Genomic DNA, 115,343 nt, shown 5'->3' on the forward strand with positions numbered 1-115,343 from the left:
AACAACGATTTGTCCAGTAAAATCAACAATGACGGGACCCGCTGCCAGTAATATAGATACTAGAGTGGCCGGACCTCCCGTAGGGGCAGCAGTCGAGGTTCTGGCCGTCATCACACTGGTTAACGCACTTCCAAAATTAAAATTTATCGGTGTAACGGTAGTCCCGGTGACCGTAGCGTTCCGAAGCAGAGACAAAGTAACAGCAGCTGTTGCCGAGCTAGCTGCAACACGGGATACATACAATGTACGTCCGCTGCCTGCCGGATTACTAATCTGAACAACTAACGGTGCAGCAGTCGTTACCGTAGAAGTAAAAGGGATTCCAAACAATAGCCCCGCCTTAGCCGCTCCTCCCTCCGGAGCTGAATCTATACCAGGTGCAACATACGTGTTGACTTGTTCTGTAAAGAGTGGCTGGCTACTCTGATTAAAGACTGAATCGTTTGGCATGCGCTACCCTCCCCGTACTTGAGCTTATCTTATTTTATGCCGCTCTAAGTAACAGGTTGTTTGGGAATGTGCGTATTTTTGCTTTCACAGCCCAATCACCTCTTATTTTTCACCATATATTATTATCACCATTCGAATGGCTAAGGATTGTCCCTAACGGTTCGCGGCTTATTGAACTGCGGTTTATTGATGCTCAGGGCTCAAACGACGGTTAGGGTCCTTTTATGGATAGGGTTCCAGAAAACCCGTAGGAGGTGAATGAAATCCATAACGGTCTGGAACTAAAAAAGCGCAGCAAAATAAAACACTCAAAAAAACAGGGGAATTGTTCTAGAAATCCGCAATCATTTCCACCTCCAAAGGGTCGAAGAAACCGCCGTAAGGTGACGATCAGTCCTTTATTTTCCGAGCATCAATTTATCGGATTCCCCGTGTCCAGCTCCATTTCACCTCTGCCTTGGCAAAAAAGCGGAACTAAAACGATGATCTCTTACGCAGTTATGAACCAAGGAGACCACCCTGTTAGCGTCCGCTTGGAGATTAGTCCGAACAGTTTTGATTCTTTTATAGATTCAGAAGAGATCGTGGCTGCAAAAGAAATGAAGGTGCTAGTGCCAAGCAGATTTTTAAAGTGGACTCGGATATCCGCCTCCACGCAGCAGTCAACGGGTTTAGGCAAAATTGATGTATACGTCCAAGCCCAGTCTATAGGTATGAGTTAACAATTTTATAAGAGAGGGACGAGGAACTTTGCCTAACTACAGCTCTTTTCAAGCTAATCCCGATAATCTACGAACGCTTATTTTTGGCCGGGATGCCTCGCTGATTGATCATCCGCTCACTACAGATCCAGGCGGAAATCTAACGACAATTATCCTAGATGGTACGATTTCCAATATACTCGGAGCTACCATCACTGCGGGTACTTTGTCCTCAGCGGGAACAGTTACTAACATTCTTAACGGGACAATCACCAGCGTACTCGGAGCTACCATCACAGCGGGTACCTTATCTTCCGCAGGTACGGTCACCAATATCCTTAACGGGACCATTACCAGCGTACTTGGAGCTACCATCACCGCCGGTACTTTGTCCTCAGCAGGTACGGTCACCAACATTCTTAACGGGACCATTACTAGCGTACTTGGAGCTACCATCACTGCGGGTACTTTGTCTTCCGCAGGTACCATTACTAACATTCTCGAAGGCACGATTACTAGCGTGCTCGGAGCTACGATTACGGCTGGTACCATTACTAGTGTACTAGGCGCCAACTATTACCATCACCGCCGGTACTTTGTCCTCAGCAGGTACGGTCACCAACATCCTTAACGGGACCATTACTAGCGTACTTGCAGGTACGGTCACCAATATCCTATCCTTAACGGGACCATTACCAGCGTACTTGGAGCTACCATCACCGCCGGTACTTTGTCCTCAGCAGGTACGGTCACCAACATTCTTAACGGGACCATTACCAGCGTACTTGGAGCTACCATCACCGCCGGTACTTTGTCCTCAGCAGGTACGGTCACCAACATTCTTAACGGGACCATTACTAGCGTACAGCTACCATCACAGCCGGTACCCTTTCCTCCGCAGGTACAGTAACCAATCTCTTAAACGGGACCATTACCAGCGTGCTTGGAGCCACAATCACCGCGGGTACTTTGTCCTCAGCAGGTACGGTCACCAATCTCTTAAACGGGACCATTACCAGCGTGCTTGGAGCCACAATCACAGCCGGTACTCTGTCCTCCGCAGGTACAGTAACCAATCTCTTAAACGGGACCATTACCAGCGTGCTTGGAGCCACCATTACCGCTGGTACGCTCAGCAGTGTGACCTCTATATCACAACGCAGCTTTATCGAACAGACGACGACGGGTATTGCAACTGCTAATGCCTATACTCCACTGCCAGCAGTGACTACGAGCGTATTGGGTACCTATTCCTTTTTCATCAATAACACTGGAGCTAACCCAGTCAACACACGAGTAGAAATCAGTGCTGACGGAACAAACTATTTCGTCGATACCACAGGAGATAATCCTTTAGCAGCAGGTTCTATCGATGTGATAGTTCCAGCCAGATTCCTGAAATATACACGCTTATCCTATCAATCAACGAATGCAGGGGCCGCCTCAACAATAAATGTAAGTTTCAACGCACAGGGAACGTAATGCAGATGCCCATCATATGTTGTAACGAAAGAGTGCATGGATATCCATGTGCTTTTTCTTTTGATAGCAAAAGCTGATTTCAACTTCTACATATGTAACAAGGAGGAAACAACGTGAACAATATTACGCTTGGCGTCCACCTCATCGTTAACAATGAAGCTGATCTTCTGCCCCACTGTCTCACAAGCGTAGCAGGTGTTGACGAGATTGTGGTCATAGATACAGGCTCTACTGACGAATCCATAGCTATTTCCCAAGCGCACGGGGCTAGAGTATTCCAACGGGAATGGACAGAAAACTTTGCTGCAGCACGTAACGAAGGTCTCGATCAGGCGGATACCGATTGGATTCTAGTCCTTGATGCCGATGAACGCCTGCAAACTCCACTTCCGGAACTCCGCAGCCTCCTGCAAAACACGCAAGCTCAGGCTTTTACAGTACACATTGATAATTGGCTTGGCGTTCGGCCTGAGGATAAGGTAAAGCACAGTGCGGTTCGTTTATTCCGAAATGGACAGGGTTATCGATATAGCGGAAGAATTCATGAAGGAATTGACGCTGCAATCCTTAAATCACATAACATCTCGGCGATTGTGCATAGTGATATTGAGATTGAACACTTCGGATATTTGCCGGAAATCATGGCACGAAAAAATAAAATCAAACGCAATGAGCAGCTGCTGCGACGCGCTTTAGCCGAACAACCGGAAGATCCTTTTCACTCGTATAATTTAGCAGTCACCTGCTGTCAGGACGGTCGTCTTCAGGAAGCAGAGACATTACTTCGCCAGACCCTTCACCATGTGCCACTTGAAGCTTCTTACCGTCCTACGATGATTAGAGATCTCTGTAAAATTTATCTGACTCAAGGAAAAACCAATATCATAGATCCCTTGCTGTTGCCTGAATTGGAGCGTTATGAGGATTACCCTGACCTGCATTTTTTATTAGGCCAATCTTTGGAGAGTCAAGGCTTGTTAGAACGTGCTTTTCAAGCTTATCAGCGTGCAGCATCCATTTCTGGAGATCATGTTAGTCAATAATATGTATCTGAGCAAGGGATGAACACCTTCCGCCCACTTTATCGACTAGGCTTAATCTCAGAGCGGCTTGAGCTTCAGGAGGACGCTGCGAGATTCTACCACCGTGCGCTTCAACACCACTCTTTATATAGGCCTGCCTTGCAGGGAATAGCTTCTGCTTTTCAACGCTTAGCTGTACCCGATGAGGAGATTGCCGGCTTGCTGATACAACTCGTCCCCCCAACTAATGCTGCCCAACGAGCTGCAATCATTGACAGCTTATTTGAGATAAATGCTAATGAGACCATCACTAACTTATCCCGAGACACTTTTCCCTTGGAATTAGAGACGGCAAATTGGATGATCTCTTCACTCCTCATCACCAGCAAGCTAGAGGACGCCTATACAACCATAAGACAAATGACCTCCTTAGCTACGCAAGATAACCATGATTTAGAATATCTGAAAAAGTGGGCTACCCTCTGGGCTATTTGCTCTTGGGCGCTTTTTGGAGAATTCCACAATGACCTGCTAACCTATGCACCAGACGAACTCCGTTTCGGACTGCAATACATTCAGAAGTGCCACCAGCAACAAAAGGTAGATCCCGCTGAAGCAGAGGTAGATTCATTAACATTACATTCCTCATTCATTTCAGATTTGATCGAACAATCAGTAAAACTACACCAGCCCGCGTTAAGCGAAGCTTTGATAAAGCTGTTCCCTCCCTTCCGGTCTGAATTAGCCGCAGCATTATATAAAGAAGGGAATAGGAATGCAGCCGGTGAGCATTTTATCAGGTTAGTTAGCGATCAAGCAGCTGATGCGAAGGTTCTTTTTTATATAGGTGAGATGGTCTTTGACAAAGGGCATTACACGGAAGCCAGTGAATGGTTTCAACAAGCACTGGAGCAGATGCCTGAGCATGAGGCTGCCCGAGTGGGTTTAGCACTCTGTTACCTTCAGCAAGCGAAGCTTAGCATGGAGGAGGCACTGAACAGCTTGGATGCAGCTAACGTTCATGGTCCACTGCAAACGGATATTGGTGCCATCCATAAATCCATCTTTTTACTAAATCGTACACCGTGGCACACACAGTGGAGCTTCCGCCAGAGTGAGGGGAGGACAGCCAAATGAGCATGCCAAGCCAAAAACCTCTGATTTCTCTATGCATGATCGTTAAGAACGAAGGAGATAACCTAAGCCAATGTTTAAAAAGTGTACGTGGTGTCGCCGATGAGATCATAGTAGTCGACACCGGCTCTACCGACTCCACGCTACAAATTGCTCTAAGCTTTGGAGCTAAAGTTGTTCACCATCCTTGGAATGGCGATTTTGCCGCTGCCCGCAACGCGGGTCTTCAGCAAGCCCACGGACAATGGATTCTCATTCTGGATGGAGACGAGGAACTGGATGCGAAAAGTAAGGGGGAGCTGTTGCTGTGTGCGGAGCATTTGGAGTATGAAGCTTTTTTTCTGCGCATTCATAATCATAAAGGTTTAACCGCAGCTTCCCAGACCATTACTGTTAATCCGATTATCCGGCTATTCCGTAACCGCCCGCAGTACCGTTTCAGCGGCATCATCCACGAACAGATTGCAGAAACGATCGTAAGAGCTACACCCAAAGCAGCTATGCATTTAAGCAACGTAGTCATCCATCATTACGGTTATGCAGACGGCGTAGTAGCAAAAAAAGATAAGATCAAACGAAATGTAGAGCTGCTCAAGGAACAGCTAAAGTTAAATCCCAATGACCCCTTCCACCATTTCAATATGGCTGTTGAATATATGCGGCTTAGTGAATATCAACCGGCTCTAGAGCATATCAAAAGATCACTTAACGAAGCTCCACCCGACACAAGTTACGTTCATCTGCTGCACAAATATCAAATCCGCTGCCTGGCAGAATTAAAAGCTTTCAGCGCGGCGCTGGAAGCTTGCGACTCAGGGATAACCTTACATCCGGATTATCCTGACTTGGCTCATATCAAAGGTGTGCTGCTGTTTCAAATGGGGGCCCTAGCTGAGGCCAAAACAGCATTGCTGCAAGCCTTAGTCATTGGAGAAGCTCCTTCCGGTTACCATACCGAGTCCGGATTCGGATCTTATTTGACATTTTATTTGCTGGGACAGTTATGCGAAGAAATAGGCGATGAGACCAAGGCCTGTGTCTGTTATACCAAAGCTGCTCAGCTTCATCCCGAGCCAACACCCATCATAACCCGACTGATCCGAGCCTTAAAATGTGCTGAGCGCGAAAATGAAATTTTGGGCTGGCTTCACGCTCATCTACCCGAATACACAGCTGCTAAAAGCGGACTTCTCTTAGATTTATTGCGGATTGAGGGATGTGAAGAGGCAGCAAAACAGCTGATGAAGACCACAGGGCAGTCCTCATCTAATGACTCGTTATTCAACCCAGCCTATCACCCAGGGCGTTCGGAGCTTTTGTTGGCGGATCGTCTGCTTGCCTCCCTCACTTCTTCAACCCCCTATTCTCCAGCGGCTAAAAGAGTGCGGCTCGCACTTCCACTGCCCAGAGTTTCAGATTAGGAAGGACGTATTCCTATGACCACACCGGATATCACACTTTGCATGATTATTAAGAACGAGGCAAACCATCTGGAGAAATGCTTATCCTCTGTGCGCGGGCTAGTGTCTGAGATTATCATTGCGGATACAGGCTCAGAGGATAACAGTAAAGAAATCGCTCAGAGGTTCGGTGCAAAGATTATCGACATTCCTTGGGAAAATGATTTTGCCAAAGCGCGGAATATAAGCCTAGAGTATGCAACTTCCGCTTGGGTTCTGGTACTGGATGCTGATGAGGCTGTGGATCATTGGAGTGAGGAGCTGCTCCAGCCCTTGCTTGGTGCCGAGTATATTCATGGGTATTGGCTGCCCATTATCCACTATGTCGGTGAAATACCTGAAGCGGATTTTGTTACAGATCATGTCTGTCGATTATTCAAAAATGATAAAAGAATTATTTTTCGCGGAAGTATTCATGAGGAGATTGCCAGCAGCATTTGGGAGCTTACAGCGGGGGAGATCGCTTATGCAGATTTGCGTATTTTCCACTACGGATATTTAGAAGATGAACTGCTGCGTAAAAATAAATATAACCGCAATTTAGCACTCATCAACAGGGATCTGCAGCTTCAACCGAACCATCTTTTTCTTCGTTACGCGTTAGGGGCAGAGTATTATCAGCAGGGTCAATATAAAGAAGCGGCAGAGATCCTCCTTCCGCTGCTCACCGATGTTCCAGCCCCTTCCGGTTATGTCTCAGATATTTACCTTAAGACGGCGTACGCCTTACAACTATGTGACCGAAAGCAGGAAGCCGAGGAAGTTTTTCGTACGGGGAGCGGTCTTTTTCCTGATTTCACGGATTTATTAGAAAGCTATGCCCTCCTATTACTGGAACAAGGGAAGCTCAGCTCAGCCAAGCACTTCTTGGAGAACGCACTTCAGAGCGGGAATACAGCACAGAAATACCCTTCTTCCTCAGGCAGTGGAACGTATCGGACAGAACTACTAGCCGGAAGAGTCTGTGAGAAGTTATACCAATATCCGGATGCGTGGAGACATTACGAGGCTGCTATACAACATAAGCCTGATTATAGCGAAGCGTGGAAAGAACTCGTCCCACTAAGCCTTCTATCTGGAGAGAAGGCACAACTACGAGCATTGACCCACAACTATCTTCACTCTTTATCTCCTGATACTTTGAGTTATCTTCTGCCCGCAGCGCTCAATGCCCGCGATCCGGAATGGCAAGCTGAGCTTTCTACAGCCAGCCAGTTACCCTCATCTGTTCAGGCTGCATTGCAGGCGATTCTGGAAATAAACAATCAACCGGAACATCTTCAGACACTCGCACCGCTTGAACAGCTGCTTCATGATCCTTCCCATCTTTCCAACCGATCCTTTGTACTTGGCTACCTGTGGGCTTTCTCTTGCCGTATTGGAGATACTGAGTCTGCCATGCGCTGGCTTGTCTGTCTATTGCCTTACAGACCGGGGATTTTATCGATCCATCATATTTTAGCGGGGAATTATAGGCTTAAAGCTGATCTTTCGGATCTCAACTATGCAGCACAATTGCTGCTTCAGACTGGTGCTTGGAATAGTTTATTGACACTTTATCGCCATTCGGAAGGATCTTCCTTACAATGGTCCAGTCTGCCGCAGCCCTTACTCTACGGATTACTCGAAGCCCCTACCTCCATAAAAAAACAATGGTGCTCTATTTATGTCAGCAAGCACCCTCAATATCATACACCTGCAGACTGTACCGAGTGGCAATTATACGCTGCGATAGCCTACTCCTGTGGAGAGATGCCCATCCTTCATGTAGAGGATGAAGCCGCTTTGCGTAGAGTCGGGGGGGCTACCGCAGCCGTGAGCCTCGCTTATTACAAGCTGCAGCTCGCAGCAGAAGTATATCCGCAAGGGATACCATCAGCTCATATCCCTTCTGCGCTGCTTCTGAGATCTGCCAGCCGGACTTAGCCGGTTGGCAGATCAGATGCGGATTTCAAAGCTCCTCTTGCCATTCCACCAGATGGGGCTGCTCATCAAGGATAGATTCGTACTGCTCCAGACTACCCCAGCGCCCCTCTGGATCAAGCTCCAGGTAACGCGAGTATTTTCGCCGAAGCTCCTCAGGGGATATCGCCCAACCGTAATGTTTCACACGCAGCTCGGTAAGAAAACCCGGCAATACCGAATAAGAGAGCGGAAGTCTTGGCACATGATGATCCATTTTCGGAAAAAAATAATGAAAGTTCGGCAAATACCGGACTAGTGTACGGGTATGCTTCGTGTGGATATTCCAATGCTCATCTTCACGGTAATGTGTGGTGCCGCCCCAAAAATCAAATAATCGGAAGGATACCCAGTCATACACATCCTGATCGATGAGTCGCCTCATCTCCCGTTTAGCAGACTCTTCATAGAATTCATCGGCATCCACAGACAGCAGCCAATCCGGATTCGTAGATACCGCCAGCTCCCACAATGTTTGCCGTAGCTCCCATTCACGGTTAAACAAAGAGCTTTGCAGGGTTACGAGCTTCTTAACTTTGGCAAAAGAGAGACATAACTGAGCCGTATGATCTGTACTCCCATCATCCACGATCACAATATCATCCACGAACTCACTTAATTCCTCCAGCACCTGCTCTAAATACCTTCCGGCTTCGTTCCTGACCTGCATTATAGCGGTCAGACGATTGCCTGACGTTTTGCGGAGTGGCCCTCTATGACTACTCATCCTCCACTCTCCTTCTCAATCGTCTAACAGCCTCTTCGAGATCTGCCATCTCTGACAAAAGTGGCCATGCCTGATTGTCTTGCCCTCCTGCATTTAAAAAGCTGCGAATGGCCTCGTGCCGCCTGCCATACAGCAAGTGTATGGTGCCTTCCATGGCTTCATCCACATTTTCTTCCTGCTCATGTTGCAGCACTATTGCCTTTTCCCATTGAAAAGTCCGCACATAATTTTGCACCAGCAACGCTTTTGCCTCTGGAGAAGTTAGCGGACTTAAAATTCTTACCGCCGCTGCCTCATCCTCATTCAGGTGGAACAACTCCGCGCGAACCAGTTCATCCTGCCCGGAATGGAGCCAGCCCTCCATCCTTTCTACTGCTTGCTTCTCCTCTGCGGTAAATGCTGTAATCGCAAATTGGCGGACCGCCGTTTCCAGATTCCCTGTCTTGGCTTCTATTGCAGAAAAAAACCGGAAGTGTGAAATAAGGCAATCCAAATATTCATACAGCACCATTAACTCAAAGGATTGCGCCAGATATCGATTCGCTGTGGAGTCCCCAAGCAAATACAAATAAGATGCTGCCAAATAATGTACAACAGGCTGGCTGGGCAGCTTGGCGCACATCGAAGTATAATAATCCGCCCTAAGCTGGAGTTGAATCCTAAACCAGTCCTTAGCAAGGAGGGGCTCCTCCTGCCATAAGCTCCCAATCGCCTTACTCCATAACACTTCATAATCTGTCAGAAAATAAATCCGCTCGCGCTGACATACAACTCCATAGGATTCCTGCTGATCCCCGTCGAGATAAATAATATTCTCCCTGCACAAGCTCTGCTCCAAATAGATCCGTTCTGATCGGGTTCCTACTAGATCGGCCTTTGCTCCAAGCAAGCCGCTGTATTTATCCCATAAGACCTTATTTTCTTCTTCCGGACAGCGCTCTAACAAAGCCACTATATATCCCGCTTGCAAAGAAAGAACCTCTGGTAGCCAATAGGGAGAAGAGACCAGAAGTGTGTACTCCCTCGCCTTGAGAGTATGAATATCCGCGATCATTACCGGCTTGATCTGGCTGTTAGTCTGCTGCTCAAGAGTCATTCTTCCGGCAAAACAGACCTCTTCCCGCTCGGGCAGAAGATCCAACAGTCTTTTATATTCGTATTCCTCCCAGGAGCCTCTGCTCAGAATTAAATATTTCATGACTGCGCCTCCTTGCTCTTGCTGCTATCTGCCTTCTTCCCCTGCGGTTCGGACAAATCCCCTACATAACCTATAGTTAGTGAAGCTTCAGGGTGAAGCTGCAATTGGTGCGAAGTAGACGCCTTACAGGTAATCACTCCAGGCACATTCCCGCCTTTATGAGCAACTCGCTCTAATGGAAAAACAATTCCCGAAGGGTCCCCCCTAAGCAACCGCCCCACCTCTTCGTCCATATCCGTAGATAAACTAACGATCAGATCCGCGGAACCTTGGGTGATCGCCTTCACTACCCGTTCAACGTAATATTTCTCATACCTGATAGAGTCTGATAAATACACAGTTATCTCACACTCAAATAATGCAGATGCATTCCTCAAAGCCCGCAGCCAAGCCTCTTGACCACGAACTGCAATCACTACATCCTGTTCATTTACTGGCAAGCCGGGAGCTGTGTTCATCCAGCTGTCCTTGATCCAGATCCAGCGAATATTCTTGTAGCTCTGCTGCTCCTGTGTAGCTGCCCATTCCTGCGGAAGATGGTCCCCATTCCCATCCTCTTCACAATAAACAATCGCCGTCACTAATGGCGTTGTCAAGGATGCCTTACCGAGTGAAATAACAGGTTGTGTTGATTGTAAGAATCCATTCTGCGGTACAAGATGTTCTTCGGCTTCTAAGACATCTTCCAGCGCCCATTTTGTACTGTACGCCTGCCAGCCATCCGCAAGTGTTGGTCCGTTCAGCCTTCTCTGGCCCCTATCAAGTGAATGTATAGCATGAACATACACAGCATCACTTAGCGCCAGCTTGGCTCCAGACTGCCGGGCTCGAAGACACCAATCGGCAATCATAAGAGGCCGCGCTTGAAGCGAGATGTCCAACCCTCCAATACGCTGAAGCAGCTCTTTAGAGAACAGGAGACAAGAACCCGTTAGTACATCCATCTCTCGCCATTCTCCTTGATGCCGGCCAAGACTGTAGCTTACATGAGCAGCAAACTCATCATAGGTGCCGAAGTGAAGACGTTTCTTCCCTTCCCCTCTTTCGGTTGAAGAGCGAGGGGCCACCACCTTAACTGCAGCGTCATCAAAAGGAACCCACAATAGCTCACTTAGCCAGCCAGGCGATACCATGATCGAATCTTCAAGCAAAACCGCGAAACTGGTTTCGATCTGTGCCAAAGCCTGGTTAGGCATGTACTCCTCCTTTTCATAAGGAAAAAAGAGAATCGGCTGCTCCTGTGAGAACTGTCCCGCTAAAGTTTCCATAGGAAAATCAGGAGTCATCGCCACAGCAATAATGCGCACAGACTCTCCAGAATGGAGCAGCAGCAAGGGTAAGCAAGCTGCGGCACATTCCAGGCGGCTTAGCTCAACTACAAGGGTAAGCCCATCTTTACTCGGCAGTGGAAGTAGTCCCGTGCGCTCCAAGAACCCATACCTTTCCGCCAAGCGTTCCACATTCAGAGATTCTTGCGACATTAGGATTCACGCTCCATTTATTAAAGCTGTTCTACCTATAGTCTATGAGCGCTGAAGCGTGATATCCCCTTAATTTCCTCCGCCCGCGCCTTTGTCTTCTTCCGTATGCTCTGCACCCGTACTCGCGGGATCGGTTGCCGCTGGAGACGAGCTGTTATCTTTCTGACTATTACTGGAGGTATCCTTGCCCTGATCCACTACTCCACTCTTATCCCCGCCTACAGCTGGAGCAGGAATGGCAATTCCCGGAGCACTGCTGCCGTTCGCCCCCACAGGTTGACCTTGATTATCGTAATAATACATAGGTACATCTCCAACAACCATCAGATAAGACACAGGAATTTCTGTATCCACTACCTGCGGCTCCATATCAAAAGGAATGACGACTGCAACCTCTGTCACAATATGAATGTATACCTCGACCAGAATCATATTGATCCCAGCGTTTTGCTGGCGGGTGCTGAGTTCAACCTTAACCGCACCTTGTGGTTCAATCTTGATCGGAATATCGGGTCCATAAGAAGCAATAAGGGGACTGCCCAGCGCTTGCCCCAGCGGAATATATTCTGTTCGATTATGCAATTCCTGCAGCGTAGACTGAATGACCTGTGCCGCTTGCGAAGTAATACGCATATGCTCCGCGTAGTTGAGCATGAACCCTGATATTTTCCCGTTCTTATCCGTCTTCCAATCAATTAGCTCTTCCGCATTCCCTCCATTCGCAACCTGAGAGGTAATCGCCTTATTAATCGATTCCGTAGCGATTTGCTTCACACGTATTTGTGCTAAATGCAGGATGGGCGGCTTCATATGCAGCTCCACATAGCGCAAGGATTGCAGCACCAGCACAAGTATTACTAAGGAGGCTATCAGCCAAAATTTGCGTCGGCTTCTTGGCTTATGTGTTCTTCCGCCTGCAACCGTTACCTTACTCTCTGGCCGGCTGGATAACCTAAAGCGGCCTTTGCTACGTTTGGCTTCAAAGCGCGTACGCTGCGGCCTAACCGCTGCCCGGCTGGGTTTTGACTTGAATGCAGAGCTTCTCGCTGAGAATCTCCGATTCGTGTCCCCATTTATTTTTGGCAGCCGAAAATGGCCTAGATCAGGTATTCTCAGCCTTCGGTTCCCCCATTTTTTCAATCTGCCCATTGCAATAGTCCCTCCCGCCTTACGCAGAGGTCAAGCCACCTCCACTTAATTTAAGGTATTCGCTAAGAGGACAAAAAAGAAGAACGTTCCCTCCGGCAAACTGCGCCTGAAGTAACGTTCTTCATCCTTTAGATCATGAACTGGGAAGATGATATTAGTGCATTCTGCTCCGCTTATCCTCCTGCAAATGGTCCCAATGACGCCGAATAAAGATGCCAATGAGAATAGCTATAAACACCGCATACCAGGTAAGATAACCATTCCATTCTTCACGCGGAACAATTAAGGTGGATCCGATCGTACCGAATAACCATATATAAGACAAATTACCAAGTACGGTTCCCCATATAAAAGATGAGGCTTTAATCGGTGAAACAGCAGACATGAAATTGATTACATTATTCGGAATAATCGGGATCGTACGCAATAGCACCAGTGTCCAAATCCCATATCGATCCAAGTAACGTTGCCATTTATCATAGCGCTTCAGTTTGCTTCTCCATTTTCGGTCAAACCAGTTATACAGATATCGCCGAATGAGAAAATACATCAGTATTCCGCCCAGATTGCAGGCCAGCCAACTGATCAGCATACCTCCAATTACGTTAAAAACAGAGACATGCAGCACGATCAAAATTACGAATGGAAAAAATCCTAATATACTCTGCAAAAGTGCGAGCGGGATGGTCACGAATAAAATAGATGGCCCGCTAAGGCCCAGCGTTTGCAGCAGCCAATCAATCCAGGTATTTATGGTCTCTGTCATGAAGCAGTCTCCTCTCTTGACTCCTTGCAGCAGCTGCCTCCTGATTTACTTTGACAAAGCATAAGTCTAAGTGTGTAAACTAGGTATCCATTCTTATTGAAATATAAGCAGGGTACACTAAGAGCTTGTAATACTTTGCTTATATTCCCAAGAAAAACACCCCTTACGGGGTGTTTTATTGAATGAGCTTGCTTATGAAGTGTAATGTGTAAAGAACAGTAGTTAGCGTACAAGTTACATTTTTGTTTCCATTTATTCTTCACATCATAACACAGTTTTTAATCTACTTACAATTCTATACCTGCAACCCAAGCATTCACTTTATCCGGATTGCTCTCCACCCAAGTTTTAGCGGCTTCTTCTGGTGACTTCCCACCCTGAACCTCGATCATTACTTTGGCCATATCTTCTGCTGTCCATTCGAATTGATCCAGGAATTTGTAGACATTCGGCATGTCATCTTTCAGACCTTGGCGAACCATCGTGTGGATCTGTTCATCCGCACCGTAAACCCCTTTTGGATCTTCCAGATATTTCAGATCCATATTGGCGAACATCCAGTGCGGTGTCCAGCCTGTAACAACGATTGGCTCGTTGTTGTCATAAGCCTTTTGCAGTTCCTGAGCCATCGCTGCGGATGAGCTTTCAAGAAGTGTGTAATCGCTAAGATCATATTCAGCGATAGCTTTTTCTGTGGTTGTCATAATGCCGGCACCTGGCTCAATGCCGATAATGCGATTGTTCAGCTTTGCTGCCATATCACTGTTCTTCAAGTCTTCAATAGAGTTAATATCCATATAGGCAGGAACAGCCAAGCCAACCTTAGTCCCGTTTAGATTTGCACCCAAATCTTCAATTTTTGCACCGTACTTCTCTAAATAAGCCGCATGGGTGCTTGGCAGCCAAGCTGCAACCATTCCATCCGCACTACCGTCTGCAACCCCAGCCCACATTGGACCAGCATCTACCTGCAGCATTTCAACGGTAGCTCCAAGCTTAGTTTCAAGTACTTCCTTTACTACATAAGTACTCGCAATTTCCGAATCCCATGCTACATATGCTAATTTTACCTTCTCTTTACTTGATGAGGAACATCCAGCAATAACAGCAATCATCATAATAACTAACAGGAATAGCCCTATATTTTTCTTCTTCATTTATTTAAAACTCCTATCTTTGTTTTGGTTTTAGTGCGTTCTGTGTCAAACGGTCCAGTAGAATGGCGATAATAACGATCGCAATCCCTGCTTCGAATCCGTCTCCTGTCTTAGCCTGTGATACCGCACGGTATACATAGGCACCCACGCCCTGTGCACCAATCATCGATGAGATAACAACCATTGACAGTGACAACATAATGGTCTGGTTCACACCTGCCATAATTGTTGGTAAAGCGATTGGAAGTTGCAATTTAACCAATTTCTGAGTAGGTGTCGATCCGAAAGCATCTGCTGCCTCCACCAGTTCCTCCGAAACCTGACGAATTCCGAGATTGGTCAAGCGAATCGTTGGCGGAATTGCAAAAATAATCGAAGCAATAACCCCTGGAACTACGCCCAGTGAGAAAAAGGATACCGCTGGCAATAAATATACAAAAGCCGGCATCGTCTGCATAAAGTCCAAAATAGGCGTAACTATATTTCTAACGGTATTTCTCTGCGCACATAAAATACCAATCGGCACACCAATTACTACAGCCAATATCGAGGCGGTTAGAACAAGGGCCAAGGACTGCATAGAAGGTCCCCATAATCCAAGATTATCGATCAGAAGCAACCCAATGACCGCAAATAGTGCCATGCGCCATTTACCGATCCAATAAGACAAAGCTGCAATAAGCACGATAAGTACTAGTGCTGGCAGGAAGGTAAGTGCATTTTCAATGCCAGCCACCATACCACCGATAATCGAATGGATGAAGTCAAACAGGGGCCCACAATAAGTCGTCAGCCAATTTTCCAACCACTCGAGTGCCTTTCCCAAAGGCAGTTTAGGAATGTCCATTATAATCCTCCTTCCGGTACCGCGTTGCCGGCGAGTGCGGAAAGAACGGCTCCTTTAATCACAATACCCTTCAATTTATCCGCTTCATCTACGACGGCTACAGGCAAATGTGTCTCAGATATTAATTCAAAGAAATCATTGAGTAGCGTTTCCGGTTGTACACGTGGGATTTCTCTCCGCGTTACTTCCAGAATAGATTTATTATCATTCAGTGCCTTAAGGGCATCCTCAGCTGTAATAACACCCAGAAGCTTATTTTCCTTGTCCACTACATACAGACTGAATATACCACTGTCACGCATTAATTGAAGCGCTACCCGAGGCCCGCGTTCAGGTCTGACTGTTTCCGGCTGACGCATTACATGAGCTGCAGTCAACACCTTGGACAAGTCCACATCCTCCACGAATCGCTCTACATATTTATTGGCAGGTTGGATGAGGATTTCTTCCGGTGTACCAATTTGCACAATGACTCCGTCCTTCATCAGTGCGATCCGATCTCCAATCCGCAAAGCTTCGTCTAGATCATGAGTGATAAACACGATGGTCTTCTTCACTCTGGCCTGTAATTCCAGCAGCTCTTGCTGCATGTCTTTACGAATAAGCGGATCCAGTGCACTAAATGCCTCATCCATAAGCAGGATATCCGGGTCGTTGGCAAGGCCCCGTGCCAGTCCAACACGCTGCTGCATCCCTCCACTGAGTTGATCAGGACGATGATTCTCCCAACCTTTCAGACCTACCAGATGCAAGGCTTCCGTTGCCAGTTCAGTTCTTTTCTTTTTATCTACGCCCTGAACTTCAAGCCCGTATGCTGCATTCTCCAGTACGCTTCGATGTGGAAATAATGCGAACTTCTGAAACACCATGCCGATGTTCTTCCGTCTGAATTGGCGCAGCTGCTCCGGGTTCATTTTCACAACATCTTTCCCTTTAAAAAGAACTTGCCCCCCTGTAGGCTCAATCAAGCGGTTCAACAAACGAACCAGCGTCGACTTACCGCTGCCGGACAAACCCATAATGACGAATATTTCTCCTTCTTCAATGCTGAATTCGGCTTTGTTGACTCCGACTGTCAACTTCAATTCCTGAGCAATTTTTTCCTTCGACATCCCTTGCTCTAATAAAGGAATCGCGCGTCCCGCATCATGACCGAATACTTTGGTTAGTTGTTTCACCTCTATAATAGCCATGCCGTCCTCCTTCTCCCGAAATGTTATCCGGGTTTAGTTCACTTATAGTAGTTTACCGGACTATTGAAAATTCATGCAAACACCATATACGGATAAAAATTAGTGTACAGTTTTAACTTTACGAACTTTATGTATGGAATACTCTGTTTTACGCCAAATTCCTTTATTCATGAATTCTTTACTTATGGAGGGGGATTTGATTACAATACATTGTATAAGGTTGCAGTCTATCGACCTATTCCTCAGGAGGGACATCATGAACGATTTAGAAGGGCTTACGCCCGAACAAATAGAGAAGATTAGTAAAGCCCGTGAACGTGTGATCGATTCTATCGGCAAAAACATGGATCTGTATGGCATTACCTTGTCTATTGGACATTTATACGGTTATATGTACTTCAATCAAGGTCCAGTGACACTGGATGAGCTCAGCAAAACAATGGGAATGAGTAAAACGTCCATGAGTACGGGAGTCCGTACCCTTCTAGATCTGAAAATGATCGACAAAGTATGGGGGAGAGGGACGCGCAAAGACTTGTTCACCACTGTGCCTGACTGGCATCAGAACTTCAGTGATTACTTCTCTATTAAATGGAGAAAAGCCGTCGAAGGTAATATGATCTCACTAGCGAAATCACTTGCAGAAATTAACGATATGAAAAAAGAGTATAGTGACGATAGTAAACTTATGCAGCTCTTAAATACAGATGAAGAAAAAATAACTGAATCCATTAACTACTACCGCTGGTTGCTGAAACTAATAGAATCTTTTGAGAGTGGCAAAATTTTTGAATTTATCCCTAAAGAAACTTAAATCAAACCCACAAAAAACACACAAAAAACGACAGTGCTCCTGTAAAAGGAAAACACTGCCGTTTTTTTCGTTTACCCTTCGATCAAGCTTACATCATCCAAATAAATTGTACTGCCCGCGCTAATCTCACTATTCGTCTCCGTACTATTCCCATCTATAAGCCCTAGCAAAAACACCAGATGAACACCAGCGTCTGTTGCCCCATTCATGGTAAAAGTGTAGCTGTATTCGTCCATATTCTGGGTCAAGGCTACAAGCTCAGCTTCCATATATTTGGTGTAGTCCCCGCCTTTATGCTCCACAGCTACCTGAATATTGCGGTTTACTGTAGAACGAGCTTTAAACTTCAAGGTGTACGTTTTTCCCTGAACGAGCTTGAGATTTTCGTAATCCACCTGTGCGCTATAAGGGGCTTGCCCGGTACCTGTTAAGTTGATAGCAAATTCCCCCTCTTGAACAGAAGCAGATCCGATTCCGTCAAAATACTGGCTCCAGCCCGTTGCATCTACATCGAAGGTTCCATTATCCAGCGTACCGCTTGGCGGTATTACTGGTGGACCCCCTTGTACCTCCCTGACCACAATATCGTCAAAAGAAATCGTATGCGGCGTATTGTTAGCCGCAGGATCAGCGCCCAGCGTTTTGCCGATCAGATAATTAAGCTTCAGCGGGTTGCTGTTCGACACCGTAAATTGTGCTGTATAAGTAGCCCAATCCGCATGAATATCAAACTTAGCTTGCGCGGAAGCAGCTGAAGTATTGGAGTATTCTAACACAATTTGGCGCGGAACCGTTGATTTTGCTTTGAAGCTCACCTCATATGTTTTTCCGCCCTCCAGTGGAATACCCTCTTGGAAAAATTGTGTATGCCACGCTTCCCATCCGGCCGACGTAATCAGGATTTCAGCTACGCCATCCTTCACATTAAACGCGGAGACGCCACCTTCTCCGGACCATGTAGTCCAGCCCGTCTTATCGCTGCCAAACGAACCATTGATGACTAGATTGTTATCATTAGCTAGAATAGTCTGCGCGACAGTTGCAGTAACATAATGTTCAGCCTCAACAGTAATGGTATAACTTCCTTCTGCCGGAAATACTGCTGCTTCAATTGTGATTTTTCCCGGTTCAATAGTGTACTGCTCTGCATTAAGTGTTGTACCGTTAACCTTTACCGCCATGATTTGATTCCGCCAATTTTCATTATCGATAAAAGTAAGCTCAATCGGCTGCGAAACTCTGTTATTCCTGCTGTCGCTTAGCAGCTCCTGCGGTTTGGCCGGTGCATTTTTGATCTCAAATTTCACATTGTCAATGATAATATCATGGTTTTGAGGAATACTAATCCCCTCAACCTTCCCAAGCAGGAATTTAAGAGACAATGTATCCTTGCTGCCTTGCCGGAATTCGAATCTGTAATGATTCGTCTCCGGCGTTACCTCCACAATATTGCTGAACGAGGCCTGATACGTACCATTTTCTACGTTCACCCCGATTTTGCGGATTACGGTTGAACTGGCATCAAATTCAACCACATAATCCATTCCAGCAGCAGCTTTCAAGTTGTTCTGAAACAACATTACAGAATACGCCTGACTGCCGGTATTCGTAATGCTAAATTTTGCTGTTCCATCTGCAACCGTAGCGCTGCTCTGACCACCCTGCTCTGTCAACAGGCGATCCCAGGCGCTAAACCCAAAGTTAAATTCACCATTAAGGAGCGGGTAATATATTAGCGATGGATCAAAATAGAAGCTAGTACGTATCATCTGGAAGTTATCCAGAACGACTGTATCCGCTGCCCCGTTTAACAAAAATACGAATTGTCCTTCATGATCGGTTGCACCTGCAAGATTGATAAAGGTGGCTTTAATTTTTTGCTCACCTTCGCTTAAGTTAACCGGTTGTTCTGCCTGTACACTGCCGTCTTTTGCTAGTAGTTGGACCGTTCCTGTGCGTGCAGAGGAGACTGAAGCATTGAAGGTAACCTCGTAGTCCTGCCCTTGAATGAGCTGAATTCCCTTCTGAAGTAACCGAACCTCACCATTTTCACTGCCGCCAATCTGCAGCTTTAACTGGCCAGCGTCATTAACGCTTGATTCTACCGTGGCACCACCAGCTGCTTCTGTATGCCAATAACTCATCCGATTGGGTTCCCCAATATCGAAAGTACCATTGTACAGATGATTACCGTTGGCCAGCGGTTCCTTCGCACTATCATGCGGGAATTGAATATTCTCAATCTCTTCTAATCTGACATTACCAAACCATACCGGTGAAGTATTGGTACCCACGTTGAACTCGACGCGTGCAGCAATATCTGAGTTCTCCTTCATTTGAAACATCGTTTCGTAATGCGTCATCGCTGAAGTTAGATCTACCTTAAGCGATGGAGAATACGCTGCAAATCCACGAGATTCTCCACCTGTTAACCGAACGCTCATACTGCGGGACATATCGGTTTTGGCATCGAAGCTGAGTTTATAGAACCTGCCTTTAGCTATAGATACGATAGCTTGGGGTTGAATCGAATAAAAATTCCCGCCCCCACTGCTGATATCTACCTTCACATAATTGCGCTCCCCAATAGGAACGGTAGAAACCGTAGCTTCAGCCCCTGTTTCTTTATAAAGTGCCCAATGTGCGGTATTCGGGATTCCCATACCGCCATCCCCCGGCACCTGCTCCGAATAATTGTTGTTATAGACCATGTTGCCGTCTGCCAGTGCAAGCTTGGAGCCTTCCGGATAGGCTGCCTTCTCCAGTGTAACTGGAACAGGCTCACGGTACTCACGACCTGTCAGCTCGTAGACTCTAACGTAATCAATCTCCATCGATTTTGGAAATACGGTTTCGCTAGTCGGATCACCATCAAAGTTACCGCCTACGGCCAGATTCATCAGCAAGTGGAACTTCTGAATAAACGGCGCTGGATACACATTATTGGCAGGCTGCCCATTGCTGATGCTGTACCAGTCATTTTTGGTCGAATATAATTCACCATCCACATACCAGCGAATTTCGCCCGGCTCCCACTCAATAGAGTACGTATGGAACTGCTCAATCGTAGCGTTATCCGGAAATACATATTCTTTGCCGGAGTATACATTGTTCGGCGCCATACCGCCGTAATGAATCGTCCCCGCTACCGTGTCTGGACGACTGCCCCAGCCTTCCATAATATCAAGCTCACCGGAAGCAGCCCAAGTCCCGTACACATCGTTCTCCGGCAGCATCCAGATCGCCGGCCAGTACCCTTTTCCAGTAGGTGCTTTGGCCCGAATTTCAAATTTCCCATATTTCTTACTAAACAACCCTTTAGTCTTAATCCGTGTAGAAGTATATTGTTTGCCAGCTTTTTCTTCTTTGTGGGCCGTAATGATCAGGTTACCGTCCTGTTCCTTTACATTCTTTTCATCGTTGGTATACCACTGCTTCTCATTGTTTCCCCAACCTGGATTGTTGTATTGCGAACCATCTCCAAGGTCATAGGTCCACTTTGTAGCATCAATCTCTCCATCATTAAACTCATCCCCCCACACCAGTGTCCACGGATCAGTGGTTGGTGTTGGCGTGGCTGTTGGCGTGGCTGTGGGTGTTGGCGTTGGTGTTGGTGTTGGCGTTGGTGTTGGTGTTGGTGTTGGTGTTGGTGTCGGTGTCGGTGTTGGTGTCGGTGTGGCTGTTGGTGTCGGTGTGGCTGTTGGTGTCGGTGTTTCGGTTGGTGTTGGTGTTGGTGTTTCGATTGGCGTAGCAGTTGCCGTAGGTGTCGCCGTTGCTTCAGGTGTGGAGTTTGGTGTCGATATTGGACCTACATTCCCCGAACTGCTTGGCGCTGAGCTTGCTATTGGCAATGTTGTTTTGCCAGTGTTTCCTTTTTTTAATGCTACACCGCCAATCGTTACTCCATCGGCTTTGTTATCTATTGTGGTTACGCTTCCGCTGCCTTGAATTGCTGTACCTCCAGCGCTCGCAGATAGGATTAGTGCCGCCACTTGTGAATTGTTCTCCAATGTTAATTGGGCCGGACTTCCCAGAGTAAGGCTGCCGACAGTTCCAAGGATTCTTAACAAAGAACCGCTGACTGCTGAGTCTGCCGAACGAACCGCTCCAAATTTTCCGCGAAGCGAAATATTGTGAGGAACGACATCCATCTCAACATCCCCAAACCCTGCCCCGGTAAGATCGCTGGTTTCTTCCAAGATTGCCCCAGATAGCAGCCGCACTGTACCCACAGCTGTTGACCCGCTGGCATAAATCCGAACCTTACCATTAGGCTTGGCTACTTGAAGCAGTCCAAGAGAAGTATGGTGTAAGCCGATACTTTGCTCGCCGCCTCCCCGTACAAAAGTAGTCCCAGTTACCTTTACACCTTCAAGCTTTGCATTCCCGTCAGCTATCCCCTCGGTTAGATAAAGATTACCTTGGATGACCGTGTCTTTAAGAATCACATCAGCCCGATTAATGACTACATTGCCCTTTACTGTTCCTAGTGAAGTCTCTCCTGATTTCAGGAGGAGTCCCGAAACCATTCGATCAGCCAACTGAGCTAACTCTGCACGGGTGATCCCACCATCTGGCTTAAACAAACCTCCAGGATATCCTTTTACATAACCTGCACTCGATAGAACAGCTATTGCTTTTGCGGTTTCATCGCTGACTCCGTTCAGATCGGTGAATGCTGCTGTACTGCTTTTGTCTGCATTGAAACGAAACACTTTCTCCAATGCTAACGCCGCCTCAGCGCGCGAAAGTGCTTTTGAAGGATAAATATTGTTCTTCTGATCACTGCTTAAATATCCAGCTGCAATCCCTTTGGCTATATCATTTTTATACCAGTCTGTAGCCTGGACATCAGCGGGAACCTTATCCGATTGCTCCTGATAATTAAATATACGATTCATAATAGCTGCGAATTCTGCCTTCGTGACTTCCTTACCCGGACGAAACGACCCGTCGTCATATCCGCTTATGATCCCATTTGCGCTCCAACGCTGTAATGGGCCTGCGGCCCAATGACTTGGAGATACATCGGTAAACGCTTTCAATCCATTGATTGGTTCATTTTCCACTTTCGTTGCCGCTGAATCAGGTGAGTTTTCCTTTAACGCCTCTGCCGCTGAAGCATTCATGCTCCCAACCGGTGATAGCAGCCCGGTGACAAGGAGCATAGCAGCAAGCGCTGCTGTGAAATTCCTTTTCATCCTAAACATCACTCCTCGAATTTCGTAATATTCGTAATTCAAGCGAAAAATCGAAATCGGTTTCGACAATGCTATTGTTGCTTAGTTTTCTATTTTTGTAAAGATCTAATTTTGAATTTTTTTACATAGATTATTTTGGAATAAATCTGCATAGTGAAATATATATTTGACTTGTTTCGGCAATAATAATAGACTGAAAATAATTGAATTTTCATTCACCCTATTCATAATAACTCGCAAATAACCGCTCTAGAACAGTCTTTTTCTCAAATTTCAACTATTCAGCGGAGGGTGGCTTTATTAACTATGAATATCAAAATGATTGCCGAAATGGCCGGCGTTTCTGTCTCGACTGTTTCGAAAATTATGAACAATTACAGTGATGTTTCCGAAAAAACCAAGCAAAGAGTTTTGGAGATCATCGAACAAACCGGATATTCACCTTCCAACTCCGCCAAGACACTCGCAACTAAGAAGTCGAATCTGATCGGGGTTATTTTTGCTGGCGAGCTTAATGTCGAATTTACCCATCCCTTTTTCGTAGAAGTGCTAAATTCCTTTAAGAAGCAGATGGGCGTTCTGGGCTACGATCTCATTTTCTTTTCCAACGAGAAATTCATCAGCAGCGGCGATTATTTCGCTCGATCTGTTCATTTCAATGTGGATGGATGTGTCATTATTTCCGGGCAAAAGATGGAGCCTACCATCCGCGATCTGGATATGAGCAGTATTCCTTGTATCGGAGTCGACCTCGAGCTAAAGGGGAAAAAATCCGGCTTTGTGATGTCAGATAACTTTCAGGTTTCTTCCAAGGTCGTGGAGCATTTTTATCTACTTGGCTACAGAGAGCTTGGATTTATCGGAAGTGCAGCGGATTCAGATATTTCTAACCTGCGGGAATCCGGATATGTCAAAGCTATTGAAAGTTTTGGCCTCACTTTGAACCGTCAGTGGTTTGTTCATGGCGACGATTTCTTTGAGCCCAGCGGTTATACGGCTATGCAGCAATTAATTCAAGCCGGAAATTTACCAAAAGCCATTTTTGCGGCTTCTGATTTGCTGGCTCTGGGAGCCATCCGGGCTTTGAAAGAACACGGCCTCAGCGTTCCTGAAGATATTGCCATTATCGGTTGTGACGACATTGAAGCCTGTAAATATACCAGTCCAAAACTGTCGACCATCCGCCAGAACAAAGAACGGCTTGGCATCCTCGCTGCCCATATGCTCTATGACTTGATTAACAATCAGTCTGGCGGTGGATCGTTTGTAGTGGAGCCTGTGCTTATTGTACGTGAATCCTGTGGCAGTCAATTAAATACTCAGTAATCAACAAAAAAAAGACAACAGCCAATGTAAGCGGGTTTCCGCAAACAGCGTTGTCTTTTTATTGATTAACCGAAACGTTTCGTTATAAACATTCATTGGACATTAACTCGCCAAATTCCACCTCTTAATATGGAGTAGGTATCCCTACCTGATGATCCAAATTCAACTCAATCAATTGTCCAGCCTGGGTCAATCCGGCACCAAAACCATACATCAGGATCTTTTGTCCATTTTGTACTTTACCCTCGCAGATGCCCAAATCGAGTGCTAAAGGAATCGTGGCAGCAGAAGTATTGCCGAAATTCACAAGACTGTGCAGCACCTGCTCCAGCGGATAATTTAATCGCTCACAAATTGGCTCAATCATGCGCATATTAGCGCTGTGTGGAATAAACCAGTCTACTTCCTCCAGAGTTACCTCCGCTTTTTCAAGCAGTTGTTGCACACCTAAAGGAACCGTTCTGACCGCCCAGCGAAACACTTCACGTCCGTTCTGTACCAGCATTTGTGTATCTACCAGCTCAATATTGTTTACAGTATGGGCAAGCCCCGTACGGTAAACATGATGTGCCCCACCGCCATCACTTGCCAGCTGGAAGCCTAAAAATCCCGTCGACTGCTCATCACTTTCCACAAGTACAGCTCCCGCTCCATCCCCAAAAAGAATACATGTACTGCGGTCAGTATAATCCGTAATCTTGGAGATCGTATCCGCACCAATAACCAGTACCTTGCGATGCATTCCTGAAGCCACATAACTGTGAGCAGTATGCAGTGCATAGACAAAACCCGCGCATGCTGCACTCAAATCCATAGCACCAGCAGTCTGTGGAATGTTAAAACGATTTTGAATCAAAGAAGCTACTGAGGGAAAGGAAAAGTCAGGTGTGCTCGTAGCTACCAGGACCATATCGACATCCTGAACGCTTTTTCCATAACGAGTCATAAGATCCTGCACAGCTGCTGCACATAAATCACTTGTATACTCATCCTGCCGACTAATTCGGCGCTCACGGATTCCGGTCCGTTGCACAATCCATTCATTATTTGTATCTACGATCTGTTCCAGATCGGCATTAGTCAGTCTTTTAGCTGGGACATAGGTTCCGATAGCGGTAATTTTTGCACCTTTCATTCCAATCACCTCTTCAATTAGTATCTGATACTAGTACTTGGTACTAATTATAACTCTGTGCCTGCTAAAAAGTAAAGAAGGCCGGTAAAGCATCCTAGCTTCCCGGCACTTCCTAAACCTTACGAACCCACTTAGAACCGTTTTCTATTACGCTGCTTTCTTTTTCTGATAAACAATATAATCGCAGTTACAATAACCACCACTAAAATGATAAGCACAATCACGATATTCCATACATTAGGCACATAAACCTGCATTTGAATTGGCTCTGTATCCGCTAGTGTAACATTCCAAGTAAGGGTTCTGCCGTCTTCTACATTTGCATTATTGTCTCCATATAAATCCACAGGTAACGTTAATTTAAAGTCAAAAGCCATGTTTTGCAAAAACGCCCGAATAATCGGCTTCGATAAGCTGAGCGATCCCATATTATCCATTATGGTGTCTATGTAACTATTTAATTTAGGCTTCGCCTCAACATCATATTTGGTATAAAACCAATAATCTTTGGTATCTAATTTCAGGTCCACAATATCCAAGTCACCAGAGAGTGCTTTCATTTCCTCAAAAGAGGCATAAGATTTCATGAATTCATAGACTGTAGATTTTCCATCTTGGCTTTTCTCTAGCTCAATCCCCTGATCTTTAAGTTTGTTTACCAGAGCATCTTCCATTTTTCCGCTAATCAACGCTTCTGCCCGCGAATTCACTTTCATATTCACTGCAAAATCTACGCTTCCATTCTTATTCACTGTGACATGCGCTGTTCCTTTAGAACAGCCTGATAATAGTACAAGCATTAAGAGCAGCCCTAGTAACGAAAACCCTCTCCATTTTGACAACAACATTTCCCTCAAACCCTTCACTAACATGTATTTATATAACGGCTACCCATTCTATAAAGGCTACCTCATTTATATCATAGAATCAAACTCTATATGAATGAATAATCAAATTTGAGGACCGTCAAACTTAAACTTTATACGCGCATAAAAAAGAGGCCCTCACAGAAGTAATCATTTCTACTCATGAGGTAACCTCTTTCAAAAAAACATCAGCAAATTTGATGTTACTTGGAGTGCTAGTTGTCACTTGGGTGCACGGTGTTACTTGGACTTTCAAAGTCGCTTTCGGACTCCAGAGTCGCTATTTGCGCAAATACTGCTCTTTTGAACAACTATCGGACTCCAGAGTCACTATTGCCGCAAAATCACCCCATTATGAGCCATTTTACGAGGGATAGCGCCTCTCCAGTCCGAAACTACCCGCAAAAGGCTCTAAATTAGCAAATAGCGGCAGCTGAGTCCGAAAGCACAACGCCAGACCTCCCGTAACCGCCCTACTGCCCCTAAACTAATCAATTTTTAAGCCACAGAGTTGCTCTATGTTACTTGAAGTGCTCGATGTTACTCGGGATGATCAAAGTTACTTGAAGTGCTCGACGTTACTCGGGATGTTCAAAGTTACTTGAAGTGCTCGACGTTACTCGGGATGATCAAAGTTACTTGAAGTGCTCGACGTTACTCGGGATGATCAAAGTTACTTGAAGTGCTCGACGCTACTCGGGATGATCAAAGTTACTTGAAGTGCTCGACGTTACTCGGGATGATCAAAGTTACTTGAAGTGCTCGACGTTACTCGGGATGCTTAATGTTACTTGAAGTGCTCGTTGTCGCTTGGGTGCACGGTGTTACTTGGGCTTTCAAAGTCGCTTTCGGACTCCAGAGCCGTTATTTCCGCACAAACGTCTCTTTTCATAAGCTATCGGACTCCAGTGTCACTATTGCCTCAAAATTACCCCTACATGAGCCATTTCACGAGGAATAGCGCCCCTCCAGTCCGAAACTAACCGGAAAAGGCTCTAAATTAGCAAATAGCGGCAGTTGAGTCCGAAAGCACAACGCCAGACCTCCCGTAACCGCCCTACCTACCGCCTGCCCGCAACCGCTCTACTGCCTCCCGCAACCGCCTTACTACCGCCTCCCGCAATGGCCCTACTATCGCACTACTGCAGCACTACTACCACCCTACTGCCGAAACAAAAACACTACTCCACAAACAACGTCCTACTCTAAAACCACTCCATTGCCCATCAAGCTGGACTTATAGAGTCCCGCTTATGTGGTTAACGAGGCGTTTCTTTTCCCCGCTCCATGTAGTGAAGCATTCTCTTCACTCAAGCCGGTGTCCGCTTGGCGGAGAACCTTTCGCCCCCTCCAGCGCGCCAAAACAAGCAAACCTCTCACCAATTCGTCGGCTATCATACAACAATAGATACCTATGAGTCCCCAGCCGAAGCTGATTCCTAACCAATAGGAGCAGCCCACGCCAATGAGGGACATAGACACGATGGAAGTATACATCGTATAACGCGTATCCCCGATGGCATTCAGCGCGTTGCCGAGGGCCATATTCAGCATTTTGGAGGGCTGGAGCAATAGATTTAGAGCTAACAAAGAAACCCCGATCGCAATAATTTTCGGATCAGATGTGAAATAAGCGAGCAGCTGTTTTCCGAACAGGAATAGTAACAGCATGTTAGCTGACACAATGCTCAAACCAATGAAGAGTGTACGATATGCACTGCGGTAAGCTTCTTTCAGTTTGCCTGCTCCGAATAAATGAGCAATCTGTATCTGACCCGCCAGCGCAAAAGCATAACCAAGCGTGAAGCAAAAGGACTCCAGGGTGTTAAGATACGTGCGTGCTGCTAACGCTTCGGCTCCAAGTGCAGCCAGAAAGGAATACACAATAAGCTGGGAGAATACCCAACAGGAAGAATTGATCCCGAGAGGCCAGGCAATCTTCAGAATTTGCTTGAACAGCTTGCCATTGAATATACGGAAATCTCTAAGTCTAACCTTGATCTCGAAAGAACGCCGGAATAAGGAGTAGAGAATAATCACTCCGACCAGTCTACTGACAATACTGGAGATCGCGATGCCCGCAAGGCCTAGCTGTGGCAGTCCGAATACACCAAATATAAAAATATAGTTCAGAATTATATGGATGACATTGATTATAATCCCTGTGTACATCGGCCCTTTGGTATTCCCTGTGTTCCGGATAGCGGTACCGAGGGAAGCAATCATTCCGACCATAAAAAGTCCACCGCCGACGTAGGAGATATAGACATTGGAAAGTGACAATAGCTCAGGTGCTATATTTAGAACCCCACCAATAGGGCCCGCATAGAAAAACAATACAATACTCACGACAATCCCCAACACGAGGCTAACCGTTACCCCCATAATAGCAATCGTGCGCGCTTCACCAAAACGTTTGGAGCCCATTCTCTGTGCGATCAGAATCCCCGCTCCACCCGCAAATGTTGTAAAAAGTGTGGTCAATGCACCGAACAATTGATTGGAAATGCCGACTACGGCGACTGCATCATCAGAGATACGGCTGACCATTAATGTATCTACCGTACCCAGCAGAGTCTGTAGAAATACCTCTATAAATATAGGCCAAGCCAATACCCAGAGTCCAAAACCCTGTCTTTCTTTTTTCACTATACAAACCCTCCTCGTAAACCATGCCTACAGACTCAGCCTAAAAAATAACATCTTTATTCATTAGGTCAGACTAAATTATAGATGATATACTTTGGATGATGGTACAGATTTCAAACCAATTATTACATTATTCCAACCTCACTAAAAGGAGCTTCTGACATGAACATCTTGAACTTCACCGTTCCTCCGTTGCTGTACTACATTGTAAGCGGATTCCATACTTTCTCCCCCGGCCATTATCATATGAGCCGCCATAATACCCGGGTGTTCGATTTGCTTGTAGTTAAACAAGGCTGTTTATATATGAGTGAAGGCGGTCTCCCTTTTCAAGTAAAAGCAGGTCAGGCGCTCTTACTTCGTCCAGACAGCCATCATTTCAGTACGGATAGCTGCAAGGAATCCACCTCTTATTATTGGCTGCATTTTCAAACGGTGGGCGACTGGAATATGACCGAGGATACGACTGCTACGTTTGAGAAAGACAACGTCAAAATAGAGAACTCCCTGCAATCTGACGAATTTGATATCCGGCCGTTTAGCTTACGCTTGCCTCAATATACAACTCTGCTGCAGCCGTCCAAGATGGAAGAGCTGCTCTCACAGCTGAATCAGCTTGTGCCTAATTCCCATTTAAGCGATACTCCATTTCAGCAGCAGCTGTTGTTTCAGGAGGTTATTCAGCAGTTATCCGCCTCCCTCAGCCATGAGCGCCCCTCACCCTCCAAAATATGTGCAGAGCAAGCGGCCTCCTATTTACGCAGCCATTTTCGTGAGCATATCACTGCGCAGCAGCTCGGGGAAAGTCTAAGCTTTCACCCTGTATATATCGCTCGTTGCATGAAGAAGGAATACGGCTGTGCGCCGATGGAATATCTGCTGCATTATCGGATTCAGCAAAGTAAACTTTTGCTGATGCAGACCAGCTACACAATTGCCCGTATAGCCGAGGAAGTTGGCTTCAATCAGGCGCCTTACTTCAGCTCCAGCTTTATTCGAATAGAAGGAACCACTCCACGGGAATTCCGTCAACGTTTCTCGTAAATCTGAGTACGTTAAAGAACACAAAAAAAGGGATGCTCCCTGCCATTAGGCTTAAGGAACCTCCCTTGCTACTTTTATTATTTCAAACCCTTCTCCTGCACATAAGCATCCCATTGCTTGATATATTCGGTCTGGATTTTCTCAAGACCGGCTTGCTTAGCCTTTTCCATAAAGGTGGCTAAACCCGCATCAACATCCTCTACTAATCCAGCTTGCAATGGATACAGGTATTGCTTTTCCACCTGCTCTAGTGCTGCTTTTTCCGCCTGATAAGAGGTATAATCCTCAGCAAAACCGGTGAAAATATCCGGCTTCTGAATTTTGTCGAGCTCAGCGAAAATTTCCTTCACGCCATCATAGGATTTATCAAATAGCATGAGCTCCGGATTCCGCCAGGCCCAGCCATTCATTCCCTCGCGTGTAAAACCGTTCGTTGAAGCATCTCCAATAAGTTCATAGTAGCCGTTCGCATCAATTCTATAGTTCTTTCCTTCCACACCGTATTGTGTCAGCTGATTATAACGTTTATCCATGACCATTTTTTCATAGAAGGCCAGTGCACGTTCAGGGTTCTTGCTGCTCTTCGGAATGGCGAAACCATTATGAATAGGATGAACTGGTGTTGCATAACCAATGGTATTGCCATAAGGATAGTAACCTAGATCCCAATCCGGATGTGCTGCTTTCACCTTCATCAACGTATCGTTGAAGCGAGTCGGATTATCTCCGAAGATGCTTGCTGCCTTGCCCGCGATAATCGGAGCCTGGATGGTATCCTTCAAGTTCAGGACGTTTTTGGAAATCAATCCGTTTTCCTGCCAGCGTCTCATCGTCAGCAGCTCTTCTTTATGTTCCTCCGAGCCCCAATACAGATAAGCTTTTGAAGGATCATCGTACTTAATACCAATACCATAAGGCAGCGGACTGCCGACCTGTGCGGTAAGTGTTGAATATACATCATGAATGTTACCTCTAACATCACTGTTAAAAGAAGCAGGTGACATCTGCGGTTCATTTTTCTTGATTCCTTCCATGTATGCTTCATAGCTAGCTAGATCTGTCGGCTGAGGCAGATTGTATTTCTTGCGCAGATCCTCACGCCATACGAAGCCGTTCGTTACATACTCCTTATAAGTCGCTGGAACGGTGTAAATCTTGCCATCAATCTTCACAGCATCCCACATTTCCTGTGGTACGAATTGCTGGAGCTCTGGGGCAGCTTTCGGCAGCAGATCATCTATAGCTAAAAAAGCTCCCTTTTTCGCATAAGCCTGATATTGTGTCCAGTCCGCAGTGAAGATCAGATCGATTGATTGACCCGACGACAGCAGCAGCTTATATTTCTGATCCCAATCTGTCCAGGTTGTATAGTTGAATTTAACGGTTGCATTCAGATCCTTTTCGGCCATTTTGTTAATTTCCGCTTCAATGCTTGAGAGGTCCTTCGGCGCATCGCCTAGCATGTAGAATTGCAGCTCGACCTTTTTGGAAGTGTCCAGTCCGGTCTTCTCCTCCGTCCCTGCGTTCGTACTTTGTGCTGTGTTTCCTCCGCTATTGCTCTCTTTTACCGCCGCATTGTCTCCGTTTGCAGAATTAGAATTCCCCCCGCAGCCTGCCAGCAGCGTCAAGCCCAATACTGACGTAAGCAGAATAGACATGCGTTTGCCCCGTTGTTTATTCATCTGAATCCTCCCTTTTCACTATGCTTCTATGTTAGCCGACTGTACCTTAACCCGGTAGTGGGCAGGTTGCGGTTCTAACCTTTTACAGCGCCGATGGTTAGGCCTTTGACAAAATAACGCTGAACGAACGGGTACAGAAAAAGAATAGGTCCCGTCACGACAATTGCCATCGCCATTTTGGTAGACTCAGCAGGGACCTCCGTAGCCAGTGACACCCCGGTTCCCGCCCCCATCTGTGCGATAAACTGTGCTGAATTGATAACATTGTACAGATAGAACTGCAGCTGATATTTATGCGTATCATTGATGAACAGTGAAGAGGTGAACCAGTCATTCCAGTAATACAAAGCCAGAAACAAACCGACTGTAGCGATGCCCGGCATGGAAAGCTTGAGTACAATCTGCCAGTAAATCCGGAAATCACCGGCCCCGTCTATTTTGCCAGAATCGAACAATTCCTCAGGAACTGCTGATTTGATGAAGTTTTTCATTAAAATGATCAAAAATGGCGTCATCAGACCTGGAAGCACCAGTACCGCATAGGAATCCAGCAGACCGAGGTATTTCGTAATCATGATGTACCACGGGACAAGTCCTCCCCCAAACAAAGTCGTAAAATATATATAGAAGGAAAAGCTATTTCGATATTTGAAATCTTTACGCGCCAGTACATAACCCGCCATAGTCATGAAAAATAGTCCCATTACCGTTCCAATCGCAGTTGTGCTGACTGTGACCGCATATGCCCGCAGCACCTCATCCGGGAAGATGAATACCGTCTTGTAGCCCTCCAGTGAGAACTGTGCCGGAATCAGATGATAGCCATCGCGAATAATGGACTCATTGCTGGTCAAAGACGCAGAGATAATTAGCAAAAAGGGCAGCAGGCAAGCGATCGACAGGCCAATAATGACCACATAGGCAATCCAATGAAGCATTCGCGTATATTTATCCTTTTGAATTTTCATTTCTTATCCTCCTAGAACAGGGCGTAGTCATCGTTTATTTTGCGGATAATGTAGTTGACCGTCATAATGAGGACGAAGCCGAACAAGGATTGATAGACCCCGGCAGCCGTTGCCATGCCCACATCAAAGGTTACTTTAAGCGAACGGTATACATAGGTATCAAGGATATCCGTCGTATTGTAGAGCAGCCCGTTATTGCCTATTAATTGATAGAAAAGATCGAATTGGCCCTTCATAATACTCCCGAGCGCAAAGAGCAGCAGCACCACAAAGGTTGATTTCAGCATCGGCACCGTTATATACCAAATCCGCTGGAAAATATTAGCGCCATCAATTTTGGCCGCTTCATAATATTCGTCACTAATCCCCGTAATCGCCGCCAGATAAATCACCATGCTGTAGCCAAGATTTTTCCATAGATAAAAGATAATGATCAGAAAGATCCATGCCCAAGGTTTACTGTAAACGTCGACCGGATCAAGGCCAAATTGGGTAAGCATTGTATTTAAGAAACCGCTGTCATAATTAAACAAGTTGTAGACAATTACGCTGAGAATTACAAAAGATACGAAGTAAGGCAGAAACATTACCGATTGGCTAATCTTTTTAAACCATTTTCCATTGAGCTCACTCAGCAGGATCGCACAGACAATTGCCAGCACATTTCCCAGTACAATAAAAGCAATATTGTATCCTATCGTGTTCATCGTGAGCTTCACCAGCGTACCGGATCTCCAGAGGAACTCGAAATTCTGTAATCCCACAAACTTGGAGTTGAACATGCTGCTGTTGAAGTCGAATTGAGTGAACGCATAATAGATGCCTACCATTGGAAAATAGGAATTCACCAGAAAAAAGATCAAGGTGGGCAGCAGCATCAGAAACATTACCCGATTGTGCACCAGCTCATACAACAATCCTTTCTTCTTTCTTGTCGTTCGTAAGCGTGCTCTACCATCAGCCTGGATGCCAAGTTCGACGTTTGAAATTCCTTTGGATGAGGTTTGGCTCAAGATCTCTCACTCCCCTTAATATAGAAACTGCATAATTCCACTATAGGGGGATTCTTCTGAACACAGAAGTGAAGCTTACAAGCCTTACTGCACAAACTGGCGAAACAGGAACTGAACAATCAGGATGTTTATGTAAAAGTCTTCGGAGACCCACTGAGCTTCTCAAGCTTCGCTAACTCCTTATAATCCTTGTAGAAAAGACCGTTTTGTACACGAATATTTAATTTGTTCACTCCCTTCAGATTGGAAAAATGCAGGATTCTAAGGTTGCTCCACTGTTCTGTTCACTCTTGGGGACTTATAATAAAGGAAATTCATAATATGAATTCATCCAGAGTCTTGTCCGAATAAGTCATATGATGATCAGGGGGGACGGTATGAAGAATAATGATCTACGGAGAAAAAGACTACTGTATGGCAAGCTGCTCACCACCATAACCCTGTGCATATCGTTAACCCTTCTTATCTCTACTTTTGTTTACTATACGTACTACATCGGCGTCGAGAAGACGCAAACCTTTCGCTCCGATCTAAGGGATCTGACCCAGACTGGCAAAAAAGTGGTCAACATGGCTGAAGTCGCGCAAACGCTTTCATTTCAATTGTATCGAACCAGCACGATTTCTCATCTGTTGTTCTACAACAAGCCCTCTATTTATGAGGTAACCGCGGCGATGTCCGATCTCGGAAACTACTTAAATTCCATGCCTTATATTGAATCCATCTATGTATATAATCCGAATAATGACACGGTTTATATTTCGGCAGCACAGGGCCAGAATGGCGTATTCACCACCCGCGAACTGGTGGACACTGAAATTATTCAGATGCTGAATCATTATCAGGATTACAAAACATTTACGCCGATTCCGCGAACCTATTCCATAGATGAACCTGAGAAAAAAACCATCTCAGTCTATACTTACCTTTGCTATGATGCGATCAATTGGGACCGCTCTATTAACTCTGCGGTTATTGTTAACATATCCGCGGCTTGGATCAATAAAGAACTGGCTAACGGCAATACACCCGGTAGTGGCAGTACCTACATTTTGGATGACCAAGGCCGTTTTCTGTCGGGGAATAAGCTGACATTGGAGAAGCTCTCCGGGGATGAAAACAGTTGGCTGGAGCATCAAGTAAAAGCACGTTCTGCCGGCTATTTTACTGCCCCTTTTAGAGGGAATAAATCACTGGTGTCCTATACTTCGCCCGATTCGCTTGGCTGGCAATATGTGCGCATTACTCCTTATGAGGTAATTACTGAACAGACCAATCATATCCGCAATACTACGCTTCTGATTTCTTTAATTATTTTATTGTTCGGTCTTGTTATTTCTAGGGTACTGTCCAAACGGCTTTATCTGCCGATTGATTCGATCGTAAGCCGAATGAACACCCTTGAGGCAGATAAACGTAACAGTATGTTTACGATCAGGCAGAACTCATTACGCAATCTGGTGCTTGGCATTAAATCTCCTCATAACAGCCGGCAAAATGATGTTCAACAACTGGGTATTTCTTTTAATTTAAACGAGGGCTACCGGCTAGTATTACTACGCATTGATGAGTACGAAGCTCTGCGAAAGGAACGAGGCTCTTATCTCCTTCCGTACAAGTTTGCCATCATGAATATTGCCTCAGAGATCTGTGGACAGACTTATCAGGTGGAAACTGTAGATATGAATGACGATAGTGTGGTCATGTTGCTTAGCAGCATGACCTCCACTGAGCATCTGGATACCGAGCTGATTGAAGTGCTGCTGCGGCAGATCCGTGTGGCCTGTTGTGATTATTTAAAAATCGGACTGTCGTTAGTGTACAGCCCTATCAGTGATAATCCAGATGTACTAAACCGGCTGTACAGTCAGGCCAGAGAAGCTTCCAAACATAGACTGTTTTATGGTCATGGCAGCCTGATCAATGCTGAGCGCATTAGCGAGCTTCAGAACAATCTTTACTCCTACCCGGTTGACAGCGAAAAAAAGCTGGTCGATGCGCTCACAAGTGGCAGAACAGACGAAGCCCGCAGTCACTTCTCCGAAATGGTACGTCAAATGGAGCAATATCCCTATCATGTGCTGGAACTTACTGTTTCAAGGGTGACGCTAACGATTAAACGAATTGTCGATAACATCAAGAAGCTTAGTCCTACCCCCACCGAAGGGATAATGGTGATGCCTTCGCTTGAACATTATGAAACAATAGAAGAATTTGAGGCAGCTTTTTACCAGCTTTTTGATCATATTCAGGAATTCCAAGCGGATAAGCGCAGCTCCAAGCAAAGCGATCTAATCCGGCAAATCAACCAAACCATTCAGCAATCTTACATGGACCCTTGCTTGAGTCTGAACCAAATTGCCGATGAACTTAATATGTCTCCAATCTATGTCAGCAGACTTTATAAGCAGCAGACCCTAACCACTATTGTGGATGTCATCATGGAGGTACGGATGAAGGAAGTATGCCGCCTGCTTGTAGAGAGTGATTTATCGGTATCGGATATTGCTGAAGTAACTGGCTTCACTAGCAGTTCTTATCTCCACCGGATGTTCAAACGCAACTTCAGCCTTACACCAATAGAATTCAGACGAGCCAAAAACAGTTCATAACATGAATCACCTATACTCCAAAACGAAGGGTGCTCCAGCAGCCATTGACCCAGCCTTTGGAACACCCTTCGATAACATATGAAATATTAAAATAACTTCGTAATATTTGCTTCATTCTCACCTGCAACAATGGTGTATTCTTTGGTCATCAGATTAGCTTCAAGCTTCGCTACACTGTTCTCATTTTTCCAAGTGATGTTCAGCTCATTCTCACTACCTTGTACAATCTTGATCTCACCATTAAAAGCTGGACAGCTATTTCTGAATTTCAACAATGCGAACAGCTTTTGAACAACAGGACGTTGTACCTCAGCAGCAATTTCATCTTTAGAATAATAATGGCGGTTAATATTGCGCCCTTCTTTTGTGCTTTCGAGCAGTTCAATATCATTCTCGCCAGCGAATAGACCTACATAATAAATCTGCGGAATACCAGGGGCGAAGCACTGAATAGCTCTGGCCAAAAGATACGCCTGATCATCATTGCCAAGTGCAGAATAATAAGTGCAGTTAATTTGATAAATATCCAGATTATTATAAGCGGCGGAGCTGTATTTTTTCTTAACATTTGCTCCTTGGCTATATAGGCTTTCTCTGGTCATTTCAGCTTCTTCGTCGGTCATCAGATCCTTAACATCCACCACACCGATGCCGTCATGCGTATCCAGGGTAGTGAATTGTTTTCTCGGACAGATTTCCAGCCAATGCGCAAGCCGATTTACTTGTCCACTGTATAGAGCATGTAATACCAACATTGGCAGGGCAAAATCATAGACATAATAATCCTTGTCTGCAATCTTCAATTGAATGCTGTAATGCTCATGGATTTCCGGAAGAACAGTTACGCCATAAGGCTCCACTACTTCTTTAGACAAATTTAACATTTCCCAAATATCCGGTTCTACGAAAAAGCAGCTGGTACCCATCTTTTTGTTGGCATAGGCAAAAGCGTCCAGCCGGATAATCGATGCTCCTTTATCAGCAAGGAAGGTCAGATTGTCTTTCACGAATTTCTTCGTGGTTTCGGTAGTCACGTCCAGATCGATCTGCTGCTCATCAAACGTACACCAAACCTTTTCCTTCGTCCCATCTTTAAAAGTAACCTCTACGTATGGCGCCCGCGGTTTACGTTTATAAATTAAATCCACATCAACCTCAGTTGGTTCACCGTTAGGCCAGAAATCCTTGTAACGAATAAATAAATCCTTGTATTGCGATTCATCCTTCTTCTCAAGGAAATCTTGAAAGTATGGAGACTGCTGTGAAATGTGATTGATCATGAAATCATACATCATGTAGAACTTCTCGCTCATCTCTTTGATTTCCGCCCAGTCGCCAAAAGCCGAATCAACCTTCGTATAATCCATCGGAGCAAATCCCCGGTCGCCCGAAGAGGGGTAAAACGGCAATAAATGAACCCCACCCACGACTCCTTGCAAGTGTGTATCCAGTACTTCGTTTAGTTCTTTTAAATTGTTTCCCATGCTATCTGCGTAAGTGATAAGCATAGCTTCATTTTTAATCTGCATATTGGCGTTCTCCTTCTATTTCAATTTATACACTCTTGCTTCATAAGGTCTGAGAAATCATCAAACTAATGCAACTTATGAAAGCGTTATCCTAACAATCTTGTTCCTCCCTAGATGAAGGTTTATTCAAAACCAATTTTATAGACGCGCATATAATATGTCAAACGTTTTCATATAATTAAATCAATAAAAAAAGCTATAATTATTAGAATTTAATATTATGTCCATATATTTGTGGTAACGTATAACATACCTATTATAACTATCAGAAACTATCTATGCTTTTACAATTGTTAGTCTCGATTAGTGTCAACAATCCAAGAAAGTTGTAGAATATAGATTAGAGCATTTTATGAAACGGGGATGAGGGTATGGCAAGTATTAAAGATGTTGCCAAGGAGGCGGGCGTTGCTGTAGCTACCGTGTCCAGAGTAATGAACAACCGGGGATATATCAGCAAAGAGACGCGTAAAAAAGTTGAAAAAGCGATGGACGCCTTAGATTATCATCCTAATCAAATCGCCAGAGCCTTACAGAAGAATCAATCCTTTTTTATTGGGATTATTGTTCCAGATTCGAACCACCCTTTCTTTTCCGATCTCATCAAGTATGTTGAAATGAGTGCTAATGAAAAAAACTATAAATTGCTAATATGTAATTCTCTTGATGATCCTGAGAAGGAAGCCAACTATATTAGCATGCTTCGCCAGAATCAAGTAGATGGCATTATCATGTGCAGCCACACTATGAATATTGAAAGCTATAAAAAGGTCCCTTTCCCTATTGTCTCTTTTGACCGTTTTATTTCTTCCAATATCCCTTGTGTGGGATCGGATAATTACCGCGGTGGTGAGCTAGCTACCGAACATTTGATACAGCTGGGCTGTAAACGGCTGCTACATATCTCCGGCCCGCTAGATCTGGATATTCTAGCGAATCGTCGTCGGGATGCTTTTGTCATCACAAGTATGAAACATGGTGTAACTTACGATATTATCGAAGGCGCGCACAACAAGCTTACCTTTGATTATTTTTGGTCCTTTGTCACCGAAAATATCTCTCCGGCCCAACTTCGAGAATATGATGGAGTATTTTGCAGTAATGATATTGTGGCTTATGCTTTATACATTTATGCTGAACAGCAAGGCATTCGAGTGCCCGAGCAACTGAAAATCATCGGTTATGATTACCACAGCTTTACCCGCATGCTTCAGAGTCCTAAATTGACTACCATTATGCAACCTAGTGATCGGATCGGGGTCATGCTGACCAATACTCTCCTGCAAATGATCGAAAGTGCTGACGGAGAGCTAATCAACAACACTACTGTAGACGTAACTCTCATTAAAGGAGAGACTACTTAACGTATCTATTAAAAAGGTAGACTACCGTAATTAGCGGTGGCCTGCCTTTTTTGTATTACTTCATTAATAACGACTTTCAGAAATAACGACTTTTAGGGCAATTTTTGTAACCACTTCCGCTTCTCAGAATATGCTGATTGGGCAGGTTCCCATTTTTTAAAGGAATGAACAGGAGAAGTTCAAGGAGGAGATATAGAAATATGCCTGATTACAGACCATTTAAAGGGGATGCTATCCTAAACAAGCATGGAAGGATCAGCAGTCCTATTAGAAAGAGGGAGTGTAACGTACTATTAAAAATAGTCACTGATCTCTCTGCAGTGGTGCCCCCCGTACTTACGAATCCCACAACACTTCATATTGCCAATCTGCAAAGAGTGTTAAGAGAACTATTGGAATTCTTGCATACCTCTAAGTTATGCAGCCCTTTTAGAACTGAGCTACTTTCTGTAGTAGAGATAACCATTGTATCGACCGAAGTCAGTCCCTTCTCTGTCGTAAGCGTGGGCACTAATCTTCAACTGCTGTTAGCAGAGTTATTATCTTTTATTCTCGCCACGAAGATTGACTCTAATTGTAAAGATCAGCTGATTATTCAGATCAGACATATTCAAGCTTCTATTACACAAGCAATTGGATTACCTATTAAAGGTGTGACTGGACCTCAAGGGCCACAGGGACCCCAGGGTCCGCAAGGAGCGCAAGGGATTCCGGGCGCAAAGGGAACCACAGGGGCAGGGTTGCAAGGAATTGTTGCTTTTAATCCTGCATTAAGCCCTACCTATCCAGCAGGTCAAGTAGTAACCTTTAATGGCAGTACCTATATTGCTATTGTTGCTGGACCAACGGGAACACCTGGAAGTTCACCAGACTATTTATTAATTGCTGGTGGCTCCACAGGCCCCCAAGGACCGCAAGGACCACAAGGCCCTCAAGGAACGCCTGGACTTCAAGGACCTCAGGGCCCGCAAGGGGTAGGGCTGCAAGGAATTGTAATCTTTAATCCTGCACAAAGTCCTACTTATCCAGCAGGTCAAGTAGTAACCTTCAATGGCAGCACCTATATTGCTACTGTTTCTGGACCTACTGGAATACCTGGAAGTTCACCAGATTACTTGTTAATCGCTGGTGGTGCGATGGGACCTCAAGGACCACAGGGTGTGCAAGGGATTCAAGGACCAACAGGGGCGCAAGGACCAGCGGGTCCAGGCGTAGGAGCAACTGGAGCGACGGGCTCGACGGGTGCTGCCGGCTTGGCAGGCCCTGCCGGTACAACGGGCGCGACGGGTGATCCGGGGGCGGTCGGCGTTGCCGGAGCTACGGGGGCAACGGGCGTGACGGGTGATCCGGGGGCGGCCGGCGTTGCCGGAGCTACGGGTGCCACAGGGGCGACGGGTGATCCGGGGGCGGTCGGCGTTGCCGGAGCTACGGGTGCCACAGGGGCGACGGGTGATCCGGGGGCGGTCGGCGTTGCCGGAGCTACGGGGGCAACGGGCGTGACGGGTGATCCGGGGGCGGTCGGCGTTGCCGGAGCTACCGGTGTAACGGGGGCCACAGGTGATCCCGGCGCGGTCGGAGCTACTGGCATTACCGGAGTCACTGGTGCAACCGGTAACGGTGCAATTATTCCGCTGGCATCCGGAGGACCTATTATTATGACCACGGTTTTAGGTGGTTTGGTTGGAACAACAAGCCTTGTAGGCTTCGGAAGTTCAGCCACAGGTATTTCGCTTGTTGGCGGTAATATTGATTTGACAGGTACTCTCCTTGGACCGCTTATCAATTTTGCATTCTCAACTCCTCGAGCAGGAGTAATAACTTCCATTGCCGCTTACTTCAGTAATACCATAGCTTTATCGCTGCTTGGTACTACGATAAATGTAACAGCGCAATTGTACCAATCTGCCACACCAAATAACACATTTACTCCTATTCCAGGCGCAACAGTCCCACTTCCACCTATCACCGGTACTATTAATCTTGGAACTTTTGTCAACGGAATTACGAATGGTATCAATTTTACTGTAACACCACAGACACGTTTGCTTATGGTATTCTCAGCCACCGCTACAGGTCTTACCCTTGTAAATACAGTCACTGGTTATGCAAGTGCTGGCTTTACGATTGTATAATCACTAAAAAAAAGTTAAAAAAGGCATCTGCGATTCCTTTTGAAGGAGGTGGCAGATGCTTTTTTTGTAATATGCGCATTCAACTCTTGATCTTTCGGACTCAGATGCCGCTATTCGTTAATTTATCACTGTTTAGAGAGATTATCGGACCTGAGAGGCGCTATTGGGCAGAAATGATGCTCAGTAGTGTCTATTTTGTACTAATAACGCCTATGGAGTCCTATAGCAACTCAAAAATAGGAAAATATTGCAAATAAGAGCGCCTGAGTCCGATAGCGAGTCCGTTCACTGGGAGCCATAATCCGTTCACTGAGAATCATAGTGCGTTCACTAGAATTCACACTTTGTCACTGTTTGCAAAAACGAACCTCATAACAAATACACCTTCAGCTTATCGATGACCTCATCGATTTCCGCTGTAGTCGTATATCGTCCCACACTAAAACGAACCGCTCCCCGTCCAATATTCTCCGACACATGCATAGCCTTTAAAACAGGCGAAATCAACGTTTCACCGGAATGGCACGCCGAGCCCGTTGAAGCCGCCACAGCTTCCAGGGAATCGATAATTTCATGACCCACTGCTCCAAGAAAACTAACGTTAAGGGTGTTAGGCAAGCGCTTGTGTTTATGACCATTCAAATGAATTTTTTCGCCAAAAGACTCCTGCAGTCTTCCATAGAAATACTCCGTAACTTGCTTAACTCTTTTTCTAGAATCAGAGTCAGCAGCAAGCTCACAGGCTTTTCCTAAGCCAATAATGTAGGGTGTATTTTCTGTCCCCGCTCTTCGCCCCCGTTCATGGCCCGCACCGTGTATCAAAGGCTCAATGTGAATGCCGTCCCGAATGTACAATGCTCCAATGCCTTTGGGCGCATATAATTTATGGCCTGCAAGCGTTAGAAAATCCACTCCCAAATCCGCTACATCGAGGTCTACTTTTCCCGCAGATTGTGAAGCATCTGTATGAATAAGAATGCCCCGTTGGTGGCAGACCTCAGCTATTTCCTTGATCGGCTGGATCGTGCCCGTTTCGTTATTAGAGTGCATGATGGAGACCAGAATGGTTTGGTCCGTGAGCTGCTTTTTCACATCGTCAACCTGCACCATTCCATAAGAGTCAACAGGTACATAAGTCAGGTTGTATCCCATCTGCTCCAGGTACTGACAAGGTTTAATTACAGCTGGATGCTCAATAGCAGACAGGATAATGTGATTACCTTTATGGCGATACGTTTGGGCTACTCCTTTAATGACAGTATTATTAGACTCACTACCCCCACTGGTAAAAAGCACCTCACCCGGCGCACAATTCAGGAAATCAGCCACCTGTGTTCTTGCCTGCTCTATTCCGAGTTTAGCTTCCCGCCCCAAAGAATGACTGCTTGAGGGATTCCCAAAATGACCGTAAAGATAAGGGATCATAACCTCTGCTACTTCCTTATCTACTGGTGTTGTAGCGTTGTAATCTAAATAGATCATATTAAGTAAAGCCCCCTTTAACCATAACGCGAAACTTATACTTCTTGATGTTTTAAAAAAGAACGCACAGCAGTCTCAGCTTCATCCAGATTATTCACTTTAAAAGTAACTCTCTCAATGCCTTCATACTGAGTGGACGTATAATCGTATCTAGGATCATAGTAATATTCTAGCAGCAGCGCCACAGCTTCGCCGAATAAATCCGCCTGCAAGCATCGTTCGATTTCTGCTGCAACAGGGATATGAATTCGGGATTTAATACTCCGAAATGCAGAAATACACTGCTCCTTGTACTCTTCTGGCCGGTAATCCTCAAGGATTTGCTGCACTCTGGCTTGCAAAGGCATCTCAATCCAGATCTGTGTTCCGCTCTCTTTTTGCTCGGCCATAAATGGGGGCATTACTACCTTACCAATCTTTTTGCTCTCCGCTTCAAATAGTACATAAGGAGAATCCCCGATCTTAATTAACTCCTCTAAAAGAAGACTATCGAACGTTTTTTGATTGTTCGCACGAAGGCCAATCTCACCAAAAATAGAACCACGATGACCTGCCATCCCTTCCAAATCCAGAACGGGGTAGCCTTGCGCTTTCAGGCGGTGTAACAGATTGGTTTTACCTGTGCCTGTATTTCCGTGAATCACATAAGACTTCGCCTTACATTCATAGGACTCCAATTCGTCGAGCACCCATTTACGATAAGCCTTATAGCCGCCTATCAGCCGGTAAGCATGAATATCCATTAAAGAGAGTACGGTCGCAGTTGTACGGCTGCGCATACCTCCCCTCCAGCAGAATACTGCTTTGTCTCCTTGAATCGCTGCAAATTCTTTGACAAAAGAAGGCAGTTTTGCCGCAGCAATCTCCAAACCACGTTCTTTCGCGGCCTGCACACTTGTCTGTTTATACAACGTCCCTACTTCAGCCCGTTCCTGATCATCAAAAAAGGGAATATTCAAACTATCCGGCAGCGTTGCATCTTTATATTCAGAAGGAGATCTAACATCAATAATGGTGATCTGCTTCTTGTTTTTTAACACTCTAAGTTCTTCCAGTGTAATGTCCTGAAACAATATGCTCTCTCCTCTGGTGGCTAACCTTCATAATTTGCTCTAAGCTGATATACAACAGTTATTCCACAGCAGCTATAACCGTAATCTGACCCGGATGCTCTTCCGTTACCTCTCCGATCAATGCCGCTTCTACCCCTGCATCTACTAACTCTTTTAGCAAATCTTCGCTTTGTTCGGGGGCCACAGAGATCAGCAATCCGCCAGAAGTCACAGCGTCACATAGAATATAGCGGCTTAGTTGGTCCATCTCTTCCGGATAAAGAATGCTGCCTTCCAGATGGGCAAAGTTATTCTTAGTGCCTCCTGGAACAAATCCCTGTTCCGCAAGCTCTCTTACTCTTGGCAGCATCGGTACATCGTCTTGACGAATGATCAGGCCCGTGCCGCTCCCTTTAGCCATTTCCGAGGCATGTCCCAGTAGCCCAAATCCGGTAACATCTGTACAAGCATGTACATCATAAGGCTCCATGATTTCAGCCGCTTTTTTATTCAAAGTAGACATTACTGTCGTAAGGCGTGTGGTTTCTTCAGGAGATAGCTGATCCTTTTTAATGGAAGTTGTTAAGATCCCCACACCGATAGGCTTCGTTAGAATCAGCTTGTCTCCCACCTTGGCGCCCGCATTCGTTCTTACTTTGTCAGGATGCACAAGGCCCGTAACGGCCAATCCGAATTTGGGCTCTTTATCGTCGATGGAATGTCCGCCCACAAGAGTAGCTCCTGCTTCCTGTACTTTATCCGCTGCACCGCGCAAAATGTCACCAAGAACGCTTTTATCTAAAACAGAAATAGGAAAAGCCACAATATTAAGCACCGTAAGCGGCTTTCCACCCATCGCATATATATCGCTTAATGCATTGGCTGCTGCAATTTGACCAAATGAATAGGGATCATCCACGATCGGCGTGAAAAAATCAACAGTTTGCACTAACGCTAATTCATCACTTAAACGATACACCCCTGCATCATCACTAGTATCAAGACCTACTAGTAGATCCGGGTTAGGAACAGTTGGTGGCAGACTGCGAATAACCTGCATGAGATCGGCGGGACCGATTTTGCAGCCGCAGCCCCCTTTTGAAGATAATGAAGTCAGTTTTATAGTTTCAGCTTGAGACATCATGACTCAGCTCCTTTAGTATGAATTATCTTAATCTTACACGAGTAGATCGCATTGTACAAAAAGCAAGAGTAGCAGATGTGCTGCTTGTTACGCCTTCCTCTATACACTTACTATCACTACTTAGGTCTACCGTTCTTTCCCACGTCGGGTGAGCTATATTTGATGCTGTGGTAGGGTGGGACATTAAGTGGCGTTCTAGGTACAATATGCTTGTAAATGTTCAACATCCATCGGTTAGTAAAATAACCAAAGGCTGGCTCATTCGTAGATTTTACTACTGATAAGCCAGCCTTTAGTTGGATGTCCATTATATTAGGGAAATCCTTGAAATCCTTCCTAAAAACATCCTATTATTAGGGAGGATTTCCCTAATCCACTTTCTAGGAGCCATAATCTCCTTCATTTTAGGGAGAATTCCCCTAAATTTCAACCCAAAAGGACGTCCAATAGCCAGCTCGTGCTCCCTGGCTATTGGACGTCTTTTTTCTCACTTAAACGCTTCGCTTGTGAAGGTCTCCCAATAGATCAGCTAATCTGCTGACTGCCCTGCTGCTTCTCTAAGAAACGTTGAAGAATCGCATTGAATTGCTCCGGTTGGCACAGATTACTTGGATCTAATGCGTTCGGAATAATCGCCAACTGCGCCTGCGGCAGCTGAGACACCATTTCCTTCATACAATTCACTCCAAATTCATTAAAGTCCCCTACAATACACAAAGCGGGACGTTTAAAAGCCTTTAAACATCTGGTGTAATCAACATGGCTCGTAGCCAGCCTTTGCCGATATAGCTCCCGGGGGCGTTTGTCCAGCAGTCCTCTTCTAATCTCATTGTAGGCCAGACTCCAGCGCTCTCGGTACATCATCCGAATCGAAGGCAACACCAGCTCGCTTGGGAGATAATACATTAGTAAACTGCAATATGCTGCCATAGTTTGTATTTTCCCTACTATTGTTGATCCGTGAGTCCTACAAAAGCTATCCGCGACCACAATTGCTTTTACACGCTCAGGATATTGTTTGGCAATATGCTGAACGACTAAGCCACCATAGGCGATTCCTACAAAAACTGCTTCACGGATACCTAGGTCATTCAACAGCATAATCAGATCCAGACATTGCGTCTCAATAATCTCATGTGGGGCCTCCAGCAGTTTACCAGACTTGCCATTCCCCCGTAAATCGCACAAAATCACTTTATATTTATCGGAAAAATACTCCAGCTGTGGTTTGAACATACTGTGTGTTAATCCATGTCCATGGATAAACACAACCGGAGTGCCAGTTCCATTGATTTCATAATAGAGCGAAGTTCCGTTCAGTTTAGCGATAGGCAAAGGTAACACCTCTTTCATAATAAATTCTACGACTATATCTGCTTAAAAACGCAGCAAAAAACCACAGAGGGATTCTCTGTGGCTATTCATCACTAAACACGCCATTCATCCTCTCTCCATACGCTTACGAGGTTAGCTGTCGGATTCGGGCAGTGAGAGTTGCCCTACCTGCAGGGATGCATATTATGCACCCGGAACAGGATTCACCCCATAACCAGTGCCGACTCTCACATCGGCTGCCAGTTGTTGGTTCCCCCGCTTTCCAGAAACGGAAATTAAGCGGATTGCTTATGTAATTGTAAATTTAAGATAATTCTCAGTTCTGAGATGAATCATACTCTTGTAAGGTTTTCTTGTAAAGGAGGGCTCTGGTCAAAATAATGTTGAAAGCAATGCTTTTCATTTCATATTAAGCATACTCTTCATTTTCTCTTTCTTTTGCTCTTGTTTACTCGTTTTCTTTAGAAAAACAGCTCTGAAGCAAGCGAAAAAGGGGGTGATTCACCAGTACTTTCCTATTTAATAAGAAACGACAATCTTCAATACCAATATTGGGCCAGTTTCTGTACCTTGGGGTGTTCGTCGTTTCTATGTCCCCGATCCGTTTGGCAAGCTTGTTAATATTATTTCACATGAACAGCACGAATGATTTCATAAAAAAGAAAAAAGCTAAGCAGAATCAGAGATCTCCCCCTGTCCACTTAGCTTCCTTTTACAATACTATGGCTACAAAAGATCGGCGTTTTTCAATGCATGCTCCCAGCTTGGAAAAAAGAACAGCGCACTTCTCATAAGCTCTGGGTCGCTTTGCTTTACTTGTTTTTTACTGATTGAGCTTCCGTCGCTTTGCAGCTTTTTGATCCGACTTAATACTTCATCAGCCTCCAAAGGAATTTCCATTGAAACACTCCTTTCTCAGTGACCTGTTTCCCTTCATTTTCTCCATAATATGTTTATTTATTCCGTACTCTTAATTTCCCCAGATTAAACCATCTGATAGATGGGTTGTTCAGCAATGAACCGGGTAGGAAGCATGGGATATTTGTCTGCTAAGATTTCAGCTAAATATTTCATCCCCGGCGCTTCACTCTCCGCATGACCTAACATGATGAGCGCTTTAGATTTTCCTTGGTGCCCTGCATCCCGCACATATTCCGGAGTCTCCCACTCTGGTCCCTCTCCAGCGATAATTAAATCAAGATTGTGATCATTAAAAAGCGGAATAGCCATCATCCCGCCTCCTCTGTAACCTACTAATATCCCTACACGTTTGCAGGACAGAGACAGGTCACCAGCAGCGCGTACATAAGAGATGCCTAGCTTACTTTTAATATACTGAGCAGCTTCCATTACAGTCATAGCAGGAATAGTGAGAATCGTAGCAGCCGCTTGCTGCTCTTCCACATAGTCTGACCAATCCAGCTCTCGCAGCAAACCCATCATAATCCCATCCGGCTCTTGCCGATGCCAATAATCATGATAACGAAAAATAGCTATTGGGGAATGTTCGATCAGACTTTTTTTCGCATGATAAACCGGATCACCTTCTAACCACTCGTTCGCCGCATGATGGCTATAAAATACACCTTCATGCGTGATCAGCAAATTGGCTCCTAACGCTATTGCTTGCTCCACAATATTTTGTGTGGAAGAAAAGGCCGTAATAATCCCTGTGACTTCAGTTTCCGGTTCCCCTGGGTTCAGAATATCCACAGTCCCTTCTACCTGTTCCACAGTTCCCATTAAATCTTTCAAAATCGCTCTAATCGTGAGGCTCACTATCATCATCCCTCGGTTCAAAATCTAATAAATCTTTCTGCCTTTAAGATCCTCAATTCCGCTCTTGCGGTAAAAATACGTATTGATCCGATCTCTCCATTCCTGCGCATGCTCTGCTTGCTCTTCAAGACGTTGCTTCACTTGCACATACAATCCACTATCCATGCTGCCTTCAAGTGATTCCCATGTTGCTAGAAGCTGTGCAGCCTGCTCTGCCCCCTCGAAATGAGTATCGTAGATATGTTGTATAACCGTTTGTCCCGATTGCAGAACATGCGTGTATGGAACATGATGGAAGAACAGCAGCAGCTCTTCTGGACAAGACGCTAGATTCTCATAATTTGATGCATTAAGACCTATATACTGTCCGCTATACCCCGTTCCCGATTTGACTGAACGATCCACACCAATGCCCTTATGATCCGCATAATGGTACGTTCCCCACTTGGCGTATTCATATCCATCCACATTCGGCCCATAATGATGATCCGGATTAACCATCCAGCCCACACCTAATGGAGCTGTGTAAAATTCGTAAATCCTCCATGAGTCCATTAACATCCCGCGAATAGCAGCCACTAGACCTTCATCAGTGCCAAAGGTAAGGCGAATCCATTCCTCAGCTATTTCTTTTGCCGTCAGCTCCGGATTCCAAATTAATCTCCCATATCCATACAGATTGGCTTGAGCTAACCCATGCCCCGTCCAGTTCATGTCATCCCCAACATTAGTTACAGCAGCCACACCATTATATTTATTTCCCCACACCGATCCGTCCACAATATGTTTCACAAGTGTAGTTTGCCCTTTGGCATAAGTATTGAAATCAAGGACTTCTTTCCACTGTGGAACGAGATAACAGAGATGCCGCTGCTGCCCTGTATATTCTTGAGCAATCTGAAACTCCATCAGATGATTGGTATGTTCCAGTGCGCCAAACAGCGGAGATACCGGTTCTCTGACTTGAAAATCCATCGGTCCATTCTTGATTTGCAGCACTACATTATCATTAAATCGGCCATCCAATGGTTTGAAATGATCATACGCTGCTCTGGCCCGATCTGTCTTACGGTCACGCCAATCCTGCTTGCAGTTATATACGAAACAACGCCAAATCACGATTCCGCCAAACGGCTCCAGTGCTTCTCCCAGCATATTAGCGCCATCGGCATGGTCACGCCCGTAAGTGAATGGCCCTGGTCGATTTTCTGAATCTGCTTTGACCACAAACCCGCCAAAATCAGGGATCACTCGATAAACCTCACCCGCCTTATCTTTCCACCATTGCCGCACCGCTGGGTCCAGTGGATCAGCTGTCTCCAATGCTCCGATCTGTATCGGGCTGGCGAAGTTAGCACTGAGGAATAGCTTAATTCCGTATACGCGGAATATTCCTGCAATTAACGCGATATCAGGCAAATATTGCTCCGTTATAAATAGAGATTCAAGCTCATGAACATTCACATTGTTAATCGAAATCGCGTTGATCCCCACAGAGGACATCAATCTGGCATAATCACGCAGCCGCTTTGTATCGTTAAGAAATTGATTGGACTCGTAAAAAAAGGACCGTCCAGCATAGCCACGTTCAATACTGCCATCAAAATTATCCCAGTGATTAATCATTCGCAGGCCGTTCACCGGATTCATAGACAAATTCAGAGCGTCTATCTCGCTTTCTGTTCCTATCAGCCGTAACAGATGGAATACGCCATACAATATTCCAACAGGCGTTGAAGCACCGACAGCGATACATTGCTCAGTAGCATTTGTACGTATAAGGAAACCTTCAGGACCCAGTGAATCGGTTCGTTCTCCTGCGAATACTCTACTAATTAATGGATTCCCCCCTTGGAAGGTTCCTATAACGATACACGGTCCTTCAGGTTTCGCTGTGAGCAGTGGCGCTTTGCCCAGCATAGAGGTCATCCCCTGTATGAATTCCGCGGCTGCCGCCTGAATCGTCTCGTTGTCCTCCGTTACTACCAACTCAACACACCAATCTATATATTGATTGTATAGAGATCCTGATTTCAGCTGACCATAATTGAGCCAAGCCTCATAAGCGGTATTTGTCATGTTTATTCCTCCCGTATAAATAACCCGCCCTGGATTGAAAAGGACGGGTTCATGATTCGCAAGCTTGAGCAGGTTACCCGCTCTATGATTTGGTGACAGCGTTAAGCAATTGGTGATACGCTGGCTTAGGATTATGCTGCTCATCGAATAGAAATGGCCAATTTTTCCGTCCCCGAACAGGGAAGCCGTCCAGCCATGTATAGTCATCCGCTGCTCCCCAGAAAGTGACTGAGCTAATCACGTCGCGGTATTCTTTCAACAGAGCAAACATCGCTTCATAGCGCTCTGCCTGTAGCTCGAGCAGTTCGGCAGGTGCGACCTTTAAATCCATTCGTTTGTCATCGAAACGGAACATGGACACATCCAGCTCTGTCAATTGGAGCTGAAGCCCTAAAGATGCATACTTCTCAATAGCAGCACGTATATCGTCTAAGCTCGGATCGTATAGATTCCAGTGGGCTTGCAATCCGACGCCATGGATCGGCACTCCTTGTTCCAGCAGCGACTTCACCATTTTATAGATTTTGTCGCGCTTAAGTGGATTAGACTCGTTATAGTCGTTGTAGAATAATAAAGCCTTAGGATCGGCTTCATGAGCGAATTCAAAAGCTTTGCAGATAAACTCCGGTCCGACAATGTCCAGCCACTTTGACTGGCGAAGAAGTTCTTCTCCTTCATCTGCAATAACTTCATTTACAACATCCCAAGCATAGATATCTTCCTTGTAACGCCCAACCACGGTCTGAATATGTGATTTGAGCCGTGCAAGCAATGTCTCTTTGCTTACAGGCCCGCCCTTCTTATCCTCAAACAACCAGTCCGTAGTCTGGTTATGCCAGACTAAAGTATGCCCACGCATAGCCATATGATGTTTTCGGGCGAAGGCAACCAACTGATCTGCTAGTTTAAAGTTATAACTGTCTTCAAGCGGATGCAGACTTTCAAACTTCATCTCATTCTCAGCGGTAATGCTATTGAAATGATAGGCGAGCAAGTGCTCCTGTGATTGTATCGTCATCGGGTTAACGGCTGCGCCAATTTTGAAATCCTCAGCAAATATATTTTTTAGTGCAGGTTCTGTGTAATCACTAGCTTGTCTCAACAAGTTCCCTCCTGACAAAAGCATTTATATCAGTATTCGAATAATTAAGACTGATAATCGAACCAATCGAAGTAGGCAGGCACCTCAGCCACCTTGCCATGACCTGTTGCATATAATCCAATAAGAACACCCGTAAATCCATTTCCTTTTACGGCTTGAGGGGATAATGGGTACGCTGCTGCTGTTGATAGCTTATTCCACTCCTGCCCATCCAAAGAATAAAGGAAGCTGTATTCGGAAAGCTCAGCCTTAACTTTCAAATAAATTCGCTCGGCAGTAGTTGGAACCTCTGCCGCTGTATGGGTTACTCCATCCATAGTTACATGAGCTGTAATCACTTTTTGCCCGTTTTTTTGAACAAGTCCAATTTCATAATGAGCGTTCTCATCTAATCTGGCGCAAAGTCCAGCTTCCACATCAGCAATAGATGAAGGCATTTCTAGCAGCGTGCTCCATTCTGCCGAAGTATGCTGCTGTCTTCTGCCTACAAAAGCCACTTGGCCTACTTCACTGAGACCTGAAGATTGTCCCCGAAGAGATAACCATCCCTGTCTTTCGTTTAAGGACCAGCTTCCCTCAGCCGGATTCCGCAGAAAGGCTAATCCCAGCGGCAATACTTGATCATCAAAATCATATCTTCCACTAGTCTCAGGTTTTGGCGATTGACCAGGTACACGTGAAACCTTCATTTCCAGTCCAACTGTGTCTTCATTATTATCGATCATCGGCCATCCGTCTTCAGTCCAGCTTACCGGAGCAAGGAAAGTCTCTCTTCCAAGCACAGTGAATTTTGTATCTACTAGTCTTACCCCAAGGAATACGGCCCACCAATCCCCGTTACGATCCTCAATCAAATCGGCATGCCCTAAATACTGAATGGGATTGTCAGTACCGCTGTGCGTCAATATCGGATGCGGCAATCGTTCAAACGGTCCATAAGGAGAGGAGCTGCGGCCAATGATCTCCCGATGCTCCTTAGCCGTTCCTCCTGAAGCCGTCATGATATAGTACATTCCATTTATTTTGTACAAATGGGGTCCTTCCGTCCAAGGTCCGCCATCCCCAGTCCAGATAACAACAGGTTCTGTTAACGCTGCTCCCGTAGCAATATCTATCTCATATTGGATGGCATGGGAGTCATAATCTGCCCCCTGCTGGGTGGTTACATATACTTTTCCATCCTCATCAAACATTAGAGAAGGATCAATTCCTCCATAAGGAATACTAATCGGATCTGACCACGGACCCGCAGGGTCCGTAGCCGTAACATAGAAATTCCCTTTCCCGTGTACTTCGGTCGTTATCATGTAAAACGTTCCTTCATGATAGCGGATCGTTGGGGCAAATATCCCTCCAGAGCTCTTGCTTTTACGAGTATCCAGCTGACTTACACGATGGAGTACATGACCTATTTGTGTCCAGTGAATCAAATCCTGACTATGAAAAATAGGTACGCCAGGGAAATACTCAAAGGAGCTGCAAACTAAATAGTAGTCATCCCCTGCCCGAGTGATACTTGGATCAGGATAGAAGCCTGGAAGTATCGGATTCGTGTATGTGATTAAAGATGGGGTCATAATTTAACAGACAACCTTCCTATTACTTAATAGTGATTGCAAGCTCCTTATTCCTTCACGCTTCCTACATTTAGACCGACCACAAAATATTTCTGCATGAATGGATAAACTAGCAAAATTGGAACCGAAGCAACGATCGTAACGGCTGCCCGTATAGAGATTGGTGTAACCATGGCATGTACCGACTCCTGAGTCATCCCTGTCCCGTTATTTACACTAGGGTTACTGTTCGAGTTCATAGTAGAGGATAGCAGCTTCATTAATTCATATTGCAATGTACTCAAGTTCTGGCGGGAAGAGGTGTAGATAAACGCATCAAACCATTGGTTCCACGCACCTACTGCAACAAAAAGGGCGATGGTAGCAAGAACAGGTTTACACAAAGGGAAGACTACTTTCATGAAGATCTTGAATTCCCCGGCACCGTCGATTCTTGCAGATTCCATAAGACTTTCATGTAAGGTACCAATATAAGTACGGATAACGATCATATTAAATGCACTTACCATGGACGGGATTACATATACCCAGAACGAATTGAGCAAATGAAGATCCTTCATAAGGAAATAGTTTGGAATCAGACCCGCACTAAAATACATGGTAAGGACGAATATAAAGGTAATATGTTTGCGGAAAACATATTCTTTCCGGCTTAACGTATACGCAAGCATCGTGGTTAAAAATAGATTCAGGATCGTAGATATCACTGTTCGTGCTACCGAAATCCAAAAAGCATTATAAATTGTACCTGAGGCAAAAACCGCTTTGTAGTTCTGTATGGTCCACTCTCTAGGCCATAAATAAATGCCGCCGCGGATGGTATCATTCCCCGCATTAAAGGAGACTGCTATAGTATTCAGGAATGGATACAAGGTAACAATAACTAGACAAACCATAAATATAGTATTGAAGGTGCTGAACACTACGGGTTCGAACCTCAGATTTTTCATCCGGTTTCCAGCATTACTTTTTGGAGATTTTTGAGGAATCAATTGAGTTTTTTCCATGATTATAACAGCCTCTCTTCCCCTAGCCGCTTCGCAGTCCAGTTAGCTAATAGCAGCAACGTTACACTTACGACTGTTTTGAAAATACCACCCGCGGTAGCTAAGGAATAATTCCCTTGCGCTATACCATATTTCAATACAAATATATCAATCGTTTCCGACCAATCTACGACAAGCCCGTTTCCTAACAAGTACTGAACCTCAAATCCAGCTTCCAGTACATGTCCTACGGACATTATTAACAGGATTACAATGGTTGCTTTCATGCCCGGCAAAGTTACATGACGCATTTTCTTATACCGGTTCGCTCCATCAATCTCAGCAGCTTCATATAAAGCCGGATCAATAGAGGCGATAGCCGCCAAGTAGATGATAGTACTCCATCCGACTTCTTTCCAGACGTGTGAAGCACCTACAATACCCCAGAAATACTTCCCTTCACTCAACCAAAGGATCGGTGAATCAATGAGATGCAATTTCATGAGCATGATGTTGATAATCCCGTCATTAACCGAAAGAGAAGTAGCTACAATGCCTGTTACAATAATCCAAGAGAGGAAGTGAGGCAAGTAGGATATGGTCTGAACGGTTCTTTTCCAAAATACATTTTTGATCTCATTAAGCAGCAATGCCAGTATTATCGCAGTCACAAATCCTAGAACTAGATTAATTAGGCCCATGGCCAACGTATTGCGCAGTACTCTCAAAAAGCTATCGTCCGTAAAAAGAAACTTGAAGTGTTTTAAACCCACCCATGTTTGTTCACTAAATGCTCTAGCTGGTTTATAATCTTGGAAAGCCATCGTCCATCCCCAGATGGGAACATAAGCAAATAGTATAATATAAAGCATTAATGGAACCGACATCCAAATCAGCTGTTTCTGATTCTTAATCAAGGTCATAGTAATCGGTTGCTTCTTTTTTCTTTTAGGATGCCGGTTAACTTTTTTCCCCGTTAATATCTCATCCATATATGTTTTCTCCCCACATCATCCATATATTTCAGAAAGTGGTTGGCCTAATAAGCCACCACTTTCTGATTTTTAAGCAAGCTCTAACTATTTAACACTCCAAGTATCAAATCTCCATTTAAGCTGTTCATTGATTTTGTCTTCATAGGCTTTGACATTCGCTTTACCAATTTCTCCAACAAAGTCATTCCAAACCTTATCGAATTCTGATGGACTGGCCAAGATTGCTTTTGGCAGGTACTTGGTTCGCAATTCATTCAGCTTCGTTTCGGCAATTTTGGCATCTGAGCCTTCAACAAGATCTATGGACCAAGCTGGATAAGCTACTGGGTTCGGCTCAGGCTCGCTGAAGAAATCCACATAACTGTTGTAGCCATAAGCATCAAGGATTTCCTTGTCATACGGTTTGAGTGCAGCCCGGTATTCTTCTGGTTGAGCCGCAGCATCTGTTGAGTTTCCATCCTCAAAGAATCCTTGCAATTTCGGAGCTGTAGCATACCAAGCATCTGCTTTGTTGCTGAGCTTCCATGTAGCATCAACTGCGTTCTTCCGTTGTTCTTCATTTCTTATAAAACGGCCATTTTCCACTTGATAATCTTCACCTTCAATACCCCAAGTGAAGATTTTTTGCCAATCTTCTTGAATCAATGTATCCATTAGTTTAATAATTCTTTCAGGGTTTTTGGCATTGATACTGATCCCAAAGCCATTATTCAAGTTCAGCGCTGGGCGATCCAGATAATAATCTTTAGTGCTGGTATCAAACACAAGTGGAAGTCCTACATAAGTTCTTTCATCTTTACCTTGTGTCCGGAGTGAATCTTCTGCTGAACCAAAGTTCCAGTGCTGATCAAACATTCCCAGAACGGCTCCACTAGACAGTTTCGCCAAATATTGATCGTAGTTTTGCACAAATGTTTCTTGGTCGATAACGCCCAATTGGTTCATTTCATTAAGCTTTTGATAGTACTGCTTAGCATAGTCTTTATCTGCGAAGATTTCTGCAACGTTATCATTAACTACTACCCCGCCATCATTAGGGTGTCCGATCAGATGCTGAGGAGCGTTAAACAACCCCCAGTTTCTCCAGTCGTTGTTAAGAATTTCGAATCCGATGGTTGGCGTTCCATCGATGGTTGGATTTTTTTCTTTATATTTCACAATGAGGTCAAAATACTCGTCCAAGGTCTTCACCTGTGGGTAACCAGCATCTTTCAGGATGTCCTTCTGAATCCAGAAAGCAGGACCTGCATAATAGGTTGTATTCACTTTACCGTTATACGCACCATAATTCGGAAGCGTATAAATATGTCCATCATTCGGGTCTTTCATCATGTTCCAGTAATCTGCGTAATGCGCTTTCAAATTTGGAGCATATTGTTCAATCAAATCTTCAAGCGGGATAAAAGCTTCCGCTCCTGTCAGCTTAGTATTGGCAGTCATCAAATCCGGATAATCCTGACCGGCAATCATTACGCCTAACTTCTGGTTAAGATCCCCAGCTAAGAATTCGAAATTGAATGAGGCGCCTGTTTTTTCTTTAATCATTTTATAAATTTTATTATCTGGTGTTGGTTGCTGACCTGCTTCTCCAAGAAAGATACTAATTTCAAAAGGTTCAATCTTCTCAGAATCTGTTCCTGCAGCAGTTGAAGTGGCTGTTTCTGCTGGTTTGTCTTCTCCCTTAGCCGTCGTATTGTTGCTGTTATTTCCTCCACACCCTGCTAAGGTAAAGCTTAGGGATAACACAGCAATCAGACTAAGTTTCCATTTGGATATTAACTTGCCCCCCATAAAGCACCTCCATATATTTGTTGGTGTAACAATGTTGTAAGCCCTTACAAGTTAAATTATAGAGGTGATAATCTTCTGAAAATACGCCAGAATTAAAGATGTACCCCCAAAAAGTTTAGGTATTAGTGTTTTTAAATTCGTTAGGGCTCATATGCAGCTTTTTTTCAAATTGCTTGAGGAACTGACTATAATTTCCATAGCCCACTTTCTCAGCGATTTCACTATTTTTTAACTTATTTTGTTGAAGTAAATGTACTGCTTCTTTTATTCGGAGGTTATGCAGCTGTTCATTGAAATTAATACCGTTCTTCTTGATCAATAATTGGCCCAGATATACCGGGTGCAGGAAAAATACCTCTGATAGTCTCTTAATGGTAAGACATTCGCGAAAATGCTCTTCAATATAATTGTTAATCTCCTGAACAATCCCCTGTGATCTTAGGTTTTGTTCCTTAAGAAGGATGTCAATACTGGCCTCGCCGCAGAATAGCAAATTACGCATTAAGTCCGTCAAGGTGATCATTGAGTCTAACATCGCGGGGATTCTAATTTGATTAGATAAGGAGGACTCATGGACTTCACTGGCTTCCGAGGTAAACTCAATAATCTTATACATCATATGAATAACAATTTTCTTCACAACCTCTGGAGCGATGCGCTGCTCACGGAAACTGCGGGCTGCCGAGTTCACAGCCTGGTTAAAATCTGCGGAGTCCAGTGTGTTAATAGGTCTTATCAAGTCATCCATCAGTTGAATTTGATCATAGTGATAACTGAAGGGACTATCCTTAATCTCTTGATAAGTCAGGACCGCTGCATTTTCAGGATAATAAAAATAATACATTAATGCTTCTTTCGCCGTTCGGTAACTGTCCCCGATCTGAAGCAAGGAGCCTACGCCAGCGCCAGCTGCAATACACAAAACTTGTTTTGGGTGTTCATTCAGCAAGGGAGTTGCGATCTGATCGATCACAGCTCCCTCAGTGGACAATGAATTATATCCATATACGATTCCAAAACAATGACTCTCCAGATCCATCAGGAACATCGAATCTTTATCGGTTAGGAGGGCTGAGGCTTGCTCTCTGATGTCCGTATACAAAACCGGCTCTGTCTGTATCAAACAAATATTCCAATGGCTTTTCCCTTCCGATAGTCGGTTAAGGATCTCCTGATTCGACTGCTCAGCTTTCTCATGCAGCATTCCTTTCAGGAGAGAAACAGCCTCCTCTAAGGAGGCTATTTGATTTAAACTGCGCTTCTGAGCTTCCTGCTCCAGCTCCTGATATATCTCCAGCAATTCTTCTGCCGCCTCTTCCGGAAACACTGGCTTCATCAGATAATGATTAATTCCATAATGTATAGCTGTCTTGGCATATTCAAACTCACTATAACCACTTAGTATGGCAAATTTGATCTCCTTAATCTCAGCTTGTTGCCAAGCTGCGACCATCTCCAGCCCATTCATTAGCGGCATATTAACATCCGTAATTACAAGATCTGGCTCTAGCTGTTTCATTAACTCCAGTCCCTCTTTGCCATTGCTGGAGGTCCCACATACCTCAAAGCCAAGCTCCTGCCAATTAATCCACAGCTGCATCGCTTCAAGCGCACTAGGCTCATCATCGATCAATAATACTTTGTATTTCATAGGAGGTCCCTCACTTTCTAGCTATTCTTCCGTTCCAGGAGTTTTAGTGGAATGTCAAAAGTGACAATGGTCCCTTCATCCGGAACGCTGCTGATATCAAAACGGACCTGATCTTCATAGTACAATTCTAATCGGCGGTACACGTTGCGGATTCCGATATTCGTTCCTGATGACGCTTCATTTTGAACATTACCTAATAATTCTTGCAGCTTCTCTGGCTCTATCCCTTTACCGTTATCAGAGACGGTAACTTTTAATCGTCCCTCCTCCACTAACGTCTTCACTTTTATCACACCTAGTCCCTCTATGGCCTGTAGACCATGTTTGCAGGAATTCTCAACGAGCGGCTGCATGCTTAGCTTGGGAATCTTATATTGAAGCGACTGCTCATCGATCTCAAATTGATAGTCGAATTTATCCCTGAACCGGAATTTTTCAATTTTCAAATACATCTCGATGAAAGTCATTTCTTCTTCCAAGGTAACGAGATCCTCTTTCCAGCTCAGCAGCCGTCTAAGTAATTTCGATAAACTCTTAATGATATCCGTAACATCCGAGTAATTATTTTTAGTACAGACCACCAAAATGGCATTTAACGTATTAAACAGAAAATGCGGATTCATCTGGCTTTGCAGGAAATTCAGTTCAGCTCTTACTCTTTCCATCTCCAGATTATTTTTTTGAATCTCCAGTTTATATACATCATTGATCAAGGAATTAATGGTAGTGGTCATCCTGTTAAAATTACGGATCAGGCCCCCGATCTCATCCTGGCCTTCATCAATCCGAATCAGCTCAAATTTCTCATTGGATACTTTCTGCATATGTCTGGATAACCGTTTCACCCGATAATTATAGGATCTTAACATCACATATAAAAAAGCGGTTGTGATTAGCGTGACAATGGACGCCAGAATCCCTGCATAAATCCTAATCTCCATTATCGCTTGGGTAATACGCTCACCTTGTGTAATTCCTATTATCCGCCAGCCCTTTATATAACTAGCTCCGCCGACGGGTACAATATGCACGTCCTCCTTGCGCTCATCATCCTGCAGCTTGAACACGGGATAAGGTTCCGCGGTGCCTCTTTGATAGCCGCTTTGTGCAGACATAATAATCTCGTCCTGCTCGTTAACTAAATAAAGACTCAAGTAATCTTTTTCCCTGATAATCACGTCATATATTTTACTGAGATCCAAATCAATTCTAAGCAGCTTTTCAAATTTATTGTATGAGCTGTAAGCGTCCATTCGCTCAATAACACTCAAATAAGGCGCTGTAGAAATCACACTAGAGGTATCACTCATATGATAAGCGGCAAGAAACAGATGTTTATTCGCAGCCTTCGACTGCTTATACCATTCACTATTCATTACCTTTTCATTGATGACCTGATAGTTGCTGCCAGAAACAATGGAATCATTGTTTGTAAATACAGTAATCCGTTCAATCTGATTATTCACCGGCATATAGCTGTTCATGCGGTCTCTCAGCTGTTCATCAAAAGTGTCATAAAATTCAATAGAGTTCCCATATGTCCGCTCAAGCAATTCATACAGGTTCTTATCGGCAGAAAGCGTATAGCTGACAGCTACCCCACCTTCAATGAAGTCATGAATATCCTTTCGGGCTCTTTCTAAGGATATCTCTAGATTCTGCTGCTCTCTCGATTTGATCAGATCGGAAATCCGATCCAAAAAAACAAGGTTAATAATAATGATAGGGAGAAGAACACCTATGATATAAATAAGGGAAAATTTATAATTCAAGGGAATATCATTCACTACTTTTCTAAATCTGAATTTTTTTCTCTCCATATGAAACACCTTGCTTCCCCTAGAGCTGTTGGTTCTTATTCTCATTTTTATACACGGATGGTACTACCCCTACAAGCAGCTTAAATTTATCTATAAAATAATCAGTGTTAGAGAATCCCACCTGCACCGCTATATCCGATATCTTTAGCTGTGTTCGTTTCAGCAGACTTTTTGCCTCTTCAATCCGTTTGGCATTTAGGTATTCACTAAAACCCTGACCCGTTTGCTTTCTGAACAGTTGTCCCAAATAGGTAGAATTAATATGAAATTGTTGTGCCAAATCCTGAAGCTTTAATTTATTCCGAAATTCCCGATCCACATACTGAATAACCTTGTAAATCGTATTTTGTTCATTCTGCTGCTCTAGTTCAGACAGATAGACGGCAGCCCGTTCACACAGATTTTGTACATAACGGCTTAATATAAAATAATCACTAAGCTCACCTAGATTTCCGTATTCTTGCTGAAGCATAGTCATAATCTTATCCGGGTCTCCATTCATTTGAGCTATAATTCTACAGATCGTAAGCTCTAAATGGGCCACTTTTGCTTTTACAACTTCAAGGGTCAACAGATTCTCGACGAAAGCAGTGAACGCTTCTTTTACACAAGGCTGGATCTGTTCCGAATCATTCGTTTGGACCTTATGCAGCAGCTGTCTGAAATGATCCTCATGAGGTTCTTCCTTTTTCAGGCTCCTAAGCTCACTATAATAAAAGACCCCTCTTTTCTGCTGATGCGTTTTTCGTTTCCATACCTCAAGTGCCTGCCTATAAATCTCTCGAATCGAGCTCACCCCGACCATTCTGCTGCTAAGTGCTAGAAAGACCAGCTCCTGTGATTGTTCAGTGAGATCTGAATGCATCTGGTTCACGATAGTCTCCAGGCTCTCATTGCCGATAGAAGCAGACTGAAGAATGATCCCCGCTCTTCCCGATCCGTCTTGAAAGAAGCAGAAGTGTTCCTCGGAAAAATAATCATTTATCTGCGGTTGGAATGGATTCATAGAGGAGGACGGTTCGATAAGAATACACATTAACTCTGCATCCGCTTGAAGCTTCAAGGTGTTTCGGGTTAGAAGCTCTAAATTTTCGTTATACTCCCCTTGGATCAGGCGGTTGATGATATTATTTACGATAAAAAATTGCTTTTTATCAAACTCCTCATTGGAAGCGATTTCATTTTGGATTATTGGAGTGATCCTGCTTAATAAAGCCTCTATTTCTTCATCATCAATGGGCTTTAATAAATATTCATTTACCCGCTGGCGCAATGCCGTACGTGCATATTTGAAATCATCATATCCAGACAAAATCACAAATTTAGGAGGTTTCTCCATCACCTCATTCAACTTTGTAATAAGCTCAAGACCGTTAATTACAGGCATATTAATATCCGTAAGAACCAGTTCCGGTTTATTCTCCTGGATAAGCCTCATCGCATCCGTGCCGTTTTGAGCTTCACCACAAACTTCATAACCGAATTTTTCCCAGTCGATCATCGTCCTTAGCCCCTCAAGAACCCAGGGTTCATCGTCCACGATCAGAACCTTAAGCATGATGTTCGCTCCAATCTTATTAAGATAAGCCCGCGCTTTACACCAAAATATATAGATCATGCTATCATACTTGGATAATGATGTGAATTCATAAATTTTCCTTCTTTTGTTTAAAACAGTACTTTTTTTACTTGAAAAAACGTACAAAAAACGACATATCCTAAATTTCAGATACGCCTTTACAAGGGCCCATCATTCCATTATCATGGTTTACATCGAGTAAAGAATTACATAGTGTAAACCATATGGGAGGGCTAAGATATGAGCAGCTTATCTAAGTCTGCTAGATTTCCACTTTTCATTCTGATGTTGAATCTATTTATCGCTTTATTAGGGCAAGGTATGGTTATTCCCATTCTACCTGAGTATCTGAAGCTGTTTAATGCGTCAGGAGCTGCTGCCGGATATCTTATTGCAGCTTTTGGAGCAGCACAGTTTATTTTTTCACCTATAGGGGGACAGCTTTCGGATAAATGGGGAAGAAAATCAATGATCATTTCCGGAATGTTTTTAACCGTGCTTTCAGATCTGATATTTGCTGTCTCTACGACATTACCCCTACTCTATATCGCAAGATTTATTGGGGGTATAGGTATCGGAATCATGGTTCCTTCCAATATGGCCTACGTCGCTGATATCACCACCCATGAAACCCGCGCTAAAGGTATGGGGTACTTGGGGGCTTCCATGAATTTGGGTATGGTACTTGGTCCAGGGTTAGGCGGCATTATCGCTGGGTTTGGCATACGGATGCCTTATTTTTTTGCGGGTGGACTTGGGCTTATCGCTACGATACTTTGTTTTTATATGCCAGAGACACTCCCAAAGGAAAAACGGAAATCCGTTAACAAATGGGCCCCTCGGGAAGCCATTCGTAATCAAATCGTAAATTCATTCCGGACGTCCTATTTCCGCTATCTGCTGCTCATTCTGATTATGACATTTGGTTTGATGAATTATGAAACGGTGTACGCCCTTTTTGTGGAACAAAAATACGGTTTTGATGCAACGAAAATCTCAATCATTATTACGGTTGGTGCTATTATAGGCATTATTGTGCAGATCTGGCTGCTTGATCATCTGATTAAGAGACTTGGCGAGATAAAGCTTATACGTATATCATTGGTGATGACCGCTATAACCTTATTGTTGATGATATTCAAGATCAATTTAGGTTATTTATTAGTTGTATCCGGTTTATTTTTTGCTTTTAATGCTTTTTTACGACCCACAGTAAGTACATTGATTGCCAACTCAGCTGGTGATCGGCAAGGATATGCTGCCGGATTAAATACAACGTATACCAGCATAGGAAACATACTTGGACCCATTTTAGCGGGATTGATGTTTGACAAACACATGGATATCCCCTATATTTTTGGGGCAATTATCCTGGCATCTGCCTTTTTCATCACCTTACAAAAACCAAAAAAAGAACAAGAAAGGAGTGTAACCCATGACTGAGAACTGGCACCAGAATTTAAAAAACAGAAACCGGGAAGAATTGATTGCTGCGGCGAAGGATCTTTTTATGAAGCAAAGCTTTCTTAAAGTTAATATTAAGGATGTCTGCGACGTGGCTGGTGTAAGCCGGGTTACCTTTTATAAGCATTTCCAGTCCATGAACGAACTGATTTTTGAGGTCCAGATGGAAATCCTGGAGAGTATGACGCAATTTGTTAGAAGCGCACCTTCTTCAATTGAAATGAATGGTAAGCAAATGCTTGCTTCGATGCTTAATGCTTGGATTGATTATGCCCGGCAACACCCAGGTTACATCAAATTCATTCTTCTATTCGATTTGCATTTTGAAGCCTATGATTACAGTAAAGAACTCAAAGAAAATTACAGAAATTTTGTGATGCGGGGTAAAGAACGACATTTCTTAATGGATGCTCTAGAGGCCGGAGTTAAAGATGGATCATTAAAATTTGATACAGAACCCTTATCCACTGCTCATTTCATCTTCACGTCTATGATGGGTTTATTGCAGAAAATGAGCCTGATTTCCAAAGACGATTTCAACAACGAACTTCAGGATATTCAAATTGCTAACCGATTTGTGGACATGTTAGTTCAGTATTTAAGTACAGAAAGTGATGAATCTCCTGCCTTGAAGTAAGGGGACCCATCACTTTCTCCGTAATAGAGAGAAGTAGTTAAATAAAATTATTCTCCTTTAAGGAGCAGTTAGACTCATGTTTGATTAACCATTCTTTTCTGGCAAGCCCGCCTCCATAGCCCCCCAATTCACCATTGCTATTTATCACTCGATGACATGGAACCAAGATTGAGAGTTGATTGGTGCCATTCGCCCTTGCTACAGCGCGGCAAGCAGAAGGATTGTTGATTTTCTCTGCAAGCTCCTTATAAGAAGCTGTCTGTCCCAGAGGTATTTTCCGGAGTTCATTCCACACCTTTTGCTGAAAGTCTGAGCCCAAATAACGAACCGGCGTTGTAAATTCCGTAAGTTCACCGGTGAAATACAGCTTCAATTCCTCCTCAATTTGGTGAAGGACGGCTACCTTTTCAGGTAATATAGTTGCATTTAAACGAGTGCGTAATCTCTTGATTTCATTTTCAAGTCCCTTGCGATCCACAAATTCCAGCAGTAAAAGACTCTCTTCATCGGAGATGGCCAGCATAGAACCCAATATCGTTTCTATCCAAGTACAGTACAGCACTTTAATCTGCTTGGAATGATTCGGGACAGTCCCCATCGTTCGTGAAAAAGCATCCCTAAATCCATTGCTCGAATCGTACCCGCTTTCCAGTTGTGCGTTAATGATTGAATCCCCATTCCTAATATGTTTGAATGCCAGTCCTAAACGTCTAGAACGTGCATATTCGATAAAGGTCATTCCAAATTGTTTCTTAAATTGGCGGCGTGCCGTGTTTGCACTAATAGACAGCTCATCAAAATCTTTATCTGTCCATTTTCGTTCCGGATTGCTCTCAATAGCTTCTACAAGCAGCTTTACTTCAGGAGACATTTTTGTTGGATTGGATAGCGGCTGACACCTTTTACAAGGTCTATATGAAGCTAATAAGGCTTCCTTGGCTGTAGCAAAAAACTCACAATTTTCTTTTAATGGCTTTTTAGCCGGACAAGTTGGCCTACACATGATGCCCGTTGTTTTCACTCCTACAAAAAATACGCCCTCATAATTCGAATTTTTCTCGACCAGCATCTTATAATATTTATCGATATCCTGCTCATTAGTTATCATAGTGTGGTTAGCTCATTTCTAAATAAAGTCCTGAGGCATCAAGCGTTTGCCGGGCATTTTCTTGGAGGTTATGTTGTGCCTGAAAGAAACTACGCGGTCCATAGCTAATCCGTTTCACGCCAATATTTTGCAATTCATGATTCGAAAGCATACTGTCCATAACCATGATATTCACAGGCAGTGGCGATTTTTTAACAAATTGTTCAATCAAGCTTGGATCAGCGAGCCCCGGTATAAAAATCCCATCCGCTCCAGCGTCTGCATAAGCATAGGTACGTTCTATAGCTTGATTGACTAGATCCATCGAATGTTCCTTAGCCTTGAAAAAGATATCCGTTCTAGCGTTAATAAACACGCGCTTTTGCAGTTCGGAGGCTACTTGTTGTATGGTTTTAATCCTCCGGCTTTGTTCGCTGGTCTCCCATAGTTCATTGTTAGGATGATTTACGATCTGATCTTCAAAATTGATACCACAGATATCTAATTGAAATAACTGCTCCATGTTATGCGCTAAAATATCCTCATCTATAGCATATCCACCTTCGATGTCTACGGTCAATGGAACCGCTACTCGTTCGGCAATCTTTGAAATCATCCAAAGCATAAGCTCAAATGTAAGCTGTTCACCGTCCGAATATCCCCACGCTTCCGCCATGGAATAGCTGCTGGTTGCTAGCGCCTTTGATCCAGCTTGCTCTATTGCTTTAGCCGAGGCTACATCCCAGCAGTTGTACAGGATCAGTGGATTTTTTTGATCATGCAGCGTTTTAAAATAGTCATAGTTTTTAGTGTTCATAAGTGGTCATCTCCATTTAGTTAAGAATAGAACCACTATATAATAGACATCCATTATCGATACCAGAAAAATTAACACCAATCTTTTTTTCCACAAAAAAAACACCGATAGATAATCTAATCCTCTCAGGATCAGATCATACCATCGATGCCAGTTTGCCGATTAAAGTTCTACCTTACGGAGTGATTGTTTTGGTGATGGTTTGGATGACTTTTTCCCTGTCCCCATCGGTAGGATTTGCGGAGCTGCGATCCCGATCAGAACTACGATAATCCCGATCCAGCGAAGTAATGATACCTCTTCTTGCAGAACTAACACGGAGGCTACTACAGCTGCCGGTAACTCCGCTGCCCCTAAAATCGCGCCTAGACCTGAACCCAGCTTCGGAACCCCGATCGAAAAGAACAGAACTGGAATTACGATGCCCAACAAACCTAGAGGTAGGCCGTATTTCCAAAGCCCATCGGTAATCGCACCGTCATATAAAAACGAAGGCGAAAAAACAGTCATAATAATAACCATTGCACTAGTGGTCATATACAAGCTTTTATTAACGGCAGGCACCTGCGTAGCTACTCTTCCACTCACAAAAATATAGAAAGCAAACGACACGGCTGACATTAAGCCAAAAATCACACCAGTGGTCGTAATTCCACCTATACTCGGCTCAAGGATGCCCCCCGCTAATACTGTACCAATTAGAAGGATAACCATCGAAATCACTTTTTCCCGACTAGGAAGTTTTCGATCTACAACTGCCTCCAGAATTACACCGATCCAAGTAAATTGGAATAACAGTACAATCGCAATCGAAGCAGGTAATTGTTCAACGGCGAAGCCATAAAATATGCCAGTTAAACTGATGGTGATCCCAGCGGCTAATAATTTCCCGCCTGTTTTTAACCCTAATTTCTTTCGAGAAAATAATAAGACCAGCAAGAGCAGCATACACCATCCAAAAAAGTATTGTGATCCTACCAATTGTTTCATTCTAAAGCCATCGTTCATTCCAAGCTTGACGATCGTAGAGAGTGAGCCATAACTACAAGCGCCTAAAAAAACTAGTAAAGCATATTTGAATAACTTCATATTCATCGTAAACCTCTTCCCTTTCTCTTGAGCAAGCTCATTAACATAATAAAGCCCCTTGTCATCGAAATGACAAGGGGCGATTGAAACCAAAGAATACATCTTTGACAAAATTCCGCCACTCCATCCACTGGATAGAGTTTGGTTTATTTACTTATAACAACTCCAATCATAATATGATAAATCACACAGGGTGTCAACTTGAAATTTAAGGATTTAGCTGGAACAATCGATAGACAATAACAGCTGCCTGAGCACGAGTTGTATTGGCTTTAGGTGCAAAGTTATCTTTGCCCACACCTTGAATAATCTTTGCTCCGCTCATGAATTGTACAGCCTCACGAGCGTAGGCTGAAACATCAGCGGCATCATTGAAATTCACTGGCTGATCCACTTCCACGACCGTAAGCTTAGCGAGTTGTGCTGCACGATAAGCCATCAACGCCATTTCCTCACGGCTAATCGTTTCATTAGCACCGAAGGTTCCATCAGATCTGCCCTGAATAATTCCTAGCTGCTGAGCAGCAGCAACAGAGCTGTAGTACCAAGCATCCAGTGAAACATCCTTAAATGTACTTGCAGCATTACCTTCCTCTAGCTCTAATGCAAGCATCAGCATCTTCAAGAACTGTGCCCGAGTTACATTCAGCTGTGGCCCGAAATTATGATCTCCGGTGCCATTCAGGATGTCTCTGGCGGCGAGGGCTTGAATGCTATTTTGTGCCCAGCCTAGTCCAGCGATATCCTTAAAGGAATTTTCCGCATATGCTACTGCGAATCTGCTGGAATTGTCTGGTCTAAAGATGATCTTGCCAGTTGTCAGATTAAACTGAGAGTTTCTAACCACCTCCACAGTCCCGTCTTCACGGATTTGGTAGACTACTATTTGTTCTACACCTGAAGTTGTCTTTGGTTTGTAATCCCGTTCAACCTTCAGTCCACGCCCAAAGCTGTCAAACTGTTTGCCATCAACAAAGAACTTAAACTCATAAATATCCCCGACATCTGTCTGAAGCGACAGTGTCTTCACGTCAACTTTGCCAACTACAAGCTTAACGCTTACGGCGTCAGATCCTGCCATCGCAAGAAGCAGGTCAGCATTTATTCGGAACGTAGACAATCCCATGTCTATTTCTAAAAGTTGAATTGCTTTTGCTCCCGCTCCAGCCAACTCACGAGCTGGCAAGGTCAGTTCAACCACCGAGCTGGCAGAGGATGGCTTCACTGTGATTCTCAATACTCCACTCTGCATTGAGCCAATTGCTTGTTGCAGAATCGCTGAGGATACCTCTGCAATAGCTTTACCATTCACATCCGCTGTCACGGAAAGAGTAACTCCATTTGCGTTCACAGTTGGTTCCGGTTGTTTCACTGGTTTGACTGTCGTTGAAGATGAAGTACCGCCCGATTCTGAAACCTGCGATTCTGCCATAATCTCAATGGACATCGTGCCTACAACACCAGAGCCATCTTTAGCTGTCGCTTTCACGGTTACCTTGCCTGCTGCAATTGCAGTGAGCAAGCCGGTATCCGTAATAGATGCTCGCTCAGTAGCTGATCCATCCTCATTCACCACTGACCAGCTCACTGCTGGATCGGATGCATGGTCCGGCAGGATTACAGCTGCCATTTGCAGGGTTTGCCCTGACTTGATTTCGCTCACATTATCTTTGGAGGAGACTTTTATCTCCATGACGGATATAGGAATGACATGAACAACCGACTGTGCCTCATGCAGGATGTCAAAATCAACATCTGTGTTGGATCCCCGGAAGGAAATAAATCCAAGCGGCACGGCGATTTCACGGGTTGTCTTCTTCGCTTTGAAGATCATTTCTAAGAATTCCGCATCATCGGTCAGGATATTTCCTGCCTCCGTTCCAGCTACACTAACTGTTATTAGACCTGGACTGTCCTCATTAATATGAGTGATGCTGAATCCGTCTGGCAAGGTCTGAGCGGATACGAATTCCACACCAGATACGTCATATGCCATGGTAAAGTCTACAGCATACACTTCCTTGTAGACGGAGGTAGTAACATTTGTAAGCCCTACACGGTAAGTGAAATCCTGTCCTGCCGCCACTGTGACCGGTCCGTTAAGCGTTGCAGCGGGCAGATTACGGGCAATCTCATCTTGTCCGCTGATGTTAATCTCTAGGCTTCCGGATACTCCACTTCCATCTAGAGCTCGCGCCGTTACTTGAACGCTACCGTTCTTTCTAGCTGTAAGCAAGCCCTTCTCATTAATAACCGCTTTATCCGTTGAGGTTACCCCATCTGCTTCAGTTACCGTCCAGATAACTTTAGGATTCGTCGCATTCTGTGGAAGCACAGAGGCTTGCAGCTGCAAGGCACCGCCCTTCGACTCAATGCTGCTAATTCCATCTTTACCTGCTAAAGTAATTGAAGAGACATGTACCGCAGGTATCTGCTCTTGTCCCACTAAGATCTTAGATTGCTGTGGATTCCAGCCATCACTTCCACCAAGCACAGCTTCAATCGTATAGGCAGCCGCCTCTTCTGCTGTTAATTGTTTGGACCAGCTGTAACGTGAAGCTGCATTAGCACCCTCTCCGTAACTTAAAAACTCAGAGAACCGTGCAGTTTTGGAACGACCTTCATACCATTCATGCCAGCCAGTAGCACGAATATGAGCTCCCATCTCCGTATTAATGAAGGTAGAGCTGCCGTATTCTCTCCATGGCCGGCCCAAATCAACGGTTCCAGCAGCAACGCCCTCACTGGCAGTTAGTCGATTATTGATGAACACATAACCAGGCTTACCCGTTGCCGTGGAAGGCGCAGTAACATAGCCAGCACCCGCACTTTGAATCACATTATTCTCGAATACGGCAGCGGAATTACCGAAGATAAAGTCTACTGTACCTTCAATATGGCTGTCGACGAAATAGGCTCTTCCCTTATCTGCGAACAGGGTATCCTGATATCCTAGAAGCTTAACATTTCTGTACACTCCCCGGTCTCCTTCAGCATATAAAGCGACTGCCTGACCGGCATCCCGCCCAGCACTGTTCTCAACCGTCATGTTCTCCAGTGTGAAATCAGTTGCCGCAACCTTTAATGTATAGCTGCCGCTGGTGCCCATTTCTTTACCATCTGAGCCAATGGTTTTCGCGGAGTCACCGTTAATAAGTACGGTACCTTCCCGGCTCTCACCGATGATACTAATATTCATCTTACTAGAAGGTACAAGCACCTTCTCCTTATATGTGCCGTTCTTCACTTTAATAATCGTGGTTAGGGCACTGTTATCAGGTACTGCTTGAATAGCGTCATTAATCGTCCTATAATCTCCTGTCCCATTCTGAGCAACAATTATGACAGGAGCTGGATTTCCCTTGACTACCTCGGATGGAAGACTAGCCCCCTTATCACCGATGGCGATTACCGCATATTGATAGGCAGTTCCGTTGATCAAGCCTTTATCGGTATAATCGGTTGCTTCGATGCTGTCGGCCACGATCGCATAGCTGCCACCGCTCTCCGAGCGTAGAATTTGATAGCTGCTAGCTCCATCAGCTACATTCCAAGTCAGATGGATATCAGTGTTGCCAGGCTCAGCACTAACTCCTTGTGGAGCCTGCGGCTGGCCGGAATTCTGGTATGGAACCGCTGAGGCAACAGCTGAATCTAGACTACTACGGATACCTTTTATTGCTTGGACTTTGTAATAATACGGCGTTCCGTTTACGAGCCCACTATCAGCAAAGCTTGTGTCTGATAAATCAGACCCGAGCACTTCATAAGGACCATTCGCCGATGAGGCGCGTTTGACAATATACTGGCCCGCTTCCTCAATCGCTGGCCAGCTGAGTTTCATTACACTGTCACCAGCTTCAATGGAAACGACAGGCGTACCCAAAGGAGATTGCGGAGTAGCTTCAACAGGCGCTGATTCTTTTCCCTCTCCGGCCACATTGGTTGCAGATACGACGTAACGGTAGGTTTGCCCGTTGGCCAGACCTCCGACGCGGTAAGTTGTGCCGGTGATTTCTTTTGCCACGAGTTCATAGCTGCCTGAAGTCTCATTCCACTTCTTGATGCTGTAGCTGGCTGCATTCTCCACAGCATTCCAGCTGAGATCCAGCTGAGCATTCCGGCTTACAGCCGCGAACGATTCTGGCGCAGGCAATTTCACCGCCAAAGCGGATGGGGTAATACTAATTTCATTGGAATTTCCCGATTCACCAGTGGGCGCCATCGCCGAGATAACATAATAATAGGTAGTTTCGTTGGTAACTTCAGTATCAATATATGAGGTCTCTGTAATAGCGTTGGCAATAGTCTCATAAGGCCCCCCGCTCTTAAGACTTCTCTTAATATGGTAGGAAGTTGCCCCTTCAAGAGCAGGCCAGGATAGCTGGGCTGCTTGGTTTCCTGGAAGTCCAGTCAGTCCAAGCGGTGTTTCAATCGGCTCAACATAGATCTTTAAGTTATCTAAGTAATAATTTCCTGAGCCGCCGCCCGGTGTCTTGGACAAAATACGCCCAATGCCATAGCTGGCGAAATTCGTGGTTGTGAACGGAAAAGAGCCCGCAGGCTGATCATCGATATATACATCCACTTTATCGTTGTTCACATCCACCTTTAGCTTCAGGTTATACCATTGTTTTAGGGAATAAGAGTTCATCAGTTGATGATACTGGCTGCTCCCCCTGCTCATGGTTAGCGTATATTTACCTGTAGCTTCAGGAAGCGTTGGCTTTCTGCTCTCAATGGAGAATGCCGTTTTGCTTCCATCTGTACTCTGGGCCTGCAGGAACACCGAGGTTCCCGATTCTGTCGCAAACATAAAGTCAGTGTCAATAACGAGTGCACCCGTAGTTGGCGCGAATTTGCGGATAAACTGCACGCTGCCGTTCGCACCATCGAACACATTCAACACTTGATCTGACGTATTCCCCTTACTGTCAGACGGTGTGGGAGATACAATAACCTTTTGAATTTCAGTCTGTGGATTTGGAGTCACATCATAATACTCTGGTGTCACACCCACAGCAACTTGTTCAAAGTCTTCATCCACATAATACACATTACCTGCTTCACCTTCAGCCGTAGCGCTGGCCTCATCGGAATCAAAGCTTTCACCAAGCTCATTCACTGCACTGACCACGTAGTAATAAGTTTTTCCGGAGCTGAGTCCGGAATCAGTATACAGGCTATCTTTAATTTCAGTATTGATCGTCTTGTATGGACCGCCTGAAACCTCACTACGTTTAACACTATACGACTTGGCAGAACCAACATCCTCCCAGTTCAGCTTCACTTTTTCCTCACCTGCTGTCGCTGTAAGACCACGGGGTGCAGTAGGAAACTGATCACTAAGCGGTTTCAGCTCCACCTCACTGAAGACAGATGCATTATAACGATTAACCTCGTTATCTACCTTAGCGGCATCGGCTGCAAGACCAAAATAAACCGTATCATTCAGGTCAAGCTTCACCGTGCCTACCTTGCTCCATGTTACTTTATCCGGCGATACCAGACCTGTCACTTCATTACCAAGACGAACCAGTTTCACCCAATAAGGTGTATTGATGAAGCTGTCCGGTTCTGTTTTTACCACCTTGGCTCCTGTGGTGGAGCGGGTAATCATAACTCCCTTCTTGCCATATTTGACATAAGGAATTGCCAGCATTGTCATTTTAGAGTTCTCATTGAGATTATCACGAATCATGACACCTGCTTTGGCATAATCGTCAGTTCCCGTTACGGAGTCGATTCTAGCAATAATTTCACCATTGCCTGTCAGGGTTTGATAAGCAAAATGAAAATTATCAACAGCCGTTTCGCTCTCTGATGTTGCTCCGATAAGTCCAGCCGATTTGAGCGTAATCTTCCCGCTATCCGGATGAAGCGTAGTCACTCCCGCTATCCCTGGATGGCCAATATCCACCGAAGTCCAAGGAAGAACGGATCCAGACGTGTTGACATGAATAGCCACGTTATCAGATTGTGTCTTGAGACCCTTATTGTCTATAGCCTGAACAACGAGATAATAGGTACCATCCTGCACATTGTTCCAATCGAAACTATAAGGTGCTGTGGTAGCTTCGGCTTGCTTCACACCATTAACGATAAATTCCACCTTAGCAATACCATCACTATCACTGGCAGAGGCTGTAACCTTCACATTGTTGCCTGACTCTATGATTTGGTTATTCACAGGATAATTGATAGCGGTTACAGGATTGTCTGTATGCTCATCCCCTGCTTTTCCCAACACAATCAGATCATTCAGATACACTTCTAGATTCGTATAGCCCTCCGCAGATAACGTCGTCTTCTTACCATCCTCAGAATCGGTAGGGTCTAGTCCATTAGCAATCTCCCAGCTGTCATCCATACCGTCATGATCCATGTCGATTACATTGGAAGCTGTCTCTGTATAGTCTGGGTAACCGCCTATTTCAATAGGTGAATTAATATGCTGTCCAGTGCGATTCTTCACATCATTAATGACCCGCGCATCGTAAGCATCACGCCTTGGCAAAGTGGCACCAGCATCCGCCATTACATTTGCGTAGGCTTCTTCCGCCGACACTGCCGTATATGGGTTAGGCATCTTTGCCGGCTCCGTAAGCTTAGAGATATCCGAATACTTTTGCACACCCTTCCAGTTGTCTTCAGTAACCTTCGGATTACCATCCATGATGTTCCCATCTATAAACAACCGGGTTTCTGGTGACACTTCCCCAAACAATTGATTTTTTACACTGGTGTAGGTGTTTGGACCATTTTTATAATAATTGTTAGTGATATTATATCGATAATCTTCTGCTCCCCCACCATAGGTCGAAGCGAATCCCCAGTTATAGATAACGTTATTAGACATTTCCGTCAGGTCCACCAATTTGGTCACCGTCGGCAAACGGGGGTTGCGGCTGGTGCTATGAGCAATCAGATTGTGAAGGAAACTGGCATTTTTGCCACCCCAGATTCCTCCGTAGCCGTGACGTCCCTTCTGGTGCGTCGTCATCAGCATACTTTCAGCAGATATCGACCATTGTACGGTAGTATTCTCGTTGTCATACAGACTGACCACTTCATCCACCGACCAGCTGAATGAGCTATGATCGATAATGAGATCCTTATGGTATCTTGATCCAAAAGCATCATCTTCACTAGCTACCCGGTCGCCTAACCGGAAACGCATATAGCGCATAATAATATTGTCAGCTTCAACAGAGGTTGTGTAGTCGGCAATTGTAATTCCGTCACCTGGAGCCGTTTGCCCGGCAATCGTCAGATTTGAGCCGGTAATCTTGAGGGATTCCTTCAGATGGATGGTTCCCCCCACTCGAAAAACAATGGTCCGATTACTTTGGCTTACCGCATCGCGGAAGGAGCCGGGGATCGGAGTTTCCTTGATACCATAATCAGCCAACGTCGTTACTTCATACACAGGTTGAGCTCTTCCGCCGGTTACATATTTGCCGCCGCCTTCCGCGCCCGGAAAAGCAGGAAGCGCTTCCAAAGAAGCGGCCTCGACACCACCAAATGGCATACATGTTGCAAGAAGACTCGCAACCAGCGCCCCGGATAACCATTTTCTCTTCATACAAGACCTCCTAATATCTATTGGAATAAGAAGGGGGCCCTGTCCTCAGAGCAACCCCTTCCTTAGTAAAGCCGTGTGTATTATTCCTTGCCCTGATAACGGAAATATGCGAAATCAGCACTGCTGCCACCGAACTGCTGCATATCATGCGCCGCAATGCCAACAAAGTTCCCAGTGAAGCCTCCCGACAAAAAGCTGATATTCTGCGGATCGCCAAGTGGCTTCCACTCCGTATCGTCACCCTTAAGATAAACAAATTGCCCAGTCACTTCCTGCACCTCAACCGCGATCCGCACTGTCTCCCTTGCATTTAGTTCAATCATTACAGGCTCCGCAGTGAATTCATCGCGCTGACAGCGCATTAACCGCAGCACCTTGCCACGTCCTTCTTCATGGCTGATATACGCATAAAGATAGTTATCCTCATTCAGGTATAACAGTAGTCCTGCCATCTGCAGATAAGTATTCGGTTCATATTCAAGCGCTGTTTCAGCGCGGAAGCTTATATCCGTCTGGCGAATAGCCAGAATATGATGCTCAAACAGACTCTGCACGGACTCCCCGGCCCTGATTCTTAACCAGCCCGGTCTTTCAGCAAGGGAACACCAGCTTTCATTCATAGGAATCCGCAATGTATTCCAGTTCTTTTTCAATTCTGGGCCGTTAAAATCATCCTCAAATTCAAGCGTCCGCACTTGGTTCAGGAACTGTGTTCCTTTAGGTGCTGGTACCTTGAGCTGTGGTGTATTTCCGCCTGAGGTTAGTCTTAACCAGCCCTCCTCATTCCAGTGCACCTGCTGAACGGCAGTCTCTCTCCCCAGTATGGCGTATTCGCCTTCAAGGGGTCGCGTACACAAATGGGCCATATACCATTCACCTTCTGGTGTCTCTACCAGACTTCCATGGCCTGCACATTGAAGCGGCAGCTCGGGATTATCCCGTGAGGTCAACATCGGATTGAGCGGATCCACCTCATACGGACCAAGCAGCGCCTTGGAGCGCGCTACGGTTACGGCATGCCCCGATCCAGTGCCGCCTTCTGCCGTAATTAAGTAGTAATAACCTCCCCGCTTGTAAATATGCGGCGCTTCCGTCTTCTTCAGCGGCGTGCAATCAAAGATTTTCACAGGTTCACCTATTAATTGGCACTGCTCTGGATCGTACTCCTGAATTACAATCCCGCAGGACTTATTGCCTTCCGTAATCCGGTAATCCCACAGCTCATTCAGCAGCCATTTGCGCCCATCCTCATCATGGTACAGAGATGGATCGAACCCGCTGCTGTTTAGGTATACCGGTTCAGACCAAGGTCCCTCAATACCCTCCGCAGTGATCAGATAGTTATGACAGTCTTTAAAAGGCCGTTTGGTGCTCTTAACATCGGTATAAATCAGATAAAACAAACCGTCATAATAACTAAGCTGTGGAGCCCAGATACTGCAATTTTTCGGATTTCCCCGCAGATCTACCTGATGAGTCAGAATATCTGTGCAATGCTCCCAGTCTGCTAAGTCCGCTGATTGATACACCCTCACACCGGGCAGCCATTCAAAAGAAGAAACAGCAATATAGTACATCTCCCCCGCTCTTACAATACAAGGGTCAGGATTGAAGCCTTTTAATATGGGATTGTGAATAACTCCAGTCTGAATATTATCTGTAATCATCTTCATACTCCTTCCTATTTCCATACATCCGCACCCTTCACCCTAAGCAAATCTGCGGTCTATCCTGTCAATTATCAGTCTGTCTGCTCACTTAGATCTTCCTGTGACGGGATAACGGTTACCTGCTGCACTAATTCTTCCACTTTACGGGTGTTTCTCGATTGGCAGCCGGTGATATCTACCGTTTCTCCATTTTCAATATAAAAAGCCGGTCCTTCATGATTCTCGATCGTCACTTGGCGGAAGCGAATATCTCTTACGTTGCCCAGATAAAACCCACGGTTGTTCATATCCTGGATTCCTGACATCATGGCTGGACGACCAGGGATTGCATTCTCTGCCATGGAAATATCAATATCGGAAAAGGTAATTTCTGAAATGTATTGCTCCGCAAGGCCGTAAAGAAAACCTGCAGCTGCGTGAACATTCCGAGCAGTAATATTAGCAAAATGAATCCGTCGGAAGCAGGGAGTCTCCTCCGTCACCGGATAAGGATTCTTATCCCATACGTATTTGTCCTTACCACGTGGTCCGCAGAAATAGTAAAGATTAAGAATAAACGGACAGATCACGTCCTCCATCACGATATTGCTGACACGAATATCTTCGACAACACCTCCGCGCCCGCGTCTGGACTTCAGCCGAATGCCGCGGTCCGTCTGCTTGAACACGCAATTGCTGATCACGATATTGCGGATATCTCCGCTCATTTCGCTTCCCAGCACCACACCGCCATGACCATGAATCATCGTGCAGTTAGTTATCGTGATATTCTCGCAGGCAACCCGCTCCTTCGTATCCTCCGTCCCTGCTTTAATGGCGATGCAGTCATCACCCACATCGATATTGCAGTTGCTGATACGGACATTCACACAGGATTCTGGGTCAATACCGTCTGTATTAGGCGAATCCGCCGGATTATAGATCGACAGATTATCAATCGTAACGTCATGGCAACAGATAGGATTCACAGTCCAGCTTGGGGAGTTCACGAGTGTCAGATCTCTGAGCGTGACTCTACGGCAGTTGTCGAAGCTGATAAGCTTCGGGCGGGGATACAGCAATGAATCAGGAGAATTCCGATGTTTATCCCACCAAGGTGCACCCCTTCCATCCAGCTTGCCTGCACCTGTAACCGATACATTCTCTAGATTTATTCCAAAAATACATGAAGCATGGACGTTCTGCTTCACACCCTCCCAACGGGAATCCACCACCGGATAATCGTTAGGATCAGAGCTGAAGCTAAGCACAGCTCCAGGACTGAGCTTCAGTTCAATATTGCTTTTCATGAAGATAGCACCCGTCTGATAGTGCCCGGAAGGAACATAAACTGTTCCTCCCCCTGCCTCGCTTGCCGCATGAATGGCACTGGCTATCGCTTCCGTTGAAGGCTCTGCACGATTAGGATGTGCTCCGTAGTCATTTATATTGTAGATAGACATGTGCTTCACTCGCTTCCTTTCGTCACGGCGGGACGCTGCAAATATTCATATTCTCCACAAGCCAGGAGAAATGCGCCAAGCCCCTTCTGATCATTGGTTACGATCGGTTCACTGATATAATAGGCGTAAGTACCATCTCTCCGGTCCTCACCACCGAGTCCAGCGACCTGGCAGTTTTTATTCAGGTTAACCCAGCCATTTTTGGTTTCCAGCACAAATTCAGCAATAAGACCTTGATAAGCACGGTCAAGAGTCTCGAACCAACTATCATCGAGTACACCAATCCGAATACCCTTAGCCATTGCATAGGTGATCATGCTAGAGGCGGAAGCCTCCAAATAATTGCCTTTACGGCCGCCCATGTTTACAACCTGATACCAGACTCCAGCATCCGCATCCTGAACCTGACGAAGCGCTGTCAGCGTATCTGTCAGAATACGTGCCAAGATCTCGTAATCCGCGTGTTCCTTAGGGAGCATTCCGAGTACATCCACTAGCGCCATCACATACCAGCCCAGCGAACGCCCCCAAAAGTTCGGAGACAACCCCGTTTCAGGATCGCACCACGGCTGTACCCGCTTTTCATCCCATGCGTGAAACAGGAGACCCGTCTCAGCATCCTTGGTATGACGCTCGCACAGAATAAATTGCCGGGTCACATCGTCCAGACCCTTGCCGCCTTCATACTCAAGTAAATACTCCAGATAGAAAGGAGAGCCCATATACAAGCCATCCAGCCAAATCTGATAAGGATATACATTCTTATGCCAAAACGCACCTTCCGAGGTTCGAGGATGCGTTGTTATCTGCTTTCTTAATAAATCTGCAGCCATTTTATATTTCGCTAACCCAGTTTCTTTATGGAGCACAAACAGGATCTTCCCGTTATTTAAGTGATCAATATTATGTTCGCTCAGGCGATATCCCTTCACAGAGCCGTCTTCCTCAATAAAATAATCCATATTATCTTTGATGTATTGATAATATTTAACCTGCCCGGTCTGTCTCCACAGCAGCTCAAAACCCTTCAAGATGACTCCATAATCATAAGACCATTTTCCATGATATCCGTTATCCTCATATAATCTTGGCGTTCGCTCCATAATCGAATCTGCCATTCGAACACCCCAGCCCATACTCCTAAGTGCATTGTTGTCTTTCATTTTTTCCTCCTGTTTGAATAGATATGGTCCTAAACGCAGCCTCCCCATTTAGGACCCCTCTATTATTTTCTTAGAATATAGTCTGTAGTACTTCTTAAGGATTTACAGCTTTATAAGCAGCTTCATATTCAGTAATGATTTTGCTGCCGCCGGATTTCTTCCACTTTTCAACCTCAGCTTTAAATCCGTCCAAATCAATTTTGTCTAGGATATATTTATAAGTGGCATCTGTCATAATCTTCTGCAACTCAGATCCTTGAGTAGAATAGGTCTCAGATTCCAGAGAGTAAGCAGGATTCAGTACAGCATATTTAGCATTCTCAACGATCAGCTTATCAGCTTCAACTTTGAGTGGATCAGCATCATGGATAATGAATCCATTCTCTAATGGACGAGATGCCGAAAATGGCTGAACTTCTTGCTTCCAGAGATCTGTATCCTTAATCGTAACCGCTTGTTCTCCATCAATAGTGTAGTGAACATCCTTAATACCGTAGGTCATCAAGCCATAGACATCTTCATTCATGAGATCATTAACAAATTTCAAGATCCGTCTTAACTCATTTTCATCCTTGACTTCGGATTTCGGGAAAGACAACAGTCCCCCAATTCCGTTATTACCAGCCCAGATGGCGCGATCCGCTTCATTACCGGTGGAAGTGATATCGTTAACCATAACCAAATCCATACCATCCTGTATGCCTTTAGACAAATTCAGCAGATTCTTGCTGTCAAACAAGGCACCCACATAAATTCCAGCCTTCCCTTGCGCAAAATTCTGCTGCTGATCTGTTTTAGCCGTCACAGCGAAATCCTGATTGATATAACCACCATCATAAAGAGTCTTCATATAATCCATGGTCTTGACATAAGCCTCTGTATCGAACTCCGGTGTCATTTTACCCGCATCATCTACACTCCAATAGTTCGGTGTTCCAAAGTATGAGCCTAATGTCTTAAATGCTCCATATACAAGATCACTGCGGTCCATGAAGCCTGTGGTATCCTTCTTGCCATTACCATCAGGGTCTTTTTCGGTAAACGCTTTCGCAACTTCCATCAACTCATCTGTTGTTTTTGGAACCTGCAACCCAAGCTTATCCAGCCAATCTTTACGGAGAACAACGCCGTTTCTAGCCAAGGACTTCTGGAAAGGAACTCCGTACAGCTTACCTGCAATCGATGCCGATGTACGTGTATCCTGTGAAATTTTAGCCAAATTCGGGAACTCATCAAGATAAGGACTTACTTCCCAGAACATACCGGCCTTCAGTGCATTACGTACAGAAGAGTTATCAAGAATAGTCAGGGTAACGATGTCTGCCAGGGAATTCGATGCTAATGAAGTATTAATACGTTCTTCTTTGGAAGGATCGGGAATCCATGAGAATTCAATCTCTGTATTCGTCAATTCTTCAATTTTGTCCAGAATAGGACCCGTTGGTGTTGTAGACGTTTGTAAAATGTTCAGCCAGCTAATCTTTGCTTTAGCATCTAGCACATCTGCAGGTGCAGCAGTTGTTTTAGCCGTTGAATCCGTTCCCCCATTTGAAGAATTTGACTCCTTCGCGTTATTGCCTCCTCCGCATGCAGTGAGTACTAACCCGCTACACAACATTAAAGCTGCAATTTTTTTGTAATTGCGATTCATCAACATTACCCCTTTTACTAATGTATTTGTGTTGTATCTTCCACCTCTGCCTTTAAGGCAGAGGTAAGAATTCAGCATACTATGAAGCCTAGTAAACACCATCTTCGCCGATTTTTTTGGCTAACTTGTTCGACAGCATAACGAGAATCAAGCCAACCACACCCTTGAACAGACCTACTGTCGTACTGAAACTCAATTGTCCGTTCTTTAAACCAGCTGTATAGATATAGGTATCGAAAATTTCTCCAACTTCGCGGTTCAAGGAATTGATCAGCAAGTACATATGCTCAAAGCCCAGATCCAGCGTGTGGCCAATCTTCAGAATAAGCAAGGTAATAATGATTGGACGAATCGCTGGCAGGGTGATATGCCAAGTTTTGCGTAATCTTGCCGCTCCATCCATCTCAGCTGCTTCATATAACTGCGTATCCACTACGGTAATGGCTGCCAAATAAATAATGGTTGACCAACCAATTTCTTTCCAAATGATCTGTCCGATATACACGGTACGCAACCACTCAGGAGAAGTCAAAAAGCTAATCTTCTGCATCCCAAGGGCCGCTAACATCTCATTCAACACCCCTCCATCCACATTCATAAATACATAGGAAATGGAGACGATGATAACCCATGACATGAAATGGGGGATATAAATAATCGTTTGTATGGTGCTCTTAAATAACTTGTGCTGAACTTCGTTAAGCATCAGCGCCACTATAATAGGTAGTGGAAAGAAAATAACGATGTTTAATGCAAATAGGATAAGTGTGTTACTCAATAGCATAAGGAAGGTAGGTTCTGTAAACAATCGGACAAAATGCTTAAACCCTACCCACGGGCTATCCGCTATGCCCAGAAACGGCTGATAATCCTGAAATGCAATGATAAGACCGCCCATAGGCAGGTACTTAAAAATAACAAAATACAAAAATCCCGGGAGTATCATCAGATACAATAACTTGTTTCTTTTTAAACTCAGCCAGCTAGGCCCCGTTCGCTTTTTTCTTACTGGATTAACTTTCGTGTTCAGCATGGTGACGTTTGCCTCTTTCACCTGATCGGCCTCCTTGATCGCGTTTCTTTACGATTCCCAGATTACGATCATTCGTCCATTACGTATATAATCATCAGATACTGATACTCCAAGAACCCTACAGCTATAAGGTTTTCCAGGTCCGTGCATCTTATAGTGATTACTACAATACATAAAGATCATCTATGCCTTATCTCGCTTTTTCCTCCCAAAACAAAGCCCAAGCTAATGATTATATACGGAATAACAGACCCCTGTTAAAGTTTCAATGAAACGATTACAAGGAGGATATCTGCATGTCGCAATCATCTTTTAAAAAAGAAAATATGGGTAGCCGGCTGTTTACTATTGTAAATACCACACTGCTTACACTCATTGCCCTAGCCTGTCTTTTACCCTTTGTCAATGTGTTTGCCAGTTCCTTTGCTTCAACACAGGAGGTAGTAGAAAAAAGCTTCATCCTGTTCCCGACGACATTCTCTTTGGATGCTTACCGTTATATACTGTCAACGCCTACTATCTTTAAAGGGCTTGGCGTATCCATCGGTGTAACCTTAGTGGGTACAGTTGTCAGTATGGTTCTTACCTCTTTAATGGCTTATGGATTATCTAGAAAATATCTATACGGAAGAGATTTCATCAATTTCGTAATCGTGTTCTCCATGCTCTTCAGCGGGGGAATGATCCCTACTTTCCTGGTAGTTAAATATTTCGGATTAATCGATTCGTACTGGTCCATGATCATGCCTGTTGCGATCAATGCTTTTAACCTGATCATTATGCGTAACTTCTTCCAGGCGCTGCCGGAAGGGCTAGAGGAATCAGCCAAGATTGACGGCTCTAATGATTTTGGTGTATTTTTCAAAATCATGCTTCCGCTGGCGATGCCATCTATCGCGACCCTCTCCTTGTTCTACGGGGTAGCTTACTGGAACACTTATATGAGTGCAATTTTATATATGACAGACTCCACTAAGTGGCCTATTCAAGTCCTGCTGCGCCAAATTGTTATCGTCGCCAGCGGGATGCAGGGAGATAATGCTTCTGTTGATATTATCCCACCTGCTCAAACCATCAAAATGGCGGTTATCGTAGTCGCAACCGTTCCAATGCTGCTCGCCTATCCTTTCGTACAAAAACACTTCACCAAAGGAGCCCTGCTGGGTTCTGTAAAAGGCTAAAACATTGCAGCTGCACAAACAGCCAGCCCCGGTCTCCCGGGGCTGGCTGTTTGTGTTCAGCGCCTTACTTCTCCTGTTTCTGGGTTCGGTATGCACCTGGTGTTACATGTTCTTTTTTACGGAAGGATCGAATAAAGTTCTGCGGATTATGGTACTGCAGCCTTTCAGCAATCTCTTTAATGGTCATATCCGTTTCCACCAGCCACTTCTTAGCCATTTCCAGACGATAGTTCATTAGATACTCGCTAAACGTCATCCCGTACTCTTTTTTGAAAATACTGCTTAAATAGTTCGGACTGTAATGGAGGCGATCACCAATTAATTCTAGCGTTAAGTCCTGATCAAATTCCGAGCGGACAATCACCGCAATTTTATCGGATAAGAGGCGGAACTGACGGTCTGTCTTCTCCTTAACGCTGGTCACCATCGGATGGATAACTTCTTTGACCAAAATGCGTTCGATCTCTTCCGGATTACGGATGTCTAACAATCGGTGATACAACGTAGAATTGTCCTCTGTCAGCAGAACCTCTACACCCAGCAGCTGCTCCAGCTGAATCAGATTGTTGACGAAACGTATTAATGTGACTTCGAAATTCAAAGGGTTCTTACTGTGCTTCATCATTTCCCCGAGTAATGGATACAGAGAACAGGAGACTTGTTCTTCATCTCCAATCCGAATCGCGTCAAATAACTGGGACTCAAACTCAGACGGATAATGCAGTAGAACTGGACCCGAGATCACCTTCGATATATCCTCATAGAAGATGATAGACTCTTTGCCCAGATTTAAACGATGATGCAGCGCCTGCTTACTCATCTCGCAAGCTTCCCTACTAAACAATAAATTATCATAAAAATTGCTGATTCCAACGCTAATGGATAGTTTCAGGATTTCTCTAGCTGTTCGAATAATTGTCTTGGCATAGTCCAGTGCTATTCTCCGGTTCTCCTGTTCATTCGCTCCCTCAAAGATCAGGATAGTCGCTTGTGTACGGTCATTTAATAAGATAGGAATCATCCGCCTCTCCTGCGGAATCAGCTCTTCCACCAGTTTGTTAACCGCTACAAGCAGAAGATCCTTATCACTAGCCTGCCGTTCCCCATAGTTATCCAGCTGTATTAGCAGCGTTGCGTACACCGAATTCTGTGACAGCTCATAACCGAAACGAGGCAAACCCAGATTAAGCTCTTCTTGGGATATCCGGCTACGAAACAGATTTAGAATAAACTGAGTTTCCAACTTAGGCATCTCAGACTCAATCAGACCCTCTAGGCTTTCTTTCTCCGATAAGATGGTATCAATCGAATTAATAATCCAGTCTACCTCATTCTTAGGCTCTAGCTCCGCATTGGCAGGCAATAATCGGCGCTGAATCTGCCGGAATGGCTTGGTGAAATACAAAGAGATCACATAAGCGACTACCGCAATCAACAACGTAATAAGCAGTACCATCATCACAATCCCGAATCGGGTTGTCTTTAGTGCATCAGAAATTTCTGATTTATCCAAAATAGTTACGTAAATCCAATTATTATAAGAAGATTTAGCATAAATAGCTTTAATCGATTGGTGATCAGCCCGCTCCATGGCAATCGTCCCCAATTGCCCCCCGCCTCCGGCAACATTAGTGATATGGCTAAGTTGATTATTAGTCAGCAGGGACTTTCCAGTTTCCGACTCATATAAAAGTTCACCCTCCCGGTTAAGAATAAACACCGGTGTGTTTCCTTCGGTCTGAAGGGTGCTCTGCAAGGTCTGAAGGGATATATCAGATAAGGCAATCGCCTGTTTGGTCTGTGAGAATACCGGCAGGGTATTTACAAAGCGGATACCCTTATCCGTCTTAACCCAAAACAACCCCCGGCTACGGTTATTAATATAGCTCTCATAAAGTGTCCTGCTCTCTTCTTCCGTTAAATGTGAAAGCTTACCATTGGAAATCTGCCATTTCTGCTCCAAACTGATTAGAGAATAATTAACAAAATCCATCCCCATGCTGGCAATGTAGTTAAGCTGGGAATTAATCTCGCGATACTTCTCAAAATCCTGCTCGGTGATCGGATTTTGCACGACCTCCCTGAAGGAACTGGTGGTACTGTAAGTATTAAAAGCGTATTCGATGGTCTGAATTTTCTGTTCCAGGGTGTTTTTAATTTGAGTAATTAAACTCTGTTTATCATCCGCTACTCTTTCATTTACCGAATTAATCGTCGTCAGATAAATATAGCCACCGAAGCTAATAACCAGGCCAATTCCCAGCACCAGAATAGGAACAAAAATCTTGTAGAATATCCTGCCTCTTTTCATGATAGACTCCTTAAGCATGTAATTATTTTCAATTATAGCGCTTCCAATAGGTTAAACCAAATGTTTTAAATGTGTATAATCGCAACCCTATTTTTATAAAAAATAGAAAACAAAAAAACAAGGCAAAAAGCGCTTCATCAAGCCCAGTGCTCAATAAAGGTTTTTTGCCTTATATTATAATGATTTTATTCCCTATCCTTATATTTCAATCTCTTCCGTTGAATACGAAAGACCACCACTTTGCACGCCATTGTTATTGGCTACCGCAAGAACATATACTTTATATTTAACACCCTTAACAATTAATGCACCATTAACATCTCTTCTCGAGGCAACAATTGTAGGATTCGTTCCGTTAGGCGTTATCGACGTATAATACGAGGATTTCACCTCAATTGCTTCCGCTGAACCAAAACCTTGTTTGGACGGAACCACCAGAATTCGATATTCCGAAATGTTAGACTCGTTAGAGGAACGGTTGAAACTCACTAGTATTTTACCCTCATCCACACTGTACGTTACATTAGTGACAGAGGTTACCGGCAGCTTAGTGGATAAAGTTATGGCATTCGACTCTGAGGACAACACATTAGTACCTGAGTACTTGCCGCTGCCAATCGTTAACACATACACTCTGTAACTGATTCCACTCTTTATTAAATTTCCGTTTACGTCTCTGGCTGAAGAATCCAAGACTTGACTGGTGTTATTTCCAGAAATGCCTACCGCTGTGTAATTGGAGCTAGAAACAGCATTTGCCTGTGTTAAGCTAAAGCTACTGTAATAGGAAGTAGGTACAATCAGGATTCGATACTGGCTAATGTACGTTTCATCCGTGGCATGGTTAAAGGATACTTTTATATCCCGGCCGTCTTCGTAATCATTAACGTCCCTTACATCCAAGCTCGAAATAGGAGCCAATTTGTAATCTACATTCAACGTAATTAAAAGTGAACCAGAAGAAAGAATATTGCTGCCCGAGTAATTCCCGCTTCCGACCGTTAACACATAAACTCTGTAATTGATTCCACTCTTTATCAGGTTACCCCGCACGTCCCTTGTTGACGAGGTTAACACTTGATTGGTGCTCGATCCTGTTGTGCTCACTGCTGTGTAGTTGGAACTATACACATTATTGGCGTCAGATAAACTGAAGCTGCTGTAATAGGAAGTAGGTACAACCATGATTCGATACTGGCTAATATAGGTTTCATCCGTAGCGTGGTTAAAGGATACTCTTAAATCCCGGCCATCATCATAGTCATTTACGTCGCTTACATCCAAATTGTAGACAGCACTCACATTGTAGTTAAGAGCCAACGTAATTAATGCTGAATCCGCTGAGAGAATATTGGTTCCCAAATTCTTGCCGCTGCCAATCGTTAACACATACACTCTGTAAGGTGTTCCATTCTTAATCAAATTACCACGTACGTCTCTTGCTGACGAGGCTAACACTTGACTGGTGCTAGATCCTGTTGTGCTCACCGCTGTGTAGTAAGCGCTGGAGACATTATTCGCTTCAGATAAACTGAAGTTACTGTAATAAGCTGTAGGCACAACTAGGATTCGATATTGGCTGATATACGTTTCATCTGTAGCGTGGTTAAAGGATACTTTTATATCCCGGCCATCGCCAATGTCACTAACGTCGCTTACACTTAAATTAGAGATATTAACCGAGGACAGCATAATCGCAGATGAAGCAGCAGACAACAAATTGTTGGCTGTATTACTGCTACTATCTACCCCCATAACAAAGATACGGTAACTAACTCCCGTCTTAATGACGGCTCCATCCACATCCCTCGCTCCTGATGATAGGACCTGGGTAATATTAGAGCCTGTTTTGTTAACCTGCGTGTAATTTGAACTGCTAACAGCATTTGCTGCCGCCAAATTAAAAGAAGAATAATTAGAAGCTTTGACCACAAATATTCGATAAGAACTCACCTTAGATTCATCCGATACCCTATTAAAGCTTACGGCTAAATCACGGCCATCACTATAATCGCTCACATCACTTACTTGTACATTACTTGGGGCAACGACTACAGTGTTAGTGTTAAGCGATATAGTCGCAGAACTATACGAGAGAGCGCTGGTATTATTGCCTTTACCCACTGCGTAAACATAAGCTACATAGGTTTGATTACCTTTAATGAGATCACCATGAACATCCTTTGAATTTGCTGTCATTCTAATCGTAGGATTAGTGCCTGTAGCTAAAACCGTAGAATAATTGGCAGATGTAACCTTTTGTGCAGATGAGATATTAAAAGTGCTCCAAGCCTTTACAATCATTACCCGGTAATGATCCACAAGAGCTTCATTAGAAGATTGGGTGAAGCTGACCTGAAGATCACGGCCGTCACCGTTATCACTTACATCCTTTAACTGTACATTCGATGCCGGATTTACAGTTCCAGTTTTACCGCCGGAAGTTGTTATGGTCACCACTTTGGTGCTCGGATTCCATCCCACATCATGACCCAATGCCTCACTTACAAACCGTGTAGGAACCATCGTTCTCCCTTTCAAATTCTGACCCGGCACATCTAGAGTTACAGCTTTATTGTTAATCGTGGCTGTCTTTGAGCCAATCTTTAACATAATCGTTGTATCATCCTTAGTTGCAGTTACAGTTTGTGTTTTCTGATTCCACTTGATAGTGGCATTAAAGGCTTCAAAGATTGCCCGTAAGGGTACCATCGTCCGTCCATTTACCATCACCGGTGCTTGATCTGTGGACAATCGAACTCCGTCAATAAAAATACTGATGGGCGCAGTAGCAGCTTTTACTGAAGATTGAAACATCATTGGCAAAACTAATAAGCCCACTAAAATAGAAATCCATAACTTCTTCACAGATTCACCCTCCTGGAATGACGAATACATTTTTTTCCTAACCTTTTGACGCTCCTACTAGGATAAAAGTTTCACGCTTTATGGTTACAATATTTTAATCTGGAACCCGTTCCTTAGATCCGCCACAAACCGCTCTGTAAAAAGAAAAAGAAAGCGCAGTTTGCGCTCTCCTTTGGGTCATTCGCTGATGCTTTTATCCACATTTTTCTTCGGAATTCCATCCAATCCGTACTCCCAATCATAAGCATCAAAAATTTTTCTCGCTACAGGTGCTGCACTGCTAGATCCAAATCCGCCTTCAGGAATAACTACAGCTACAGCAAGTTTTGGATTTTCACGTGGTGCAAAAGCTATAAACACTCCGTTATCACGGTTTATGTTTTTACTATCCGTCTGTTGTGAAGTTCCTGTTTTACGCGCAAAATCATAGGGGAAATCTCCGAAGGCACTTTTAACGTCACTGTTCATCCCTTTCTTTATCTCCCGCCAATAGGATTTATCGAAAGTAGTCACTTCATCAAGCACTTCCCGTTTGAATTTTTTGATAACCTTACCTTTGGAGTCCGTGATCTTGCTTACTAGCTGTGGTTTGATTCGTTGCCCTTCATTGGCTAGTGTAGCCGCATATTGCGCCAACTGAAGAACGGTATAACGCCCCTGCTGCCCAAAAGAAGCATACACAAGTGCAGACTGCACTGAACCCGCTTTAGCTTCAGCTTTATAATTCAAATCACCCAAGTATTCCCTTGGTAAACCTATTCCTGTTGGAACACCCAAACCGAATTCTTTCATATAGGTGTCCCATTTATCAATACCCTTAGACTTGTATTTGTCGTACAATTTTTTCCCGATCATATCAACCATATATACGTTTGAAGATTTTTCAATTGCTGTATGAGGATACAAAGAGCCGTATACATGATTGGATGAGTTCCTTACATTAGTCTCATGTCCTTCTCTACCAAATGAGGTGATCCCTTTATCTTGATAGGTAGAAGAAGTACTTATAAAGCCCTCCTTTAAGCCAATTAACACACTCAATGGTTTTATGGTCGAACCGAGCAGCACGGTAGATTCAAAATTATGCCCTGATCTTCCTGATGAGTATGGAGTTATCGTTCCATTTTGGTAATGCTTTTCAACTTTTTTATACACCTCTGGAGAGATCGAACCCGTAGCCCAGCTGTTGGTATCATAGTCAGGCATACTTGCCATTGCAATAATATTACCTGTATCCACTTCCATGGCCACAGCGTAACCTGTTAAAGCATCCGGATGTGTTTCTCCCTGAACGGTGTGTGAGTGCAACCACTGAATCTGATCTTTAATGGCTTCTTCGGTCTTCAGCTGAATTTTTTTATTAAGGGTAGTCCAGATAGTACTTCCTTTGACCGGGGGTTCAATACTGACAATTTTTTCCGCCATATTCTGCGGATCTACGGAAACTTCCTTATAACCATTCTGTCCCCGAAGCTCCTTCTGGTATTGCAGCTCCAAGCCATCAAAGCCTACTAGCTCATCCTCTTTATAGTTAAGTCCAGGGTGCTGATTATTTTTCATCGCCTGAAGTACATCCTTATAAAGATCTAAACTAGTAGAGGATTTGAAAAATTTCACGTAGCCAACAGCTTGTACAGCCACCGTATCGGTATCATAATGCCTGCTGCTTTCCTCTATCACTTCAAGGTTTGGATATTCGTTTTTGTGTTCTAAAAAATAAGCGATTTCTTTCTTAGTTAAACCTGATTTAATTCTTCGCGCTACATAACCAGAGAGTTTTTTTGAATATAAATCCATAGACTCAAGGATCTCTTCTGTGGTTAGTTTTTTCTCATTAGGATCACCATAAGTTTCGAAGGCTTCTGCTAACTTGGTGGCGAGTACCTTTGATTTATTATTTGCCTCAGCAGTTAAGGTAACTTTTTTCGTAGTTTTATCTGTTTTTGTTGCGGTATATTCCTTATCCAAAGTAAGGTACAAAGATTGAACGGGCGTTGAGTATGCCAATTTCTCACCATCAGCAGCGAGGATATTCCCTCTCAATGCCGATAATGCCACTATTTTCGTATCCCGATTAGCCTCAGCTTCAGATAACGTAGGTCCTTCGACAAATTGCAAGACCGCAAGGCGTAGGATAATTACACAAAAAATAATAAAAGTGCTAAAGAAAAAAATATTGATTCTTAATTCACCAGAGTTGTTAATAGCTTTGCTGCCATCTTGTATACCTTTTCTGTCGAAGAGTCTCACATAATCCCACTCCTTATTTCCAAAATTCTACAACATAAGATACAAGTATAAACTAGCAAACGAAAATATACAAAATTAAGAATAATAGTTAAATAATTGTTCACGAATCGATAATATCCAATTAAAAAAGCAGCGATCCCCAGTATGGGAGAATCGCTGCTTTTTGTTTATGGGCGTTGGTGGCCTGCACCAAAAATTTGTCATTATTCGCTGAGGCTTAAGGACTCAGAAGACGTTATATGCGGATTTTTAGCCTTTGGAGCTTGGTTTCGGACTCCAGCGACGTTACTCCATAGGAAGAGGGCCAATTGGGGTACTTTTTATGCCAATAGCGACTATGCGGTCCGTTGTCACTTCAAATGTGAAATAAAGCTGCGTTTAAGTTCATCTGTGTCCGATAGCTGTTAGCGTAAGGGAGGGGAATTTTAAACAGATGAAACGATGTTTGAGGAGTTCTTGATAGAGCAAGCTCTAATTAATCAGGGGGTGCCCAGCAGCCATTTTACGGCTGATGGGGCACCCCCTGATTTTTTCTTATAACAAAAGCTACACTTTTCTAACCTGTGACCGGTACATTAAAAACAAGAAATACGGAGCCCCGATCAGCATAATAATAAGGCCTGAAGGAATTTCTTTTGGCGCCATTATGGTTCTTCCGAGCGTATCGGCAATCACGAGCATCAAGCCGCCAAGTAATCCTGACAAAACAATCGATCGTCTCGTATGATGACCAATCATCATCCGCACCGCATGCGGCGCCATGAGCCCGAGAAAGCCAATCGTTCCCACACTTGCAACAGCTCCCGCTGCAAGCAAAACGCCGATAATCATAGCCCAGAGCCGCGTTCCTCGAACCGGCAAGCCCAATCCTGTTGAACTCTCGTCACCAAATGCCAACAAATCGCATTTTCGGCCCAAATAGTATGCAATCGGTACAAGTACAAGCAGGAATACAAATAGGATGTAAAATTGATTCCAGCTTCGTCCATAAGTCGAACCCGTTAACCAAATTAAGGAGCTACTGCTCCATAAACTTCCTTTAACGATCATGACCTGGATTCCGGCAGAGGCAATGGCAGAGACTGCGATTCCAAGCAAGATCAGAACCGATGGATTCAAGGACCTGCGCCAAGCCATAAAAAAGACAAAAGCTGCAGCCAGTGCCCCACCCACGATTGCGGCAAGCGGAACGGCAAATACCGTCAATGCTGGCCAAACGATCATTACGGCCAAAGCACCAAAGCCAGCCCCTGAGGTCACACCAATAATAGAAGCATCTGCCAGTGGATTTCGAACAGCACTCTGAATCAGTACACCACTGATTGCAAGTGCGATCCCTCCTGCAGCAGCTACGAGTGTACGGGGAAGCCGTAAATTCAGCAGGACGGAATAGGATTGATCCCCCCTATGGAACAGACTGCTTAGCAATTCGCTGATCGGTATTTTTGTTCCCCCAAACGATAAGCTTACAAGGATAATAACAATGAGCAGCACGGCCATAAATATAGCCGTCGGCACAAAGCGCAGACGCAGCCCCGCTCCACCGATGCTCATCGATGATTGGGCAGAACCTGAGCCCGATATATTTTTCATCTTGGTGAGTACCAGCCAAATGAGCCATGGTGCTCCAATAATCGCCATAACTGCACCAACAGGCATTTCACCCACACTGCTTCGCACTACACGCGCAAGCGTATCCGCTGCCGTGATGAGCAGTGCTCCCCACAACGCGCTTGCAGGAATGAGCAGGCGATGCTTGCGAATCCCACTAAGCCGGACAAGATGAGGAGCCACTAAGCCGACGAAGCCAATCGGTCCGACCACACTGACTACAACCGCGGCCATTAATACCGATAGGCCAAGACCCGTCGCCCGAATTAACCCTACTCGCTGTCCAAGAGAACGGGCGGTTGACTCATCGAGTTCTAGCGCATCAAATTGTCTGCCGGCAAATATCGCTGCCAATAGCAGCACTACGACAAAAGGCCAGGCATATATAACACCGTCCCAATCCAACTGGATTAGGGAACCTGAACCCCATAAAAACAGATTTTGAGTTTCTGTTCTTTTAAAAATATGTATGGCCGATGTAAACGCTCCGAGCACCATGGAGACGATCATACCTGACAAAGCCAGCCGAACAGGTGTGGCCGCCTTGCCTCCACTCAATAAATAAGCGGCTAAAGCAGCAAGTAGTCCCCCTGCAACTGCGAGCAAAAATGGAAACTCATGCTGCAAAGCAGGAAAAGCTACCATACCAAGAACGACCATAAAGTATGCCCCGGCATTAATCCCAAGTGTATCTGAGGAAGCAAGCGGGTTCTTCGTTATAGTTTGCAATAATGCCCCAGCCACAGCCAGAGCAGCCCCGGCCAGCAGACCAATAACTGTACGTGGCATGCGGATATCCCAGAGCAGATTATGTTCCATTATATCTTGGCGATTCAGCAAGCCATCTATTACAGTAGCTGCAGGGATCTTGGCTTCCCCAAAGCCTAAACTTAAAACGAACAGAATGAAGAGGACGGCAAAGCCGCCCCCAAATATTCCAATGATCCGCCAGTTCATGCCGATAGAGGCTTCTTTGCTACTCTTTTCGTTCATAACCGCACTCATTTCGTTAATGTATTTACAACTTCATCCACGATAACTTTAGAGGAGATCGGACCGCCGAACACCCAAGTAGTACTGCTCAATCCGAAGGTGCGATTCTCTTTCACAAAGTTAAGGCCATTCCAAACGGAATTATCCTTCAGTTCTTTCGTGAAAATATTATCATCCTCTTGGACGATATAGATCAGATTTGTATCCTGAACCGCAGGCAATGCTTCAACTGTAGAGGTGCTGAATCCGTAAACTTCGAAATTTTCAGGTTTCCAGTCGTTTTTCAGACCGATCCGATCCAAAGTTTGTACCGCAAGTGAATTATCTGTAAAAAGACGCATCGTTGCTGCATTCTGGTAGCTGTATGCTTGTGTCAGTACATAGTTCAAGCCTTCTTTGCCTGCATCAGCCAGCTTTGCCTTTGCATCTGCATAATGTGCATCCAAATCAGCAAGAACCTTATCGGCTTCTGCTGTTTTACCTACTGCCGCTGCAATTGTTTTGAAAGTATCTTCCATCAGTGTGTACTGATTACCTTCTCCTTCATTCGGATACAAGCCGAAAATCAATGTTGGAGCGATACTTTTAAGTTGATCATAGATTCCTTCATGCCCACCCGTATTGGCAATAATCAGATCAGGCTTTAATGAAGCAATTGTCTCCAGATCTGGCTCGTCACGGGAACCAACATCAGTCACGTTTGCATCAAGCGGTGCTTCAGAAGTCACATACAGCTTATAGTTTTCGTTATCTGCGTTACCTACTGGCTGCACTCCCAGTGCAATAACATCCTCCGTAAAGGTCCATTCCAATACCACAACTCTTTGCGCAGGTTTGTCCAGCGTAATCTCACCTTTAGAATCCTTTAAAACAATAGGACCGCTTGTAGATTCACTGCCCGCGTTTTCAGCAGCTGGTTTATCAGTTGCTCCCGCGTTCGATGTTGAATTGTTCTTTTGGTTAGTACCACAGCCTGATACGACCAATATAATAGCAACAACCATAAATAAACTAATTAACTTTTTGTGCATTTACTTTATCCCCCTGGATTCAACGTTCGAAGTTTATTCTATGATAACAGTTATCAATCTATTGATAATGATTATCATAGAAAACATATTAGTAATCTTATACGCGATTCTCCTGAAAGTCAAAGTTAAAATTTAATGCTTAACCGTCCCTACTCCATGATCTGGTTTGTAATTCTTTCAATGTGTATGGTCAGATACAGCATTTCATCATTTGTTAACTCCCGATTATATGTTTTATCAATATAGATTTTAATTTTCTCAACGCTTGCGAAAGCTTCCTTATACTGCTGCTTTACCAAAATAAATAAGCCATTCTCATTATCAGGAGGTGGAGTACCGTTGATGAGACGTTGTGCAAAAAATTTCAAATGAGTGATAAAACGGTAATAAGCAAGGGACTCCTCGTCGTACTCTAGCCTGAAATGGCGCTTCACGATATTTAGGATGTCGTTCATGATCTTGGTGATATTCACCATGTTAGGCATCTCTTCATTTAGTTCTGCATTCACCAGATGGAGCGCAATATGTCCGGCCTCATCTTCGGGAAGTCTGACTCCGAGCTTGGAATGTATAATTTGAAGCGCAGCTTTCCCAACCTCATATTCTTCTTTATAGAATCTTTTGATTTCCCAAAGCATGGCGTTTTTAATCTTCATCCCTTTTGAGAATCTCTCCAGCGCAAAACTGATATGATCTGTCAGACTAACATAAATACTGTCATCCAGCATTTTACCGAGCTGCAGTTTGGCGAAGTTAATAATCTCTTCTGAGAGCTCCATGTGCTCGATTGGAATCTCGGAAAGCAGCGTTTTTAGCTTATCTGAAAGTTTTTGATTACTTAAAGTGAATATCTTTTCAATTTTATCTTCTTCTAAAAAGTCTCCACGTTTTTTCTTAAAGGCCAGTCCTCTTCCCATAACTACTAGTTCAAAATTTTGGTCATCTATGACAGTAACAACATTGTTGTTTAACACTTTTTCGATCCGCATATTACAGCTCCTTACCTTTTCATTTTACGAAGCTAGCACTTTTTTATAGTATTCTATAATAAAAAATCGATCTCTAAGTAGCAGTACTAAGAGATCGATTCCATTCATACCTTATGACTCTTCAATAGATCACACTACAACAGTCAGCAAATCTTCACCCGGTGTAATAACTGTTTTATTGGTACCAATCACATCACTATAATTAGCCGTATTGGTAATAATTATCGGTGTTGTGCATTGATAACCTTCATTTTTTATTTGTTCAAAATCAAACTCAATCAATAGATCACCCTGTTTAACGGTTGCTCCTTCTTGCACCTTCACATCAAAGTATTTACCTTTTAGCTTCACGGTTTCTATACCGATATGAATCAAGACCTCAACACCCTCATCCGATACTACCGCAATACAATGACCTGTTCTGAAAATAGTGGATACAACTCCACTTACCGGTGAATAAAGCTTACCTTCTGTGGGTTCAATTGCAATCCCCTTGCCCATTGCTTCAGAAGCAAAGGCAGCATCATCTACTGAGGTTAACGGGATTACGTTACCAGCCAGAGGGCTTACAACGGTTGAACTTTTAACGGCGTGAGGGAGGATAACCCCGCTTTTTTCAGTATTCGTTTTTTCTTCTACAATATTCACTTTCTTTTTATCTTCATAACCAAATACCATGGTAATTACCATAGCCAATACAATGGTCACACCTGCTATAATCGCTTGAACGACCAGCGGAGAGAATGCGGGAAGACTTAATACGCTCACAAATGCGAAGACTTCCATCTTCACTTTGAAAAGACCACTAAGTGCTCCACCTACACCGCCGGCAATGGTTACATAAATGAAAGTCCGTTTGTAACGAGTCAGCAAACCGTAAATAATAGGTTCTGTTACACCGGAAAGCGCGCCTGGTATAAATGTACTGCCGGCCAATGTTTTCAACTGTTTGTCCTTTGTTTTCAGGAAGATACCCAACGCTACACCCAGCTGCGCGAAGATGGCCATGCCGGCCATTGCATATATTGGATCTCCACCCTTAGCAATGTTCTCAAGAATAATTGGCACAAGTCCCCAGTGCAATCCGAGTACAGTCAAATACGTCCAAGCTATTCCCACAATTGCCCCTGTAACAATACCGCTTTTCGTACTGAGGAACAAAATAGCGTCTCCAATTAAATTCCCTACATTCACGCCAAACGGTCCGAAAGCCAAAATAGTTAACGGAACAATCACAATCAAACATAGCATAGGGACCAAGAACATCTGCAAATCCTTGTGTATAAACTTTCTTAGCTGCTTATCCAATAAAGCGTATATACAAATGGCGATAAAAATCGGAAACACGCTTGATGAATAGTCCGAAATTACTAAAGGAATACCTAAAAAATGTGGAGATTCAACACTTGCTAATCCCGTAATATTAGGTTCAAGTAAAGCCGCACCGATACTACCACCCACATAAGCATTAACACCCAGCCTAATCGATAACGTAATTCCTAAGAAAATGGGTAGAAAATAAAACACAGCATTACTAGCGCCGGCTAATACTTTGTAAGTTTCACTATCCGCACTTAGAACATGTAACGAAGCAAGTACGGTTAATAGCGCTTTCAACATACCCGCACCTGCTAAAGCACCAATCAGAGGCGAAAAGCTTCTAGAAATAACATCAAAAATCAGAGTCCCTATAGGTTTCTTTACCTTGTTCTCGCCAGAGTCACTGTTAGGGGATATGGATTTGGCAATTTCTTTATACACATCAGCAACATGGGTACCCACTATAACTTGAAACTGTCCCCCTTTGCTAACTACCCCAATAATCCCTTTCATTTTTCCCAAATTTTCTTTATCAGCTTTTTGCTCATCGTTAAGTGTGAATCTTAGTCGCGTGGCACAATGAATCACATTGTTAATATTTTTCTCCCCACCGACAGATTGAATAATGTCTTTACTTAGCTGTTCATAACTCATTTTTATACACCCCTTTGTAACAGATCAATTAATCACGGTTATCAGGGAACACAAAAAAACCTAAATCACATCTATGTACGAGAGAGATTATCCCCGTAATCATAAATGAAACTTAGGTTTTGCCTGCTATGCAGTAGCAATCCTGATATCCGATTAATTTATTATTTACAAATTAACATGTTCAATTAATGATGTCAACAATAAACCACGGTCTGTATAATATTGGATAACAAAAAAAGCCCTGATAGATCAAGAATATCTTGATTATCAGGACTTTTTTTTAGAACAGGCTTTGTCCGTTGGATTCAATTACTTCTTTGTACCAGTGGAAGGACTTCTTACGGTATCTCTCCAGTGTACCTGAACCATCATCATGACGATCTACATAAATGAAACCATAACGTTTCTTCAGCTCGGCGCTTGTTGCGCTAACCAAGTCGATGCAGCCCCAGCTTGTGTATCCCATAACTTCCACGCCATCAGCAATAGCTTCCGCTACTTGAACCAAATGATCTTGCAAATAATTGATCCGGTAATCGTCGTTTACGATCTTCTCACCGTTCCCGTCTACAACCAGCTGATCGACGGCGCCAAGGCCATTTTCCACGATAAACAGCGGTTTTTGGTATCGGTCATAGAACATATTCATCACATAACGCAAGCCCTGCGGATCGATCTGCCAACCCCATTCGCTCGCTTCCAGATACGGATTCGGTACCCCGCCCAGCAGGTTTCCTTCTCCTCTGATCTGTTTCTCCGGATCAGCCGTTTCACATGTGCTCATATAGTAACTGAACGATATGAAATCCACGGTATGCTTCAGAATTTCCTCGTCCCCTGGCTCGAAATGAATGTGAATTCCATTTTCCTTAAAGAACCGTTTCATATAGCCTGGATAATAACCTCTGCTATGAACATCCGCAAAAAACATATTTTTGTGATCACTTTGCATCGCCTTGATCAAGTCGTCCGGATGCGGAGTGAGCGGATAAATTGGCATGCTCAGCACCATGCAGCCTATTTTGAAATCAGGATTGATCTCATGACCGATTTTTACCGCCAAAGCACTTGCAATGAACTCATGGTGAATGGCCTGATACAGATCCTGCTTACTCAATTTTTCCAATGGAGTATTGATTCCCCCGCTCATAAATGGGAACTCTAGGATAGAATTGATCTCATTAAAGGTCAGCCAGTATTTGACCTTGTTCTTGTAACGATTAAAGATCGTTCTCACATAACGCTCGTAAAATTCCACCATCTTACGGTTAACCCATCCATCATACTCTCGTGCCAAATGCAGCGGGGTCTCATAATGGGAGATCGTAACTAGCGGTTCGATGCCGTATTTATGACACTCGTCGAACAGGTCGTCGTAGAACTGCAAGCCCTGTTCATTCGGCTCCAGCTCGTCCCCTTTCGGGAAAATCCGGGACCAGGCAATAGACGTCCGGAATACTTTAAAGCCCATTTCCGCAAACAGCTTAATATCTTCTTTATATCGGTGATAGAAATCGATACCAATCAACTTCATGTTATCGTCGGTAGGAACTTCTGTAGGCGCAGACTTAATGCCATGCGGCATGACATCTTGGGTAGACCAGCCTTTGCCATCATCCTGATATGCCCCTTCAAGCTGGTTAGCGGCTACAGCCCCACCCCATAGGAATCCTTCTGGAAATTGTAAGTTCATATTTCTTCCCGCCTTTGCTATTGTGATAGTATAGGTTTACTGCTCTAATCCGAATCCTAAACCTTGGAACGCGTTACATGTCAAGGATTAATCTTGCAAAGGAGATAAGCCGATGTCCACACTTGACGAAATTGCTAAGCTGTCGGGCTTTTCCAAAGCTACGGTATCCCGAGTCCTGAACGATTCTCCCCATGTCAGCAAGGAAACTAGGGAGAAAATTCTCGCCATTATGAAAGAGACGGACTATGTTCCCAATCGGAATGCCATATCTTTATCCAAAGGCCAAACCCAGCAAATCGGCATGATTACCTTAGACCTCAACGAGCTTATTTTGTGCTTCATGAACAGCTTCGTCGAAATTTCCGGCCGTTACGGGTATCAGACGATTATTTATACCACCGGCGGTGATAAACAAAAGGAACTTCAGGCCTTCGAGGATCTCAAACAAAAAAGAGTCGACGCTCTGCTTATTCTGACCGCTGTTAACGATAAAAATGTCATAACTTCCTACTGCAAATACGGCCCGATTGTGTCTTGGCAACGCATGGACCATCCTGAAATACCGTCAGTTGCCATGAACCAATATGATGGATATGCACTCGCTCTAGAGCATTTGATAGAGCGGGGTTATACGCGTATCGCTAATGCTTTTGGCCGCCCAAGCAGCATAAATACCCAGAGTAGACGACTAGCTTATGAGCAAATCATGACCAAATATAATCTTCCCATCGTTGAGAAATGGTATTACTCCACGATTTATGGAATCCGTGACGGAGAGCAATTGGTGCGAACCCTAATTGGACAACCCGATCAGCCGGATGCCATTCTGTGCTCCAATGATTTGGTGGCGGTGGGCGTTCTGAGCGAAGCACGTAGACAGCAGCTGGATGTGCCCGGTGATCTAGCCATCATTGGTTTTGATAATTCGGAGCTGTCACAGACACTCGGAATTACCACTGTTCGGAATCCGATTGCGGGACAGGCGGAGAACGCCTTTCTTCTGCTGGCTCCAACCCTGCTTGGACTGGATATGGAGCTGCAGCCCCTATCGTTCCAACTGATCGAACGGGAGACAACATAGGTTGCCCATTCTCAGAAGATTACGACTGTACATTCCATAAAAAACAGTAAAATTGTATTGAAAATTATGATGAAGACGGGTGTTTTTTATGACAAATAATAAATTGAATCCTAGGGTTGATAAATTCTTAAGTAAAGCGAAACAATGGCGGGAAGAATATGAGCAGTTGAGAACGATCGTGCTTGATTGCGGGCTGACCGAAGATTATAAGTGGATGCATCCATGTTACACATTTGATGATAAAAACATAGTACTAATTCATGGATTTAAAGAATATTGTGCGCTTCTCTTTCACAAAGGTGCCTTGTTACAGGATCCCAATGGGATTCTAATTCAACAAACAGAAAATGTGCAGGCAGCGCGCCAAATTCGGTTTACGAATGTGCAACAAATCGTTGAAATGGAAGCTGTTCTGAAAGCCTACATTCAAAATGCCATAGAAGTTGAAAAGGCGGGTTTAGAAGTCGAATTAAAAAAGAAAGAAGATTACCTCATTCCTGAAGAGCTTCAGACTAAATTCGCTGAACTTCCTGGCTTGAAAACTGCTTTTGAAGCCTTAACGCCTGGACGGCAAAACGCATATATTTATCATTTTTCTCAAGCCAAACAATCCAAAACCCGCGTATCCCGAATTGAAAAATTCATCCCGCAAATCCTTGAGGGTAAGGGATTAAATGATTAGCGTTGCTGACAATGAGTCAATTAAGCCTTAGGGTTAGTTGACTCATTTTTTAATTTGTCTTCTTCTAACTGCTTGTAATAATCCTCAACAAAGGCCTTGAACTTTTTAGCGACATTAGTCATGTACCGGTTGGTATACCATGAGATTTCAATGGTGCGGGTACTTATGGGTTCTTCAATGGGAAGAAGCACAACAGAGGATCCTTGAGAACCCCCCCAAGTTACAGCGGGGATAAAAGAAACCCCTAGTCCCGAACGGACTAGACTGCGTACCATCGAAGGCTCATCGCATTCATAAATGATACGCGGAGCAAATCCGGCGGCGTGACAGAGAGAATCCGTCGTTTCGCGCAGCTGCTTGCCTATTTTCAAACTAATAAAACCGTCTTCCGCGAGTTCATTCAGACGTACACTTTTACGGGTTGCGAGCCTGTGCTCATTAGGAACCGCCAGCAGGATTTCTTCCGTTAATACCGGTGTGGACACTGTTCCTGGAATCTTGAGCGGAGTAGAAGAAATACACAAATCAAAAGCCGGATAACGTGAGATCTCCTGATCCTGCTGCAATAGCTTGAATTGAGCTTCCGGGTACTTCTGACGAAATAATGTGATCATATCCGGAAGCAAATAGGAACCCGCTTGGATAAAAATCACTACAGTTCCTGTCGGTCGCTCAGACAAGTCCAATAGCTCTGTTTTCCCCTCCTCTAACGTTTGTAGGGCTAAATCAACTTTCACAAGAAACCGCTTTCCATATTCATTTAATCGAATGTATTTTCCTGTGCGATCAAACAATTTGACGTTTAATTCGCCCTCAAGATTTTTGATCATTTTACTAATAGCAGGCTGTGAGATTTGGAGTATTTCGGCTGCCAGGGTCATATTCTCAAGCTTTGCAACCGTTTGAAAGTACCGAAGCGAAAGTAAATCCAACGAAACCACCTCTTCTATAACCTTAGAGTTATGTATTTTATATATAATAATATATTTTTCATCATCATAGCAGAACACTATAATAAAGAGAATTAAAAATACATAAGAATCTGCAGGAGAAAGGGGAACTATAAATGAGCACACGAGAACCCATGGAAGAAATTATTACAGTCTCCAGTGGTCAGCTTAAGGGCATACGTCTGCCAGAACTTGGGGCGATCGCATGGTTAGGGATTCCTTATGCGGAACCTCCCATAGATAAGCTCAGATGGAAAGCACCGCGTGAGATAGAACCTTGGACAGGTGTATTGCCTGCATGCCATTTTAATAATAGCAGTGTCCAATTCATTCAAGGGGAACCTGGCGGCAGTGAAGATTGCCTCTTTTTGAATATTTGGCGACCGGATCATGCCGAGGCAGGCTTACCCGTATTCGTCTTCCTCCACGGCGGCGGAAATATTGGGGGTTCGGGACGGGATTTTCAAGGTGGAGAATTGGCGTGTAAGACAAATAGTATAGTGGTTACAGTGAATTACCGTTTAGGAGCAATGGGATTTTTCCGGCATCCCTCACTACGAACCGGGGACCCCTTGGATGACTCAGGAAATTACGGTCTCCTCGATGTTCTTCATGCGCTAAAGTGGCTGCACAATAACATTGTTTGCTTTGGGGGAAATCCAGGGAACATAACATTAGGGGGCCAGTCTGCAGGTGCAAGAAATGCATTAGCCGCTTACCTTTCACCGCTGGGCAGAGGGCTCTTTCATAAGCTTTTTATTATGAGCGGAGGTTTAACAACGGCTGTTACGGAGCAAAGCGAAGAAAAAGCAGATGACATTTTAACAGAGTTATTAATAAAAACAGGAATGGTCAGCACTCAAGATGAGGCAAGAGTATGGATTTCCACACAATCTGCGGATAAGATTTCCGCCTTCCTATATCGTCAGAATGCCTTTCACTTTGTCAAAATCATTCGTGAGACGGGGCTTCAGATGGCCGCTTTTCCCCATTTGATCGAAGATGGCACGGTCATTCCTATTGGTGGCTTCGACAATCTAAATAACCGCGAGCACCCTTCCCTGCCGATCATCCTTGGCAGCACTGCCAGCGAATTCTCCGAGTTTACTTTATGGGATACTCATTTCTTCTCCCTAGTGCAAAAGGAAGAGTTAGCCGGAAATCTGGAAGAAAAGAAGCTCTATGAAGCTGCAGTCCAATATGGGAGCGATCTGTATGCAGAATTTAATGTAGAGCAGACTACAGAGATATTATTAAGTGCGATTCCGGAGATGCCCATCTATGCTTACCGCTTCGCCTGGGGGTTAAGAGACGGAGTGATCGATCCTTATATCCGTTTTCTTATGGGTGCCCCGCATGGTGCAGACATCCCCTTCTATACAGGTGACTTTTCCGGTGTCCAGGAAAGATTTCCTGCGGATGTAATTTCCGAGCATAACGAGCCTGGGCGTAACATGCTCTCTTCCCTAATGAGGGACTATTTACGGCATTTCCTATATACCGGTAATCCTAATGCTGAGGGACAACCTGCTTGGCAACGATACACCCCTAATCCCCGGTCTGCGGAAATTCTCTGGTTAGATGCTAGCCAGGATCAAACTATTGTTCAATCCGTCTGCAAACTTGTAAAAAAAGATATCGTGTCCCAAATGGACAATGATCCCCGTTTAGCAGCAGAACAGCGCAATTGGCTAAAAAACAATTTATTTGCGGGACGTTTTTTCTGGTAAGATAAATGATTGTAGAATTCACGTAGAGGAAGGAACATGCTGTTGTGCTAACTTACTTACTGCTCTTAGTCATCGGGCTAGCAGCTGGCATTTCCGGTTCATTGGTCGGACTTGGCGGCGGGTTCATCGTTGTGCCTGCGTTGGCTTTCCTTTTTCCTGATATGGAGCCTTCACATCTGGCTGGAACATCAATGGCGATGCTGCTTTTCAACTCCATCTCAAGTACTTATGTGTACGCAAAGCAGAAGAGAATCGATTATCAAGCAGCGCTCACCTTTGCCGCCGTTTCGATTCCGGGTTCAGTAATAGGTGCACTCTTTACCAAGCAAATGGGCGGGAGAATGTTTTTCGTAAGCTTCGGTATTTTCTTAATCCTTGTCGCTTTATTGCTCTTGTTCAAGCCGAACAAACCCATCCATTGGCCTTTCAAACCAACCGTGAAGCGAAGCTTTTCCGATAATAGCGGTGCTCATTTCGAATATGCTTATCATATGCCTACCGGCATAATCATCAGTTTTCTCGTTGGCTTTGTAGCAAGCCTATTTGGGATTGGCGGCGGGAGTCTTATGGTTCCGACAATGACCTTACTTCTCGGCTTTGCCCCCCATATCGCTGTTGCAACTTCTATGCTTCAAATTTTCCTGTCAGCTATCGTAAGCACCACAACACATGCCTTTTTATTGAATGTTGAATGGTTTATGGTGTTAGCCCTAGCACCTGGCGCAATTATCGGCGGTCAAATTGGCGCACGCCTGGCAAAACGCCTTCCTGCCAAGCTGCTTTTAAAGCTATTAGCCGTTTTTCTCATCATCGTTTCGCTTCGTTTGATGATGAAAGGGTAGGTCATTATGTAAAAAGTCCTGATGGATCAAGAGTTTCTTGATCCATCAGGACTTTTTTATTGTGACTGTGGGACTGATCCCTTGATATCAACGATATTTCAAAGTGCAGGGCAGAAACGAATCCCCTTTTCTATCATAATGTGCCCCCTATGGATAAGAGAGACTTGGCCAATCCTATCGAATTGTAAGTCTCTTCAGGATTTCTTTAGAATTCCCCCACCTAATTCCTCAGTTTTTTTAGTTAAGATTTCTGTATTGAAGTAAGCGAAGGAGGTGGCATATTGGCCAGTAATACGATCTTAGAGCTAATCAATCAGTATGGATATCTGATTTTTTATCTTGCTTTCACGTTAGGCCCTTTTGGAATTCCAATCCCTAATGAAATTACAATCCTCACTGGAGCTACCCTAAGCCACATGGGGATTATCAATTCCTGGATGACTTATTTCTGCATTTTATCAGGGCTATTAACGGCCTTTACGGTTGCCTACTTTGCAGGTAAATTCTTTGGGCAAAAGCTGAAGTGCAAATTTGAAGCTAATAGACATTTTAAAAAAGCAGAGCAGATTCTAAAAAAACGTGGGCGTACAGCTATGTATATCGGCATGTTTATTCCAGTTGTACGTTACATCATTCCCATGTTGATCGGGCTCAGCGGTACAAGCTATAAACGATTTGCCCTTATTTCATATCCCAGTGCTTTAAGTTGGACCTTACTGTTCTTTTTTGTAGGAACGTACTTTGGAGATCACATCCTATCAAAATTAATAAACATCTAAATCAATTCTAAAATTATGGAGGAATTCCGAATGAGCTTCAATGAAAAACTCTTATTTTTAAGAAGTTTTATTCATGATCCAAAACAGGTAGGCAGTGTTACCCCGAGTTCCCGGTTTCTGGCACACAGCATGGTTAACCAAGCCCCTTGGCATGAAGTTAAAGCAGTCGCTGAACTTGGATCAGGTACAGGTGCAATCACCCGTGTAATCAATACTAAGGTAACTAGTACAACGAAAGTGTTACTATTTGAGATGGATAAAACCATGAGGCATAACCTGAAGACAAGCTATCCGGACTTTTCCTGTTATCATAATGCTGCTAGTTTAGTAGAAACAATTAAAAGTTCACATATTCATCAGTTGGATTGTATTTTTAGTGGGCTGCCCTTTTTCAATTTTGAGCCCGAATTAAGAAATACATTGGTTGAACAGATCTACCAATCCCTTAAACCTGAGGGATTATTTATTGCCTTTCAGTATTCACTTCAAATGAAGAAGCAACTCTCCGAAAATTTTAATATTGATACAATAAAATATGTGCCATTTAATTTTCCTCCCGCTTTCGTCTACGTCTGTCGTAAAAGGGAAACATAATAAAATAAATATAGAAGAGGGGCAGCGTCCATTGAATACAATTCTTGTTGCAGATGATGATTCTGAAATTCGAGATGTGATTCATGTTTATTTAAGAAATGAAGGTTACCAAGTGCTTGAAGCTGCAGATGGTCAAGAGGCATTGAGTACAATACAAACAACTTCCATTCAATTAGTTATCCTGGATGTCATGATGCCTCAAATGGACGGTATCACAGCCTGTCTCAAAATTAGGGAAATATCAAACATCCCAATTATTATGCTCTCAGCCAAGCAAGAGGACATTGATAAAATCACAGGTCTAACTACCGGGGCAGATGATTACATGATCAAACCGTTTAATCCACTGGAACTACTGGCCCGTGTAAAAGCTCAGTTACGGCGTCAGTCCTTAATTGGAAAGGAAGAATTCAACTCTCTGCTTATAATTAAAAACCTGATCATAGATAAAAATAAACATTCCGTAAAGTTAAATGGAATGGAAGTTTCATTAACTCCACTAGAGTTTGCGATTTTAACCCTGCTTGCAAGCCGGCCTGGGCAAGTTTATAGTTCGGAGCAAATTTACGAGAGTGTATGGAAAGAGCCTTACGGATATTCTGACAATACCGTAATGGTTCATATTCGTAACTTAAGAGAAAAATTAGAAGAAAATCCAAGAGAACCTCTGTATATTAAGACAGTCTGGGGAGTTGGTTACAAAGTTGATTAAAATCATACGAAATCTACAAATAAATAAACGCATTCAATCCAATATCTTAATCAGGATGGTGTTGAGTTTCATAATTACCATTGCGATAAATACCTCACTTAGCATCTTGTTCTTTCATTTTGGAAATGCAACAAAATTGGATTGGGTGTTCAATTTTCTTGCCTACCTTCTTACTCCGATGTTTTTCATTATTTTCGTTATTACATTTTTTACATTGACCCGGCGAATCGTCAAAGATTTAATTGCGCTGGAACAAGGACTTCAGATTATATCCGAAGGTAATTTGAGTTATCGGGTAAATGTTGTGCGCCAAGATGAACTAGGACTGGTGGCTTTGAACATCAACCGGATGGCAGAGCGCTTAGAGCAACAGATCATCAAGGAACGCGAAATAGAAAAATCCAAGATGGAGATGATCACGGGGATTTCACACGACTTACGTACCCCTCTTACAAGTATTATCGGGTATATTGAGCTTTTACGTACAGAATCGTACCAAGATAAAAAAGAATACACACGTTTTATTCAAAACACCTATAACAAGGCGCTTCATTTGAAGAAACTCCTCGATGATTTGTTTGAATATACCCGACTTAATTCGGTGGACTCCCGTTTAAATCTGGAGAGAATCGATTTGTCACAGCTTTTGAATCAATTATTGTTCGAATTCGAACCAATCGCTCAAGAAAACAATGTGCATCTTATAAAAGATATAGATAAGAGTCCAATCATCACCTTAATCGACAGTGAGAAAATAGCCAGAGCCATAGATAATCTACTTATGAACGCCTTAAAATATTCCATCAGCCCGGGAAGCATTAGCATACGAATTACAACTGATTCTGTACACTGTACCATTGAGATTGAAAATAAAGGAACTCCCCTCTCACAGGATCAAGAAAACCGTCTATTTGACCGATTTTATAAGGTTGACCACTCAAGAAAAAGCCAGGGAATTCAAACCGGAGCAGGACTTGGTCTTTCGATAGCTAGGAATATTGCTGAGTTGCACAAGGGTACTTTAACGCTTAAACACACTCATGACGTCTTCACATTCCAACTGAGATTGCCTTTCGGAGAGGATTGCTAATTGATTATGTCTGAATACTTACTTTTCTTACAAGGCTTCCTCAAAGATCCAAAGCGGGTAGGAAATATTCTACCCAGTTCGCAATTATTAGCCAATAAAATAGTCCAGTCTGTACAATGGCATAATGTAAATGCCGTTGCAGAACTTGGAGCTGGTACAGGTGCTATTACACATCTCATGACATCACAATTAACGAATTCTACAAAAGTGCTTTTGTTTGAGCGGAATAAAAAAATGAGAGAACACTTAAAAGCAATTTATCCGGAATGCATTTTCCATTCCAACGCCAGCTACTTACTCAAGAAATTGAACCAGGAAGGCATCCGTGAGTTAGATTGCATAATTTGCGGATTACCATTTTTTAATTTTTCAATTGAAATGCGTGACAAAATCCTACATCAGATTGTTAAGTCACTTAAACCAGGCGGAATTTTAGTTGCATATCAGCACTCGCTGCACATGAAAAAAAGATGGGCTAAACAACTACTTATTGAGAAAATTGAATTTGTGCCTTACACTTTCCCTCCAACATTCGTATATATTTGTCGTAAAAAAGAATGACAGATGAATATTCGGAAAACAGTAATTTCTAAAGAATGTATAAGTATTGAGAATGGAAATGACCAGCCCAATATGCAGCCAATACTGTTGCAGGATTATAAAAAAGTCCTGATGATCAAGATTATCTTGATCATCAGGACTGGATTTACTGTGAGAAAACTACGTTACAAACGGTGACAATTTATCCCCGCTGTCTCATTCCCTCAAACAGCAAAATCGTCGCCGCCATTGCGGCGTTCAGCGATTCCGCGCGGCCTGCCATCGGGATGATGATACTCTTGTCCACGAGTCGCGCCGTTTCCTGCGAAATGCCTTTGCCTTCGCTGCCGATCAGCAGCCACTGGCTGCCCTGAAAATCGTGCTCATAGCACGATTCTTCGCCCTGCAGCGAAGTGCTCACCAGCAGCGCCCCATTTTCCCGGGCCTGTGGCAAAATCTCACTTAAATCTCCCTCCACCACCGGAAGATGGAACATCGAGCCCATCGTGGACCGGATGGTCTTCGGATTATAGAGGTCGGCACAGCCTTGTCCGAGGATCATTCCGTCTGCTCCCGCTGCATCCGCACTGCGGATGATGGTGCCGACATTGCCGGGATCCTGCACGCCGTCCAGCACAACCACAAGGCTATCCTTCTTCGCTAGGATAGCTTCTACAGCCTGCTGTTCCTTCCGCACGATGGCGAACACCGGCTGCGGCGTATTGGTGCTGCTGCATTTTGAGATGATCGCCGCCGAAACGCCAATCACTTCCATTCCCTGAACGGCCTGAAGCAGCCCCTTAAGTTCAGCAGGCATTCCTTTGTCGAGGTCATAAGCAAGGCATTCCACATCTGCTTCAGCCAGCAGTGCTTCCTGAACCAGATGAACGCCCTCTACGATATATTTACGAGCCTTGTCACGATGCTTTTTCTCCTGTAACCCGGCCCATTCTTTAACCCGCGTATTTTGCGGAGACATGATTTCCATAAAGTCTTCCTTTCTTCTGCCTTGCCATTTATTCTTTGTTCCTACTGATACGCCATCTCCAGCTTCGTCAAATTATCCTTATGCCCAACAATAACAAGGATATCGCCATCGATCAGGCGATCCTCTGCACGGGGAGAGATGTTCATTTCTTCACCTTGGCGGATGGCCATTACGTTGCAGCCAAATCTTGCGCGGATGTCGAGCTCCTGTAGATTTTTTCCGAGCATCGGTCCGGATACCTTCATATCCAGAATACTGTAGTCCGGCGACAGCTCAATATAATCCAATATATTAGGCGAAGCAAGATGATGCGCAACCCGCATTCCCATATCCCGTTCAGGATAAATCACCTTGTCCGCACCAATTTTGCTTAATACTTTGCCGTGCAGTTCACCTTTGGCTTTTGCCAGAATTGCAGGCACACCCAGGTCTTTTAGGATAAGTGTTGTCAGGATGCTAGCTTGTATGTCCTCGCCAATGGCTACAACCACCACATCAAAATTGCGAATACCAAGGGCACGCAGCGCCTCCTCATCCGTGGAATCTGCAGATACGGCATGAGTTACAATACTTGAAATTTCCTGTGTTCGCTGCTCGTCAGCATCAATCGCAAGTACATCAAACCCCATGCCGCTGAGCGCCTTAGCAACACTAGATCCGAAACGCCCCATACCGATGACGGCATATTGTTTTTTGGCCATGTCTATGTACCTCCCGTAGCATTCTATATCTCAAACAGTATAGCATAAGCCAAGAAGAAACGTCATTGCCGTCCTTATGGATGACAACCGTTTCTCGTAGGAATATAAGGATGATATATATGTGTCAAACTTATACTATCTTATATTTGGACAAAAACTTGAATTTCCAGCACCTTTGCAGGGCACATTATAACGAGGTCAATATCACTATATTTTCAAAAAAGGAGGTACATTATGCCCGTTACCATTGACTTGCGCCAGGCGATTATTCATAAAGTGCACGGTCAATCTGAAGAGGATTTACGTCATATGATTGAAGGCTCTGTGGACGGTCCGGAGGCAGCACTCCCGGGACTTGGCGCCGTGTTCGAAATGATCTGGAAGGATTTAGATCCCGCTAAGCAAGATAGGTTGGTTACCATGCTACATGATCACCTGGAGACTATTACCCCTGGGGATATCACATCGTAAACTGACCTCAACTAGTCAAAAACCTCCGCTCACCATGGTGTAACTTCACCTATGGAGGCGGAGGTTTTATTATTACATTCAGAAAGTTATAGCATCCTAATTATAGTAATGCTTTTGGAGCCATTTCCAGGAATTTAGCTGTCGGGTTCTTATCCATCGCTGTCCGCATAGCATATTCGTTCTCGAACAACACGACAAAATTGCCCTTCTTATCCGTCACCAACGTTGAATTGATTCTGAATTTGCTCGCATCCGGCTTAGTATCATCTACGATCCAACGTGCAAACTGGTATGGCATTCTCTGCAACTGAACATCCACACCATATTCACCCTTCATGCGGTACTCAAACACTTCAAACTGCAGTTGTCCAACTACACCGAGCAAAATATCGTCAAAGTTGACCGTGCGGAACACCTGGATCATGCCCTCTTCAGTCAGCTGATCGACACCCTTCTGGAACTGCTTCGATTTCAATGCATTTTTAATACTCACTTTAGCAAAAATCTCTGGTGAGAACGTTGGCAGCTCATCGAATTCCATATCTCCTGCTTGGCTCAAGGTATCACCAATTCTAAAAATTCCTGGATCAAACAGACCGATGATATCTCCCGGATAAGCTTCCTCTACGATATCGCGGTCCTGCGCCAAAAATTGCTGTGGTTGCGCCAGCTTGATATCTTTACCGGCACGTACATGCTTCACGCTCATACCCCGTTCGAATTTCCCGGACACAATACGCAGGAAAGCAATCCGGTCACGGTGAGCCGGGTTCATGTTCGCTTGAATTTTGAACACATAACCAGTGAATTTCTCATTCGTTGGTTCTACTACCCCTATAGTACTGCGGCGTGGTTCAGGCTTCGGTGCCAGATCCAAGAAATTATCGAGGAAAGTCTGTACACCAAAATTGTTGATCGCACTGCCAAAGAACACAGGTGTGAGTTCACCACTTAATACTTTTTCATAGTCAAAAGCATCGCCTGCTACATCCAGCAGCTCCAGATCCTGACACAGTTGATCATGCAGATACTCTCCAGCCATTTCACGAATGATTGGATCACGGTATCCGTCAACCTTTTGAACCTTGATTACGGAATGATCGTCACCTTGGAATAGCTCTACCTGATTTTTCATCCGGTCATATACGCCGCATAGCTCACGTCCACTACCGATCGGCCAGTTCATTGGCACAGAACGAATACCAAGAACCTGCTCCAGCTCTTCCATCAGATCAAACGGGCTACGTCCTTCACGGTCCAGCTTGTTAATAAAGGTAAAGATCGGAATACCCCGTTTAGCACATACCTGAAACAGTTTAGTGGTTTGAGCTTCCACACCTTTTGCCACGTCAATAAGCATGACCGCACTATCCGCTGCAGTTAGGGTACGGTAGGTGTCCTCACTGAAGTCTTGGTGACCCGGTGTATCCAAAATGTTCACGCGATGATTCAAATAATCAAACTGCATCACGGAAGACGTTACAGAAATCCCCCGCTGCTTCTCAATTTCCATCCAGTCACTCGTCGCATGTTTATTCGCTTTACGGGCCTTAACCGTTCCCGCCAGACGGATCGCGCCACCGAATAACAGCAGTTTCTCCGTTAAAGTTGTTTTCCCCGCATCCGGGTGGGAAATGATCGCAAAGGTTCTGCGTCTATCCACTTCCTTTTGCAGCTTCTGATCTATTGCTTTGTTCATTACACATATCCCTTCATATATAAAATTCCTGCTTCTGCTTCAATTACACTGGGGTTCATCAAATCGGTGCTCTGCTCATTGTTCATACCCCTTCATTTCTGAATGAATAGCTCTTAGGTCTAGCTCCAGTCCGCTTCAAGTGAAAGCATCCTCTAAAGTATATCAAAATCCGGCAGACATTATCTACTAAAAAGCGCGTGCCGCAAAATATCTCCCAAATGGTCTGGATTATGATCCCCACATATCATCGCTCAAGAAAATAGATGTATTTCCTACACTTACTTGAAGTATTAGCATTTTCATTAGCCTTTAGTTGCATTTGATGCAATTAAAAATAAGTTGTGCACGCTTTTCCGCCTTATCCGGTGATTATAGTTGCAGAAAATACATCTAAAAGACTAATCACAACGAGATAAGCGATTTTAATTGTACAAAGTGCAGTTATTAGAACAGTGCCAGATCCCCCAAACACCGTCTGAAGTCCAATCTTTTAGATCTTAGCATTACAAAAAATCTCCCTGCATCCTCTGCAGGGAGATAGCATTAACTCATGGTTTAGTTATTCTTCAGCCAAACCACATTATCTTCATCTTGGCCGTTTACAGGCCACCAATGGAAACCTTCTTTAGCAAGCAGTTCATCTGCTTCCACTGGACCCCAAGAGCCGGCAGGATAAGAAGATAAGTCGCTAGACTCTTCGCTCCATGCTTTCGCAATACGATCCACGAATGACCATGCCGAGGATACCTCATCCCAACGAGTGAAATAAGTGGAATCGCCGCGTGCGGCATCATGTAACAAGCGCTCATATGCTTCCGGAGAATTGATTCCAACCAGGCAGCTCTGACAGAAGTCCATAGCCAGCGGTTGAATCTCAGACTCTGAACCCGGTTTCTTGGCATTAATCTTTACATAAATGCCTTCCATTGGGTTCACACGGATTACAAGGAGGTTAGGCTCAAGTTTATGCTTTTGTCCCAAATAAACGTTGGTTGGCATACCTTTGAACTCAACTACCACTTCCGTCGTCTTCACTGGGAGACGTTTACCTGTACGGATGTAGAAAGGTACTCCAGCCCAGCGGAAGTTATCTACAAATACACGGGCAGCAAAATACGTCTCTGTATTCGACTCAGGGTCAACCTTATCTTCCTGACGGTAAGCAGGAAGGGTTTTGCCTTGGTGTAAGCCTTGAATATATTGTGCTCTTACGACATTCTCACGCACCTCATCAGATGTCGCATAAGGACGAAGGGAACGAAGTACCTTCACTTTCTCATCACGAATATCTTCTGCGAGCAGACGGCTTGGTGGTTCCATAGCAATCATAGTCAGCAGTTGCAGTATATGATTCTGGCCCATGTCCCGTAAGGCTCCCGCATGGTCATAGTAACCACCGCGTTCTTCTACACCTACGGTTTCGCCAAGTGTAATTTGAATATTGGCAATATGTTTATTATTCCAGAGCGGTTCGAAAAAAGCATTAGCAAAACGAATCACTTCGATATTCTGTACCATTTCTTTACCAAGATAGTGGTCAATCCGGTAAATTTCCTCTTCTTTGAAGACCTGACGAATCTGTTCGTTCAGCTGTTCAGCCGACTCCAGATTATAACCAAAAGGCTTCTCAATTACGAGGCGATTCCAACCCGTACTATCCAGCATCCCGCCAGCTTTAAGATTGAAGGAGACACTGCCGAACAATTCAGGCGCCAGCGCAAGATAGAACATCCGATTGCCCGGAATACTGAATTTCTCTTCAAGAACTTCAGTTTGTGCTCTTAGCTCGCGGAAACCATCAATATTGTTAATGTCCAGAGATTTGTATTCGAAATGCTGAACAAACTCATTCCATTCGCTTTCTTCTCCCGCTTTGTAACGGCAGAATTCAAGGATGGATTCCTTCACATCACTTCTAAATTCTTCCTGAGTACGCGGGCGCCGCGCCACGCCAATTACCGCAAAATCTTGTGCCAGCTTACCTTCACGGTACAAGCTGTAAATCGCCGGGAAAAGCTTACGCCGGGCTAAGTCTCCGGTTGCCCCAAAGATAAAAAAGACAGCACCGGGTGTGTGCAGTGCATCAAGGGTTTGATTTTCAGCCATGGCTCCTCATCTTTCTGTATGTAATATAGTTTATTGACATGCTCAGCGTCGATACTAACATAAGGTGAATAACGACGTTATGTCATTTTAGCATATTCCTAAAAAGGATGCTATCACATTCCTGACAAATACTCTCGGGATTTCGCAAATTTCAATTAATATTTCTTATTATTAACTATATCTGCGCTTATATAAGAGAAAATTGTCAATATTCGATGGTTATTAAAGGAAAGCCTATAGTTACGCGGTTTGTCCCCTTCTGATCTTCATGATGCACTGCGATTTGGGCAGAAACTGACTGATTTCCACTCACCACGAAGCGATCAAAATTAGGAATCGAATACGTACGGCTAACCGTTGAGATATCCTTGTAGCTTTCTCCTCCGGTCACAGCTTCAAACCGGTCATGCATCAATGACTCCGTCTGTGTTAGAACTTTTTCAGGTGCTCCCTGTTCTTGCGCGCTTCCTTGAAGGGATACATTCCATTCCGCCTTAATTTTGTTCTGTTCAAGAATCATACTTACTTCACGAGCAGCCGCTTGAAAGCTGGCTTCATTTTGCAGATCAGCCGTTTCTAACGTTACAATCACATAACTGTTGCCTTCGCTAAGCTCACTCCAAAATAAGGAGAGCCGCGATTCATATGGTTTTACAGCTTCTGTACGATACGTCATATGTCCATCTTCCTCAGTACCTGACGGTACATTCAATCCGAGACTTGTGCTTAACTTAGCAACTTCGGCAGACCGGCCCGCGTAATCGCTGCTTTCTCCCTGCCACTTTAACACTAAACGCAGCGGCGAATCAGAAACAGTTGTTTCTTTTCCGAGATCTATTAAACTCACAAGAGCATGATTCAGTTCGGCTCCTGTTGAAGCTTGGTTAACGCCCTCATCAAGAACGGGTGAATTCGCTTTAACACTTTGCAGATTAACTAGCAGAGCCGCAGCGCAGCACACGATTATCATTATAAAAAAAGTCCCTTTTTTTGTTCCGTTGTTCAGCTTCATCTTCCGCATATGTCATTCTCCCTTCGAACCTCTCTAGCAATCTACTAGACAGTATGTTCGAATTAGGAGATTCTATACCTGAAATATCCCCACCAAGTGAGGGTTTATACTTCGATGCGTACTCAAGTACTTTGCGGGAGCCCCAAAACACACTTTCTTGTACAATAAAAAGGACTGAAGCAGAGGCTTCAGTCCTTTATTGTTATTCAGCTAGTCCATTTTTATATGCATAAATTGCTGCTTGGGTCCGGTCTTCCACGCCCAGCTTCGCGAGAATATTCGTCACATGAAATTTCACAGTTTTGATTCCAATAATTAGTTGATCGGCAATATCCTGATTGGATTTACCTTGCGCCAACAGGCGTAATACTTCCATCTCGCGCTCCGTAAGCTCTTTATAAGCAGGTGATTCTCCTTTTGCATTGTTTCTAAAACGGTTCATCATTTTAGAGGCCACCTGTGACTCAAGCACAGACTGTCCTCTTGCCGCAGCGCGGATCGCATCCGCCACTTCACTAGCCCGCGAAGTCTTCAGCAGGTAACTAAAAGCGCCCGCTTCAATAACAGGATACATCTTTTCATCGTCCAAATAGCTTGTAAGAACAATAACTTTGATCTCTGGGTACTGCTTCATCAGCTGTTTAGTCGTTTCTATGCCATCCATCCCATCCATTACGAGATCCATTAAGACCACATCGGGATTGTACTCCTGAGCCAGCCGAATGCCTTCTTCTCCACTTCCAGCTTCACCTACGACCTCAATTCCATCCTCGGTACCTAAAACTGCTGCTAGTCCGATCCGTACCATTTCATGATCATCTACGAGTAGTACTTTAATTGCTTCCTCCATCTCCATGGTTACTCTTTCCTCCTATTATTCATTGACTAACGGAACGGTAATCTCAATACGCATCCCTTTACCCGGAGCGGTAATGAACTGAATGGAGCCTCCGATTTCATTAATCCGCTCCTGCATGTTCGACAAACCATAGGAAGCTTGTTTGGTGTCGTCCATCTCAAAGCCGATCCCATCATCACGCAACGTCAAGCGAACTGTATCTCCCCGTCTATGCAGCCGGATTTCCATTTTTTCTGCCTTCGCATGACGAAGTGTATTAGAAATCGCCTCTTGGACGATACGGAACAAGTGATTCTCTACCCCTTTTAACAGCTGCACATCAGGGTCCATTTCAAATACAATTTCGATTGGAACCTTGATCTTAAGCTCCTTGATCAATTCCTGCAGACCTTGTTCGAGGCCCTTTCCTTCCAAATAAACAGGTCTCAAATGCAGCAGCAATGCCCTCATCTCCGATTGGGCTACGGCAGACATTTCTTCTATAAGCGCAATTTGCCGCTGGGCTTTATCGAAATCTTTCTCCAAGGTCCGG

Annotated in this window: 84 protein-coding genes, 1 pseudogene and 1 riboswitch (2 of these 86 running past the window's edge); of the genes and pseudogenes, 27 read left to right on the plus strand and 58 right to left on the minus strand. The window is 44.3% G+C overall.

All coding sequences use genetic code 11. The annotated features are described in order from the left end of the window. Positions 1–450, minus strand: partial view of a hypothetical protein gene (locus tag NYE58_RS30555; RefSeq protein ID WP_076220368.1) — the 5' portion only. Its footprint begins 87 nt before the window's first position; the window shows 450 of its 537 coding nt (coding positions 1–450); its start codon is at positions 448–450; its stop codon lies off the left edge, out of view. Between the two features lie 383 nt (positions 451–833). On the opposite strand from NYE58_RS30555, the gene NYE58_RS30560 reads away from it, so the two are divergent. Together NYE58_RS30560 and NYE58_RS30565 are read left to right on the plus strand one after the other, a co-directional pair. After that, positions 834–1,172: a DUF6385 domain-containing protein gene (locus NYE58_RS30560; RefSeq protein ID WP_076128014.1), complete on the plus strand. Its 339-nt coding sequence runs from the start codon at positions 834–836 to the stop codon at positions 1,170–1,172. Between the two features lie 28 nt (positions 1,173–1,200). Then, complete coding sequence (locus NYE58_RS30565; RefSeq protein WP_341003804.1) at positions 1,201–1,782, plus strand: hypothetical protein; 582 nt, start codon at positions 1,201–1,203, stop codon at positions 1,780–1,782. 32 nt (positions 1,783–1,814) lie between these two features. Here NYE58_RS30565 and NYE58_RS30570 read toward each other — a convergent pair whose 3' ends face one another. Further along, positions 1,815–2,006: a hypothetical protein gene (locus NYE58_RS30570; protein WP_341003806.1), complete on the minus strand. Its 192-nt coding sequence runs from the start codon at positions 2,004–2,006 to the stop codon at positions 1,815–1,817. 84 nt (positions 2,007–2,090) lie between these two features. On the opposite strand from NYE58_RS30570, the gene NYE58_RS30575 reads away from it, so the two are divergent. The 5 genes from NYE58_RS30575 to NYE58_RS30595 all read left to right on the plus strand — a co-directional run bounded on the left by NYE58_RS30575 (position 2,091) and on the right by NYE58_RS30595 (position 8,175). Further along, a complete protein-coding gene (locus NYE58_RS30575) occupies positions 2,091–2,633 on the plus strand; it encodes a DUF6385 domain-containing protein (protein WP_341003807.1) in 543 nt (180 codons plus the stop codon). A gap of 113 nt (positions 2,634–2,746) precedes the next feature. Continuing rightward, complete coding sequence (locus NYE58_RS30580; RefSeq protein ID WP_341003809.1) at positions 2,747–3,676, plus strand: glycosyltransferase family 2 protein; 930 nt, start codon at positions 2,747–2,749, stop codon at positions 3,674–3,676. An 18-nt stretch (positions 3,677–3,694) separates the two neighbouring features. Beyond that, positions 3,695–4,792 carry a tetratricopeptide repeat protein gene (locus NYE58_RS30585; protein ID WP_341003810.1) on the plus strand — a complete coding sequence of 366 codons (1,098 nt, stop codon included), beginning with the start codon at positions 3,695–3,697 and terminating at the stop codon, positions 4,790–4,792. Further along, positions 4,789–6,210, plus strand: coding sequence for a tetratricopeptide repeat-containing glycosyltransferase family 2 protein (locus NYE58_RS30590; RefSeq protein WP_341003811.1), 1,422 nt, complete (start codon positions 4,789–4,791; stop codon positions 6,208–6,210). Before NYE58_RS30585 ends, NYE58_RS30590 begins: the two co-directional genes overlap by 4 nt. 15 nt (positions 6,211–6,225) lie before the next feature. Continuing rightward, on the plus strand, positions 6,226–8,175 hold the full coding sequence (locus tag NYE58_RS30595; protein ID WP_341003813.1) for a tetratricopeptide repeat-containing glycosyltransferase family 2 protein: 1,950 nt from the start codon (positions 6,226–6,228) through the stop codon (positions 8,173–8,175). A gap of 25 nt (positions 8,176–8,200) precedes the next feature. On the opposite strand, the gene NYE58_RS30600 is transcribed toward NYE58_RS30595, so the two are convergent. From NYE58_RS30600 to NYE58_RS30635, 8 genes are all read right to left on the minus strand, one after another. After that, complete coding sequence (locus tag NYE58_RS30600) at positions 8,201–8,938, minus strand: glycosyltransferase (RefSeq protein WP_076193397.1); 738 nt, start codon at positions 8,936–8,938, stop codon at positions 8,201–8,203. Then, positions 8,931–10,136 carry a hypothetical protein gene (locus NYE58_RS30605; RefSeq protein ID WP_076277201.1) on the minus strand — a complete coding sequence of 402 codons (1,206 nt, stop codon included), beginning with the start codon at positions 10,134–10,136 and terminating at the stop codon, positions 8,931–8,933. Before NYE58_RS30605 ends, NYE58_RS30600 begins: the two co-directional genes overlap by 8 nt. Next, entirely contained in the window at positions 10,133–11,617 is a 1,485-nt protein-coding gene (locus NYE58_RS30610) for a hypothetical protein (RefSeq protein ID WP_341003815.1), read from the minus strand. The genes NYE58_RS30605 and NYE58_RS30610 overlap by 4 nt, the downstream gene beginning before the upstream one ends. A gap of 69 nt (positions 11,618–11,686) precedes the next feature. Further along, positions 11,687–12,766 (minus strand): sporulation protein YunB, encoded by a 1,080-nt coding sequence (gene yunB / locus NYE58_RS30615; RefSeq protein WP_076099391.1) that lies wholly within the window; start codon positions 12,764–12,766, stop codon positions 11,687–11,689. Positions 12,767–12,920: 154 nt separating this feature from the next. Continuing rightward, entirely contained in the window at positions 12,921–13,532 is a 612-nt protein-coding gene (locus tag NYE58_RS30620; protein ID WP_076099392.1) for a TVP38/TMEM64 family protein, read from the minus strand. 287 nt (positions 13,533–13,819) lie between these two features. After that, complete coding sequence (locus NYE58_RS30625; RefSeq protein WP_076220053.1) at positions 13,820–14,689, minus strand: glycine betaine ABC transporter substrate-binding protein; 870 nt, start codon at positions 14,687–14,689, stop codon at positions 13,820–13,822. A 13-nt stretch (positions 14,690–14,702) separates the two neighbouring features. After that, positions 14,703–15,536, minus strand: coding sequence for an ABC transporter permease (locus tag NYE58_RS30630; protein ID WP_076099393.1), 834 nt, complete (start codon positions 15,534–15,536; stop codon positions 14,703–14,705). Further along, positions 15,536–16,729, minus strand: a complete 1,194-nt coding sequence (locus NYE58_RS30635; RefSeq protein ID WP_036685362.1) for a quaternary amine ABC transporter ATP-binding protein — start codon at positions 16,727–16,729, stop codon at positions 15,536–15,538. Before NYE58_RS30635 ends, NYE58_RS30630 begins: the two co-directional genes overlap by 1 nt. A gap of 256 nt (positions 16,730–16,985) precedes the next feature. Between NYE58_RS30635 and NYE58_RS30640 the strand changes: the two genes are divergently transcribed. After that, a complete protein-coding gene (locus tag NYE58_RS30640; RefSeq protein ID WP_036685364.1) occupies positions 16,986–17,543 on the plus strand; it encodes a GbsR/MarR family transcriptional regulator in 558 nt (185 codons plus the stop codon). Positions 17,544–17,614: 71 nt separating this feature from the next. Here NYE58_RS30640 and NYE58_RS30645 read toward each other — a convergent pair whose 3' ends face one another. Further along, on the minus strand, positions 17,615–22,744 hold the full coding sequence (locus NYE58_RS30645) for a carbohydrate binding domain-containing protein (RefSeq protein ID WP_341003817.1): 5,130 nt from the start codon (positions 22,742–22,744) through the stop codon (positions 17,615–17,617). A 306-nt stretch (positions 22,745–23,050) separates the two neighbouring features. On the opposite strand from NYE58_RS30645, the gene NYE58_RS30650 reads away from it, so the two are divergent. After that, positions 23,051–24,070, plus strand: a complete 1,020-nt coding sequence (locus tag NYE58_RS30650) for a LacI family DNA-binding transcriptional regulator (RefSeq protein WP_076128026.1) — start codon at positions 23,051–23,053, stop codon at positions 24,068–24,070. Positions 24,071–24,194: 124 nt separating this feature from the next. On the opposite strand, the gene NYE58_RS30655 is transcribed toward NYE58_RS30650, so the two are convergent. The 3 genes from NYE58_RS30655 to NYE58_RS30665 all read right to left on the minus strand — a co-directional run bounded on the left by NYE58_RS30655 (position 24,195) and on the right by NYE58_RS30665 (position 28,723). Next, complete coding sequence (locus NYE58_RS30655) at positions 24,195–25,205, minus strand: ketoacyl-ACP synthase III (protein WP_076277199.1); 1,011 nt, start codon at positions 25,203–25,205, stop codon at positions 24,195–24,197. 131 nt (positions 25,206–25,336) lie between these two features. Next, on the minus strand, positions 25,337–26,005 hold the full coding sequence (locus NYE58_RS30660) for a DUF3153 domain-containing protein (RefSeq protein WP_076277198.1): 669 nt from the start codon (positions 26,003–26,005) through the stop codon (positions 25,337–25,339). Between the two features lie 1,317 nt (positions 26,006–27,322). Beyond that, a complete protein-coding gene (locus NYE58_RS30665; RefSeq protein ID WP_445671795.1) occupies positions 27,323–28,723 on the minus strand; it encodes an MATE family efflux transporter in 1,401 nt (466 codons plus the stop codon). 159 nt (positions 28,724–28,882) lie between these two features. On the opposite strand from NYE58_RS30665, the gene NYE58_RS30670 reads away from it, so the two are divergent. Further along, entirely contained in the window at positions 28,883–29,764 is an 882-nt protein-coding gene (locus NYE58_RS30670) for an AraC family transcriptional regulator (protein WP_076220150.1), read from the plus strand. Positions 29,765–29,841: 77 nt separating this feature from the next. Here the strand turns inward: NYE58_RS30670 and NYE58_RS30675 are convergent, their stop codons facing one another. The 3 genes from NYE58_RS30675 to NYE58_RS30685 form a co-directional block, all read right to left on the minus strand. Further along, complete coding sequence (locus tag NYE58_RS30675; protein ID WP_341004320.1) at positions 29,842–31,452, minus strand: extracellular solute-binding protein; 1,611 nt, start codon at positions 31,450–31,452, stop codon at positions 29,842–29,844. A gap of 68 nt (positions 31,453–31,520) precedes the next feature. Beyond that, positions 31,521–32,414 (minus strand): carbohydrate ABC transporter permease, encoded by an 894-nt coding sequence (locus NYE58_RS30680; RefSeq protein ID WP_036685379.1) that lies wholly within the window; start codon positions 32,412–32,414, stop codon positions 31,521–31,523. Between the two features lie 11 nt (positions 32,415–32,425). Then, the gene (locus NYE58_RS30685) at positions 32,426–33,301 is read right to left on the minus strand and encodes an ABC transporter permease (protein ID WP_094903677.1); all 876 of its coding nucleotides are present in this window, start codon (positions 33,299–33,301) and stop codon (positions 32,426–32,428) included. 503 nt (positions 33,302–33,804) lie between these two features. Here NYE58_RS30685 and NYE58_RS30690 point away from each other — a divergent pair. Then, complete coding sequence (locus tag NYE58_RS30690; protein ID WP_341003819.1) at positions 33,805–36,039, plus strand: AraC family transcriptional regulator; 2,235 nt, start codon at positions 33,805–33,807, stop codon at positions 36,037–36,039. Between the two features lie 86 nt (positions 36,040–36,125). On the opposite strand, the gene gtfA is transcribed toward NYE58_RS30690, so the two are convergent. Beyond that, on the minus strand, positions 36,126–37,568 hold the full coding sequence (gtfA, locus tag NYE58_RS30695) for a sucrose phosphorylase (protein ID WP_076277193.1): 1,443 nt from the start codon (positions 37,566–37,568) through the stop codon (positions 36,126–36,128). A gap of 371 nt (positions 37,569–37,939) precedes the next feature. Between gtfA and NYE58_RS30700 the strand changes: the two genes are divergently transcribed. Beyond that, a complete protein-coding gene (locus NYE58_RS30700; RefSeq protein ID WP_076128039.1) occupies positions 37,940–38,932 on the plus strand; it encodes a LacI family DNA-binding transcriptional regulator in 993 nt (330 codons plus the stop codon). Positions 38,933–39,132: 200 nt separating this feature from the next. After that, entirely contained in the window at positions 39,133–41,064 is a 1,932-nt protein-coding gene (locus tag NYE58_RS30705; protein ID WP_341003820.1) for an exosporium glycoprotein BclB-related protein, read from the plus strand. A 369-nt stretch (positions 41,065–41,433) separates the two neighbouring features. Here the strand turns inward: NYE58_RS30705 and NYE58_RS30710 are convergent, their stop codons facing one another. From NYE58_RS30710 to NYE58_RS30725, 4 genes are all read right to left on the minus strand, one after another. Next, entirely contained in the window at positions 41,434–42,546 is a 1,113-nt protein-coding gene (locus NYE58_RS30710) for a cysteine desulfurase family protein (RefSeq protein ID WP_341003821.1), read from the minus strand. Positions 42,547–42,581: 35 nt separating this feature from the next. Next, a complete protein-coding gene (gene mnmH, locus NYE58_RS30715; RefSeq protein ID WP_341003823.1) occupies positions 42,582–43,619 on the minus strand; it encodes a tRNA 2-selenouridine(34) synthase MnmH in 1,038 nt (345 codons plus the stop codon). A 58-nt stretch (positions 43,620–43,677) separates the two neighbouring features. Further along, a complete protein-coding gene (gene selD, locus NYE58_RS30720) occupies positions 43,678–44,739 on the minus strand; it encodes a selenide, water dikinase SelD (protein ID WP_076277190.1) in 1,062 nt (353 codons plus the stop codon). Between the two features lie 528 nt (positions 44,740–45,267). Next, on the minus strand, positions 45,268–46,095 hold the full coding sequence (locus tag NYE58_RS30725) for an alpha/beta fold hydrolase (protein WP_081383340.1): 828 nt from the start codon (positions 46,093–46,095) through the stop codon (positions 45,268–45,270). 87 nt (positions 46,096–46,182) lie between these two features. After that, positions 46,183–46,369, minus strand: a riboswitch (cyclic di-AMP (ydaO/yuaA leader). Positions 46,370–46,615: 246 nt separating this feature from the next. On the opposite strand from NYE58_RS30725, the pseudogene NYE58_RS30730 reads away from it, so the two are divergent. Beyond that, positions 46,616–46,726 (plus strand): annotated as a pseudogene (locus NYE58_RS30730) (glyoxalase); the annotation flags it as partial. Between the two features lie 77 nt (positions 46,727–46,803). On the opposite strand, the gene NYE58_RS30735 reads toward NYE58_RS30730, so the two are convergent. The 11 genes from NYE58_RS30735 to NYE58_RS30785 all read right to left on the minus strand — a co-directional run bounded on the left by NYE58_RS30735 (position 46,804) and on the right by NYE58_RS30785 (position 61,475). Continuing rightward, entirely contained in the window at positions 46,804–46,977 is a 174-nt protein-coding gene (locus NYE58_RS30735; RefSeq protein WP_169744809.1) for a hypothetical protein, read from the minus strand. A gap of 84 nt (positions 46,978–47,061) precedes the next feature. Then, positions 47,062–47,856 (minus strand): Nif3-like dinuclear metal center hexameric protein, encoded by a 795-nt coding sequence (locus NYE58_RS30740; RefSeq protein WP_445671796.1) that lies wholly within the window; start codon positions 47,854–47,856, stop codon positions 47,062–47,064. A gap of 24 nt (positions 47,857–47,880) precedes the next feature. Next, the gene (locus NYE58_RS30745; RefSeq protein ID WP_341003824.1) at positions 47,881–49,935 is read right to left on the minus strand and encodes an alpha-glucuronidase family glycosyl hydrolase; all 2,055 of its coding nucleotides are present in this window, start codon (positions 49,933–49,935) and stop codon (positions 47,881–47,883) included. An 82-nt stretch (positions 49,936–50,017) separates the two neighbouring features. Further along, positions 50,018–51,037, minus strand: coding sequence for an endo-1,4-beta-xylanase (locus NYE58_RS30750; RefSeq protein WP_341003825.1), 1,020 nt, complete (start codon positions 51,035–51,037; stop codon positions 50,018–50,020). A gap of 44 nt (positions 51,038–51,081) precedes the next feature. Further along, a complete protein-coding gene (locus NYE58_RS30755; RefSeq protein WP_341003826.1) occupies positions 51,082–52,614 on the minus strand; it encodes a glycoside hydrolase family 43 protein in 1,533 nt (510 codons plus the stop codon). 47 nt (positions 52,615–52,661) lie between these two features. After that, complete coding sequence (locus NYE58_RS30760) at positions 52,662–53,564, minus strand: carbohydrate ABC transporter permease (protein WP_139329891.1); 903 nt, start codon at positions 53,562–53,564, stop codon at positions 52,662–52,664. Positions 53,565–53,623: 59 nt separating this feature from the next. Further along, positions 53,624–54,592, minus strand: coding sequence for an ABC transporter permease (locus tag NYE58_RS30765; RefSeq protein ID WP_076277186.1), 969 nt, complete (start codon positions 54,590–54,592; stop codon positions 53,624–53,626). Between the two features lie 87 nt (positions 54,593–54,679). Then, on the minus strand, positions 54,680–56,386 hold the full coding sequence (locus NYE58_RS30770; protein ID WP_076184796.1) for a sugar ABC transporter substrate-binding protein: 1,707 nt from the start codon (positions 56,384–56,386) through the stop codon (positions 54,680–54,682). Between the two features lie 115 nt (positions 56,387–56,501). Then, positions 56,502–58,037, minus strand: coding sequence for a response regulator transcription factor (locus tag NYE58_RS30775; protein ID WP_341003827.1), 1,536 nt, complete (start codon positions 58,035–58,037; stop codon positions 56,502–56,504). Between the two features lie 17 nt (positions 58,038–58,054). Beyond that, a complete protein-coding gene (locus NYE58_RS30780; RefSeq protein ID WP_111506409.1) occupies positions 58,055–59,857 on the minus strand; it encodes a sensor histidine kinase in 1,803 nt (600 codons plus the stop codon). 19 nt (positions 59,858–59,876) lie between these two features. Then, on the minus strand, positions 59,877–61,475 hold the full coding sequence (locus NYE58_RS30785; protein ID WP_341003829.1) for a response regulator: 1,599 nt from the start codon (positions 61,473–61,475) through the stop codon (positions 59,877–59,879). 201 nt (positions 61,476–61,676) lie between these two features. On the opposite strand from NYE58_RS30785, the gene NYE58_RS30790 reads away from it, so the two are divergent. Both NYE58_RS30790 and NYE58_RS30795 read left to right on the plus strand, forming a co-directional pair. Further along, entirely contained in the window at positions 61,677–62,879 is a 1,203-nt protein-coding gene (locus NYE58_RS30790) for an MFS transporter (RefSeq protein WP_076281961.1), read from the plus strand. Then, positions 62,872–63,537: a TetR/AcrR family transcriptional regulator gene (locus NYE58_RS30795; protein ID WP_076194117.1), complete on the plus strand. Its 666-nt coding sequence runs from the start codon at positions 62,872–62,874 to the stop codon at positions 63,535–63,537. The genes NYE58_RS30790 and NYE58_RS30795 overlap by 8 nt, the downstream gene beginning before the upstream one ends. 37 nt (positions 63,538–63,574) lie before the next feature. Here the strand turns inward: NYE58_RS30795 and NYE58_RS30800 are convergent, their stop codons facing one another. From NYE58_RS30800 to NYE58_RS30840, 9 genes are all read right to left on the minus strand, one after another. Beyond that, positions 63,575–64,645, minus strand: a complete 1,071-nt coding sequence (locus tag NYE58_RS30800) for a bifunctional transcriptional activator/DNA repair enzyme AdaA (protein ID WP_341003830.1) — start codon at positions 64,643–64,645, stop codon at positions 63,575–63,577. A 7-nt stretch (positions 64,646–64,652) separates the two neighbouring features. After that, positions 64,653–65,441, minus strand: a complete 789-nt coding sequence (locus tag NYE58_RS30805; RefSeq protein WP_076277183.1) for an isocitrate lyase/PEP mutase family protein — start codon at positions 65,439–65,441, stop codon at positions 64,653–64,655. Between the two features lie 162 nt (positions 65,442–65,603). Beyond that, complete coding sequence (locus tag NYE58_RS30810) at positions 65,604–66,530, minus strand: EamA family transporter (protein ID WP_076130480.1); 927 nt, start codon at positions 66,528–66,530, stop codon at positions 65,604–65,606. Between the two features lie 208 nt (positions 66,531–66,738). Then, positions 66,739–74,115, minus strand: a complete 7,377-nt coding sequence (locus NYE58_RS30815) for a pectinesterase family protein (RefSeq protein ID WP_341003831.1) — start codon at positions 74,113–74,115, stop codon at positions 66,739–66,741. Positions 74,116–74,195: 80 nt separating this feature from the next. Further along, on the minus strand, positions 74,196–75,782 hold the full coding sequence (locus NYE58_RS30820) for a glycoside hydrolase family 43 protein (RefSeq protein ID WP_339244935.1): 1,587 nt from the start codon (positions 75,780–75,782) through the stop codon (positions 74,196–74,198). 74 nt (positions 75,783–75,856) lie between these two features. After that, positions 75,857–77,227: a glycoside hydrolase family 28 protein gene (locus tag NYE58_RS30825; protein WP_340392818.1), complete on the minus strand. Its 1,371-nt coding sequence runs from the start codon at positions 77,225–77,227 to the stop codon at positions 75,857–75,859. A 5-nt stretch (positions 77,228–77,232) separates the two neighbouring features. Beyond that, positions 77,233–78,390, minus strand: coding sequence for a glycoside hydrolase family 88/105 protein (locus NYE58_RS30830; RefSeq protein ID WP_076219934.1), 1,158 nt, complete (start codon positions 78,388–78,390; stop codon positions 77,233–77,235). Between the two features lie 94 nt (positions 78,391–78,484). Continuing rightward, on the minus strand, positions 78,485–80,041 hold the full coding sequence (locus NYE58_RS30835; protein ID WP_076219935.1) for an extracellular solute-binding protein: 1,557 nt from the start codon (positions 80,039–80,041) through the stop codon (positions 78,485–78,487). 88 nt (positions 80,042–80,129) lie between these two features. Next, entirely contained in the window at positions 80,130–80,987 is an 858-nt protein-coding gene (locus tag NYE58_RS30840; protein WP_370511625.1) for an ABC transporter permease, read from the minus strand. 383 nt (positions 80,988–81,370) lie between these two features. Between NYE58_RS30840 and NYE58_RS30845 the strand changes: the two genes are divergently transcribed. Further along, the gene (locus NYE58_RS30845; RefSeq protein ID WP_076130456.1) at positions 81,371–82,255 is read left to right on the plus strand and encodes a carbohydrate ABC transporter permease; all 885 of its coding nucleotides are present in this window, start codon (positions 81,371–81,373) and stop codon (positions 82,253–82,255) included. A 64-nt stretch (positions 82,256–82,319) separates the two neighbouring features. Here NYE58_RS30845 and NYE58_RS30850 read toward each other — a convergent pair whose 3' ends face one another. The 8 genes from NYE58_RS30850 to NYE58_RS30885 all read right to left on the minus strand — a co-directional run bounded on the left by NYE58_RS30850 (position 82,320) and on the right by NYE58_RS30885 (position 97,975). Further along, positions 82,320–84,566, minus strand: coding sequence for an AraC family transcriptional regulator (locus NYE58_RS30850; RefSeq protein WP_076130455.1), 2,247 nt, complete (start codon positions 84,564–84,566; stop codon positions 82,320–82,322). A 198-nt stretch (positions 84,567–84,764) separates the two neighbouring features. Next, positions 84,765–87,434, minus strand: a complete 2,670-nt coding sequence (locus tag NYE58_RS30855; protein WP_341003833.1) for a copper amine oxidase N-terminal domain-containing protein — start codon at positions 87,432–87,434, stop codon at positions 84,765–84,767. Positions 87,435–87,611: 177 nt separating this feature from the next. Further along, positions 87,612–89,684 (minus strand): peptidoglycan D,D-transpeptidase FtsI family protein, encoded by a 2,073-nt coding sequence (locus NYE58_RS30860; protein WP_341003834.1) that lies wholly within the window; start codon positions 89,682–89,684, stop codon positions 87,612–87,614. A 546-nt stretch (positions 89,685–90,230) separates the two neighbouring features. Further along, complete coding sequence (locus NYE58_RS30865; protein WP_341003835.1) at positions 90,231–92,300, minus strand: iron ABC transporter permease; 2,070 nt, start codon at positions 92,298–92,300, stop codon at positions 90,231–90,233. Then, the gene (locus NYE58_RS30870) at positions 92,297–93,319 is read right to left on the minus strand and encodes an ABC transporter substrate-binding protein (protein ID WP_076277177.1); all 1,023 of its coding nucleotides are present in this window, start codon (positions 93,317–93,319) and stop codon (positions 92,297–92,299) included. Before NYE58_RS30870 ends, NYE58_RS30865 begins: the two co-directional genes overlap by 4 nt. Before the next feature lie 149 nt (positions 93,320–93,468). Beyond that, positions 93,469–94,308: a BglG family transcription antiterminator LicT gene (gene licT / locus NYE58_RS30875; RefSeq protein ID WP_036685434.1), complete on the minus strand. Its 840-nt coding sequence runs from the start codon at positions 94,306–94,308 to the stop codon at positions 93,469–93,471. Between the two features lie 129 nt (positions 94,309–94,437). Beyond that, positions 94,438–96,282 carry a beta-glucoside-specific PTS transporter subunit IIABC gene (locus NYE58_RS30880; RefSeq protein WP_341003836.1) on the minus strand — a complete coding sequence of 615 codons (1,845 nt, stop codon included), beginning with the start codon at positions 96,280–96,282 and terminating at the stop codon, positions 94,438–94,440. A gap of 280 nt (positions 96,283–96,562) precedes the next feature. Next, entirely contained in the window at positions 96,563–97,975 is a 1,413-nt protein-coding gene (locus NYE58_RS30885; protein ID WP_076220000.1) for a glycoside hydrolase family 1 protein, read from the minus strand. A gap of 112 nt (positions 97,976–98,087) precedes the next feature. Here NYE58_RS30885 and NYE58_RS30890 point away from each other — a divergent pair, with 112 nt between their 5' ends. Further along, positions 98,088–99,056, plus strand: coding sequence for a LacI family DNA-binding transcriptional regulator (locus NYE58_RS30890; protein ID WP_341003837.1), 969 nt, complete (start codon positions 98,088–98,090; stop codon positions 99,054–99,056). A gap of 88 nt (positions 99,057–99,144) precedes the next feature. Beyond that, on the plus strand, positions 99,145–99,738 hold the full coding sequence (locus tag NYE58_RS30895; RefSeq protein ID WP_036685448.1) for a YdeI/OmpD-associated family protein: 594 nt from the start codon (positions 99,145–99,147) through the stop codon (positions 99,736–99,738). 20 nt (positions 99,739–99,758) lie between these two features. Here the strand turns inward: NYE58_RS30895 and NYE58_RS30900 are convergent, their stop codons facing one another. Then, on the minus strand, positions 99,759–100,670 hold the full coding sequence (locus NYE58_RS30900; protein WP_076130317.1) for a LysR family transcriptional regulator: 912 nt from the start codon (positions 100,668–100,670) through the stop codon (positions 99,759–99,761). 134 nt (positions 100,671–100,804) lie between these two features. On the opposite strand from NYE58_RS30900, the gene NYE58_RS30905 reads away from it, so the two are divergent. The 7 genes from NYE58_RS30905 to NYE58_RS30935 all read left to right on the plus strand — a co-directional run bounded on the left by NYE58_RS30905 (position 100,805) and on the right by NYE58_RS30935 (position 106,996). Beyond that, the gene (locus NYE58_RS30905; protein ID WP_341003839.1) at positions 100,805–102,418 is read left to right on the plus strand and encodes a carboxylesterase family protein; all 1,614 of its coding nucleotides are present in this window, start codon (positions 100,805–100,807) and stop codon (positions 102,416–102,418) included. Positions 102,419–102,462: 44 nt separating this feature from the next. Then, positions 102,463–103,260, plus strand: coding sequence for a sulfite exporter TauE/SafE family protein (locus tag NYE58_RS30910; RefSeq protein WP_076098819.1), 798 nt, complete (start codon positions 102,463–102,465; stop codon positions 103,258–103,260). A 281-nt stretch (positions 103,261–103,541) separates the two neighbouring features. Then, a complete protein-coding gene (locus NYE58_RS30915; protein ID WP_076220537.1) occupies positions 103,542–104,039 on the plus strand; it encodes a DedA family protein in 498 nt (165 codons plus the stop codon). A gap of 30 nt (positions 104,040–104,069) precedes the next feature. Continuing rightward, positions 104,070–104,633, plus strand: a complete 564-nt coding sequence (locus tag NYE58_RS30920; protein WP_341003840.1) for a class I SAM-dependent methyltransferase — start codon at positions 104,070–104,072, stop codon at positions 104,631–104,633. Between the two features lie 31 nt (positions 104,634–104,664). After that, positions 104,665–105,345: a response regulator transcription factor gene (locus NYE58_RS30925; RefSeq protein WP_076304971.1), complete on the plus strand. Its 681-nt coding sequence runs from the start codon at positions 104,665–104,667 to the stop codon at positions 105,343–105,345. 55 nt (positions 105,346–105,400) lie between these two features. Then, positions 105,401–106,435, plus strand: coding sequence for a sensor histidine kinase (locus NYE58_RS30930; protein ID WP_341004322.1), 1,035 nt, complete (start codon positions 105,401–105,403; stop codon positions 106,433–106,435). Positions 106,436–106,441: 6 nt separating this feature from the next. Next, a complete protein-coding gene (locus NYE58_RS30935; RefSeq protein WP_081383349.1) occupies positions 106,442–106,996 on the plus strand; it encodes a class I SAM-dependent methyltransferase in 555 nt (184 codons plus the stop codon). A gap of 181 nt (positions 106,997–107,177) precedes the next feature. Here NYE58_RS30935 and NYE58_RS30940 read toward each other — a convergent pair whose 3' ends face one another. Continuing rightward, positions 107,178–107,963 carry a TrmH family RNA methyltransferase gene (locus tag NYE58_RS30940; RefSeq protein WP_341003841.1) on the minus strand — a complete coding sequence of 262 codons (786 nt, stop codon included), beginning with the start codon at positions 107,961–107,963 and terminating at the stop codon, positions 107,178–107,180. A 41-nt stretch (positions 107,964–108,004) separates the two neighbouring features. Further along, a complete protein-coding gene (locus NYE58_RS30945) occupies positions 108,005–108,664 on the minus strand; it encodes a potassium channel family protein (RefSeq protein ID WP_036685517.1) in 660 nt (219 codons plus the stop codon). Positions 108,665–108,898: 234 nt separating this feature from the next. On the opposite strand from NYE58_RS30945, the gene NYE58_RS30950 reads away from it, so the two are divergent. Next, positions 108,899–109,135 carry a small acid-soluble spore protein SspI gene (locus NYE58_RS30950; RefSeq protein ID WP_076130310.1) on the plus strand — a complete coding sequence of 79 codons (237 nt, stop codon included), beginning with the start codon at positions 108,899–108,901 and terminating at the stop codon, positions 109,133–109,135. A 100-nt stretch (positions 109,136–109,235) separates the two neighbouring features. Here NYE58_RS30950 and NYE58_RS30955 read toward each other — a convergent pair whose 3' ends face one another. From NYE58_RS30955 to NYE58_RS30975, 5 genes are all read right to left on the minus strand, one after another. Next, the gene (locus NYE58_RS30955) at positions 109,236–110,834 is read right to left on the minus strand and encodes a peptide chain release factor 3 (RefSeq protein WP_076130309.1); all 1,599 of its coding nucleotides are present in this window, start codon (positions 110,832–110,834) and stop codon (positions 109,236–109,238) included. A 555-nt stretch (positions 110,835–111,389) separates the two neighbouring features. Beyond that, complete coding sequence (gene zwf / locus NYE58_RS30960; protein WP_036685526.1) at positions 111,390–112,940, minus strand: glucose-6-phosphate dehydrogenase; 1,551 nt, start codon at positions 112,938–112,940, stop codon at positions 111,390–111,392. A 205-nt stretch (positions 112,941–113,145) separates the two neighbouring features. Then, positions 113,146–113,961, minus strand: coding sequence for a YwmB family TATA-box binding protein (locus tag NYE58_RS30965; protein WP_341003842.1), 816 nt, complete (start codon positions 113,959–113,961; stop codon positions 113,146–113,148). 193 nt (positions 113,962–114,154) lie between these two features. Then, the gene (locus NYE58_RS30970) at positions 114,155–114,808 is read right to left on the minus strand and encodes a response regulator (RefSeq protein WP_036685532.1); all 654 of its coding nucleotides are present in this window, start codon (positions 114,806–114,808) and stop codon (positions 114,155–114,157) included. 18 nt (positions 114,809–114,826) lie between these two features. Further along, on the minus strand, positions 114,827–115,343 hold the 3' portion of the coding sequence (locus NYE58_RS30975; RefSeq protein ID WP_341003843.1) for a sensor histidine kinase. 518 nt of this gene lie beyond the right edge of the window; 517 of the gene's 1,035 nt are visible here — the last part of the coding sequence; the start codon falls outside the window, past its right edge; the stop codon is at positions 114,827–114,829.

Origin of the sequence: Paenibacillus sp. FSL L8-0708, from assembly GCF_038009325.1 — a bacterium.
GTDB classification, from domain to species: Bacteria; Bacillota; Bacilli; order Paenibacillales; family Paenibacillaceae; genus Paenibacillus_AQ; species Paenibacillus_AQ odorifer.

What these genes read in the sequence shown, in the direction of transcription:
- NYE58_RS30840 (WP_370511625.1), bottom strand. Translation starts at nt 80,987, where the DNA reads ATGATACTCCCGGGATTTTTGTATTTTGTTATTTTTAAGTACCTGCCT.
- NYE58_RS30815 (WP_341003831.1), bottom strand. Translation starts at nt 74,115, where the DNA reads ATGAAGAGAAAATGGTTATCCGGGGCGCTGGTTGCGAGTCTTCTTGCA.
- NYE58_RS30765 (WP_076277186.1), bottom strand. Translation starts at nt 54,592, where the DNA reads ATGGATGAGATATTAACGGGGAAAAAAGTTAACCGGCATCCTAAAAGA.
- NYE58_RS30880 (WP_341003836.1), bottom strand. Translation starts at nt 96,282, where the DNA reads ATGAGTTATGAACAGCTAAGTAAAGACATTATTCAATCTGTCGGTGGG.
- NYE58_RS30725 (WP_081383340.1), bottom strand. Translation starts at nt 46,095, where the DNA reads ATGAAAGAGGTGTTACCTTTGCCTATCGCTAAACTGAACGGAACTTCG.
- zwf (WP_036685526.1), bottom strand. Translation starts at nt 112,940, where the DNA reads ATGGCTGAAAATCAAACCCTTGATGCACTGCACACACCCGGTGCTGTC.
- NYE58_RS30630 (WP_076099393.1), bottom strand. Translation starts at nt 15,536, where the DNA reads ATGGACATTCCTAAACTGCCTTTGGGAAAGGCACTCGAGTGGTTGGAA.
- licT (WP_036685434.1), bottom strand. Translation starts at nt 94,308, where the DNA reads ATGCGGATCGAAAAAGTGTTAAACAACAATGTTGTTACTGTCATAGAT.
- NYE58_RS30625 (WP_076220053.1), bottom strand. Translation starts at nt 14,689, where the DNA reads ATGAAGAAGAAAAATATAGGGCTATTCCTGTTAGTTATTATGATGATT.
- NYE58_RS30700 (WP_076128039.1), top strand. Translation starts at nt 37,940, where the DNA reads ATGGCAAGTATTAAAGATGTTGCCAAGGAGGCGGGCGTTGCTGTAGCT.
- NYE58_RS30760 (WP_139329891.1), bottom strand. Translation starts at nt 53,564, where the DNA reads ATGAAAAATCTGAGGTTCGAACCCGTAGTGTTCAGCACCTTCAATACT.
- NYE58_RS30810 (WP_076130480.1), bottom strand. Translation starts at nt 66,530, where the DNA reads ATGAAGTTATTCAAATATGCTTTACTAGTTTTTTTAGGCGCTTGTAGT.
- NYE58_RS30600 (WP_076193397.1), bottom strand. Translation starts at nt 8,938, where the DNA reads ATGAGTAGTCATAGAGGGCCACTCCGCAAAACGTCAGGCAATCGTCTG.
- NYE58_RS30595 (WP_341003813.1), top strand. Translation starts at nt 6,226, where the DNA reads ATGACCACACCGGATATCACACTTTGCATGATTATTAAGAACGAGGCA.
- NYE58_RS30780 (WP_111506409.1), bottom strand. Translation starts at nt 59,857, where the DNA reads ATGGAGAGAAAAAAATTCAGATTTAGAAAAGTAGTGAATGATATTCCC.
- NYE58_RS30825 (WP_340392818.1), bottom strand. Translation starts at nt 77,227, where the DNA reads ATGTCTATCTACAATATAAATGACTACGGAGCACATCCTAATCGTGCA.
- NYE58_RS30645 (WP_341003817.1), bottom strand. Translation starts at nt 22,744, where the DNA reads ATGAAAAGGAATTTCACAGCAGCGCTTGCTGCTATGCTCCTTGTCACC.
- NYE58_RS30770 (WP_076184796.1), bottom strand. Translation starts at nt 56,386, where the DNA reads ATGGGGGGCAAGTTAATATCCAAATGGAAACTTAGTCTGATTGCTGTG.
- NYE58_RS30800 (WP_341003830.1), bottom strand. Translation starts at nt 64,645, where the DNA reads ATGATAACTAATGAGCAGGATATCGATAAATATTATAAGATGCTGGTC.
- NYE58_RS30885 (WP_076220000.1), bottom strand. Translation starts at nt 97,975, where the DNA reads ATGAACTTACAATTTCCAGAAGGATTCCTATGGGGTGGGGCTGTAGCC.
- NYE58_RS30805 (WP_076277183.1), bottom strand. Translation starts at nt 65,441, where the DNA reads ATGAACACTAAAAACTATGACTATTTTAAAACGCTGCATGATCAAAAA.
- NYE58_RS30680 (WP_036685379.1), bottom strand. Translation starts at nt 32,414, where the DNA reads ATGAAAATTCAAAAGGATAAATATACGCGAATGCTTCATTGGATTGCC.
- NYE58_RS30685 (WP_094903677.1), bottom strand. Translation starts at nt 33,301, where the DNA reads ATGTTTCTGATGCTGCTGCCCACCTTGATCTTTTTTCTGGTGAATTCC.
- NYE58_RS30690 (WP_341003819.1), top strand. Translation starts at nt 33,805, where the DNA reads ATGAAGAATAATGATCTACGGAGAAAAAGACTACTGTATGGCAAGCTG.
- NYE58_RS30895 (WP_036685448.1), top strand. Translation starts at nt 99,145, where the DNA reads ATGACAAATAATAAATTGAATCCTAGGGTTGATAAATTCTTAAGTAAA.
- NYE58_RS30570 (WP_341003806.1), bottom strand. Translation starts at nt 2,006, where the DNA reads ATGGTCCCGTTAAGAATGTTGGTGACCGTACCTGCTGAGGACAAAGTA.
- NYE58_RS30940 (WP_341003841.1), bottom strand. Translation starts at nt 107,963, where the DNA reads ATGGAAATCATGTCTCCGCAAAATACGCGGGTTAAAGAATGGGCCGGG.
- NYE58_RS30970 (WP_036685532.1), bottom strand. Translation starts at nt 114,808, where the DNA reads ATGGAGATGGAGGAAGCAATTAAAGTACTACTCGTAGATGATCATGAA.
- NYE58_RS30705 (WP_341003820.1), top strand. Translation starts at nt 39,133, where the DNA reads ATGCCTGATTACAGACCATTTAAAGGGGATGCTATCCTAAACAAGCAT.
- NYE58_RS30650 (WP_076128026.1), top strand. Translation starts at nt 23,051, where the DNA reads ATGAATATCAAAATGATTGCCGAAATGGCCGGCGTTTCTGTCTCGACT.
- NYE58_RS30955 (WP_076130309.1), bottom strand. Translation starts at nt 110,834, where the DNA reads ATGAACAAAGCAATAGATCAGAAGCTGCAAAAGGAAGTGGATAGACGC.
- gtfA (WP_076277193.1), bottom strand. Translation starts at nt 37,568, where the DNA reads ATGCAGATTAAAAATGAAGCTATGCTTATCACTTACGCAGATAGCATG.
- selD (WP_076277190.1), bottom strand. Translation starts at nt 44,739, where the DNA reads ATGTCTCAAGCTGAAACTATAAAACTGACTTCATTATCTTCAAAAGGG.
- NYE58_RS30820 (WP_339244935.1), bottom strand. Translation starts at nt 75,782, where the DNA reads ATGATTACAGATAATATTCAGACTGGAGTTATTCACAATCCCATATTA.
- NYE58_RS30930 (WP_341004322.1), top strand. Translation starts at nt 105,401, where the DNA reads ATGGTGTTGAGTTTCATAATTACCATTGCGATAAATACCTCACTTAGC.
- NYE58_RS30950 (WP_076130310.1), top strand. Translation starts at nt 108,899, where the DNA reads ATGCCCGTTACCATTGACTTGCGCCAGGCGATTATTCATAAAGTGCAC.
- NYE58_RS30620 (WP_076099392.1), bottom strand. Translation starts at nt 13,532, where the DNA reads ATGACAGAGACCATAAATACCTGGATTGATTGGCTGCTGCAAACGCTG.
- NYE58_RS30745 (WP_341003824.1), bottom strand. Translation starts at nt 49,935, where the DNA reads ATGACAAATACCGCTTATGAGGCTTGGCTCAATTATGGTCAGCTGAAA.
- NYE58_RS30870 (WP_076277177.1), bottom strand. Translation starts at nt 93,319, where the DNA reads ATGCACAAAAAGTTAATTAGTTTATTTATGGTTGTTGCTATTATATTG.
- NYE58_RS30670 (WP_076220150.1), top strand. Translation starts at nt 28,883, where the DNA reads ATGAACATCTTGAACTTCACCGTTCCTCCGTTGCTGTACTACATTGTA.
- NYE58_RS30610 (WP_341003815.1), bottom strand. Translation starts at nt 11,617, where the DNA reads ATGTCGCAAGAATCTCTGAATGTGGAACGCTTGGCGGAAAGGTATGGG.
- NYE58_RS30945 (WP_036685517.1), bottom strand. Translation starts at nt 108,664, where the DNA reads ATGGCCAAAAAACAATATGCCGTCATCGGTATGGGGCGTTTCGGATCT.
- NYE58_RS30590 (WP_341003811.1), top strand. Translation starts at nt 4,789, where the DNA reads ATGAGCATGCCAAGCCAAAAACCTCTGATTTCTCTATGCATGATCGTT.
- NYE58_RS30790 (WP_076281961.1), top strand. Translation starts at nt 61,677, where the DNA reads ATGAGCAGCTTATCTAAGTCTGCTAGATTTCCACTTTTCATTCTGATG.
- NYE58_RS30965 (WP_341003842.1), bottom strand. Translation starts at nt 113,961, where the DNA reads ATGCGGAAGATGAAGCTGAACAACGGAACAAAAAAAGGGACTTTTTTT.
- NYE58_RS30635 (WP_036685362.1), bottom strand. Translation starts at nt 16,729, where the DNA reads ATGGCTATTATAGAGGTGAAACAACTAACCAAAGTATTCGGTCATGAT.
- NYE58_RS30640 (WP_036685364.1), top strand. Translation starts at nt 16,986, where the DNA reads ATGAACGATTTAGAAGGGCTTACGCCCGAACAAATAGAGAAGATTAGT.
- NYE58_RS30830 (WP_076219934.1), bottom strand. Translation starts at nt 78,390, where the DNA reads ATGAAAGACAACAATGCACTTAGGAGTATGGGCTGGGGTGTTCGAATG.
- NYE58_RS30775 (WP_341003827.1), bottom strand. Translation starts at nt 58,037, where the DNA reads ATGAAATACAAAGTATTATTGATCGATGATGAGCCTAGTGCGCTTGAA.
- NYE58_RS30605 (WP_076277201.1), bottom strand. Translation starts at nt 10,136, where the DNA reads ATGAAATATTTAATTCTGAGCAGAGGCTCCTGGGAGGAATACGAATAT.
- NYE58_RS30920 (WP_341003840.1), top strand. Translation starts at nt 104,070, where the DNA reads ATGAGCTTCAATGAAAAACTCTTATTTTTAAGAAGTTTTATTCATGAT.
- NYE58_RS30845 (WP_076130456.1), top strand. Translation starts at nt 81,371, where the DNA reads ATGTCGCAATCATCTTTTAAAAAAGAAAATATGGGTAGCCGGCTGTTT.
- NYE58_RS30785 (WP_341003829.1), bottom strand. Translation starts at nt 61,475, where the DNA reads ATGATCTATATATTTTGGTGTAAAGCGCGGGCTTATCTTAATAAGATT.
- NYE58_RS30660 (WP_076277198.1), bottom strand. Translation starts at nt 26,005, where the DNA reads ATGCTTGTACTATTATCAGGCTGTTCTAAAGGAACAGCGCATGTCACA.
- NYE58_RS30585 (WP_341003810.1), top strand. Translation starts at nt 3,695, where the DNA reads ATGAACACCTTCCGCCCACTTTATCGACTAGGCTTAATCTCAGAGCGG.
- NYE58_RS30755 (WP_341003826.1), bottom strand. Translation starts at nt 52,614, where the DNA reads ATGACCCCATCTTTAATCACATACACGAATCCGATACTTCCAGGCTTC.
- NYE58_RS30905 (WP_341003839.1), top strand. Translation starts at nt 100,805, where the DNA reads ATGAGCACACGAGAACCCATGGAAGAAATTATTACAGTCTCCAGTGGT.
- NYE58_RS30865 (WP_341003835.1), bottom strand. Translation starts at nt 92,300, where the DNA reads ATGAGTGCGGTTATGAACGAAAAGAGTAGCAAAGAAGCCTCTATCGGC.
- NYE58_RS30735 (WP_169744809.1), bottom strand. Translation starts at nt 46,977, where the DNA reads ATGGAAATTCCTTTGGAGGCTGATGAAGTATTAAGTCGGATCAAAAAG.
- NYE58_RS30795 (WP_076194117.1), top strand. Translation starts at nt 62,872, where the DNA reads ATGACTGAGAACTGGCACCAGAATTTAAAAAACAGAAACCGGGAAGAA.
- NYE58_RS30935 (WP_081383349.1), top strand. Translation starts at nt 106,442, where the DNA reads ATGTCTGAATACTTACTTTTCTTACAAGGCTTCCTCAAAGATCCAAAG.
- NYE58_RS30655 (WP_076277199.1), bottom strand. Translation starts at nt 25,205, where the DNA reads ATGAAAGGTGCAAAAATTACCGCTATCGGAACCTATGTCCCAGCTAAA.
- yunB (WP_076099391.1), bottom strand. Translation starts at nt 12,766, where the DNA reads ATGGGCAGATTGAAAAAATGGGGGAACCGAAGGCTGAGAATACCTGAT.
- NYE58_RS30890 (WP_341003837.1), top strand. Translation starts at nt 98,088, where the DNA reads ATGTCCACACTTGACGAAATTGCTAAGCTGTCGGGCTTTTCCAAAGCT.
- NYE58_RS30835 (WP_076219935.1), bottom strand. Translation starts at nt 80,041, where the DNA reads ATGAATCGCAATTACAAAAAAATTGCAGCTTTAATGTTGTGTAGCGGG.
- NYE58_RS30850 (WP_076130455.1), bottom strand. Translation starts at nt 84,566, where the DNA reads ATGAAAAGAGGCAGGATATTCTACAAGATTTTTGTTCCTATTCTGGTG.
- NYE58_RS30710 (WP_341003821.1), bottom strand. Translation starts at nt 42,546, where the DNA reads ATGATCTATTTAGATTACAACGCTACAACACCAGTAGATAAGGAAGTA.